General features: G+C 62.0%; 97 protein-coding genes and 1 pseudogene (1 of these 98 only partly in view). 51 read left to right on the top strand and 47 right to left on the bottom strand.

The window, feature by feature from the left end:
* Positions 1–101 precede the first annotated feature (101 nt).
* Both LK03_RS21350 and LK03_RS21345 read right to left on the bottom strand, forming a co-directional pair.
* Positions 102–584: a hypothetical protein gene (locus tag LK03_RS21350; RefSeq protein ID WP_038414886.1), complete on the bottom strand. Its 483-nt coding sequence runs from the start codon at positions 582–584 to the stop codon at positions 102–104.
* Between the two features lie 249 nt (positions 585–833).
* Positions 834–1,058, bottom strand: a complete 225-nt coding sequence (locus LK03_RS21345) for a hypothetical protein (protein WP_028694812.1) — start codon at positions 1,056–1,058, stop codon at positions 834–836.
* Positions 1,059–2,017: 959 nt separating this feature from the next.
* Between LK03_RS21345 and LK03_RS21340 the strand changes: the two are divergent.
* Both LK03_RS21340 and rmuC read left to right on the top strand, forming a co-directional pair.
* Positions 2,018–2,323: pseudogene (locus LK03_RS21340) on the top strand (sel1 repeat family protein); the annotation flags it as partial.
* A gap of 79 nt (positions 2,324–2,402) precedes the next feature.
* Positions 2,403–3,887, top strand: coding sequence for a DNA recombination protein RmuC (gene rmuC, locus LK03_RS21335; protein ID WP_038414505.1), 1,485 nt, complete (start codon positions 2,403–2,405; stop codon positions 3,885–3,887).
* On the opposite strand, the gene LK03_RS21330 is transcribed toward rmuC, so the two are convergent.
* Positions 3,859–7,335 carry a hybrid sensor histidine kinase/response regulator gene (locus tag LK03_RS21330; protein ID WP_038414504.1) on the bottom strand — a complete coding sequence of 1,159 codons (3,477 nt, stop codon included), beginning with the start codon at positions 7,333–7,335 and terminating at the stop codon, positions 3,859–3,861. The genes rmuC and LK03_RS21330 overlap by 29 nt on opposite strands.
* Positions 7,336–7,606: 271 nt before the next feature.
* On the opposite strand from LK03_RS21330, the gene LK03_RS21325 reads away from it, so the two are divergent.
* From LK03_RS21325 to LK03_RS21285, 9 genes are all read left to right on the top strand, one after another.
* Complete coding sequence (locus tag LK03_RS21325; protein ID WP_028694816.1) at positions 7,607–7,918, top strand: DUF485 domain-containing protein; 312 nt, start codon at positions 7,607–7,609, stop codon at positions 7,916–7,918.
* The gene (locus tag LK03_RS21320; RefSeq protein ID WP_038414503.1) at positions 7,915–9,579 is read left to right on the top strand and encodes a cation acetate symporter; all 1,665 of its coding nucleotides are present in this window, start codon (positions 7,915–7,917) and stop codon (positions 9,577–9,579) included. Before LK03_RS21325 ends, LK03_RS21320 begins: the two co-directional genes overlap by 4 nt.
* A 205-nt stretch (positions 9,580–9,784) precedes the next feature.
* The gene (locus tag LK03_RS21315) at positions 9,785–10,258 is read left to right on the top strand and encodes a CS1 type fimbrial major subunit (RefSeq protein ID WP_038414502.1); all 474 of its coding nucleotides are present in this window, start codon (positions 9,785–9,787) and stop codon (positions 10,256–10,258) included.
* Between the two features lie 85 nt (positions 10,259–10,343).
* Positions 10,344–12,836: a TcfC E-set like domain-containing protein gene (locus tag LK03_RS21310; RefSeq protein WP_038414501.1), complete on the top strand. Its 2,493-nt coding sequence runs from the start codon at positions 10,344–10,346 to the stop codon at positions 12,834–12,836.
* Positions 12,833–14,041 carry a hypothetical protein gene (locus LK03_RS22430; RefSeq protein ID WP_205621223.1) on the top strand — a complete coding sequence of 403 codons (1,209 nt, stop codon included), beginning with the start codon at positions 12,833–12,835 and terminating at the stop codon, positions 14,039–14,041. Before LK03_RS21310 ends, LK03_RS22430 begins: the two co-directional genes overlap by 4 nt.
* 125 nt (positions 14,042–14,166) lie before the next feature.
* Positions 14,167–14,904, top strand: coding sequence for a molecular chaperone (locus tag LK03_RS21300; protein WP_205621222.1), 738 nt, complete (start codon positions 14,167–14,169; stop codon positions 14,902–14,904).
* Complete coding sequence (locus LK03_RS21655) at positions 14,901–16,100, top strand: hypothetical protein (RefSeq protein WP_049870591.1); 1,200 nt, start codon at positions 14,901–14,903, stop codon at positions 16,098–16,100. The genes LK03_RS21300 and LK03_RS21655 overlap by 4 nt, the downstream gene beginning before the upstream one ends.
* 26 nt (positions 16,101–16,126) lie before the next feature.
* On the top strand, positions 16,127–16,753 hold the full coding sequence (locus LK03_RS21290) for a response regulator transcription factor (protein ID WP_038414500.1): 627 nt from the start codon (positions 16,127–16,129) through the stop codon (positions 16,751–16,753).
* 9 nt (positions 16,754–16,762) lie between these two features.
* Positions 16,763–19,975: a transporter substrate-binding domain-containing protein gene (locus LK03_RS21285; RefSeq protein ID WP_038414499.1), complete on the top strand. Its 3,213-nt coding sequence runs from the start codon at positions 16,763–16,765 to the stop codon at positions 19,973–19,975.
* Positions 19,976–20,014: 39 nt separating this feature from the next.
* On the opposite strand, the gene LK03_RS22110 is transcribed toward LK03_RS21285, so the two are convergent.
* Complete coding sequence (locus tag LK03_RS22110) at positions 20,015–20,167, bottom strand: DUF3309 family protein (protein WP_033727585.1); 153 nt, start codon at positions 20,165–20,167, stop codon at positions 20,015–20,017.
* A gap of 285 nt (positions 20,168–20,452) precedes the next feature.
* On the opposite strand from LK03_RS22110, the gene LK03_RS21275 reads away from it, so the two are divergent.
* Positions 20,453–21,262, top strand: coding sequence for an SDR family oxidoreductase (locus tag LK03_RS21275; protein ID WP_038414498.1), 810 nt, complete (start codon positions 20,453–20,455; stop codon positions 21,260–21,262).
* Positions 21,263–21,372: 110 nt separating this feature from the next.
* Here LK03_RS21275 and LK03_RS21270 read toward each other — a convergent pair whose 3' ends face one another.
* On the bottom strand, positions 21,373–22,266 hold the full coding sequence (locus LK03_RS21270; protein ID WP_038414497.1) for a LysR family transcriptional regulator: 894 nt from the start codon (positions 22,264–22,266) through the stop codon (positions 21,373–21,375).
* 144 nt (positions 22,267–22,410) lie between these two features.
* Between LK03_RS21270 and LK03_RS21265 the strand changes: the two genes are divergently transcribed.
* The 6 genes from LK03_RS21265 (at position 22,411) to csrA (ending at position 27,219) form a co-directional block, all read left to right on the top strand.
* Positions 22,411–22,836 carry a VOC family protein gene (locus LK03_RS21265; RefSeq protein WP_038414496.1) on the top strand — a complete coding sequence of 142 codons (426 nt, stop codon included), beginning with the start codon at positions 22,411–22,413 and terminating at the stop codon, positions 22,834–22,836.
* A 220-nt stretch (positions 22,837–23,056) separates the two neighbouring features.
* Positions 23,057–24,367, top strand: a complete 1,311-nt coding sequence (locus LK03_RS21260; protein ID WP_240478636.1) for an MFS transporter — start codon at positions 23,057–23,059, stop codon at positions 24,365–24,367.
* 24 nt (positions 24,368–24,391) lie between these two features.
* Entirely contained in the window at positions 24,392–25,162 is a 771-nt protein-coding gene (gene pxpB, locus LK03_RS21255; RefSeq protein ID WP_038414494.1) for a 5-oxoprolinase subunit PxpB, read from the top strand.
* Positions 25,159–26,103, top strand: a complete 945-nt coding sequence (locus tag LK03_RS21250) for a biotin-dependent carboxyltransferase family protein (RefSeq protein ID WP_038414493.1) — start codon at positions 25,159–25,161, stop codon at positions 26,101–26,103. Before pxpB ends, LK03_RS21250 begins: the two co-directional genes overlap by 4 nt.
* Positions 26,096–26,860 carry a LamB/YcsF family protein gene (locus tag LK03_RS21245; RefSeq protein WP_038414492.1) on the top strand — a complete coding sequence of 255 codons (765 nt, stop codon included), beginning with the start codon at positions 26,096–26,098 and terminating at the stop codon, positions 26,858–26,860. The genes LK03_RS21250 and LK03_RS21245 overlap by 8 nt, the downstream gene beginning before the upstream one ends.
* 146 nt (positions 26,861–27,006) lie before the next feature.
* Positions 27,007–27,219, top strand: a complete 213-nt coding sequence (gene csrA / locus LK03_RS21240; RefSeq protein WP_038414491.1) for a carbon storage regulator CsrA — start codon at positions 27,007–27,009, stop codon at positions 27,217–27,219.
* 4 nt (positions 27,220–27,223) lie between these two features.
* Here csrA and LK03_RS21235 read toward each other — a convergent pair whose 3' ends face one another.
* The 5 genes from LK03_RS21235 to mnmC all read right to left on the bottom strand — a co-directional run bounded on the left by LK03_RS21235 (position 27,224) and on the right by mnmC (position 34,366).
* Entirely contained in the window at positions 27,224–27,451 is a 228-nt protein-coding gene (locus LK03_RS21235; protein ID WP_038414490.1) for a YheU family protein, read from the bottom strand.
* A 65-nt stretch (positions 27,452–27,516) separates the two neighbouring features.
* Complete coding sequence (locus tag LK03_RS21230; protein WP_038414489.1) at positions 27,517–28,701, bottom strand: osmoprotectant NAGGN system M42 family peptidase; 1,185 nt, start codon at positions 28,699–28,701, stop codon at positions 27,517–27,519.
* 23 nt (positions 28,702–28,724) lie between these two features.
* Positions 28,725–30,470: an N-acetylglutaminylglutamine synthetase gene (gene ngg, locus LK03_RS21225; protein WP_038414488.1), complete on the bottom strand. Its 1,746-nt coding sequence runs from the start codon at positions 30,468–30,470 to the stop codon at positions 28,725–28,727.
* Between the two features lie 4 nt (positions 30,471–30,474).
* Positions 30,475–32,262, bottom strand: a complete 1,788-nt coding sequence (locus LK03_RS21220) for an N-acetylglutaminylglutamine amidotransferase (protein ID WP_038414487.1) — start codon at positions 32,260–32,262, stop codon at positions 30,475–30,477.
* Positions 32,263–32,401: 139 nt separating this feature from the next.
* Complete coding sequence (mnmC, locus tag LK03_RS21215; RefSeq protein WP_038414486.1) at positions 32,402–34,366, bottom strand: bifunctional tRNA (5-methylaminomethyl-2-thiouridine)(34)-methyltransferase MnmD/FAD-dependent 5-carboxymethylaminomethyl-2-thiouridine(34) oxidoreductase MnmC; 1,965 nt, start codon at positions 34,364–34,366, stop codon at positions 32,402–32,404.
* 129 nt (positions 34,367–34,495) lie between these two features.
* Between mnmC and pap the strand changes: the two genes are divergently transcribed.
* Together pap and LK03_RS21205 are read left to right on the top strand one after the other, a co-directional pair.
* Positions 34,496–35,989 carry a polyphosphate:AMP phosphotransferase gene (gene pap / locus LK03_RS21210; RefSeq protein WP_038414485.1) on the top strand — a complete coding sequence of 498 codons (1,494 nt, stop codon included), beginning with the start codon at positions 34,496–34,498 and terminating at the stop codon, positions 35,987–35,989.
* 1,419 nt (positions 35,990–37,408) lie between these two features.
* Positions 37,409–38,368, top strand: coding sequence for a DMT family transporter (locus LK03_RS21205; protein ID WP_038414484.1), 960 nt, complete (start codon positions 37,409–37,411; stop codon positions 38,366–38,368).
* Between the two features lie 37 nt (positions 38,369–38,405).
* Here the strand turns inward: LK03_RS21205 and LK03_RS21200 are convergent, their stop codons facing one another.
* Positions 38,406–39,800: a class II fumarate hydratase gene (locus tag LK03_RS21200; RefSeq protein ID WP_038414483.1), complete on the bottom strand. Its 1,395-nt coding sequence runs from the start codon at positions 39,798–39,800 to the stop codon at positions 38,406–38,408.
* 148 nt (positions 39,801–39,948) lie between these two features.
* Here LK03_RS21200 and LK03_RS21195 point away from each other — a divergent pair, with 148 nt between their 5' ends.
* The 7 genes from LK03_RS21195 to LK03_RS21165 all read left to right on the top strand — a co-directional run bounded on the left by LK03_RS21195 (position 39,949) and on the right by LK03_RS21165 (position 47,978).
* Complete coding sequence (locus LK03_RS21195) at positions 39,949–40,473, top strand: DUF2059 domain-containing protein (protein WP_028694837.1); 525 nt, start codon at positions 39,949–39,951, stop codon at positions 40,471–40,473.
* 10 nt (positions 40,474–40,483) lie between these two features.
* The gene (locus tag LK03_RS21190) at positions 40,484–40,780 is read left to right on the top strand and encodes a BolA family protein (RefSeq protein ID WP_038414482.1); all 297 of its coding nucleotides are present in this window, start codon (positions 40,484–40,486) and stop codon (positions 40,778–40,780) included.
* Positions 40,781–41,160: 380 nt separating this feature from the next.
* A complete protein-coding gene (locus tag LK03_RS21185) occupies positions 41,161–42,093 on the top strand; it encodes a rhodanese-related sulfurtransferase (protein WP_038414481.1) in 933 nt (310 codons plus the stop codon).
* Positions 42,094–42,096: 3 nt separating this feature from the next.
* Entirely contained in the window at positions 42,097–42,729 is a 633-nt protein-coding gene (locus LK03_RS21180; RefSeq protein ID WP_038414480.1) for a DsbA family protein, read from the top strand.
* Positions 42,722–44,551 (top strand): ABC transporter ATP-binding protein, encoded by a 1,830-nt coding sequence (locus LK03_RS21175; protein ID WP_038414479.1) that lies wholly within the window; start codon positions 42,722–42,724, stop codon positions 44,549–44,551. The genes LK03_RS21180 and LK03_RS21175 overlap by 8 nt, the downstream gene beginning before the upstream one ends.
* A gap of 141 nt (positions 44,552–44,692) precedes the next feature.
* Complete coding sequence (locus LK03_RS21170; protein ID WP_038414478.1) at positions 44,693–47,149, top strand: EAL domain-containing protein; 2,457 nt, start codon at positions 44,693–44,695, stop codon at positions 47,147–47,149.
* A gap of 40 nt (positions 47,150–47,189) precedes the next feature.
* A complete protein-coding gene (locus LK03_RS21165) occupies positions 47,190–47,978 on the top strand; it encodes a TenA family transcriptional regulator (protein ID WP_038414881.1) in 789 nt (262 codons plus the stop codon).
* Positions 47,979–47,991: 13 nt separating this feature from the next.
* On the opposite strand, the gene LK03_RS21160 is transcribed toward LK03_RS21165, so the two are convergent.
* Positions 47,992–48,849 (bottom strand): DUF6279 family lipoprotein, encoded by an 858-nt coding sequence (locus LK03_RS21160; RefSeq protein WP_038414477.1) that lies wholly within the window; start codon positions 48,847–48,849, stop codon positions 47,992–47,994.
* A gap of 134 nt (positions 48,850–48,983) precedes the next feature.
* Between LK03_RS21160 and LK03_RS21155 the strand changes: the two genes are divergently transcribed.
* Entirely contained in the window at positions 48,984–49,820 is an 837-nt protein-coding gene (locus LK03_RS21155) for a CvfB family protein (protein ID WP_038414476.1), read from the top strand.
* A gap of 1 nt (position 49,821) precedes the next feature.
* Here the strand turns inward: LK03_RS21155 and LK03_RS21150 are convergent, their stop codons facing one another.
* Positions 49,822–50,202, bottom strand: a complete 381-nt coding sequence (locus tag LK03_RS21150; RefSeq protein WP_038414475.1) for a hypothetical protein — start codon at positions 50,200–50,202, stop codon at positions 49,822–49,824.
* A gap of 193 nt (positions 50,203–50,395) precedes the next feature.
* Between LK03_RS21150 and LK03_RS22105 the strand changes: the two genes are divergently transcribed.
* Together LK03_RS22105 and LK03_RS21145 are read left to right on the top strand one after the other, a co-directional pair.
* A complete protein-coding gene (locus tag LK03_RS22105; protein WP_081951657.1) occupies positions 50,396–50,572 on the top strand; it encodes a CsbD family protein in 177 nt (58 codons plus the stop codon).
* A 177-nt stretch (positions 50,573–50,749) separates the two neighbouring features.
* Positions 50,750–51,730: a YihY/virulence factor BrkB family protein gene (locus LK03_RS21145; protein ID WP_038414474.1), complete on the top strand. Its 981-nt coding sequence runs from the start codon at positions 50,750–50,752 to the stop codon at positions 51,728–51,730.
* 27 nt (positions 51,731–51,757) lie between these two features.
* Here LK03_RS21145 and LK03_RS21140 read toward each other — a convergent pair whose 3' ends face one another.
* Both LK03_RS21140 and LK03_RS21135 read right to left on the bottom strand, forming a co-directional pair.
* The gene (locus LK03_RS21140) at positions 51,758–52,195 is read right to left on the bottom strand and encodes a GNAT family N-acetyltransferase (protein ID WP_049870590.1); all 438 of its coding nucleotides are present in this window, start codon (positions 52,193–52,195) and stop codon (positions 51,758–51,760) included.
* An 11-nt stretch (positions 52,196–52,206) separates the two neighbouring features.
* Positions 52,207–52,518 (bottom strand): DUF962 domain-containing protein, encoded by a 312-nt coding sequence (locus LK03_RS21135; RefSeq protein ID WP_038414472.1) that lies wholly within the window; start codon positions 52,516–52,518, stop codon positions 52,207–52,209.
* Positions 52,519–52,644: 126 nt separating this feature from the next.
* On the opposite strand from LK03_RS21135, the gene LK03_RS21130 reads away from it, so the two are divergent.
* Positions 52,645–53,685, top strand: coding sequence for an AraC family transcriptional regulator (locus tag LK03_RS21130; protein WP_038414471.1), 1,041 nt, complete (start codon positions 52,645–52,647; stop codon positions 53,683–53,685).
* Here the strand turns inward: LK03_RS21130 and LK03_RS21125 are convergent.
* Entirely contained in the window at positions 53,642–55,096 is a 1,455-nt protein-coding gene (locus tag LK03_RS21125) for a TrkH family potassium uptake protein (protein ID WP_038414470.1), read from the bottom strand. The two genes, LK03_RS21130 and LK03_RS21125, sit on opposite strands and share 44 nt — an antisense overlap.
* 131 nt (positions 55,097–55,227) lie before the next feature.
* On the opposite strand from LK03_RS21125, the gene LK03_RS21120 reads away from it, so the two are divergent.
* The 8 genes from LK03_RS21120 (at position 55,228) to LK03_RS21085 (ending at position 65,674) form a co-directional block, all read left to right on the top strand.
* A complete protein-coding gene (locus LK03_RS21120; RefSeq protein WP_038414469.1) occupies positions 55,228–55,785 on the top strand; it encodes an NAD(P)H nitroreductase in 558 nt (185 codons plus the stop codon).
* 240 nt (positions 55,786–56,025) lie between these two features.
* A complete protein-coding gene (locus tag LK03_RS21115; RefSeq protein ID WP_038414468.1) occupies positions 56,026–56,574 on the top strand; it encodes a fimbrial protein in 549 nt (182 codons plus the stop codon).
* Positions 56,575–56,633: 59 nt separating this feature from the next.
* Complete coding sequence (locus LK03_RS21110; protein ID WP_430962053.1) at positions 56,634–57,407, top strand: fimbrial biogenesis chaperone; 774 nt, start codon at positions 56,634–56,636, stop codon at positions 57,405–57,407.
* Positions 57,391–59,976 (top strand): fimbria/pilus outer membrane usher protein, encoded by a 2,586-nt coding sequence (locus LK03_RS21105; protein WP_081951656.1) that lies wholly within the window; start codon positions 57,391–57,393, stop codon positions 59,974–59,976. The genes LK03_RS21110 and LK03_RS21105 overlap by 17 nt, the downstream gene beginning before the upstream one ends.
* Positions 59,976–61,325 (top strand): fimbrial protein, encoded by a 1,350-nt coding sequence (locus tag LK03_RS21100; RefSeq protein ID WP_049870588.1) that lies wholly within the window; start codon positions 59,976–59,978, stop codon positions 61,323–61,325. The genes LK03_RS21105 and LK03_RS21100 overlap by 1 nt, the downstream gene beginning before the upstream one ends.
* 19 nt (positions 61,326–61,344) lie before the next feature.
* Entirely contained in the window at positions 61,345–62,028 is a 684-nt protein-coding gene (locus LK03_RS21095; protein WP_038414877.1) for a fimbrial biogenesis chaperone, read from the top strand.
* 74 nt (positions 62,029–62,102) lie between these two features.
* Entirely contained in the window at positions 62,103–65,000 is a 2,898-nt protein-coding gene (locus tag LK03_RS21090; RefSeq protein ID WP_038414467.1) for a hybrid sensor histidine kinase/response regulator, read from the top strand.
* A gap of 26 nt (positions 65,001–65,026) precedes the next feature.
* Positions 65,027–65,674, top strand: a complete 648-nt coding sequence (locus LK03_RS21085) for a response regulator (RefSeq protein ID WP_038414466.1) — start codon at positions 65,027–65,029, stop codon at positions 65,672–65,674.
* A 122-nt stretch (positions 65,675–65,796) separates the two neighbouring features.
* On the opposite strand, the gene LK03_RS21080 is transcribed toward LK03_RS21085, so the two are convergent.
* From LK03_RS21080 to LK03_RS21060, 5 genes are all read right to left on the bottom strand, one after another.
* Positions 65,797–67,122 carry a sensor histidine kinase gene (locus LK03_RS21080; RefSeq protein ID WP_038414465.1) on the bottom strand — a complete coding sequence of 442 codons (1,326 nt, stop codon included), beginning with the start codon at positions 67,120–67,122 and terminating at the stop codon, positions 65,797–65,799.
* Between the two features lie 65 nt (positions 67,123–67,187).
* Entirely contained in the window at positions 67,188–67,604 is a 417-nt protein-coding gene (locus LK03_RS21075) for a Spy/CpxP family protein refolding chaperone (protein ID WP_038414464.1), read from the bottom strand.
* Between the two features lie 123 nt (positions 67,605–67,727).
* Entirely contained in the window at positions 67,728–68,405 is a 678-nt protein-coding gene (locus LK03_RS21070) for a response regulator transcription factor (RefSeq protein WP_038414463.1), read from the bottom strand.
* A gap of 70 nt (positions 68,406–68,475) precedes the next feature.
* On the bottom strand, positions 68,476–68,775 hold the full coding sequence (locus LK03_RS21065; protein WP_038414462.1) for a YciI family protein: 300 nt from the start codon (positions 68,773–68,775) through the stop codon (positions 68,476–68,478).
* Between the two features lies 1 nt (position 68,776).
* Entirely contained in the window at positions 68,777–69,373 is a 597-nt protein-coding gene (locus tag LK03_RS21060) for a septation protein A (protein WP_038414461.1), read from the bottom strand.
* Between the two features lie 67 nt (positions 69,374–69,440).
* Between LK03_RS21060 and LK03_RS21055 the strand changes: the two genes are divergently transcribed.
* The 6 genes from LK03_RS21055 to LK03_RS21030 all read left to right on the top strand — a co-directional run bounded on the left by LK03_RS21055 (position 69,441) and on the right by LK03_RS21030 (position 76,932).
* Positions 69,441–70,298: a PHP domain-containing protein gene (locus tag LK03_RS21055; RefSeq protein WP_038414460.1), complete on the top strand. Its 858-nt coding sequence runs from the start codon at positions 69,441–69,443 to the stop codon at positions 70,296–70,298.
* Between the two features lie 16 nt (positions 70,299–70,314).
* The gene (locus LK03_RS21050; RefSeq protein ID WP_038414876.1) at positions 70,315–70,944 is read left to right on the top strand and encodes an L-threonylcarbamoyladenylate synthase; all 630 of its coding nucleotides are present in this window, start codon (positions 70,315–70,317) and stop codon (positions 70,942–70,944) included.
* 128 nt (positions 70,945–71,072) lie between these two features.
* Positions 71,073–71,807: a segregation and condensation protein A gene (locus tag LK03_RS21045; RefSeq protein WP_167334524.1), complete on the top strand. Its 735-nt coding sequence runs from the start codon at positions 71,073–71,075 to the stop codon at positions 71,805–71,807.
* Positions 71,794–72,570 (top strand): SMC-Scp complex subunit ScpB, encoded by a 777-nt coding sequence (gene scpB, locus LK03_RS21040; protein ID WP_038414459.1) that lies wholly within the window; start codon positions 71,794–71,796, stop codon positions 72,568–72,570. Before LK03_RS21045 ends, scpB begins: the two co-directional genes overlap by 14 nt.
* Positions 72,571–74,039: 1,469 nt before the next feature.
* Entirely contained in the window at positions 74,040–75,098 is a 1,059-nt protein-coding gene (gene rluB / locus LK03_RS21035; protein WP_028694861.1) for a 23S rRNA pseudouridine(2605) synthase RluB, read from the top strand.
* A gap of 415 nt (positions 75,099–75,513) precedes the next feature.
* Positions 75,514–76,932 (top strand): amino acid permease, encoded by a 1,419-nt coding sequence (locus LK03_RS21030; RefSeq protein WP_038414458.1) that lies wholly within the window; start codon positions 75,514–75,516, stop codon positions 76,930–76,932.
* Between the two features lie 57 nt (positions 76,933–76,989).
* Here the strand turns inward: LK03_RS21030 and LK03_RS21025 are convergent, their stop codons facing one another.
* A complete protein-coding gene (locus LK03_RS21025) occupies positions 76,990–77,874 on the bottom strand; it encodes a LysR substrate-binding domain-containing protein (protein WP_038414457.1) in 885 nt (294 codons plus the stop codon).
* Between the two features lie 185 nt (positions 77,875–78,059).
* Here LK03_RS21025 and ydiJ point away from each other — a divergent pair, with 185 nt between their 5' ends.
* Entirely contained in the window at positions 78,060–81,086 is a 3,027-nt protein-coding gene (gene ydiJ, locus LK03_RS21020) for a D-2-hydroxyglutarate dehydrogenase YdiJ (protein WP_038414456.1), read from the top strand.
* Between the two features lie 44 nt (positions 81,087–81,130).
* On the opposite strand, the gene LK03_RS21015 is transcribed toward ydiJ, so the two are convergent.
* The 9 genes from LK03_RS21015 to tkt all read right to left on the bottom strand — a co-directional run bounded on the left by LK03_RS21015 (position 81,131) and on the right by tkt (position 93,950).
* Complete coding sequence (locus LK03_RS21015; RefSeq protein ID WP_038414455.1) at positions 81,131–82,174, bottom strand: phytanoyl-CoA dioxygenase family protein; 1,044 nt, start codon at positions 82,172–82,174, stop codon at positions 81,131–81,133.
* Positions 82,175–82,177: 3 nt separating this feature from the next.
* Positions 82,178–84,286, bottom strand: a complete 2,109-nt coding sequence (locus LK03_RS21010) for a capsular polysaccharide biosynthesis protein (protein ID WP_038414454.1) — start codon at positions 84,284–84,286, stop codon at positions 82,178–82,180.
* Complete coding sequence (locus tag LK03_RS21005; RefSeq protein ID WP_049870587.1) at positions 84,283–84,879, bottom strand: GNAT family N-acetyltransferase; 597 nt, start codon at positions 84,877–84,879, stop codon at positions 84,283–84,285. Before LK03_RS21005 ends, LK03_RS21010 begins: the two co-directional genes overlap by 4 nt.
* Positions 84,880–84,883: 4 nt before the next feature.
* On the bottom strand, positions 84,884–86,398 hold the full coding sequence (locus LK03_RS21000; RefSeq protein ID WP_205621251.1) for a sulfatase-like hydrolase/transferase: 1,515 nt from the start codon (positions 86,396–86,398) through the stop codon (positions 84,884–84,886).
* A 7-nt stretch (positions 86,399–86,405) separates the two neighbouring features.
* Positions 86,406–87,182 carry an SDR family NAD(P)-dependent oxidoreductase gene (locus tag LK03_RS20995; RefSeq protein ID WP_038414452.1) on the bottom strand — a complete coding sequence of 259 codons (777 nt, stop codon included), beginning with the start codon at positions 87,180–87,182 and terminating at the stop codon, positions 86,406–86,408.
* The gene (locus LK03_RS20990) at positions 87,179–88,495 is read right to left on the bottom strand and encodes a capsule biosynthesis protein (RefSeq protein ID WP_038414451.1); all 1,317 of its coding nucleotides are present in this window, start codon (positions 88,493–88,495) and stop codon (positions 87,179–87,181) included. Before LK03_RS20990 ends, LK03_RS20995 begins: the two co-directional genes overlap by 4 nt.
* Positions 88,435–90,456 (bottom strand): capsular polysaccharide biosynthesis protein, encoded by a 2,022-nt coding sequence (locus LK03_RS20985; RefSeq protein ID WP_038414450.1) that lies wholly within the window; start codon positions 90,454–90,456, stop codon positions 88,435–88,437. The genes LK03_RS20990 and LK03_RS20985 overlap by 61 nt, the downstream gene beginning before the upstream one ends.
* Positions 90,457–90,637: 181 nt before the next feature.
* Positions 90,638–91,678: a phosphotransferase family protein gene (locus tag LK03_RS20980; RefSeq protein ID WP_205621221.1), complete on the bottom strand. Its 1,041-nt coding sequence runs from the start codon at positions 91,676–91,678 to the stop codon at positions 90,638–90,640.
* 274 nt (positions 91,679–91,952) lie between these two features.
* Positions 91,953–93,950 (bottom strand): transketolase, encoded by a 1,998-nt coding sequence (tkt, locus tag LK03_RS20975; RefSeq protein WP_038414449.1) that lies wholly within the window; start codon positions 93,948–93,950, stop codon positions 91,953–91,955.
* A 408-nt stretch (positions 93,951–94,358) separates the two neighbouring features.
* Here tkt and LK03_RS20970 point away from each other — a divergent pair, with 408 nt between their 5' ends.
* Complete coding sequence (locus tag LK03_RS20970; protein WP_038414448.1) at positions 94,359–95,291, top strand: KpsF/GutQ family sugar-phosphate isomerase; 933 nt, start codon at positions 94,359–94,361, stop codon at positions 95,289–95,291.
* A 414-nt stretch (positions 95,292–95,705) separates the two neighbouring features.
* Positions 95,706–96,506 (top strand): DUF1796 family putative cysteine peptidase, encoded by an 801-nt coding sequence (locus LK03_RS20965; protein ID WP_038414447.1) that lies wholly within the window; start codon positions 95,706–95,708, stop codon positions 96,504–96,506.
* A 494-nt stretch (positions 96,507–97,000) separates the two neighbouring features.
* Here LK03_RS20965 and LK03_RS20960 read toward each other — a convergent pair whose 3' ends face one another.
* Positions 97,001–97,186 (bottom strand): hypothetical protein, encoded by a 186-nt coding sequence (locus LK03_RS20960; protein WP_038414446.1) that lies wholly within the window; start codon positions 97,184–97,186, stop codon positions 97,001–97,003.
* 484 nt (positions 97,187–97,670) lie between these two features.
* Between LK03_RS20960 and LK03_RS20955 the strand changes: the two genes are divergently transcribed.
* A complete protein-coding gene (locus tag LK03_RS20955; RefSeq protein WP_038414445.1) occupies positions 97,671–98,690 on the top strand; it encodes a glycosyltransferase family 61 protein in 1,020 nt (339 codons plus the stop codon).
* Positions 98,691–98,787: 97 nt separating this feature from the next.
* Here LK03_RS20955 and LK03_RS20950 read toward each other — a convergent pair whose 3' ends face one another.
* The 11 genes from LK03_RS20950 to LK03_RS20900 all read right to left on the bottom strand — a co-directional run bounded on the left by LK03_RS20950 (position 98,788) and on the right by LK03_RS20900 (position 111,469).
* Complete coding sequence (locus LK03_RS20950; RefSeq protein ID WP_156109554.1) at positions 98,788–99,462, bottom strand: acyltransferase; 675 nt, start codon at positions 99,460–99,462, stop codon at positions 98,788–98,790.
* Positions 99,463–99,508: 46 nt separating this feature from the next.
* Complete coding sequence (locus LK03_RS20945; RefSeq protein WP_038414443.1) at positions 99,509–100,072, bottom strand: KdsC family phosphatase; 564 nt, start codon at positions 100,070–100,072, stop codon at positions 99,509–99,511.
* A gap of 312 nt (positions 100,073–100,384) precedes the next feature.
* On the bottom strand, positions 100,385–101,227 hold the full coding sequence (gene kdsA, locus LK03_RS20940) for a 3-deoxy-8-phosphooctulonate synthase (RefSeq protein WP_038414442.1): 843 nt from the start codon (positions 101,225–101,227) through the stop codon (positions 100,385–100,387).
* A 20-nt stretch (positions 101,228–101,247) separates the two neighbouring features.
* Positions 101,248–102,801 carry a glycosyltransferase family 4 protein gene (locus LK03_RS20935; RefSeq protein ID WP_038414441.1) on the bottom strand — a complete coding sequence of 518 codons (1,554 nt, stop codon included), beginning with the start codon at positions 102,799–102,801 and terminating at the stop codon, positions 101,248–101,250.
* Between the two features lie 6 nt (positions 102,802–102,807).
* Positions 102,808–104,247 carry a hypothetical protein gene (locus LK03_RS20930; protein ID WP_038414440.1) on the bottom strand — a complete coding sequence of 480 codons (1,440 nt, stop codon included), beginning with the start codon at positions 104,245–104,247 and terminating at the stop codon, positions 102,808–102,810.
* 81 nt (positions 104,248–104,328) lie between these two features.
* Positions 104,329–105,756, bottom strand: coding sequence for a mannose-1-phosphate guanylyltransferase/mannose-6-phosphate isomerase (locus LK03_RS20925; protein WP_038414439.1), 1,428 nt, complete (start codon positions 105,754–105,756; stop codon positions 104,329–104,331).
* Between the two features lie 30 nt (positions 105,757–105,786).
* A complete protein-coding gene (locus tag LK03_RS20920) occupies positions 105,787–106,878 on the bottom strand; it encodes a polysaccharide biosynthesis/export family protein (RefSeq protein ID WP_038414438.1) in 1,092 nt (363 codons plus the stop codon).
* Positions 106,871–107,977: an ABC transporter permease gene (locus LK03_RS20915; RefSeq protein WP_038414437.1), complete on the bottom strand. Its 1,107-nt coding sequence runs from the start codon at positions 107,975–107,977 to the stop codon at positions 106,871–106,873. Before LK03_RS20915 ends, LK03_RS20920 begins: the two co-directional genes overlap by 8 nt.
* A gap of 56 nt (positions 107,978–108,033) precedes the next feature.
* Entirely contained in the window at positions 108,034–108,687 is a 654-nt protein-coding gene (locus tag LK03_RS20910) for an ABC transporter ATP-binding protein (protein WP_038414436.1), read from the bottom strand.
* Positions 108,688–108,699: 12 nt separating this feature from the next.
* Positions 108,700–109,530, bottom strand: coding sequence for an ABC transporter permease (locus LK03_RS20905; RefSeq protein WP_240478634.1), 831 nt, complete (start codon positions 109,528–109,530; stop codon positions 108,700–108,702).
* A gap of 577 nt (positions 109,531–110,107) precedes the next feature.
* Positions 110,108–111,469: a phosphomannomutase/phosphoglucomutase gene (locus LK03_RS20900; protein ID WP_038414435.1), complete on the bottom strand. Its 1,362-nt coding sequence runs from the start codon at positions 111,467–111,469 to the stop codon at positions 110,108–110,110.
* A gap of 519 nt (positions 111,470–111,988) precedes the next feature.
* Between LK03_RS20900 and LK03_RS20895 the strand changes: the two genes are divergently transcribed.
* Positions 111,989–112,375 (top strand): ComEA family DNA-binding protein, encoded by a 387-nt coding sequence (locus LK03_RS20895; protein WP_038414434.1) that lies wholly within the window; start codon positions 111,989–111,991, stop codon positions 112,373–112,375.
* 68 nt (positions 112,376–112,443) lie between these two features.
* Here the strand turns inward: LK03_RS20895 and LK03_RS22100 are convergent, their stop codons facing one another.
* Positions 112,444–112,611, bottom strand: coding sequence for a DUF2897 family protein (locus LK03_RS22100; RefSeq protein WP_081673751.1), 168 nt, complete (start codon positions 112,609–112,611; stop codon positions 112,444–112,446).
* Between the two features lie 169 nt (positions 112,612–112,780).
* Here LK03_RS22100 and pyrF point away from each other — a divergent pair, with 169 nt between their 5' ends.
* Positions 112,781–113,482, top strand: a complete 702-nt coding sequence (pyrF, locus tag LK03_RS20890; RefSeq protein WP_038414433.1) for an orotidine-5'-phosphate decarboxylase — start codon at positions 112,781–112,783, stop codon at positions 113,480–113,482.
* A gap of 48 nt (positions 113,483–113,530) precedes the next feature.
* Here the strand turns inward: pyrF and LK03_RS20885 are convergent, their stop codons facing one another.
* The 3 genes from LK03_RS20885 to LK03_RS20875 form a co-directional block, all read right to left on the bottom strand.
* Complete coding sequence (locus LK03_RS20885; protein ID WP_038414432.1) at positions 113,531–114,532, bottom strand: NADP-dependent oxidoreductase; 1,002 nt, start codon at positions 114,530–114,532, stop codon at positions 113,531–113,533.
* A 154-nt stretch (positions 114,533–114,686) separates the two neighbouring features.
* Positions 114,687–115,052: a YbaN family protein gene (locus LK03_RS20880; RefSeq protein ID WP_038414431.1), complete on the bottom strand. Its 366-nt coding sequence runs from the start codon at positions 115,050–115,052 to the stop codon at positions 114,687–114,689.
* A gap of 8 nt (positions 115,053–115,060) precedes the next feature.
* A protein-coding gene (locus LK03_RS20875) for a UPF0149 family protein (protein ID WP_038414430.1) crosses the window boundary here: on the bottom strand, positions 115,061–115,343 show its end. It continues 305 nt past the right edge of the window; only the last 283 of its 588 coding nucleotides appear in the window; its start codon lies beyond the right edge, outside the window; its stop codon occupies positions 115,061–115,063.

Genomic DNA, 115,343 nt, shown 5'->3' with positions numbered 1-115,343 from the left:
AACACAGGCCGCGCTAGCGCTCATATCGAGGAAGTTAGGCTATTTTTGTAGGACAATCCGACCAGAAGTCACCCTGTTCCTGTTGGGTTGTAGGAAGCTTCCTATAGCACGGGTGACGCTTTCTTCTTTATGCAACTGTCCCACGCCTCGGCGAAGTCCCGTAGGCGGCCGTGGGGGTTGAATGTCTGTCGCCAGATCCGCGCCAGGCCCGCGATATCGTCGGCAGCCGGCAATGCCGTGCCCTGTTCTTCGACGAGCATCCAGGCGATGGCGGTGGCATAGCGCAGGTTGACGGTGAGTTCGAGGTGCGGGCCGCGCAGGAACGCATGCTGGCTGGCCAGGCCGCGAACCAGGCTGGCCTTTTCGGGATCTTCGGCCAGGTAGTGGTCCCACAGCGTGGTGTGGCGGCTCTCGTCTATTCGATAGAGGCCATGACCGCGACGACCATGCAGGGCTGCGCCGAGCGCCGACTGGCTGGCCGCGATGCCCAATAACAGGGCTTCAGCGCTGGCGCAATGGCAGTCGAGGTAGAGCAGGGTCGGTCGGATGACGTACTGGCTCAACTCTTTGGCGGCAATACCCATGGTGGCCTCGCACTGGATAATGACCGACGGGCGCTGGGGCTTGGCAGCAGGAGAGGAATCAGGCCCGTCGGAAGCGGCGAGCACCGCTCGAGTTGAAGTGTAGTGTGAGATTCATGAGGTAAAAGGCTGTTTTTAAATCGATTGCTGCCCGATGCTGCGCGGTATATGCCTGCTGGCGATTAACCGGCGGTGCATCAGGCAGTTAGCGAAGACTGGTATTCAAGGGTTGAATGGCCAGGTATAAGCCGATCATGCGGTCAGCGACTGGCGCGTACGCTCGATCACGGCCTGCAGTGGTGCGGCCTGGCTGTATTGCTCAGCGTACAGACGCTCGCTGTGGCAGGCGATGCCGTTCTCGTCGACCAAGGTAAAGCTGAAGCTGTCCTTGCGCGGCGCAACGATCAGGCACTTAAGGGGTGCGAATGCCTGGGAAAGGGTCCCGAAGGCGGATTGGATATGGTGATGGTTTGTCATTTTTTTGAGGTTCCTGCTCAAGACACGGGATTCGATCCGTGCACTATAGAAACGTTCCAGTGACGCCATTATTAAACGGCGAAAAACCTGGCTGGAACAAAGAGCAGTCAGCTAGGCGCTGAAGTAAGGTGTGCGCTGGACTGACTGGTAGGTACTTCGGAAGGCGGGCAACACCACAGGGCTCAGGTAAAGGCCGCTGGAGAAGATCCCGATCAATTGTTCATTCGAATCGCACTGGCAAGGCCGTTGGCTGCGTTGGCGAATCATCGTGGGCCGGTCCTGGTTTCAGCGAGGCTGTCGGGGTGACAGGTAGTCGCAAGGACATCGTCGTAATGACGATATGGCAAGAATTGACGTTCTGCTTAGGTACTAACGAGGGCAACCTTACAGCAGGAAGCGCTGCCCTGCAAGAACTAATTTCAAGGGCAGACAAGCCTGCCAGTATGCCCGCAAAGATTCGCGTAGGGAAGTCATCCCCAGCGTCATGCAACGTTCCACCGGCCGGTGCAATGCACCTTTTCGTGTCGCCCGTCAATACTTGTGCACATCGTCTGTGCCGTCTGTTAATCCTCTGCAACAGCGCCACGCGCCATCGCCAATGACTTGACTGCCGGCTTAAGTCAATGAATAAAAACACTATTTTTTGCTGGTGAAAAAATCGTCAGTTTGACTGCAAGCCCCATCCCGTAAGGGTTTGCGGGGTCTTCGTGGGGGTTGTCCACTGAGTTATCCACAGCTTCTGTGGATTGTCCCGTGCGCTTGCTCTAGGACGGGCACCTTGACCGTTTGATGACGAAGCCCGGATAACGCGCCGTCTCGCAGGCTTCACGGTGCAATCTTGGAAACGTCAAGAAAAGATCATCAGACCTTTCGCAAACTTTCATCGAATCGGCTCGGGCCTCGGCGCAAAAAAAAGAGTACAGTGGCGCGCTTTTCGAAATGACCCATGCTGTGCGCTGATGATTTCCCGCGATAAAAACCTCCTCCCCGCAACTGCTGCCCCTGCGAGCAGACGCCTTTCCCTCACGCTTGCCCTGTGGTTGCTCGACAGTCCGCATCTGGGCCACAAGCCCCGGGTCAAGCACCTGGCCGGGCGCCTGCTCAAGCAGCCGGCGCGTCAGGGCGTGGTGGTGGCGCAGAGCCGTCTTGGGCAACTGCTGTGCCGTGATTGCGGCAGTCCTCGCGATCGACGCATTGGCCATGAGCTGCTGCGCCAGGCCGCCCGCGCCGGCGATGCCCAGGCGCAACGGGCCTACGCCGAGCTGCGCGAAGGCGGCTGAGCCCGGCCAAGCTGCAACGCAACTGGTAAGCTGGCAGCTTTTGCCAACCTGATCCGGAGTCGCCATGGCAGTGGATATGGCCAGCATCCTGCTGGGCTTGATCGTCGCCGCATTACCTTGCCTGGGCTGGGCCTGGCAGAGCCAACGCCGCCTGAGCAGCGCCCAGGCCGCGCTGACGCTTGCCGAGGAGCGTCTGGCCTCGGTGCAACTGGCCCAGGCCGGACTGCAGGCGCAACTGGAGGCCAGCCGCGACGAGATCAGCGACCTGAGTGAAGCCAATGCCCTCAAGCAGGCCCACCTGGCGGCCCAGCAGCGCGAGGTCGAGCTGCTACAGATCGAGCGTGACAACGCCCGCGACGCGGCTCACGCCTGGAGCCTGGAGCGCAACAACCGCGAGGCTGAGCTGCGTCGTCTGGATGCCCAGGCCGCGCGCCTGGAAGCCGAACTGCGTGAGCAACAGGACAACCACCAGCAACGCCTGGAAGACGTGCAGCAGGCCCGCGATACCTTGCGCGCGCAGTTCGCCGAGCTGGCCACGAAGATTTTCGACGAACGCGAGCAGCGTTTCGCCCAGACCAGCCAGCAGCACCTCGGGCAGTTGCTAGATCCCTTGAAGGAGCGCATTCAGGCGTTCGAAAAGCGCGTCGAAGACAGCTACCAGCAAGAAGCCCGCGAGCGTTTCTCGCTGGCCAAGGAGTTGGAGCGTCTGCAGCAGCTCAACCAGCGGCTGTCGGATGAAGCGACCCACCTTACCCAGGCGCTGAAAGGGCAGAAGACCCAGGGCAACTGGGGTGAGCTGATTCTTGAGCGCGTGCTCGAACATGCCGGGCTGGAGAAGGGCCGCGAATATCAGACCCAGGTCAGCCTCAAGAGCGCCGATGGCGAGCGCTTCCAACCCGATGTGCTGATCATGCTGCCGGGCGACAAACACGTGATCGTCGACTCCAAGGTCAGCCTCACCGCCTACCAGCAATACGTCAGCGATCCTGACCAGAAGAGCGCCCAGGCTGCGCTCAAGCAGCACGTGCAGTCGCTGCGCAATCACGTCAAAGGGTTGTCCGGCAAGGACTACAACCGCCTCGAAGGCTTGCACAGCCTCGATTTCGTGCTGCTGTTCATTCCTATGGAAGCTGCGTTTTCCGCAGCCCTGCAGGCCGAACCGAACCTGTTTCAGGAGGCCTTCGACCGGCAGATCGTCATCGTCAGCCCGACCACCTTGCTGGCCACGCTGCGGGTCATCGACAGCCTGTGGAAGCAGGAGCGGCAGAGCCAGAATGCCCGCGAGATCGCCGAGCGCGCCGGTTGGCTGTACGACAAGTTCGTGCTGTTCATTCAGGATCTGGACGAACTGGGCAACCGCCTGCAGCAGGTCGACAAGGCCTATGCGGCGGCGCGCAACAAGCTCTGCGAGGGGCGTGGCAACCTGGTCAGTCGCAGCGAGCAGCTCAAGCTGCTCGGCGCACGCGCCAGCAAGAGCCTGCCGGCCGACCTGCTGGAGCGTGCGCTGTCCAGCGAAGGGGTCAGTGCACCAGGCTCAGATGGCGATTGAGCAAGGCCCGCAGCGCGGCAGGCTTGACCGGCTTGGGCAGGTAGTCCAGGCCTGCCGCATGCACCTGGGCGATGGTTTCGCTGCGCCCATCGGCGCTGATCACCACCCCCGGTACCGGCTCGCCCAGACGGGTGCGTAGCCAGGCCATCAGTTCGGTGCCGGTATCGCCCTCGTCGAGGTGATAGTCCACCAGCGCCAGGTGCGGGCGCAGGCCGTCGGCCAGCAGGGCCTGGCATTGCGCACGGTTGGCAGCGGTCGAGACCACGCAGCCCCAGCGGCTGAGCAGGCTGGTCATGCCCACCAGGATGCTCTCTTCGTTGTCCACGCACAGTACCTGCAAGCCTGCCAGCGGCTGACCGGCCTGTTCGCCCGGGTTGCTGGCCAGCACTGCCGGGGCATGGGAAATCGGCACGGCGACGCGGAACACACTGCCTTTGCCCGGCCACGAACGCACCTCGATCGGATGGCCCAGCACCCGGCACAGGCCATCGGCAATCGCCAGGCCCAGACCCAGACCCTTTTCCGCGCGGGTCTGGTGGCTGTCCAGGCGTTTGAACTCCTGGAAAATCACCTGCAGTTTGTCGTCGGCGATGCCCGGCCCGCGGTCCCATACCTCCAGCCACAGCCGCTCGCCGTCGCGCCGCGTGCCGAGCAGGATCGGGCTCTTGCCATAGCGCAGGGCGTTGGTCAGGAAGTTCTGCAGCACCCGGCGCAGCAGCTTGATGTCGCTGTGCACCCGCAGGCGACTGCCGCGCAGGCGGAACTCCAGCTGCTTCTGCGCGGCCAGCACCTTGAACTCGGCGCCGAGGGTGTCGAACAGCCCGCTGAGGGCGAAGGGTTTGGCATCGGGGGTGATCTTGCGGTTCTCCAGGCGCGAGATGTCCAGCAGGTCGCTGATCAGCTCTTCAGCCGAGCGCAGCGAGCTGTCTAGGTGCTGCACCAGTTGCCGGGCATCGTCGCTCAGGGCTTCTTCCTGTTGCGACAGCGCCGCGGAGAACAACCGTGCGGCGTTGAGCGGCTGCATCAGGTCGTGGCTGACGGCGGCGAGAAAGCGCGTCTTCGACTGGCTGACCGCCTCGGCCTGGCTCTTGGCCTCCGACAGCGCCTGGTTCAGCTGCGACAACTCGTGGGTGCGTTCGGCGACCCGTTGTTCGAGGCTTTCATTGGCGTCCTTGAGCGCCTGCTCGGCGTCGCGGAACGGGGTGATGTCGGTGAAGCTCATGACGAAGCCACCACCGGGCATGGGGTTGCCGATCAGCTCGATGACCCGGCCATTGGGGAACAGCCGTTCGGAGGTGTGGGCGCGGCCCTGGCGCATCCAGTGCAGCCGGCGCGCAACATGCACATGCGCCTCGCCAGGGCCGCACAGGCCGCGCTCGGCATTGAAACGAATGATGTCGGCAATCGGCCGACCGACACTGATCAGCCCGTCGGGGTAGTTGAACAGCTCGAGGTAGCGGCGGTTCCAGGCCACCAGGTGCAGGTTCTGGTCGACCACACTGATGCCCTGGTTGATGTTCTCGATGGCCCCTTGCAGCAGGGCGCGGTTGAACTGCAGTACCTCGGAGGCTTCATCGGCGATGCGCACGACGTCTTCGAGCTGCATGTCGCGGCCTTCGATGGCGGCCTTGACCACCGCGCGGGTCGAAGACGTACCGAGTACGCCGGCCAGCAGCCGTTCGGTGTGCTCGATCCAGTCGCCATCGGCGTTCTGGTTGGGATTGAAAGCCTTGCCTTGCAGGTCGGCGAAGCGCTCGAAGCTGTGCCGCGCGCGCTCTTCGCCGACGAAGCGCGCCGCCAGGTTCAGCAAGTCGTCGATCTGCACCGCCAGCAGCGAGCGGCTGCCCGGCCGCGGGCTGCTCTGCTGGCCGATGAAGCGCCCGGCCTGCCAGTGTTCGGAAACCCGCGTGCGCGACAGCACCGAGACCCAGGCGAACAGGGTGAAGTTGCCCGCCAGCGACAGCACCACGCCTTGGGTCAGCGGGCTGATCGGCAGGTTCAGCGGGTTGCCGTGCAGCCAGTCCAGCCCTGGGAACAGCGCCAGCGACCAGCCGACGCTGTGTGCGGTGATCGGCAGCACCAGGGTGTAGAACCACAGAAAGATGCCCGCCGCCAGCCCGGCGAACACGCCGCGGCGGTTGGCCTGCTTCCAGTACAGTGCACCGAGCATCGCCGGCGCGAGTTGCGTGACCGCGGCGAAGGCGATCTGGCCGATGGTCGCCAGGCTTGCGGTGGAGCCGAGCAGGCGGTAGCTGACATAGGCCAGCAGCAGAATGACCACGATGGTGACCCGGCGCACCGAGAGCATCCAGTGGCGGAACACCTCGAACGGGCGCTCAGCGTTGTTGCGCCGCAGCAGCCAGGGCAGCAGCATGTCGTTGGACACCATGGTCGACAGCGCCACGGCTTCGACGATGACCATGCCGGTGGCCGCCGAGGCCCCGCCGATAAACGCCAGCAACGCAAGGCTTGGGTGCGCTTCGGCCAGCGGCAGGCTGATGACGAACGAGTCGGACATCACCGCGCCGGGCAGCAGCATTTGCCCAGCCAGGGCGATGGGCACCACGAACAGCGCCGCCAGGGCCAGGTACAGCGGGAACACCCAGCGCGCCATGCGCACATCCTGCGGGTCGATGTTCTCCACCACGGTGACGTGGAACTGCCGTGGCAGGCAGATGATCGCCATCATCGCCACGCAGGTCTGCACCACCATGGACGGCCAGTTGATGGTCTCTTGCCAGTAATCGTCGAGCTGCACCGACTGGCGCGCCTGGGTGAACAGGTCGTCGAAGCCGTCATACAGGTTGAACACCACGAAGATGCCCACGGCGAGAAACGCCAGCAGCTTGACCAGCGATTCGAAGGCAATTGCCAGGACCATGCCGCGGTGGTGCTCGGTCACATCCAGGCTGCGCGTGCCGAAGACGATGGCGAACACCGCCAGCACCAGCGATACCACCAGCGCGGTGTCCTGCACGCGGGTGCCGGTGGCGTCGGCGTTGGCGCCGATCAGCAGGTTCACGCCGAGCACGATGCCCTTGAGCTGCAAGGCGATGTACGGCAGCACCCCGACCAGGCAGATCAGCGCCACCACCACCGCCAGCGACTGCGACTTGCCGTAGCGCGCGGCGATGAAGTCGGCGATCGAGGTGATGTTCTCCTGCTTGCTGATCAGCACCATCTTCTGCACCACCCAAGGCGCGAAGATCAGTAGCAGGATCGGCCCCAGGTAGATCGGCAGGAACGCCCACAGTTGTTCGGCGGCCTGGCCGACCGCACCGAAGAACGTCCAGCTGGTGCAGTAGACCGCCAGCGACAGGCTGTATACCCAGGCGCGCAGACGCGGCGGCAGCGGCGTGCTGCGCCGGTCACCGTAGAAGGCGATGGCGAACATGATGGCCATATAGGCCAGGGCGACGACGGCGATCAGCCCGCTGGACAACGACATGACAACTCCGGGGGGCAGAAGTGGGCGTTCAATCGGTTGGCGAAGTCTGGCAGGTCGCACGGCCGACGTCAGTTCCTACCATGGTCGCAGTGGCGTGGCGTCGCAGTCCAGAGCCTCTGCACAGCGCATGAATTGGGCGTCCTGCGCTGCGCTTTGTTACCTGCTGTGCAAGACACTGTTTCATCTAAGACTAAGGTCGTCTGGTTGGTTGGCGCGGTGGGCCTAAAGTTGAATCGGGTTTTCCCTACTTTGTGCTGCTAGGACAAAAACAATGAACGACAGCATTTACCTATCGATACAGAACAGCCCGAGGTTCAAGGAGCTGGTGCGCAAGCGCGAGCGTTTTGCCTGGATTCTCTCGGCCATCATGCTCGGTCTTTACTGCGGTTTCATTCTGCTCATCGCCTATGGTCCGCACCTGCTTGGCGCCAAGATCAGCCCTGATTCGTCCGTCACCTGGGGCATCCCGCTCGGGGTTGGCCTGATCGTCTCGGCGTTCGTGCTCACTGCCATCTACGTGCGTCGCGCCAACGGCGAATTCGACGACCTGAACAACGCCATCCTCAAGGAGGCCCAGCAATGATGCGCTACGGCAAATCACTCGCGCTGCTGGGCACCGGGCTGTTCGCGCCGGCACTGCTGGCCGCCGACGCCCTGACCGGCGAAGTGCACAAACAACCCCTGAACGTCTCGGCCATCGCCATGTTCCTGGCCTTCGTGCTGTTCACCTTGGGGATCACCTACTGGGCCTCGAAGCGCAACAAGTCGGCAGCCGACTACTACGCCGCAGGCGGGCGTATCACCGGGTTCCAGAACGGCCTGGCGATTGCGGGCGACTACATGTCGGCAGCGTCCTTCCTGGGTATCTCCGCGCTGGTGTTCACCTCTGGCTACGACGGCCTGATCTACTCCATCGGCTTTCTGGTCGGCTGGCCGATCATTCTGTTTCTGATCGCCGAACGCCTGCGTAACCTGGGCAAGTACACGTTCGCCGACGTGGCGTCCTATCGCCTCGGGCAGAAGCAGATTCGCACCCTGTCGGCCTCCGGCTCGCTGGTGGTGGTGGCCTTCTACCTGATCGCGCAGATGGTCGGTGCCGGCAAGCTGATCCAGCTGCTGTTCGGCCTCGACTACCACGTGGCTGTGATTCTGGTCGGCATCCTCATGTGCATGTACGTGCTGTTCGGCGGGATGCTGGCGACCACCTGGGTGCAGATCATCAAGGCGGTGCTGCTGCTCTCGGGCGCAAGCTTCATGGCGCTGATGGTGATGAAGCACGTGGGCTTCGACTTCAACACGCTGTTCTCCGAGGCGATCAAGGTGCACGCCAAGGGTGAAGCGATCATGAGCCCGGGCGGCTTGGTGAAGGACCCGATCTCGGCGTTCTCGCTGGGTCTGGCGCTGATGTTCGGCACTGCAGGCCTGCCGCACATCCTGATGCGCTTCTTCACCGTTTCCGACGCCAAGGAAGCGCGCAAGAGCGTGCTGTATGCCACAGGCTTCATCGGCTACTTCTATATCCTGACCTTCATCATCGGCTTCGGCGCGATTCTGCTGGTCAGCACCAACCCGGACTTCAAGGACGCCGCAGGCGCCTTGCTCGGCGGCAACAACATGGCCGCGGTGCACCTGGCCGATGCCGTGGGCGGCAGTATCTTCCTCGGCTTCATCTCGGCGGTCGCCTTCGCCACCATCCTTGCGGTGGTCGCAGGCCTGACCCTGGCCGGTGCCTCGGCGGTGTCCCACGACCTCTACGCCAGCGTGTGGCGCAAGGGCAAGGCCAACGACAAGGATGAAATCCGCGTTTCGAAGATCACCACCGTCGCCCTGGGCGTGCTGGCCATTGGCCTGGGCATTCTGTTCGAGAAACAGAACATCGCCTTCATGGTCGGTCTGGCGTTCTCCATCGCCGCCAGCTGTAACTTCCCGGTGCTGCTGCTCTCGATGTACTGGAAGAAGCTGACCACCCGCGGCGCCATGATCGGCGGCTGGCTGGGGCTGATCAGCGCAGTGGGCCTGATGGTGCTCGGCCCGACCATCTGGGTGCAGATCCTCGGTCACGAAACCCCGATCTACCCGTACGAGTACCCAGCGCTGTTCTCGATGCTGATCGCCTTCGTCGGGATCTGGTTCTTCTCCGTCACCGACAAGTCGGCGGCTGCAGAGAACGAGCGTGCGCTGTTCTATCCGCAGTTCGTGCGCTCGCAAACCGGGCTGGGGGCCAGCGGGGCGGTTTCGCACTGATCGCCTGACTCCATGGTTCGACAACGCCCCGCCAGTCGGGGCGTTTTTGTGGGTGCCATTATTTAGCCATCGTCGGAAATTTCCTAAACACCGTCGGAAGCGTCCTGTGTTTCCGAGGGGGTGTGGGCCGGAATAATGCCCGCCGTCGACTCGATCGACCGATGTGCGTTCCCGCCCATCGACCTTCGTTCCTTAGGAGATACCCGTGAAAGCACTGCGCTTTGCCCTTCCATTGGCTGTTCTGATCGCCGGCACCGCCGTGGCTGACCCCATCGAAAAACAGGTACTGATCACCGCCACCGTACCAACCGCCAACTTCTATGTGGAGCCGGTCGGTGGCAACTGGATGAACGATCCGCAGGACATGGCCTGGAACTCGTTCCAAGGCGCGCTGACGCCGATTCGCAAGCAACTGCAAGCCAAGAGCACCATCGGCCCGATCACCGCACATCTGCTTTCGCCAGCGGTGGTCAGCAGTGGTCTGAACGCCATCAACCTCGATGTGAAGATTGCCGACACCGTGCTGACCACGACACCTGCGCAGATTCTGACTGACGTGCAAGCCGCTCCGGGCGCGATCATCGACTTCGAAGTTTCCTCGCAGGTGCCGACCGGCGGCTACAAGCCGGGCAGCTACCAGGGGTTGGTCAGCATGATGTTCGAAACAGCTGCTCCCTGATCGTTTCGCTCGATTTTCAATGTCCTGACCCCTTCGCTCCCGGCCTCACCGGGGCGGAGTGGGCACTCGATCCTGGGCGAGCATCATGTTTTCCGCACGTTATCTACGCCACGCACTGTTTGCAGTCTGTCTGATCGCACTGCCTGCTGCCGCCGAGATGGCCGGCGGAGCAATGGGTGTGGTCAGTCAGGCTCAAGGGCTGCCAAGCGACTTTGAGCAGCACTTCTTCGACGTGCCGCTGGCCGTGCGCGTCGATCTCGACGGTCGCTACCTGGGCGATGCGATGATCGTGCTCAGCCGCGACGAACAGGTGCAACTGCTTGAATTCACCGACTATTCAGAAAGTCGCGAGCTACCCAGCCTGCGACGTCGCTGGCAGGAGCGCCTGGCTGAAGGCCGACCGCTTGGCAATTGCCAGCGCGACTGTGCCGATGGCTTGCAGGCCATTCACTACAGCCTGGTGAACTCGCAGCTGTCGTTGCTCACCGATGCGGCGGAGCGCACCGGCAGCGCGCCGCGCTATTACACGCTGCCGGACGAAGGCGGCGGCCTGCTGCTGCGCAACCAGCTCAACCTGGTCAGCGACAGCGGCGAAACCAGCGGCGTCTATTCCCTGCAGGGGCAGGGCAGCCTGGGTGCCTGGACCACCCTGGCCGATGCGCAGGTGGACCGCGGCGGCAGCGATGATGATCGCCTGCGCCATCGTCTCAGTCAGTTATACGCCGAACGTCTGAGCGACGATCACTTTTACCGGCTGGGCTATTTCACCCCCATCGCCCAAGGCCTGACTCGCCAGCCACGGTTGATGGGCCGGCAATCGGACACCACCTTGGGACTGATGTTCGGCAGCAGCGATGGTCTGCTGGTCGATAACGGCCAGACCAGCTCCACCCCCATCCACGTCACCCCCAACCGGCCCGGCATCGTCGAGATCTACCGCAATGGCGTGCTGATCAACAGCCAGCCGGTGCAGCCAGGTCTGCAGGCGCTCGACACCAAGGTTCTGCCAGCGGGTATCTATCAGGTAGAGGTGCGCCTGCTCGAAGACGGCCAGGAAACCTCGCGCAGCCAGGAATTCGTCTACAAGCCCAACAGCTGGCGCAACCTCGACAGCCGCTGGCGCTACAACGCCTATGTGGGCCAGCAGGCGCAATTGTTCAGCAACTGGGAAGAGAGCGGCGAAGACAGCCTCAATGCCGGAGTGTCGGCCAACTACCTGCTCCATCCGCGGGCGATCGTTGGCGGCTCGGTGCAGCAGGTCAGCGATACCACTCAGTACGGGGTGTCGCTGGACTGGGACGCTTTGGACCGAGTCAAACTGTACGGCAACGTCTATCGCTCCGACGGCCAGGGCAGCGGTTACGACCTGCAGGTCATCAACAACCACGAACTGGGTTCACTGGTGCTCAGTCGCAGCAAGAGCTGGTTGGAGGAAATGTCCCGCCCGACCCACAGCCAGATGGCCCGCTATGCCGAGCAGAGCCAGACCTCCGTGCTGTTCACGCGGCGTATCAGCAACCACAGTACCGCCACGTTGCGTGTCTCGCGCAGCACCGGCTCGGCCGAAGGCGTGGGTGTGGACATGGGCTGGTCCTACTACGGCAAGCTGTTCGGCTCCGATGCCAACTGGCGCCTGAACGTGTTCGACCGACCCGGCACGCGCAGCAGCGGCGACGAACGTAGCCGCGGGGTCAACCTGACCTTGAGCATGAGCCTCGGTCAGGGCGGTGAACGCATTGCCGCCAGCATTGGCAGCAGAACCTCGCACGATGGCGGACGCGACCACAACGCCACCGTCTCCTACATGAAAGATGTCGACCTGGGCGCATTGCGGTCACTGGGCGCCAGCGCCACGGTGGATCGCTACGGCGCAGGCTTGGGCGGTAACGCGCAGTTTCAGGGCCAGGCGCTGTATGGCGATGTGTACGCGCAAAGCTCGTCGTACAACGGCGAACTCAGTGCCGGGCTGAACCTGCAGAACATCGTTGCTGTAGGTGAGGGCAAAGTGGCGGTCACCGGCCAGTACCTGCCCCACGACGCCGGGCTGATCGTCGATGTCGAGAGCGACATCCCCAACCTCGACCTGCGCGCCGATGGTCAGTACGGCTCGAGCACCAGCCTCAAGCCGGGACGTAACGTGGTGCCGGTGCAAGCCTACAAGGCAGGCTACGTGCAGTTCGACCTGGACAACGATGGTCAGGCAGCCGCGGTGATCCAGCCCAGCAGCCTGGACTACCACCTCAATCGTGGCGGCGTCACCTACCGCAAGCTGCGCGTGTTGCGCACGGTCACCGTGCTCGGCCGCCTGATCGATGCGCACGGCCAGCCGATGGGCGGCGCCCAGGTGGTCAACCATGCCAGCCGCAGCGTGGCCGAGAGCGGCGGCATGTTCGCCGTGGAAATGAGCGAATCGACCCCCACCCTGGAAGTGCGTCAGGGCGGCACGACCCTCTGCCTGCTGTCCTTGGACCCCAATACCCTCACCCGTGAAGGGGATGTTCTGCTGGCCGGCGACCTGTCGTGCAACCCGGACAGCCTCGCCCAGGCACCCAGCCGATCCGGAGCGCAGCGCAGTTGAACACGCATTGCAAGACGTTCTGGCTGATCGGCCTATTGGTGATCGGCGTCCTGTTCAGCCTGGTTGCGGAGGTCACCCTGGCCGCAGAGGTGACGGTGACCGCGCAGTACCTGGCCAGTGCCTCGGGCCGCTTCGAGAACACCACGCCGCTGGCCTCGTTCTGCCGACGCTGGCCGGCCGAATGTCGCGACACCCAGGCCATGCAGATTCCGATCACCTACAGCAAAACCACGGTGACCGGGGACCCAGACCTGCTCAGCCGCTTCTACGTGAAGCTGCCCGGTGTCCGCCAGGTGGAGGTGGCCGACGCACGGACTGGCGAGCGACACACCCTGACCTTCGCCATCACCGCGCTGAGCCAGAAAGTCACCGGCGGTGAGTCTTACCGCAACAACCCGGCTTATACGCTCTACCCGCAAGGGGGCTGTCGGTACAAACGCACCTACTCGCACCCGGTCATGCCGGCGCGCACCTGGTACCTGTGGACGATCAAGGAGCCATCCGCGCCTGCTGGCTGCCACTCGGCACCTGAGGTTGGCGATAACGGGCAAGTGATACCGACCGAAATCGAAGAGATGGGCGTGGCCTATCACCTGGACATGCCGCCGCCTTATCGCATGAAGCCGGGCCTGTACACCGGCAGCCTCATCTACAGCGTCGGGCCTGGAGGCGACTTCGATTTTGGTAACCAAGTGAGCAATCTCAACGACACCAGCCTCACGCTCAACTTCCAGCTCGAGGTGCAGCACGCCTTCGTCTTCGAGTTCGCTCCCGGCTCCGAGCGCGCCGTGCTGGAACCCCCAGGCGGCTGGATGGCGTGGATGAACGGGCGGGGTGCGCCGCAACGACTTTACCGGGACCTGCCATTTCGACTGTGGTCCACCGGTCCTTTTCGCGTTTACAAGCGCTGCGCCCGTGACCTGGGCACAGGCTGCGCGATCAGCAATGAGCAAGGGCATCAGGTGCAGGTTGATGTGGCGTTGAGCCTGCCCGGCGGCATCGAGTACCAAGGCGCCGAGGTACAGCGACTGACGTTGCCCAGTGACCGCGCCGGAGCCTTGCAGATGGAGTCGGTAAGCCCTGCGCTGAACAAGCCCGGACAGTTGCACTTCAAGGTGGATGAGCAGGCGGTGCGCAGCATGCTCGACCACCCTGGCAGCCGCTACCGCGGGGAGGTCACGGTGATCTTCGACGCTGAACTGTAACGGCTTTGTCTTTAGGAATTTTCCTAATGCCGACTGGGAATTGTCTGGCTGGTCATGTCCGGCAGCATTGCAGACGATGGCGGTAATGGCCATGTGCTATGAATTTTTCTCCAAAGGGGCTCCACATGCTGAACCTATCCAGATGCCTGCTCGTCGCCATGCTGCTCGCGCCCGGCTGGGCCGAGGCGGCACCTGAACTGAACGTCGGTGGTCTGTACGACTACCTCGAGGCTGGCAAGAGCACTTCGCTCAAGCGCGTGCGCAACGGCGGCGACGCCACAGCGTTCGTCAAGGTCAGTGCCGCGGAGCTGGTCTACGACGACAAAGGCGTGTCTCACGAGGTCGAGCTCGATGGCCTGGCGCTCGAGCAACGTGGCCTGATCGTCAGTCCCGCGCGGCTGATCGTACCGGCGCGTGGCATGCAGGCCGTGCGCCTGCTGTACAAGGGGGAGCGGGAGCGCGAGCGCTATTACCGGCTGCGGTTCATCCCGGTCCTGCCCGAGCAGGGCGATGGCTTCGCGGTCACTGAGGCCGAGGCCGAGACGTACCGCGACAGCCTCAGGGCCGGGGTCAACCTGCTGGCCGGTTACGGCACCTTGCTGTTCGTGCGTCCGGCCGAGCCGCGTTACGCCACCCGCAGCAGTGCCACGGGCGGCAAACTCAGTGTGGTAAACGACGGCAACAGCACCGTGGTGCTCGATCACCTGCGTGTCTGCGAGCAGGGCACGGAGGTCTGCGGCCCCTCGACCAAGCAGCATGTCCTGCCGGGACGTAGCCGCGTGATCGACGGCACGCCTGGGCACGTCTTTCAGTTCGAGCTGCATGAAGGTGAGCAGCATCGATCCATGACGGTGCAAGGATGAGCCGGCGTGCATGGCGGGCTGTACCGCTGGGCTGCATCGCACTGCTGAGCCTGGGCTGGGCGTCGCTGGCCGATGCCGTCGAGGTGACGCTTAGCGCCGAATACCGCGGAGGCCTTCCCGCCGAATGGCGGCATACCACACCAGAAGCGCCGAACTGCGCGGACGTCACGCAGATGTGCCGTGGCAAACAGTCGGTAGGTATTGCGCTGACGTACACGAAAAAGGTGGTCACACACCTGGTGGACAAATTGTCGCGAGAGAACTTCTACGGCACCCTGCCGGCCGCTCGGAACGGCCAGATCGTTCATGAACAGAACGGCGATGTGCAGCCGGTCACCCTCAGCTTCAACTACTACTCTCAGGCAGTGTACAGCCCCAACCGCAACCGCAACCCTGTCGACAGTAGCACCCGCTGGGGAGGTAACTGCCAGCCACAGAATGGCAAGTGGCGCTCGAGCAACACCCTCGTCACCCACTGGCGTTATCGGCAATTTCCCGGCCTGTGTACCATGCGCAACCGCTGGGGCGGGGAGGGCGATATCGAGGTGATCGAGGCGTCCGATCTGGCCCTGACTTACACCCTGACCTTGCCCAGCGTTTCGCGCCTGCAACCTGGTCGCTATCGCGGCCGCATCGACTATAGCGTCGGTCCGGGCGGCGATTTCGATTTCGGTGACAACATCCTGTCGATCAGCGATACCGCCATCGGTTTCAACATCGTGATCGAGGTCGATCACGAGTTCCGTGTCGAATTCGCACCAGGCTTCGACCACGCCATTCTCCAACCGCCGGGCGGCTGGGGCGCTTGGCTCGACGGCGGTCGGGTCCCGCCGAAGATCAGCGCCGATTCCTCCTTGCGCATGTGGTCGTCCGGCCCGTTTCGCGTCTACAAATTCTGCGAATTCGAGGCTGGCGAGCACTGCGCGATTCGTAATCGACGCGGCGAAGAGGTGCCCCTGCACGTGCTGACCAGCATGCCTTGGGGCGTTCGCTATGGAGGTTGGCAAGGCGTCACGCGCATGCCGCTGCCCACTGGGCGCAACGCCGCCTTGGCCTTGGAGCCGGTGGTCTACACCCACAACGGTCCCGGCCAAGTGCATTTCGAGGTGGTCGAGGCCGACCTGCCGGCCATGCTCAAACGCCCTGGCGAGCGCTACAGCGGCAAGGTCACACTGATGTTCGACGCCGATCTCTGACGCCGGCTTCCGGTAAGGATGGACCCATGTACAAAGTCGTCGTGGTCGACGATCACCCTTTCATCCGCGCCACCGTGTGCATGTTGCTGCGCCAGGACCGTCTCGAGGTGGTCGGGCAGGCCGACAACGGGATCGATGCGCTGCGCCTGGTCCGTGAGCAAGAGCCGGATGTGATCATCCTTGACATCGCCATGCCGGGACTCGATGGGCTGGAGGTGATCGCGCGGCTCAAGGCCATGGAGCATCCAACCAAGGCCGTGGTGCTGACGTCGCTGCTTCCCGAAGCCTATTCATTGCGCTGCTTGCAGGCTGGGGCCGCCGGCTACGTGTCGAAAACCGATGATCTGGGCGAACTGATCAAGGCCGTTCGCGCGGTGCTGTCAGGCTACAGCTACTTCCCTGAAGTGACGCTCAGCTCGGTCAACAGCCAGGATCTGCGCAGCGGTGAAGCGCAGTGGATCGCCGCGCTCACCGACCGCGAATTGATGGTGCTGCAGCATCTGGCCCGGGGCCTGAGCAACAAGGAGATCGGCAGCACCATGTTGCTCAGCAACAAGACCATCAGCACCTACAAGAGCCGACTCATGGAAAAGCTGCGGGTCAGTTCGTTGATCGACCTGGCGGATTTTGCCCGCCGTCACCAACTGGTCTGACGCAGCCCTGTGAAACGCTTCTGCGCCTGCCTGCTGCTGGCCCTGTGGTGCCTGCCCGGCAGCGCGCAGACCAGCGATTCGCCTTCACTGCATGCCCGTGCCAGCTTCGCCGGCCCCCACGGCGAACCGCAACCGCAGATGCTGCGCTGGCTGTGGGCGCATGGGCCGTTGCGCCTGGGCGTCATCCGGCAGGACAACCCGCCGCTGGAGATGCTCGGCTCCGGACAGGTCTACGAGGGCATCAGCGCCGACTATGCGGGACTGGTGGCCGAGCACCTGCGCATGGAGATGCGCGTCGAGGCGTTCGACAGCTTCGAGGCGGCGGTCAAGGCGCTGCGCGCCGGTCAGCTCGACCTGCTGGCATCGGTGTCGACCTTCCAGGCCCGCGAGGCCGGCCTGCGCCTGTCCCGTGGCTACGCCCGTGACCAGCCACTGCTGATTACCCGCGGTGCCCCGGCCCAGGCAGCGATCCGCGGGGCTGTGCCGTTCAGCCTGGTGGTGGTCGACGGCTATCGGCCGTTATCGCAACTGAGCGCCTACTACCCCAGCGCTCAGGTGCGCAGTCACCCGTCAGCCTTCAGCGCCATGGCGGCCTTGGCCCTGGGGCGCGCCGACGCTTATCTGGGCAGCGCTTTGAATGCGCGCTTCCTGCTGGCGCGCAATCCGATCAGCGGCGTGCAGGAAGCAGGGCCTGCGCGTCTGCCGGAGGAAGACATCGGCTTTGCCATGCTCGACCAGGATTCGCCGCTGCCGGTGCTGGTCGAGCAGGCACTGAGCGCCATCGATGAACAGCAGCAGGCCCTGATTCGTCAGCGCTGGAGCCCGGCAGCGGATCACGCGGCGCTGGCGGCGCCGCTGCAACTGAGCGTTGCCGAGCAGCGCTGGCTCCAGGCCAACCCGCGGGTGAAGGTGCTGGTCGACGAGCAGATGCTGCCGCTGAGCTTCCGGGACGGCGATGGGCAACTGCGGGGGCTGAGCCTGGATGTGCTGGAACTGATCAGCCAGCGCAGCGGGTTGCAGTTCGAGGTCGAGGCCGGCAGCGGGCTGCAGCAGATGAGCGAGGCACTGAACCGTGGCCAGGCGCAGGTGATCGCCGGCGTGCCGCGCAGCCCGGCGCTGGCGTCGCACCTGGCCTTCAGCGGTGCCTACCTCAGTGCATCGCGAGTGCTGGTGACCCGCGACGAGGCCCAGGCGCCTGAGAGTCTGGAACAACTGCACGGACGCAACCTGGCGGTGGTCTGGGGCAGCGCCGTACAGTCTGTGCTCGAGCAGCAGGGCGGCTCGGTGACGTTGCACACCTTCGGCGGCCCGCTGGCCGCCCTGCATGCCGTGGCCCGGGAACAGGTCGATGCGGCGGTGCTGACCCTCGATGATGCGCGTTCGCTGATCGCCCGCTGGTATCCAGGACGCCTGCGCATCAGCGCCAGCCTGCCCATGGCCCCCGCGCACTTTGCCCTGGCCAGTCGGCGCGGCGATGTCGAGTTGCAGGGCATCCTCAACAAGGCGTTGTTGAGCCTGTCACCCCGCGAGAGCGAGCTGCTGGTGCGTCGCTGGCGTAATCCGCTGATCGTCAGTGATGGTCTGTGGCCGCGCTACCGCGGGCGTATCGTGCTCGGCTTCGCTCTGGTGATGGCGCTGTTGTCGCTGGCCATTGCCTGGATTCGCTACCTCGGACGCCTGCAAGTGAAGCTGCGCAGGGCCAAGCAGACCGCCGACCGCGCCAATCAGGCCAAGACCCGTTTCCTCACCACCATGAGCCACGAAATCCGCACGCCGTTGCACGCCATGCTCGGCATGCTCGAACTCGCTCAGCTCAAAGCCGAGCAGGGCGCGCTCGATCACCTGGCGCTGGAAGTTACGGCCGAGGCTGCGCGCAGCCTGCTGGAGCTGATCGGCGACATTCTCGATGTGTCGCGCATCGAAGCCGGTCAGTTGCAACTGGCACCGCAGCGCGTGCGCCTGCGTGAGCAGGTCGAGGGCGTGGTGCAGTTGTTCGAGCAGCAGGCCCGCAGCAAGGGTCTGGAACTGCGCTTGCATTGCCAGGGTGCGGTGGACAGCGATGTGCTGCTCGACCCGGTCCGCTTCAGGCAGGTGCTGGGCAACCTGCTCAGCAACGCGATCAAGTTCACCGCGCGCGGCTGGGTCGAGGTGCATCTGCGGGCGGTGCCCGAGCAGCAACGCCTGGCCGTGCAGTTGCAGGTGCGCGACAGCGGCGTAGGCATCGCTGCCGACGAACTGGCGCAGTTGGGGCAGCCTTTCCGTCAGGCCAGCAACCAGCGACAGTCGCCCCGCTGCAGCAGCGGATTGGGCTTAGGGATCAGTCGCAGTCTGTGCCAGATGATGGAGGGCGATCTGAAGCTGCACAGCGAGCTGGGGCAGGGCACCGAGGTGACCATCTGCCTGACGCTGCCCTGGCTGACCGAGCAGCCGTCGCGCAAGGTCAGCGCGCCGCAATCGCCAGGCGCGGCGACGCTGCCGCTGAAGGTGCTGGTGATCGACGACTACCCGGCCAACCGTCTGCTACTGGCGCAGCAACTGGATTACCTCGGCCATCAGGTGCGGGTCGCCGAGGACGGCGCACAGGGATTGCGGGTCTGGCTCCAGGAGCCGTTCGATGTGGTCATCAGCGACTGCAACATGCCGCGTCTGGACGGTTACGCGCTGGCCCGCGCAATGCGTGAGCACGAGCGCCGACGCGGACTGATGGCCTGCCGCCTGCTGGGCATCACGGCCAACGCGCTGCCTGAAGAGCGCTTGCGCTGCCGTGCCGCTGGCATGGATGACTGTTTGTTCAAACCCCTGGCACTGGGCAGTCTGGTGCAGGCTTTGGACAAGCAGTCGGGAAGGTGCGCCGAACCTGAGGCGGGGAGGGTAGTGGAATCGACATCGTTCGATGTGCAGCATCTGCATCGCCTGGTCGGTGCTGATCAGGCCGCGCTTCGCGCACTGACGCACAACTTGCGGCAAAGCAACCGGGATGATCTGCTGCGCTTGCAGCGAGTGGGTAAGGGTGAGCGTACGGCGCTGGCCGAACTGGCCCATCGGATCAAGGGCGGGGCACGCATTGCCGGCGTGGAACGATTGGCCAAGCTGTGCGAGGAGCTTGAACGAGTGTGCTCGCAAGAGGTGCCATGGTCACAGATTCAGGTGACAGTGCAAGCGCTCGCCGAGGCCATGACTGACCTCGAACGCAGCCTGGGGGAGCAGGCTGCGCGCGGGTGAGGCGATGATGGCGCCCGAGCGAGGCTCAGGAGCCGACGGTCATATCCGACCGAGCAGCAGCAGAATCAGCAGAACCACCAGGATCACGCCGATGATGCCGGACGGGCCATAACCCCACGAACGGGAGTGCGGGAAGACCGGCAGGCCGCCCACCAGCAGCAGAATCAGAACGATGATGAGGATCGTAGTCATGGGAAGAGTCCTTGCGTGAGCGAATAGGTAATGAGCGTGCAATGTCCGACGGTCGCAGGTGGGTACGAAAAATGTGCCGACAGTGTTCCAACTGCGCGGCGACCTTTCGTATCCACCCCACTGCTGGCCGCTTGTAAATTCCGACTGGTGCGGTGTGAATAAAGTTTTATTGGCTTTGCGCGCTGATTGTTTTCATACGTCTGCATTCACCTTGCTGATGGGCCTCAGCGCGTGGTCTGGGTTGGCTAGACTGCTGCGCACCTTCCAGGCAGCGAGAGGCAGATCATGTCCAAACGAATGATGATCACCGGCGCAGGCTCCGGGCTGGGCCGTGAAATGGCGCTGCGCTGGGCGCGCGAGGGTTGGCGGCTGGCCCTGGCCGACATTGACCAGAACCGTCTGGAGCAGACGCTGCAACACGTGCGCGCCGCGGGCGGCGACGGTTTCAGCCAGCGCTGCGATGTCCGCGACTACAGCCAGCTCACCGCCCTTGCGCAACGCTGCCAGGCGCAGTTCGGCGGCATCGATTGTGTGGTGAACAACGCAGGCGTGGCCTCTGGCGGCTTTTTCACAGACCTGAGCCTGGATGACTGGGAGTGGCAGTTGTCGATCAACCTGATGGGCGTGGTCAAAGGCTGTAAGGCGTTCGTGCCGCTGCTCGAACGCAGCCGCGGCACGCTCATCAACATCGCCTCCATGGCGGCGCTGATGCAGGGGCCGGGCATGAGCAACTACAACGTCGCCAAGGCCGGCGTAGTGGCGCTGTCGGAAAGCCTCAAGGTCGAACTGGAGCCGCTGTCGGTCAGGGTGCACGTGGTCTGCCCGTCGTTTTTCCAGACCAACCTGCTCGACTCGTTCCGCGGCCCTGACCCTGCCATGAAGGCGCAGGTGGGCAAGCTGCTGGACAGTTCACCGATCAGCGCCGCGCAGGTGGCCGACTACATCCATGCGGCGGTCGAGGCCGGGGAATTTCTCATCCTGCCCCACGAAGCCGGCCGCGCCGCCTGGCAACTCAAGCGCCAGGCGCCGGAGCGGTTGTATGCGCAGATGGCTGAGATGGCGGTTAAGATGCGGGGCAAGGTGAGTCGAGAGTGATCGTTGCCGCCGTGTGCAACCTGGCCCGTGAAACCATCACAGCGCGGTCTATTGTCTTGCCGACCCTGCCCTAGCTGCACTTCACCCCGCCTCAGCGCAGGCCCGGTTCCTCAAGCGCCTTGGCCACCCAACGCCATGTCCACTGCAATCTGCTCAATCAACTCCGCCAACAGCATCACCGGCTCGTTGGCATTGCGATTGGAAGGATGCACCAGCCCAATCTCACGGTAGAACGTATGCTCACCCAGGTCATGGGCACGAACCCCCGCAGGCCAGCGCTTGTGCCCGAAGGTCTCCGGCACCAGGGCCACGCCCACGCCACGGGCGACCAGCTCGACCAGCGCCTGCAACTCATCGAGCTCGGACACTTCGCGGGGCGTGAAATGCATCTTGCGCAGGAATCGGTCGACCTGACGGCCACCGAACGAGGCGCGGTCGTAGCGTAGGAAGGGCTGCGATGCCAGAAGCTCGCGCCAGTCCTTGTCGGGTGATTGGCGGGGTGCCAGCAGGCGATAGGGCTCGCGCACCAGCGGCACCCACCTCAAGTCACTTTGCAGGGCGAAGGCTGGATGAATGATGACGGCCATGTCGATCTCACCGGCATCCACCTGATCGAGCAACTCCATCGACAGCCCGGGCAGCACGCGGGTGCGAAAGCTTGGGTGCTGTTGGTGGAACGTGGCCAGGGCGCTGGGCAGCAGCATGCGCTGGATCGACGAAATGGCGCCCATGGTCACTCGCTGCGGCACCTGGGCCTCGGGCGTCGGCACGCCGAGGTTGTGGTACAGGCGAATCAGTTCGTGGGCTTGCTGCAGGGTGTGGTAGCCGGTGGCGTTGAGCCGGGCGCTGCGCCCGCTGCGGTCGAACAGTTCCAGGCCAAGCTCGGCTTCGAGCCTTGCGATCTGCGCGCTGACGGCGGCCTGGGTAAGACCGATCTTGCTCGCCGCAGCGGCGAAGGTGCCCTCGCGGGCGACCGCGACCAAGGTCTTCAGCTCACGGATCATTCACAAATTTCCTTTGTGCTTTGCAAAAAAATATATTGTTTTTTTTGTCTGTTCGCTAGACCTATGATCGGTTCCAGGCGTATCGCAGCGAGCTGACCCGCGCGGCTCCCGGCGCCCTATCACCAGAACAGACTGGAGCCCATGATGAGCCTTTCCCCTTTTCACCTGGCAATCCCTGTGTACGACCTCGCCGCCGCGCGTGCCTTCTACGGCGAGGTTTTCGGCCTGGCCGAAGGCCGTTCCAGCAGCCATTGGGTGGATTTCGATTTCTACGGACATCAGTTGGTGATCCACGAGCACCCCAAGACCGCGAGCCAGGATGCCGCGCACACCAATGCGGTGGACGGCCATGACGTGCCTGTGCCGCACTTTGGCATCATTCTGGGCTGGGAGGAGTGGGAAGCATTGGCCGATCGCCTGAAGGCACGGCAGACCCGCTTCGTCATCGAGCCCTACGTCCGCTTCAAGGGCCAGGTCGGCGAGCAGGCCACGATGTTCCTGTTCGACCCCTGTGGCAACGCGCTGGAGTTCAAAGCCTTCAAGGACATGAGCCAGCTGTTCGCAAAATGAGCCAATCCGGGCGCCGAATCGCAGCATTCGGCGCGTTGACCCCATAACAACAAAAAGGCCATGTCCTGGCCCATCGGCACTTCAGTTACTGCCCATCACAACCGGTTTGCCCTTGGCAGACATATAAAAACAGGCGGCCCAGACCGCCTTGCTAATAATCCGTTGGTTTGGTGAATGGTGATCTATGTCTCGCGTGCTAGCCCCAGAGGGCGCAGGCTCCATGCCTGCTGCCGCTCCCGATGCTGTGTCCCCTTCCTGCGACCGCAAGTCCGTCAGCCGTCGAGCGGCCATCGCCGCGTCCACTGGCACTGCCGTCGAATACTATGAATTTGGCGTCTACGGCTACATGGCCGCGATCATCGCGCCGCTGTTCTTCCCCAGTGACAACCCCGCTGCCGCGTTGCTGGCATCGTTGGCGGTATTTGGCAGCGCGTTCCTCACCCGCCCGCTGGGCGGCATCATCCTCGGGCGTCTGGGTGACCGCATTGGTCGACGTGGCGTGCTGCTCACCACGGTGATCGGCATGGGCCTGTCCACGGCGCTGATCGGCTTTTTGCCCACCACTGCCCAGGCCGGGATCCTCGCACCGATCCTGCTGGTGCTGATTCGCCTGGCCCAAGGCTTCTTCGCCGGTGCCGAGGTGGTTGGCGCGGCCGCATTCGTCGCTGAATCCGCGCCGGCGCACCGACGCGGCTTCTTCGGCGCCTTCACCCCAGTGGGCGTGGCCATCGGTGGCGGTACCGCCGCCTGCGTGTGTGGTGTGATCACCCTGCTGCTCAGCCCTGAAGCACTGCAGGCCTGGGGCTGGCGGATTCCGTTCTTTCTCTGTGTGCCGCTGGTGCTGCTGTCGTGCAAGCTGCGCCACAACGTCGAGGAAACCCCCGAGTACAAGGCCTTCCTGAAGAAGGACAAACCGCCGGCAGCGCCGGTGCGCGAAGTCATGGGGCGACACCTGGGCAGCGTGGTGCGGGTGGTGATTCTGGCCTTTGGGCAGAATGTCGGGTACTTCATCGGCATCGTCTTCATGAACATCTACCTGACCACCTATCTGAAGTTCGACAAGTCCCATGTCTACTGGACGATCGCCGGCATCAGCTTCATCGTCGCGGCCATGATGCCGTTCTGGGGCGCCGTCTCGGATCGCTTGGGCCGTCGTCGCACGCTGGCCATCGGCTTCCTCGGCTATATGGTGCTGGTGGTGCCGATGATGACCTTGATGAACGGCGCCTCGATCTGGGTCGCGGCCCTGGCACTGCTGGTTGCCACCTTGCCCATGCCTATCATTCAGTCGGTCGGTTATCCCACGTACGCTGAGCAGTTCCCGACGCGGGTTCGCTACACCGGCATGGCGATTGCGGTGAACCTGGGGGCTATCCTGGGTGGCGGGGTGGCGCCGTTCATGTCCTCGGCGCTGATCGGCTCGACCGGCAATCTGCTGATGCCGGGCTACTTTCTTGCAGGGGCGGCGTCGCTGAGTCTGCTGTCGCTGATCTTTCTCAAGGAAACGGCGGGTCAGCAGCTCGAGCGGTGAGGCCAGTAGATTTAGGTAACTGAAATGAACAGGTTGAAAGTGATGGACACCCCAGGCAGCGTCCCTGTCGAGCGCTGGACGATTCACCCGGCAGGCGATAGCTGCCTGGTGCTCACGTTCGGTCAGGTGCTCGACGTCGACACCAATCGCCGGGTGGCCCACTACGCTCGGCAACTCAATGAGGCGGTGCTCGAGGGTGAGCTGCATGGGGTGAGCGACATCGTGCCGGCGATGGTCTCGATCGGCGTGCACTATCGTCCGGAACAGGTGGCGTGTACCGAGGGCCAGTACCCTTACGAGGCCTTCTGCGAGCAACTGGACGCGGTATTGCGCAGGGCCGGTTCGTCATCGGCCGCTGCGCCGCGGGTCATCGACGTTCCAGTGTGCTATGGCGGTGAGTACGGCCCGGATCTGGACGCCGTGGCCGATGCGCTCAAGCTCACGCCCGAGTCGCTCATCGAGCTGCATGGCGGGCAGATGCTGGATGTACTGATGGTCGGCTTCGCGCCAGGGCATCCCTATATCGGTGTGCTCGACCCGCGCCTGAACCCGCCCCGCAGGGCCACGCCGCGCACCCATGTGGCCGCGGGCAGCATCGGCCTGGCCAACCGGCAGTCGGTGATCTATCCACTGGAGCTGCCGGGTGGCTGGAACCTGATCGGCCGTACCCCACTGACGGTGTTCGATGCCTATCGCACTCAGCCGTGTCTGATGCAGAGCGGCGACAAGATAAGGTTCGTGGCCATAACACCCGCTGTCTTCGAATCGATGCGCGAGGAGGGCCGCCCTGCATGAGCCTGGAGATTCTCAAGCCCGGTCTGTGCAGCACCCTGCAGGACACGGGACGAGTCGGCCATCAGCATGTCGGTGTGCCGGTCAACGGCCCCATGGATGCCCTGGCCCAGCAACTGGCCAACCTCCTGGTGGGCAACCGGCGCGACGCTGGCGTTGTGGAAATGACCCTGCAGGGGCCCACGGCGCGCTTCGACGCCGCCGCCTTGATCGCGATCGGTGGCGCTGACCTGGGCGCCACGCTCGACGGTGAGCCGTTGCCGCCGCATCGGCCTGTCCGCGCCATGGCAGGCTCGATTCTGGCCTTCGGCCAGCGTCGCTTCGGCGCCCGCGCCTACCTGGCCGTCGCCGGTGGCTTCACCCAGGACAGCGTGCTGGGCAGCGTCAGCACCTACCGCCGCGGCGCCTACGCCGGGGTGCTCGGCCGGGCGCTGCAGGCGGGCGATCGGCTGGGGCTGGCGTCGAGTTTTCGCAACCCCCCGCGCATCGTCCTGCCCAGCGGGTTGCGTCGTTGCATCGAGCGTGAAGCCCTGAGCGCCATCCGCCTCGTGCCAGGGGGCGAGTGGCACGCTTTCACGGACCAAGCGCAGCGTACCCTGCTGGAAGCCGAGTACCGCATCGGCAATGACTCGGAACGTATGGGCTACCGCCTGCTGGGCGAGCCATTGCCACTGCTCGCGCCCCTGGAGCTGCTTTCTGAAGCGGTGACCTTCGGCACCGTGCAAGTGCCGCCCAGCGGCCAGCCCATCGTGCTCATGGCCGACCGGCAAACCACGGGCGGCTACCCGCGCATCGCCAACGTCATCAGCGCTGACCTGCCACTGCTGGCGCAGCGGCTGCCCGGCGAGGCGGTGCGCTTCGAACTGACCACGCTCGAGCACGCGCAGCGCCTTGCCGTGCAGCGGGCCCGACTGCTTGTGCAACTGGAGCGAGAGCATGCCTGAGCTCGATTTCAACAGTGACCTGGGCGAAGGCTTCGGCGCCTATCGCATGGGTGACGACGACGCCGTACTGGCGCAGATCACCTCAGCCAACATCGCCTGTGGGTTTCACGCAGGCGATCCGCGAATCATGCGCCACACGGTCGCCGCCGCATTGAAAAACGCCGTGGCGGTCGGTGCTCATCCAAGCTTCCCCGATCTGCAAGGGTTCGGTCGCCGCAACATGACCCTGAGCGCGGATGAAGCCTACGCCTGCGTGCTGTACCAGGTGGGCGCGCTGCAGGCGTTCGTCACCGCCCAGGGGGGCAGGCTGCAGCATGTCAAGCCGCATGGGGCTCTGTACAACCAGGCGGCGGCCGATCCGGTTCTGGCCAGGGCGATCTGCGAAGCGGTGCGTGATCTGGACCCGCAGTTGTATCTGTACGGCCTGGCCAACAGCGAGCTGACCCACGCGGCTCAGGCGCTGGGCCTGGCGGTGCGCCATGAGGTGTTTGCAGATCGCACGTATCAGGCAGACGGCACGTTGACCCCGCGCAGCCAGGCCGGGGCGATGATCACCGACGCCGACCAGGCCGTGGCTCAAGTGCTGGGCATGCTGCGTGAAGGTCATGTGGTCGCGGTCGACGGCAGCACCGTGCCCGTGCAGGCTGACACGTTGTGCATCCACGGCGACCAGCCAGGCGCAGCCGCATTCGCCCAGGCGATTCGCCAGGCATTGACGCGCGAAGGGGTGAGCGTGCGTGCGCCGCAGCGAGCGTGAGCCGGGCAGTTAGCGCAATTTGTAGGTAGCGGACGTAAGAAAAGTTACCAGCCAAAGTAGGAAGGTTCCTGAATCGACCAATACCATTGGCAGGGCAACCGCTCCCCGGCAGTCTGCGGTCTTTTTCACCGCTGCGGGAGTGCGCCATGCTGGTATTCGTGAGAGAAGTGGGCGAGTCCATCGTCATTGGTGACGACATCACCATCAAGCTGGTCGATCTGCGCCGGGGTGTGGTGCGCATGGGCGTGGAGGCGCCGCGGCATGTCGAAGTGCACCGCAGCGAAGTGTTCAAGCGCATTCGCGCGCAACGCAAGTGCGAGCAGTCGGACGGTTCCGGGCCGGAGCGCTCGCGGCGCTGAGCGGTCAGCCCAGCAGCTCGGGCGGCACGTCGTGCCTGGCCAGCAGCTGGCATTGCTGGCTTTCCACATCGAAGAGGATGAACGCCTGGCCTTTGGCCAAGGCCTGGCGCACGCGCAGCACGCGGGTCTCCAGCGGCGTGTCGTCACCGTTGTCGGTGCCGTCGCGGGTGACGAAGTCCTCGATCAGGGCGGTGAGGGTATCGGCTTGCAGGTGCTCGTAGGGAATCAGCATAGGTCAGCGGCAATGGATGATGATTCGGGCCATCGTACGCGAAAGCCCGAATCACCGCGTAGGAATCAGGCCTTGTTCCCCACCAGGCTGTCCACGGCCGGTACCCGTGTGTCGCTCTCCATCTGCGCGTCGTGCTCGAGCTGGTGGCTGAAGCGCTCCAACGACGAGCTGGCCGGCTGCGAATCGCTGGCGAACACGGGCGGGCTGAGCAGGTAGCCGGTCAGCAGTCGGCTCAAGGCCGCCAGGCTGTCGATGTGGGTACGCTCGTAGCCATGGGTGGCATCGCAGCCGAACGCCACCAGCGCGGTGCGGATGTCATGCCCGGCGGTCACCGCCGAATGCGCGTCGCTGAAGTAGTAGCGGAACAGGTCGCGGCGCACCGGCAGTTCCTGTTCGGCTGCAAGGTTCAGCAGGTGGCGCGACAGGTGATAATCGTACGGCCCGGATGAATCCTGCATCGCCACGCTCACGGCATGCTCGCTGGAGGCTTGGCCTGGCGCCACCGGGGCGATGTCGATACCGACGAATTCACTCACGTCCCACGGCAAGGCGCCGGCTGCGCCAGAGCCGGTTTCTTCGGTGATGGTGAACAGCGGGTGGCAGTCGATCAGCGGTTGCTGGCCACTTTCCACCACCGCCTTGAGCGCTGCCAGCAGGGCGGCGACACCGGCCTTGTCATCCAGGTGGCGGGCGCTGATATGGCCGCTGTCGGTGAATTCGGGCAGCGGATCGAAGGCGACGAAATCACCGATACCGATGCCCAGCGCTTCGGCATCGGCGCGGGTGGTGCTATAGGCATCGAGGCGTACTTCGACGTGGTCCCAGCTCACCGGCATCTGGTCGATGGCGGTGTTGAAGGCGTGCCCGCTGGCCATCAGCGGCAGCACGCTGCCGCGCAGCACACCGCTGTCGGTGAACACGCTGACGCGGCTGCCTTCAGCGAAGCGGCTCGACCAACAGCCGACCGGCGCCAGCGCCAGGCGGCCGTTGTCCTGCACCTGGCGCACGCTGGCGCCAATGGTATCCAGGTGCGCGGAAACAGCCCGGTCCGGGGAGTTCTGCCGCCCGCGCAGGGTCGCGCGAATGGTGCCGCGACGGGTCAGCTCGAAGGGGATGCCCAGTTCTTCCAGGCGTTCGGCCACGTAGCGCACGATGGTGTCGGTGAAGCCGGTGGGGCTGGGGATGGCGAGCATCTCCAGCAGCACACGCTTCATGTAGTCGAGATCGGGCTCGGGATGTCGTTCGGACATGTCCAGGTCTCCTTGTGCAACGTTCAGGTCAGGGCGCGGCTGTGGGGAAACAGCAGGTCGACGAAGCGTTCGGCAGTGGGTTGCGGCTCGTGGTTGGCCAGGCCCACGCGCTCGTTGGCTTCGATGATCACGTAGTTGGGCTGGCTGGCGTCGGCGACCATAAAATCCAGCCCCACCACGGGAATATCCAGGGCGCGGGCAGCGCGGATCGCGGCATCGGCCAGGGTCGGATGCAAGCGTTCGGTGACGTCTTCCAGGGTGCCACCGGTGTGCAAGTTGGCGGCGCGGCGCACGGCCAGGGGCTGTCCGGCCGGTAGCACGCTGTCGTAATCGAAGCCTGCTGCATGCAAGGTGCGTTCGGTTTCTTCATCCAGCGGAATACGACTCTCACCCCCGGTAGCCGCCTGGCGACGACGGCTCTGCGCCTCGATCAGCGCGCGGATACAGTGGCTGCCGTCACCGACGACCTGCGCCGGATGGCGAATGGCCGCGGCCACCACTTCATGGGCGATGACCACGATGCGCAGGTCGAACCCTGGGTGGTAGCTTTCCAGCAACACGCGGCTGTCGAAGCGCCGCGCCTGCTCGACGGCCTGGGTGAGCTCGTCGTAGGTGCTGAGATTGACGGCTACGCCCTGGCCCTGCTCGCCGTCCACCGGCTTGACCACCACCGCGCCGTGGTCTTCGAGAAATGCCAGGTTGTCGTCGGCGCTGCCGGCCAGTTGCTGCACCGGCACGTGCAGGCCAGCCTGCTCCAGCGCGTGCTGGGTCAGGCGCTTGTCCTGGCACAGGGTCATGCTCACGGCGCTGGTGAGGTCGCTCAGCGACTCACGGCAGCGCACACGGCGCCCGCCCATGCTCAGGCTGAACAGCCCGGCAGCGGCGTCATCGACCTGCACTTCGATACCGCGCCGGTACGCTTCATCGACGATGATTCGCGCATAGGGATTGAGCTCGGCCTGGGGCCCCGGGCCGAGAAACAGCGGCTGGTTGATGCCGTTCTTGCGCTTGACGGCGAAGGTCGGCAGGTTGCGAAAACCGAGTTTTTCGTACAAGCGCTTGGCCTGACGGTTGTCGTGCAGCACCGACAGGTCGAGGTAGGCCAGACCGCGGCTCATGAAGTGCTCGATCAGGTGGCGCACCAGCACCTCGCCGACGCCGGGACGGCTGCATTGTGGATCGACCGCCAGGCACCACAGACTGCTGCCGTGCTCTGGATCGGCATAGGCCTTGTGGTGGTTCAGGCCCATCACACTGCCGATGACTGCACCGCTGTCATCGTCTTCAGCCAGCCAGTACACCGGCCCGCCCAAGTGCCTTGGTGTCAGGCGTTCGGGGTCGATCGGCAGCATGCCGCGGGTCTGGTACAAGGCGTTGATCGCCTGCCAGTCCGCCGCGTTCTGCGCCCGGCGAATACGAAAGCCGCGAAATACGCGCTGCGCCTGACGGTAGTCGCTGAACCACAGGCGCAGGGTGTCGGAAGGGTCGAGAAACAGGTGCTGCGGTGCCTGTGCCAGCACCTGCTGCGGCGCGGCCACGTACAGGGCGATGTCGCGCTCGCCGGGGCGTTCCTGCTGCAACGCACCGGCCAGGCTCTGCGGATCGGGGTAGGTGTGGCCGATCAGCAGTCGCCCCCAGCCACAATGCAGGGCCCGCGGCTGGTCGTGGGGCTCGCTGCCGTCACCGGCCAGACGCGCCTGCAGGCGTTCATAGGAGGGCGCCTGGCCGCGCAGCAGGCGCTGGCCATAGGCGATTTCATGGGCTTTCATCGAATCAGATTCCTTGTTCGCTGAGCCACAGGTTCAGCGCGGCCAGCTGCCACAGCTTGGAGCCGTGCAGCGGGGTGAGCTGGCCGTGTGGATTGCTCAGCAGGCGGTCGATTTCAGCCGGGTTGAACAGGCCACGGTCTTGGCTGGAGTCGGTCAGTAGCTGCCGTACCCAATCCAGCGTGGCGCCTTCCAGGTGCTTGAGGCCAGGCACCGGGAAATAGCCTTTCTTGCGGTCGATCACCTCGTTTGGGATCACCCGTCGCGCCGCTTCCTTGAGCACCTGCTTGCCGCCGTCTGGCAGCTTGAAGCGGGCCGGAATACGTGCCGAGAGTTCGGCCAGGCGGTAGTCGAGGAACGGCGTACGCGCTTCCAGGCCCCAGGCCATGGTCATGTTGTCGACCCGTTTGACCGGGTCATCGACCAGCATCACCGTGCTGTCCAGACGCAACGCTTTATCGACTGCGGCGCTGGCACCGGGGCGGGCGAAGTGCTCACGCACGAAGTCACCGGCGGCATCGCCGTCGAGCAACCAGGGTGCCTGTACGGTGTCGCGGTACTCCTCGACGCTGCGGTCGAAGAACGCTGCGCGGTAGGCCGCGTAGGGGTCGGCAGCGCCGTCCACTTGCGGGTACCAGTGGTAGCCGGCGAACAGTTCGTCGGCGCCCTGGCCGCTTTGCACGCCCTTGCAGTGCTTGGCCACTTCCCGCGAGAGCAGATAGAACGCGATGCAGTCGTGGCTGACCATCGGTTCACTCATGGCGCGGAAGGCCGCCGGCAACTGGTCGATGATCTCGTGTTCGGCGATGCGCAACTGATGATGGCGGGTGCCGTAGTGGCGAGCGATCAAGTCTGAATACTGGAACTCGTCACCACGTTCGCCGCCAGCGTCTTCGAAGCCGATCGAGAAGGTCGACAGGTCTTGCACACCGGTCTCGCGCAGCAGGCCGACCAGCAGGCTCGAGTCGACGCCGCCGGATAGCAGTACACCGACATCCACCGCAGCCCGTTGGCGAATCGCCACGGCGTCGCGGGTGGCGTCGAGTACGCGGGTGGTCCAGTCGTCCAAGGTGAGGTTCTGCTCATCGGCATTGGGGCCGTATTGCAGGGTCCACCAGGTGTGGCGTTCGATCTCGCCGTGGCGGTCGACGCGCATCCAGGTGCCCGGCTCGAGCTTTTGCACGTTGGCCAGCAAGGTACGCGGCGCGGGCACCACGGCATGGAAGTTGAGGTAGTGGTTGAGGCCCACCGGGTCGATCACCGGGTCGATGTCGCCGCCCTTGAGCAGCGCCGGCAGGGTCGAGGCGAAGCGCAGTCGCTCGCCGGTGCGCGACAGGTACAGCGGCTTGACGCCGAGGCGGTCACGGGCGAGGAACAGCCGTTGGCTGTCGCGCTCCCAGATGGCCAGGGCGAACATGCCATTGAGCTTGGGCAGCAGCGCCTCGCCCCAGGCGTGGTAGCCCTTGAGCAGCACTTCGGTGTCGCCATCGGACCAGAAGCTGTAGCCCAGCGCCTGGAGTTCTTCGCGCAACTCAGGGAAGTTGTAGATGGCGCCGTTGAAAGCCAGCGCCAGGCCCAAGGTGTTGTCCTGCATCGGCTGCGCCGAGCCGTCGGACAAGTCCATGATCTTCAGCCGCCGGTGGCCGAGGGCAATTGGCCCCTGGCTATGGAAGCCCCAGGCGTCGGGGCCGCGTGGGGCCAAGTGATGGGTGATGCGCTCGACGGCCGCGAGGTCCGCGGGACGTGGCGCCTGGCCAAAGGGGGTGAAACGTAACTCGCCTGCTAATCCGCACATAGGTCCTTACCGGTGTTGCCGTTGGGGAGGTGTGCCAATGCTGGGCACCTAGGTAGTGACCGGAGGGATTTGTGTGAGTTTTAGAACGATCTGTTATAAGCCGATGGGCGGTGGGTGGGCACCCAGCGCCACTGATCGCTCACTTACCGCGAATCAACCGCCGCAACAAAAAGCGATTGGGATGGCACGCCTCTGCCACCGCACGGGGCAGCGGCAGTGCTTCGCCGCTGGCCCAGGCGGCGATCAGTTCGCCGCTCAAGGGCGCGGTGATCAGCCCGCGTGAGCCGTGGCCGCTGTTGATGTACAGGCCGTCGAGCCAGGGGCACGGCGTGTCTGGCACGTGCCGGGCATCCTTGCGCAGGCTGGCATAGGCCTGGTCGAAGGCTGCGGAGTCGGCCAGGGGGCCGACCAGCGGCAGGTAGTCGGGGGTGGTGCAGCGAAACGCCGCGCGGCCTTGCAGGTGCACGGGGTCGAGGGCGGCAACGTTCAGCCGTTCGGCCATGTCCGGTGAGATCGCCTGCAACAGCTCGAGATTGCTCTGATGCTCGGCCACGGTCGGGGCCAGATCCTGGCTGTGGAAGTCGAAACTGGCGCCGAGGGTGTGCTCGCCATCACGTGGTGGGGCCAGATAGCCGTCGGCGCACACCACCGTGCCCAGCGTCTGGCTGGTCGCCGTCGCCGGCAGGCGGGTGATCTGCCCGCGAATGCGCTTGAGCGGCAGCACCGCCTCGGGCAGCAGGCGCTGCACCTCGGCGGCGTTGCACAGCACCACCACAGGCGCACTGGCCAGCAGCCGCTCGCCGGCCCAGGCCTGCCACTGGCCGTCGACGCGGCGCAGTTGCAGCACGTCGCTGTGGGTCAGCAGATCGATGCCCGGATGCTGCAACATCGCCCGACACAGCGCTGGCGGATGTACCCAGCCGCCCTCGGGATAGAACAGCCCGCCGCAGGGCAGGGCGATGCCGGCCTGCTGCTGCGCCTGCTGCTGATCCAGCGTCCGCAACAGGCTCGCGTCGAAGGCTGCTGCGAGTTTGTTCTGGCGCTCGGCCTCCTTGGCATCGAAGGCCAATTGCAGCACGCCGCAGGCATCCCAGTCGTGGCCGCGCTGTAGCTGCTGCAACCAGCGCCGGGTATAGCCGAACCCGGCAAGGATCATCTGCGACAGCGCCGTGCCGTGGGCCGAAAGCTTGAGGTACAGCACCCCTTGCGGATTGCCCGAGGCTTCTTGTGCAACTGCGGCGTGACGCTCCAGCACCGTGACTTGCCACCCCCGCCGGGCCAGGCTGTTGGCGCTGGCGCTGCCGGCAAGCCCTGCGCCGATCACCAGTGCCTGGCGCGCCTGGCCAACGCTTGCCGGGCGCGCGTACCAAGGTGCGCCAGGGGCAGCGGGCTCGCCCTGGTAATGACCTCTGGCAACTTCCCATTTCTTGCCCAGCCCCGGCACCTTGTGCAGCTTGAAGCCGACCTCGGCCAGGCCACGGCGCACCCAGCCGGTGGTGGTGAAGGTGCCCAGCGTGGTGCCGGGGCCTGACAAGCGCGCCAGTTGCGCGAACAGCGCGGGGTTCCACATGTCAGGGTTCTTCGCCGGGGCGAAACCGTCGAGGAACCAGGCATCGACCGGCGCGTCGAGCTGCGCCAACTGCTCGATGGCGTCACCGATCATCAAGGTCAGGGTGACGCGCCCCTCGGCGAAGCTGAACTGCTGGAAGCCTTGATGCACCGCCACGTACTGCGCCAGCAGCGGCTGCCAGAATTCAGCCAGCTCCGGCCACAGCTGCACTGCGCGGCTGAGGTCGGCGTGGCTCAGCGGGTGTTTTTCCACGCTGATGAAGTGCAGGCGCGCCGTACTCGGCGCGTGGGCGGCGAAGGCCTGCCAGGCGCAGTAAAAGTTCATCCCGGTGCCGAAGCCGGTTTCGCCGATCAGCAGGCTTTCATGGCCCTGGAGCGCAGCGAAACGTTGCTCGAGGCGATTACCTTCGATGAACACATAGTGGGTTTCCAAGGTCCCTTCGGTACGGGAGAAATACACATCGTCGTAGTGCCGTGAGTACGGGCGGCCTTGTTCATCCCAGTCGAGCTGGGCGTAGGGGAGGGTGTCGGACATGATCGGCTCAGCGGTGGCAGAGCGCCTATGTTAAGTCATCTGCCCCAGTCATTTCCCTGACCTTGACCTGGCAAGGTAAACAGCGCCAGCCGATCCGCTAGTCTTCACCGTCTACTCAAGGAGTTCTCAATGTTCGAATCCGCTGAAATCGGCCACTGCATCGACAAGGAAACCTATGACGCCGAAGAACCTGCCCTGCGCGAGGCGCTGCTCGACGCCCAGTACGAACTCAAGCAGCAGGCGCGTTTCCCGGTCATCATCCTGATCAACGGCATCGAAGGTGCGGGCAAGGGCGAGACGGTCAAGCTGCTCAACGAGTGGATGGACCCGCGCCTGATCGAAGTGCGCACCTTCGACCAGCAGACCGACGAAGAGCTGGCCCGGCCACCGGCCTGGCGCTACTGGCGGGCATTGCCGCCCAAGGGGCGCATGGGCGTGTTCTTCGGCAACTGGTACAGCCAGATGCTGCAAGGCCGGGTGCATGGCCAGTTCAAGGACGCCGTGCTCGATCAGGCCATCACTGGCGCCGAGCGCCTCGAGCAAATGCTCTGCGATGAAGGCGCGCTGATCATCAAGTTCTGGTTCCACCTCTCGAAAAAGCAGATGAAAACCCGCCTCAAGGCGCTGCGTGACGACCCGCTGCACAGCTGGCGCATCAGCCCGCTGGACTGGCAGCAGTCCAAGACCTACGACCGCTTCGTGCGCTTTGGCGAGCGCGTGCTGCGGCGTACCAGCCGTGACTACGCGCCGTGGCATGTGATCGAAGGCGTCGACCCGCACTACCGCAGCCTGGCGGTCGGGCGAATCCTGCTGGAAAGCCTGCAAGCCGCCCTGGCCAACGAACCGAAAGGCAAGCGCCAGGCCAACGTCGCGCCGCTGGGGCGCAGCATCGACCAGATGAGCCTGCTTGGCGCCCTCGACCTCAGCCAGCGCCTGGACAAGGCCGATTACCAGGAACAGCTGGTGACCGAGCAGGCGCGCCTGGCCGGCCTGCTGCGGCACAAGGCCATGCGCCGGCATGCGCTGCTGGCGGTGTTCGAGGGCAATGACGCAGCCGGCAAGGGCGGGGCGATCCGCCGCGTGGCAGCGGCGCTCGATCCGCGCCAGTACCGCATCGTGCCGATCGCCGCACCAACCGAGGAAGAACGCGCCCAACCCTACCTGTGGCGCTTCTGGCGGCACGTGCCGGCGCGCGGCAAGTTCACCATCTTCGACCGCTCGTGGTATGGCCGGGTGCTGGTCGAGCGGGTCGAGGGCTTCTGCACCCCGGCTGACTGGATGCGCGCCTACGGCGAGATCAACGACTTCGAAGAGCAACTGAGCAACGCCGGCGTGGTGGTGGTCAAGTTCTGGCTGGCCATCGACCAGCAGACCCAGCTCGAACGCTTCGAAGAACGCGAACAGATCCCCTTCAAACGCTACAAGATCACCGAAGACGACTGGCGCAACCGCGCCAAATGGGACGTCTACCGCGACGCCGTCGGCGACATGGTCGACCGCACCAGCACCGAAATCGCCCCCTGGACCCTGGTCGAGGCCAACGACAAACGCTGGGCCCGGGTCAAGGTGCTGCGCACCATCAACGAGGCACTGGAAGCAGCGTTCGCCAAGCAAAAGAATTGACCAGCTGCAGGCTCCTAGCTCCTAGCTTTTGGCTCGCTTGTCGTACATCAATGTCCCAGGCGCCGCCGATCGCGACTGTAGCCGGGCAGAGTGAAGCGTAGTGCAGGGCCGGCTAGTGGAGCATGGCGGTTTTGCATCCTCTTGCCCGTGGGACGGACCTGCGCAAAAGGATGTCGCCGCAGGCGAAACAGCGGTCTTGAAGCCAACAAAACTCCAGGGCTATAGCGCCGTCTCCATGCCCAGCACCACCAAGACATCCATGGTCGTAGCGGTTCAGTTTTGTGCTGATCTGTAGATGGCATCGAAGCTGATGCGCCTGTCACATCGCAGGTTTCGCCTTGCGGCGACCCCCTTTTTGGGGAAAAGGGGGGAAAACCCTGTGCTCCACTAGCCGGCCCTTCACTACGCTGCGCTCCGTTCCGGGTTCCCTGCGTTCCGGCACTCTCCGGGCCAGCGCGGACAAGGGTTGCTGCGCAACCCTAACACCTCGCGTCCTCGGCTACGCCTCGGGTGCGCTGCGCGCACGGCCCTACGAGTGCCTCCTCTCCGGCCGGCTACAGTCGCGATCGGTGTTGTCTGAGCGATCTGTGTACAAAAAGCGCTTTGCCGATGCTGCTGCGGTTGGTCAGGAAGATTTCGATAAGTTCACGACTCAAATATGCCTGGCCGCAGCCGCTCAGTTTCGTGATCGGCATCGACGCCAGAACTAGTTTATCGCCAGCGACAGCTGCGATGGCCCAGGCGCGCAAAGGCTCTTGTACATCAATCATCCAGGCGACACAGATCGCGACTGTAGCCGGCCGGAGCGTAGGTGTTCGAAGGGGCGTGCGCTTTAGCGCACCCGAGGCGTAGCCGAGGACGCGAGGTGTTAGGGTTGCGCAGCAACCCTTGCCCGCGGCGCCCCGTAGAGCACCGGAGCGCAGGGGACCCGGAACGGAGCGCAGCGCAGTGCAGGGCCGGCTAGTGGAGCACGGCGGTTTTGCATCCTTTTGCCGCGTCAAAAGGATGTCGCCGCAAGGCGAAACAGCGGTCCTAAAGCCAACGAATCTCTACAGGTCATAGCGTTGGCCCTCCACCCGGAAACACCTGAATATCCCTAGGCTCACCCGCTCAAAATTGATCGGTAGATCGGTAGATCGGTAGATCGGTAGATCGACATCGATGCTGATGCACCTGTCACATCGCAGGTTTCGCCTGGCGGCGACCGACTTTTGGGGGGCAGTTCACGCTAGGCGAAACCAGGCCCGTGAAAGCACCCAAATCGTTCACTGGGTTTCACCTGAGCATCGCGCCCACCCCATCTCCATGCCCCAAAGGACTAACAAGGCGAATTAATTTCCAGCCAACCCTCCACCCAGCCCCCACCACCCAAGCGTAAACTGCTGACTCATCCCGCTCACATTTCCCATCGAGGCCACCATGCACATCACCTCGGGCCGTTGGCTGCACGGCCTGTTCCTGGCGCTGTTGACCGTGCTGCTGTGGGGCATCCTGCCGATCAAGCTCAAGCAGGTGCTGACCGTCATGGACCCCATCACCGTCACCTGGTACCGCTTGCTGGTCTCCGGCGGCCTGTTGTTGCTATGGCTGACAGCCAAGCGTCGGTTGCCCAGTTTCCAGGGCCTGGGGCGTCGGCGGCTGGGCCTGGTGGGCCTGGCGATCTTCGGCCTGTTGGGCAACTACGTGCTGTACCTGGTGGGCCTCAACCTGCTCAGCCCCGGCACCGCGCAGTTGGTGGTGCAGATCGGTCCGGTGCTGTTGCTGGTGGCCAGCGTGTTCGTGTTCAAGGAGCGCTTCAGTGTCGGCCAGGTGCTGGGCCTGGTGATTCTGCTGGGCGGATTCGGGCTGTTCTTCAATCAGCGCCTGGACGAGCTGCTGACCTCGCTCGGGGTCTACACCCGTGGGGTGCTGACTAACCTTCTGGCCACCAGCATCTGGGTGTTCTACGCCCTGAGCCAAAAGCAGCTGCTGACCGTGTGGAATTCCCAGCAGGTGATGCTGGTGATCTACCTGGGCTGCGCGGCCTTGCTTACGCCTTGGGCGCACCCGCTCGAGGTGCTGCAGCTCGACACTTTGCAAAAGTGGCTGCTACTGGCCTGTTGCCTGAATACCCTGGTCGCGTATGGCGCCTTCGCCGAGGCCCTGGCCCATTGGCAGGCGTCGCGGGTCAGCGCGACCCTGGCGCTGACGCCACTGGTGACGTTGCTGGCGGTGGCCGCTGCGGCGCAGCTGTGGCCGGCCTATGTGCACAGCGAACAGCTCAACGCGCTGGGCTATCTGGGTGCGATCACGGTGGTGGCAGGTTCGGCGCTGGTGGCCCTGGGACCTTCGCTGGTTGCAGGCTGGCGAGCGCGCCGGGTGCGGATGGCGCGGCCTTGACGGTGGAGGCGGGCGGCCAGACGGCCGCCCGGCCCACTCAGCCCTTGCCGCCAGGGGCAAGCATGTTCTGCGGCTTGACCCATTCATCGAACTGCGCGTCGCTCAGATAGCCCAGGGCCAGCGCCGCTTCGCGCAAGGTCAGGCCCTCGGCGTAGGCCTTCTTGGCGATTTCCGCCGACTTGTCGTAGCCGATGTGTGGGTTCAGCGCCGTCACCAGCATCAGCCCACGCTCCAGGTGCGCGGCCATCTGCTCGGCATCAGGCTCCATCCCTGCGATGCAGTGCTGCTGGAAGTTGCGTGCGCCGTCGGCCAGCAGTTCGATCGACTGCAACAGGTTGTGAATGATCACCGGCTTGAACACGTTCAACTGCAAGTGCCCCTGGCTTGCAGCGAAGCCGATGGTGGCGTCGTTGCCCAACACCTGGCAGGCGAGCATCGACAACGCCTCGCACTGGGTCGGATTGACCTTGCCCGGCATGATCGAGCTGCCTGGCTCGTTGGCCGGCAGGCGCACTTCGGCCAGACCGCCACGGGGACCGGAACCGAGCAGGCGCAGGTCGTTGGCGATCTTCATCAACGCCACGGCCAAGGTCTTCAGGCCGCCGGCCAGGCTGGTCAGCGGTTCATGCCCGGCCAGCGCAGCGAACTTGTTCGGCGCACTGACGAATGGCAATCCGGACAGCGCCGCCAGTTCGGCGGCGATGGCCTCGGCGAAGCCTTGCGGGGCATTGAGCCCGGTGCCCACGGCCGTGCCACCCTGGGCCAGTTCGCACACTGGCGGCAGGCTGGCGCGGATCGCCGCCTGGGCGTAGTCGAGCTGGGCGACGAAAGCCGACAGCTCCTGGCCGAAGGTGATCGGCGTGGCGTCCATCATGTGCGTGCGGCCGGTCTTGACCAGGTCATGATGGCGCGCCGATTGCTCGGCCAGGCCTGCCGACAGCTCGGCGATCGCCGGCAGCAGGCGGCCATACACCGCCTGGGCCGTGGCGATGTGCATGGCGGTGGGGAAGCAGTCGTTGGAACTCTGCGAACGGTTGACGTGATCGTTGGGGTGCACCGGGCTCTTGCCGCCGCGGGGATTGCCGGCCAGCTCGTTGGCGCGTCCGGCAATCACCTCGTTGACGTTCATGTTGCTCTGCGTGCCGCTGCCGGTCTGCCACACCACCAGGGGGAACTGATCGTCGTGCTTGCCGGCCAGCACTTCGTCGGCGGCTTGTTCGATCAGGCGAGCGATGTCGGCTGGCAGGTCGCCGTTGCGGTCATTGACCCGCGCGGCGGCCTTCTTGATCAGCGCCAGGGCGTGGATCACCTCACGCGGCATGCGCTGCTGACCAATGGCGAAATTGATCAGTGAGCGCTGGGTCTGCGCGCCCCAGTAGGCCTGCTCAGGAACTTCGACCTGGCCAAGGCTGTCTGTCTCGATACGGCTCATGCTGCGTTCACTCCTTTGTCGTGCGAAGCCGCAGTTTAGGCCCTCTGTCGAATGAGCGGTTCAATCGCTGTTCGTCCCACTTGAGCAGCGTGCCGTTCGCGGCGCAGAATGCTCTGCTTTTTACCCCCGTCCAATTGAAGGAAATGCGATGACCCGTCTCCGCGCCCTCTGTGCCGCCGTCGCCCTGGTTTGTGTCAGTGGCCAGGTACTCGCTGCCACGCCCAGCCACAACGCGGCTGCCGAGAAATTCCTGACCCTGGCCAATGCCGACAAGCTCGGCACCCCGGTGTACATGCAGGTCCAGCAGATGTTCGCGCAGCGCTTCGAGCAGACCAAGGCGCCTGCCTCCAAGAAGTCGGTGCTCGACAGCTACCAGGCCAAGGCCAACGCAGCGCTGGACAACGCCATCGGCTGGAACAAGCTCAAGCCGAAGATGGTCAACCTCTACACCGCCACCTTCACCGAGGCCGAACTCAAGGACCTGGTCAAGTTCTACGAATCGCCCCTGGGCCGCAAAGTGCTGCGTGAAATGCCCAAGGTCACCCAGCAGTCGGCGCAGCTGACCCAGCAGAGCCTGGAGCCTGCGGTGCCTACCGTGAACAAGCTGCTCGAAGACATGACCAAGGAACTCGACCCCAACGCCGGCAAGGCCGCAGCCCCTGCGAAGAAGTGAGTGACGCGCGATGAGCATGCAGCAACGCATCGAGCAGCAACTGACCGCGCTGGCCCCGCAGCACCTTGATGTGCTCGACGAAAGCCACATGCACAGCCGTGGCCAGGAAACCCACTACAAGGCGGTGATCGTCAGCGAGCAGTTCGCTGGCCTCAACAGCGTCAAGCGCCATCAGAAGGTGTACGCCACCATGGGCGAGCTGATGGGTCAGATCCACGCCCTGGCGATCCATACCTACACCCCTGAGGAGTGGGCCAGGGTCGGTGCAGCGCCGGCTTCGCCGGTGTGCGCCGGCGGCGGGCACTGATTCACGCGGGCTGTTCTGCTAGGGGCTGTTCCCGTTTCAGCGCAAACCGCGTTACCGCGCCAAATCGTGCCAGCCAAGGCGAAGGACGCAGGAAAGGGTCGTTCCCTTTTCAAGTCCTTCAACGCGGGGTGGCGCAGTTTGGCGCGTAACCCGAAGGGCCGTGCCTGTTTTTTTCGCAAGATGCGTTCAAGTCTTGCGCTGGAGACGACGAAACAAACAGGCCTCGGCGCGGTTGCGATGAAACGGGAACAGCCCCTAAAATTCGCGCCTTCGTTATCGACGCCACCAGCGGGTAGCTCCCGCTGGTGGCGTTTTCACGTGTCCCGTTCCATCAATCCGGTCCGCCCCTTACGAGGGTGACCACCTGGAGAAGCAAGAGCATGTCCCAAGCTATCGTCGTGGCGGCGCTGTACAAGTTCGTCACCCTGGAAGATTACCTCGAGCTGCGCGAGCCGCTGCTGGCCTGCATGAACCAGCATGGCGTCAAAGGCACGCTGCTGCTGGCCCTGGAGGGCATCAACGGTACGGTGTCAGGCAGCCGTGAAGGCATCGATGGCCTGCTCGCCTGGTTGCGCAACGACCCGCGCCTGGTGGACATCGACCACAAGGAAAGCTACTGCGACGAGCAGCCGTTCTACCGCACCAAGGTCAAGCTCAAGAAAGAGATCGTCACGCTCGGGGTGCCGGGCGTCGACCCCAACCATACGGTCGGCACCTACGTCGAACCGAAGGACTGGAACGCGCTGATCAGCGACCCGGAAGTGCTGCTGATCGACACCCGCAACGATTATGAAGTGGCCATCGGCACCTTCCAGGGTGCGGTCGACCCCAAGACCGAGTCGTTCCGCGAGTTCCCCGAGTACATCAAGGCCCACTTCGACCCCAGCAAGCACAAGAAAGTAGCGATGTTCTGCACCGGCGGCATTCGCTGTGAAAAGGCCTCCAGCTACATGCTCGGCGAAGGCTTCGAAGCGGTCTATCATCTCAAGGGTGGCATCCTCAAGTATTTCGAGGAGGTGCCCCAGGAGGACAGCCTGTGGCAGGGCGACTGCTTCGTCTTCGACAACCGCGTGACGGTGCGTCACGACCTCAGCGAAGGCGAATACGATCAGTGTCACGCCTGCCGTCATCCCATCGACGCTGCCGACCGTGAGTCCCCGCATTACTCACCGGGCGTCAGCTGCCCGCATTGCTGGGACACCCTGAGCGAGAAAACCCGGCGCAGCGCCATCGATCGGCAAAAGCAGATCGAACTGGCCAAGGCCCGCAACCTGCCGCACCCGATCGGATTCAACTACAAAGCCGAGGCCTGAACCATGACTGCACGCCTGCTCTACGTAATGGACCCGATGTGTTCCTGGTGCTGGGGCTTCGCCCCGGTGGCCCAGACGCTGATCGCCCAGGCCGAGGCGGCAGGCGTGCCGACGCACATCGTGCCGGGTGGCCTGCGCCGCGGTGCAGGTGCACTCGATGGCGCCACCCGCGCCTATATCCTTGAGCACTGGCAGGCGGTAAGTGACGCCACCGGGCAGATGTTCCGCTTCGACGGCGCCATGCCCGACGGCTTCGTCTACGACACCGAGCCGGCCTGCCGCGCGCTGGTCGCTGCCCGCCAGATCGATCCCGGTCGTGTCTGGCCGCTGCTGGCGGCGATGCAGCAGGCGTTCTATCAGCAGGGCCAGGACATCACCCGCGCCCCGCAACTGGTCGAGCTGGCCGAACAGGTCGGGCTCGAGCGCAGCGGCTTCGCCGAGACGTTCAACAGCGATGCCAGCCGTACTGCTACCGAGGCCGACTTCGCCTGGGTGCAGGGCCTGGGCATCGCCGGTTTTCCCACGTTGCTGGCCGAGCGCAATGGCCAACTGGCCCTGCTGACCAACGGCTATCAGCCCCTTGAACAACTGGCCCCGCTGTTGACCCGTTGGCTGCAGCAGGCCGCCTGTGCTTGACCTGCCTGGCTCGCCCGAGTCCTTGCCCCCGGCAGCGCCGGCCAGCGACCGTCTGAGCTGGAAGGAAATTCGCCGTCTTGCCTTGCTGCGGCGCAGGCGCCTGTGGACCGCCAACCTGGTCGCCGTGCTGGCGGCCTGTTGCAGCGTGCCGATCCCGCTGCTGCTGCCATTGCTGGTCGATGAAGTCTTGCTGCACAACGGCGATGCCGCGCTGCAGTGGATGAATCGACTGCTGCCCAGCAGTTGGCAAGTGGCGGCTGGCTACATCGGTCTGATGCTGTTGCTGACCTGCGTTCTGCGTCTGGGCGCGCTGGCCTGCAACGTCCTGCAGGCCAAGCTGTTCGCCGGGCTGGCCAAAGACATCGTCTATCGTCTGCGCATCCGCCTGATCGAACGGCTCAAGCGTATTTCGCTCAAGGAATACGAGAGCCTGGGCAGCGGCACGGTCACCACGCACCTGGTGACCGATCTGGACACGCTCGACAAGTTCGTCGGCGAAACCCTCAGCCGTTTCCTCGTCGCCACCGTCACGTTGGTCGGTATCGCCGCCATCCTGGTGTGGATGCAGTGGCAACTGGCGCTGCTGATTCTGCTGTTCAACCCCTTGGTGATCTACCTCACCGTGCAATTGGGCAAACGCGTCAAGCACCTCAAGCGCCTGGAGAACGACAGCACCGGACGCTTCACCCAAGCGCTGGCCGAAACCCTCGAAGGCATTCAGGAAATCCGCGCGGGCAACCGCCAGGGCTATTTCCTCGGTCGCCTGGGTGTGCGCGCTCGGGAAGTGCGGGATTTCGCCAGCGCCTCGCAATGGAAAAGCGATGCCAGTGGACGCGCCAGCGGCCTGCTGTTCCAGTTCGGGATCGACATCTTCCGCGCCGCAGCCATGCTTACCGTCGTGTTTTCCGACCTGTCCATCGGCCAGATGCTGGCGGTATTCAGCTACCTGTGGTTCATGATCGGGCCGGTCGAGCAATTGCTCAATCTGCAATACGCCTATTACGCGGCCGACGGCGCGCTGGGCCGGGTCAACGAGCTGTTGGCGCGGGCTGACGAGCCGCAGTACGCCGCCGCCAGCGACCCGTTCGCCAACCGCGACACAGTAGGTATCGAGGTGCGTGACCTGCGCTTTGCCTACGCCGACGAGCCAGTGCTCGATCACCTCGACCTGTCCATCGCAGCGGGCGAGAAAGTCGCCATCGTCGGCGCCAGTGGCGGCGGCAAGAGCACCTTGGTGCAACTGCTGCTGGGGCTGTACAGCGCCCAGGCCGGGACCATCCGCTTCGGCGGCGCCAGCCTGCAGGAAATCGGCCTGGAGAACCTGCGCGAGAACGTCGCCGTCGTCTTGCAGCATCCGTCACTGTTCAACGACACCGTGCGCGCCAACCTGACCATGGGCCGCGAATGCACCGACCAGGACTGCTGGCAGGCCCTGCATATCGCACAGCTCGACACCACCATCGCCGATTTGCCTGCTGGCCTGGACAGCGTGGTCGGGCGTTCGGGGGTGCGTTTGTCTGGCGGGCAGCGCCAACGCCTGGCCATTGCCCGGATGATCCTTGCACAACCGAAAGTGGTGATTCTCGACGAAGCCACGTCGGCACTGGATGCGGCCACCGAGTACAACCTGCACCTGGCCATGGCCCAGTTCCTCAGAGGTCGCACCACGCTGATCATTGCCCACCGGTTGTCGGCGGTGAAACAGGCCGACCGGGTGCTGGTGTTCGACGGCGGGCGGGTAGCCGAGGACGGCGCCCACCAGCAACTGATCGCTGACGGCGGGCTCTACGCCAAGCTGTACGGGCACCTGCAGCAGAGCTGACGGTTGCTCCTAGGGCGCCTTGAGCGGTATCGCCGGGTTCTGCGCGGCCTGTGCAAAATCCCCCTCGCTTCGATGGCAAATGACCTACGCTGTGCCATGTCAGGCCAATTTCGTGCCTTATCTGCCGCAGTGGGAAGCGATATGCAAGGAAATCGCACGCAGGGGGCAAGCAAATTGCTGAGCATCATCTGGCCGTTCGTCGCCGTGGTGGTGTTCCAGGTGCTGCTGGGTAGCGCCAGCCTCTACGCGATGTCGGCAATGCGTGCCTACGTGGCCGGTGAGAGCCTGTGGTCCAAGGCGCAGAAAGACGCCATCTATTACCTCAGCCTGTACGTCGAAACCCGTGATCCGCACCACCTGCAACGCTACCGCCAGGCCACCGTGGTGCCGCGTGGCGACCGCGCCATGCGCGCGGCGCTGGACCTCTCGCCGCCTGATCTGAAGGCGGCCCGCGAAGGCATCCTGCAAGGCGGCAACCACCCTGACGATGTCACCCGAATCATCTGGTTCTACCAGTACTTCAGCGGCATCAGCTACATGCAGCGTGCCGTGGACTACTGGGACACCGGCGATCGCTACCTCAGCCAGCTCGACACCCTGGCCCAAGACATGCGCAGCGCCTTTGCCGACGGCCCGCCCAGCGCCGAGCAGGAGGCCTACTGGCGCAACCGCATCGTTGCCCTCAACGAAGGCGTCACCCCGGCGGCGAAAGCCTTCAGCGACGCCCTGGGCGAGGGCTCGCGCATGCTCTTGCGCGGCCTGCTGATCACCAACCTGGTAACCGCACTGTTTCTCATCACCATGGCCTGGCGCCGCTCCAGCAAGCTGCTGACCCAGCGGCAGATGATCGCCGCTGCCCTGGAGCTGGAGCGCGAGCGTGCGCAGATCACCCTGGCCTCGATCGGTGATGCGGTGATCACCACCGATGTCGAGGGCGGTATCACCTACATGAATCCGGCAGCCGAACAGCTGACCCATTGGCAGGCCGAGCAGGCCCAGGGCCTGCCCTTGGCGGCGTTGTTCAGCCTGCTCGATGAAAGTGCCGCGCACGACAGTCGCGGTCTGGTCGAGCAGGTGCTCAGTGGCAGCTTGCGCGCCGGTGGTGAGCACGCCCGGCTGGTGCAACGGCTCGATGGCAGCAGTGTCTCGGTGAACTTGGTCGGGTCGCCGATCATCGCCGACGCACAGGTCAGCGGCATCGTGCTGGTGCTGCACGACATGACCCAGGAGCGTCAGTACATCGCCAATCTGTCCTGGCAGGCCACCCACGATGCCCTGACCGGGCTGGCCAACCGCCGCGAGTTCGAATATCGCCTGGAGCAGATTCTCAATGCCCAGGTTCGGCACAATGGGCGCCATTCGTTGATGTTCCTCGACCTCGACCAGTTCAAGCTGGTCAACGACACCAGCGGCCACGCTGCGGGCGACGAACTGTTGCGGCATATCTGTGCGGTCTTGCAGGCCGGTCTGCGCGACGGCGACACCTTGGCTCGGCTCGGCGGCGACGAGTTCGGCATTCTTCTGGAGAACTGCCCGGCCGAGCATGCCGAGCGTATTGCCGAACAACTGCGCCAGGCCGTGCAGAGCCTGCAGTTCGTCTGGAAGGGCAGGGCCTTCCAGACCACCATCAGCATTGGCCTGGTGCACCTCACAGCCTTGCCTGGCACCCTCGAAGCGTCGCTGCGCGCCGCCGACATGGCCTGCTACATGGCCAAGGAAAAGGGCCGCAACCGCGTGCACGTCTATCACGCCGATGACACCGAACTGTCGCTGCGTTTCGGCGAAATGGCCTGGATCCAGCGCCTGCACGTGGCCCTGGAAGAAAACCGGTTCATCCTCCACGCCCAGGAAATCGCGCCGCTCAAGGCCGACGACGGCCCAGGCCACATCGAAATCCTTTTGCGCCTGCGCGATGAAAGCGGGCGGCTGATTCTGCCGGACAGCTTCATCCCGGCCGCTGAACGCTACGGCCTGATCACCGCCCTGGATCGCTGGGTTGTGCTCAACGTGTTCAAGGTCATCCAGCAATGCATGGCTGCAACGCCCAGGGAGCCGTTGGCGATGTGCGCGATCAATCTGTCGGGTTCGAGCATCGGCGATGAGCAGTTTCTCGACTACCTGCAACAGCTGTTCGCCGATTACCACGTCCCCCCACGGATGATCTGCTTCGAAATAACCGAAACCACCGCCATCACCAACCTGGGTAGCGCGATCCGCTTCATCAACGAGCTCAAGGGGTTGGGCTGCCGGTTTTCCCTGGATGACTTCTGCGCCGGCATGTCGTCGTTCGCCTACCTCAAGCACCTGCCGGTGGATTTCCTCAAGATCGACGGCAGCTTCGTCAAGGACATGCTTGATGATCCCATCAACCGGGCTATGGTGGAGGTGATCAACCACATCGGCCATGTGATGGGCAAACGTACGATCGCCGAGTTCGTCGAAACGCCGCTGATCGAGCAGGCGTTGCAGGACATCGGCGTGGATTACGCGCAGGGTTATGTGATCGAACGGCCGCAGGTGTTCACCTGCGACACGCTGCAGCGTCAGCGCAAGATCGCCAGCCCGGCGATCCAGCGTGCCCCCGGCACGTTGCGCTGAACTGCGTATCTCTATGCCTCTGGCAACCAAGGAGCTGAAAGTGATCGACGGATTCGTTCGGGTCGGGCCATTGATGGACCCTACCAGTTATCCAGTCTGGGCCCAGCAACTGCTCGAAGACTGCCGGGAAAGCAAGCGTCGTGTGGTCGAGCACGAGTTCTACCGGCGTTTGCGCGACGGCGGTCTGCGCGCGAGCACGGTGCGCCAGTTCCTTATCGGCGGCTGGCCGGTGGTCGAGCAGTTTTCCCTGTACATGGCGCACAACCTGGGCAAGACCCGCTACGGTCGTCACCCAGGGGAAGACCTGGCGCGGCGCTGGTTGATGCGCAATATTCGCGTCGAGCTCAACCATGCCGATTACTGGGTCAACTGGTGCCAGGCCCATGGCGTGAACCTGCACGACTTGCAGGAGCAGGAGGTACCCCCGCAGTTGCATGCGCTCAACGACTGGTGCTGGCGGGTCTGCACCACCGAGTCGCTGGCCGTGGCCATGGCTGCCACCAACTATGCCATCGAGGGCGCCACGGGCGAGTGGTCGGCGGTGGTTTGCGCCGATGGCGTGTATGCCGAGGGCTTCCCTGAAGAGCAGCGCAAGCGCGCCATGAAATGGCTGAAGATGCATGCCCAGTACGACGATGCCCATCCTTGGGAAGCGCTGGAAATCATCTGCACTCTGGTCGGCGAGCAGCCGACACAGGCGCTGCGCACGGAACTGCGCAAGGCCATCTGCAAGAGCTACGACTGCATGTTCCAGTTCCTGGAGTGCTGCATGCAGCTGGAGCAGCAGCAACCCGGGCGGGCCCGACCGGCGGCGCTGGCTGCCGGTTGAGGCGCCCCGGCGCTCAGGACTTCAGGCATTTGAGCTGGCTGAAGTCCTGGCGCACCTGGCCCAGCTTGTTCTGCAATTGTTGGCGCTGGGCCGGGGTGCTTTGCTGCACCAGATCGACGATCAGGCTGCGCGCCTCGCGCTCGGTGTTCTCGAAAGCGGCCTGATACTGCGGCGTCCACAGGCTTTCCTTGTGTTGCAGCAACTGTGCCACGAGGGCGGGGAAGTCAGCCCCCTGGCGGTCCTGCACCGCCCGTAGCAGTTGCTGCTGCCAGTGTTCACGGTTGGCGATCCATTGACTGTTCTGGTCACCCAGGGCCTGCGACCATTGTTTGACCCGCGCCCGCTGCGCCGGGTTTAGCGGCCCCAGCCACGGCTTCAGACGCTTTTGCATGCGTTGCGCGCGGCTTTGCACCTGTTCGGCCAGGGGCGTATCGACATATTCGGCCGTGCGTTCGCGAATGTCGTCGGCGAAGGCTTTGCGCATGTCTTCGACCTGGCTGTCGCTCATGCCCTGCAGCAGTTCCACGGCTGAAGGCGTCACGGCCTCACTGAGCCGGGCGATGGCTTCGCGCGCTTCGTCACTGCGTTGGCGCAGCTTCTGGTCGGTCACCTGATCGTCAGCGACCATCTGCCGCAGGCGATCGAGCCACTGCAGGTACCCCGGCAGTTGCGTCTGGCAGTGCCAGGACAGGTGCTGCTTGAGCCGCTCATCGAACCAGCGCTTTTGCTCGCGGTTCATGTTCAGGTAGCTGTCGAGCGACCACGGCACCAGCACGTCGAGGTTGCGGTAGGCCAGGTCGATGCGGGTGCACGCACTGCACAGCAGCAGCAACAACAGCGATACCAGTAGAGTGCGCAGGCGTTCAGGCATGGGGGCAATCCTTGCGATGGCTGACTTGGGCGGTAGAGGTGCTGGCCGCTCGCAGGTTCCGTGCAATGGCTGATTGGCGGCGGCCGGGGGTTGCGGTGCTAGAATGAGCGCCTTGTCTTGAGGATCAGCGAAAAATGGCTCTGCTTGGCCGCTTCAACAGCTTGCAAATCGTTAAACACACCGACTTTGGCCTGTACCTGGATGGCGGCGCGGACGGCGAGATCCTCCTGCCTCGGCGCTACATTCCCAAGGACACGCCCACGGAAGTGGAAGACTGGCTCAATGTCTTTCTCTACCTGGACAGCGAAGACAAGCTGATCGCCACCACCGAAAAGCCGAAAGTGCAGGTGGGTGAATTCGCCAGCCTCAAGGTCAAGGACATCAACGGCGCGGGGATCTTCCTCGACTGGGGCCTGCCCAAGGACCTGCTGATGCCCTACTCGGAAGAGTCGCGACCACTGAAGATCGGCGAGTACTGCGTAGTGCACGCCTACCTCGACAAACGCACCCGCCGCATCACCGCCACCGCGCGCCTGGATCGCTACCTGGACACCGCCCCGGCCAGTTACCAGGTCGGTCAGGCCGTGGAACTGCTGGTGGCCGGCGAAACCCCGATGGGTTTCAAGGCCATCATCAACAATCGTCACTGGGGCCTGATCCACAAGAACGAGGTGTTCAAGTTCCTCCGTTCGGGTATGCGCGAGCAGGGCTACATCAAGGAACTGCGCGGCGATGGCAAGATCGCCCTGAGCCTGCAGCCGGTCGGTCAGGCCCTGGCCGATGGTCTGCAGGAGCAGATCATGGCGCGCCTGGAGGCTGCAGGTGGCAGGTTGGAGGTCTGCGACAAGAGCGACCCTCAGCTGATCAGTCAATTGTTCAACGTCAGCAAGGGCAACTTCAAGAAAGCCATCGGCGCACTGTTCAAGCAGGGCCTGATCGTCATCCATGACGATCGCATCGAGAAGGTCTGACTCAGGACTGCACGAAACCGCTGAAGTCCAGTTGCTCGCCACCGGGGCGAGTGTCACGTAGCCGGGAGTCGCGATCGGCGCTCAGCGCCAGGCTGATGGTCGAACGACGCTTGCCCGGTTTGCGCACTTCCAGTTGCTCGAGGTGCGCACGCAGGTAGTTGATCGGCACCTTCAGGTGCTGCAGCGTGTCGTCTTCGGGGGTGTGCAACAGCAGATTGACCCAGTCAGGCTGGCCTTTGCGCAACAGCGCCACAGGCACTTCGAACCACCAGAGGTTGCGTTTGCCGTCGAGCATGGCGAACAGGGTGTTGTCGCGGGTCAGCACCGGGCGGGTCAGCTCGGCATTGCGGCGTTCGATGGCAGCGGGTTTATCGAGTTTCATGCATGTTCCTGCGGGTTGACGCTTCAAAAAGCCGGCATTGTGCGGGGCTGGCGCGGACGCGGCAAGCGGCGTTGCAACGGTCTGAAACAACCGCTCGCAAAGCGGGGCAAAAAAACATGAAACCTTTGCAAACGCGGCCAAGTCCACTGATTGTCGACACGGTGAGCGTGTCTTTATGTTCAGGAGATCTGCCATGAGCGGTACTGGTGACAAAATCAAAGGCACGGCGAACGAAGTTGCAGGCAAAGTCAAACAGGGCGTTGGCGAAGTGACCGGCAACGACAAGACCAAGGCTGAAGGCGTTGCCCAGGAAACCAAGGGCAAGGCGCAGAAAGTCGTCGGCGACGTCAAGGACGCCGTGAAGAAGTAAGCGTCGTAGTCTTCACTGAACAAGGGCCGCATCGCGGCCCTTGTTCGTATCTGTCCTAAAGCGGCGTAGCATTGGGCTGAGCACTTATAGCCTGCGCGCTGTCTATTGCCCTGTTACCTATTACCAGGCCATCCGGTGGGTCTGCCCCATGATGATCAAGCGACGAAAGGAGACGCTATGATTTTCCCCGTCCTGCAAGGCCTGCCTCTGCACCGCGTGCTGATTCGTACGGTCAATGAATTTCTCGACGACGAAATGCCGACCTACGCCTCGGCGTTGGCCTATCAGATGCTGTTCTCGCTGTTCCCCTTCCTGCTGTTCCTGATCGCCCTGATCGGTTTCCTGCACTTGCCGGACTTCTTCTCGTGGCTGCGCCTGCAAACCGAACTGGTGCTGCCGCCGCAGGCACTGGAGTCGATCAACCCGGTCATCGACCAGCTTCAGCAATCCAAAGGTGGCTTGCTCTCGGTGGGTATCGTCATCGCCCTGTGGACGGCCTCGGCCGGTGTGCGCTTGATGATGAGCGCGATGAACGCCGCCTATGACGTGCCCGAAGGACGGCCGATCTGGAAGCGTATTCCGCTGTCGATCTTCTACACTGTGGGGCTGGCGGGCATGTTGCTTGCCACTGCAGCGTTGATGGTGCTCGGGCCGCAGGTGATGGAATGGATTGCAGCACGTCTGGGCATTCAGGAGTTCATCGTCACGTTGTGGACCATTCTGCGCTGGCCGGTGATCATCCTGCTCATGATGATGGCCGTGGCGGTGATGTATTACGTCATGCCGGATGTGAAGCAGAAGTTTCGCTTCATTACCCCAGGTTCGGTACTGGCCGTGGTGGTGTGGATCATCGCATCGCTGGGCTTTGCCTATTACGTCAAGACCTTCGCAGACTACAACGCCATGTACGGCAGCATCGGGGCGATCATCGTGCTGTTGCTGTACTTCTACATTTCTTCCGCCGTGTTGCTGCTGGGTGCGGAAATGAATGCGGTGATCGAGCACATGTCGGCCGAAGGCAAGGACCCAGGCGAAAAGGACTTCGACGAAGGCAAGGACGCCGAGCACGTCACTGTGCTGGGCCATACCCGCAAGGTCGACGAAGAGGGCGATGCACACGCCGAGTCCGAAACCCAAGCGCCACGTCCGGCGCATTGAGCTAAGCCAGGGCTGTGACCGCGCCGGTCACAGCCCTGGGCGATGCAACGCTACCAGCGTCTTGCTGCGTTGGTAGCGTTGCAGCCGGTTGTTGAGCGCTTCGGGTAGCGCACATGCCGCAGCAAAGCCCATGCCTTCATAGAACCTCTGCAGATCGGGTGCACAGAATAGCCAGGTCGGACCTTGTCCGTGCGCCTGTGCAGCGTCGACCAGCGCCCTTGCGATACCTCGTCCACGGTGTGCAGGATCGACGAACAGCCCGGTTAGCCAATGACCATCGGCCACCGGCGCAAGGCTGAGTCCGGCAATGATCTGCGGCTTTCGCGCGACCCAGAGCTGCGCCTCACCTGATGGGCGCATGGCCGAACCGTGGATGCGATAGAACTGTTGCAGCAAGCGGCGGTGCGCCTGCGCGAGGGGTTCACAGCGGTACTGAGCCACTGCGCAGGAAGCGTGAAGCGTCATGGCATCGATGATTACAGGCTGACTTTGCCGCGCAGGATATCGCGGAACATCGCGAAGTCGGCGATCAGGCTATAAAAGGGATAGGTGAATGTGGCAGGGCGGTTCTTTTCGAAGAACAAGTGCCCGGCCCAGGCGAAGCCATAGCCTGCCAGGGGCACGGCCAGCAGAACTGCCCAGTTGCCACTGCCGATGGCGTAGGCGAGCAGGGCGATCACCAGCGTGGTGCCGACGAAGTGCAGGCGCCGACAGGTTCGGTCGCGGTGTTCGTCGAGGTAATACGGATAGAACTCTTTGAAGCTTTGAAAGCGTTTGGCCTTGTTCATCGGTGCACTCCTGGTCCATGCGGCAGGCGCCGAAAATTCAGTCTAGAGTCATTGTTCAAAGGGGCCAGTGACAATAAGCGCCAATTGAGTATCCTTTGCAATCATCGCAACCGCGGCCAGTAGCTTATGAGTGAAAGAACCACGTCGGCCAGTTGGGCTTCGGGCATCGTCAAGGCACTGGAGTTGGAAGGGCTGGACTGTCCGGCCATGTTTCGCACGCTGGGCCTGGATTTTACCGCCCTCGATGACCCCGATGCGCGCTTCGCGCAGGATGACATGACCCGCCTGTGGCAATTGGCGGTGGAGTTGTCGGGCAATACCGCCATTGGCCTGAACATGGCTCGGGTGGTACGTCCGGCCTCCTTCCACGTGGTCGGCTATGCGTTGATGTCCAGCCGGACTCTGGCCGAGGGGTTCGAGCGTCTGGTGCGTTATCAGCGCATCATCGCCGAAAGCTCCGACCTTACCTTCAGCCTTGGCGCACAGGGGTACGCGCTCAGGCTGACCGTGCACGGCGATCATCTGATCCCCACCCGGCACAGTGCCGAAGCGTCGCTGGCCTGCGCCCTGGCCTTGTGCCGCTGGCTCAGCGGCCGACCGATCGAGCCGCGCCAGGTGCTGATACAAGGGGCGCAGCCCAAGGACATCGAGCCCTACAAGGCGGCGTTCCACGCCCCACTGGTGTTCGGGGCCGCCCACGATGCGCTGATCTTCGACCCTATCGACATGCAATTGCCGCTGCCCACCGCCAACGAGGCCATGGCCCTATTGCACGATCGCTTCGCCGGCGAGTACCTGGCGCGCTTTTCCGGCAGTCGCGTCACCCATAGGGTGCGCCAGGTGCTGTGTCGCATCCTGCCCCAAGGCGAACCGAAACGCGAAACCTTGGCCCAGGCCCTGCATCTGTCGCAGCGCACGCTGCAGAGGCGCTTGCAGGAGGAGGGCACCAGCTTCCAGGCGCTGCTCGACGACACCCGCCGCGAGCTGGCCGAGCAGTACCTGGCGCAACCCGGCACCACCTTGCTGGAAACGGCCTACCTGCTTGGCTTTGCCGATCCGAGCAACTTCTACCGGGCGTTCCGCCGCTGGTTCGACGTCACCCCCAGTGAATACCGCGCGCGGGTCAGTGACGCCAGAACGCCGGCATGCACAACACCAGCACGGTGATGATCTCCAGACGGCCCAGCAGCATGCCGCCGGCCAGAATCCACTTGGCGGCATCCGGCAGGCTGGCGTAGTTGCCCGCCGGGCCGATCACCTCACCCAGCCCCGGCCCGACCCCTGACACCGTACCAGCGGCGCCGGTCAGCGCAGTCATCCAGTCCACCCCCAGCAGCGACAGCAGCAGGGCGATGACGCAGATGGTGATGGCGAAGAAGAACGAAAAGGTCAGAATCGAGCGGACGATTTCTTCATCCAGACGGTGGCCGTTGTACTTCTGTTTGATCACCGCCCGCGGGTGGATCAGCTGATTGAGGTTGGCCTTGAGCAGAATGTAGGCCACCTGAAAGCGGAAAATCTTGATCCCGCCGGCAGTCGAGCCTGAGCAACCGCCGATGAAACCCAGGTAGAAGAACAGCATCAGCGAAAAGTTGCCCCACAGGCTGTAGTCGCCCAGGGCAAAGCCGGTGGTGGTGACCACCGAGGTGACGTTCAGCGCCACGTGGCGCAGGGCATCGAGCCAGTGCAGGTCGGTGGTGGCCCAGTACCAGGTACCGAGCACGATCCAGGTCGCCACCAGCAAGCCCAGCAAGCCCTGCACCTGCTGGTCACGCAGCAGCGCCCCACGATTGCCGCGCAAGGTCGCCACGTACAAGGTGAACGGCAGGCTGCCGCAGATCATCACCACCACCGCCACCCAGTGCACGGCCGGTATGTCCCATTTGGCCAGGGACAGGTCGGATGTGGAGAAGCCGCCGGTGGAGATCGCCGACATCGCATGGTTGATCCCATCGAACAGGCTCATGCCGGCCCACCAGAACGCCAGGCTGCCGAGCACGGTAATGCCGACGTACACCAGCACGATGGACTTGGCGACCATGTGCGAGCGCGGCATGACTTTCTCTGAGCGGTCGGAGGATTCGGTCTGGAACAGGCGCATGCCGCCGATACGCAGCAGCGGCAGAATGGCCACGGCCATGGCGATGAAGCCGATACCGCCCAGCCAGTGCAGCATCGAGCGCCACATGAGAATGCCCGGCGACAGATGGTCGAGACCGCTGAGCACCGTGGCGCCGGTGGCCGTGATGCCCGACATGCTTTCGAAGAAGGCGTTGGTGTAGCTGATGTGCTGGGTCAGCAGAAAGGGCAGTGCGGCGAAGATGCACACCACCACCCAGCTGCTGACCGTCAGCAGGTACATGTCGCGCGGGCGCAGGTGCACGTGTTCGGGTCTGCCCGGCAGCACCAGGGCCAGGCCCGCGCCGAAGGTGATCAGGCTCGACCAGAGAAACGAGGGCAGGTCTTCGGTACGCTCGAACAGCACCAGGGTGGCCATCGGCACAGTCATGCTGACCGCCAGGGTGATGAGGAAGATGCCGATGATGAAACCGAGGATGCGCAGGGTCGGCAACGCCATGTGATGTGCTCTGACTGGACGCGGAAAGGGCGCCATTCTACCTGCGGAGGAATCGAAGTAAACGGCGCCGCTGCACGTGGGCGGCGCATGGTGCAGAATGCCCCTACCTTTATCAGCCTGGAGGGTAGCCCGTGGAGGCTCTCGATGCTTTGCTCAACCGTGTGTCCGTGGCACGCCTGACCGACCCCGCCCCCAACGACGCCCAGCGCGAAGCGCTGTACCAGGCCGCGCTGCGCGCGCCTGACCACGGCCAACTGCGCCCCTGGCGCTTTCTGAGCATCGAAGGCAAGGGCCGCGACACCCTCGGTGCGTTGTTCGCCGAGGCCTTGCAGGCCAAAGGTGAAGAGCACCCGGCCAAACTCGAAAAGGCCCGCGCCATGCCGCTGCGCGCGCCGTTGCTGGTGGTGGTGATCGCCACCTTGCACGAGCACCCCAAAGTGCCGGCCTCCGAGCAACGCCTGGCCGCCGGCTGCGCCGCCCACGGCATGCTCATCGCCGCCCACGCCCAGGGCATTGGCGCGGTCTGGCGTACTGGCGAGCTGGCCTTCGACGAACACGTCAACCAAGGGCTGGGCCTGGCGGCCAACGAAGAAGTGATCGGCTACCTGTACCTCGGCACCCCGGTCAACGAACCGCGCCAGGCACCGGTGCTCGATACGGCCGATTTCGTTCAGGTGTGGGGTGAGTGAGGAGTAGTCGGCCGCGCTCACTCCTGCACCCGCCAAACACGACGGCCGCCAGCACTGCGGCGAAGTCGATCGGGGTCCGCTGGGTTAGCAGTGGGTCTCTGGTCAAGCCGCAGCGCCTCTGCACGGTTGGCGAGTTCAGTGATACGCAGCAGGTAGGGTTTTAAGACGTGTCTTAAAGCCAGCAAGGTAGGCGACATTCATTCTGTGTACTTGTTTCCAAACAACCACAGGAAGATTTGAATGAATGTTCGTAGCGCCATGTGGGCGATTGCTGCACTCGCGATTACACCCAATATTGCGTCTGCGGCCAGCACTATAAACTTTAATGGCGAGATTACGTCGCAAACCTGTTCGGCGGTGGTCAATGGCGTTGCCGAACCCACGGTGTTGCTCAACAGCGTTCCGGTGGGTGCTCTCAACGGGAATGCTGGCAGCGTTGCAGGCGAGACAACGTTCAGCCTGCGGCTCACCGGGTGCGTAGCCCCGGCGCAGAACGATCAGACATTTGAAGTGATCTTTCAGGCCATCAACCCGACCACCGCAGCGGGTAACCTGGCCAATGCCGCCACCGGCGGTGCCACGGGTGTAGCTTTGCAGATACTGGACAGGCCGGGTGGTACGCGATTGAACCTGGCAGGGAACGCAGTCGTCACAGCCGGCACTATCAGCCTGCCCGCTGGTCAGACTGCCGCCAGTGCCGACTACGCCGTTCGCTACGTGGCCGAAGAGTCGACCGTTACGGTCGGGCCTGTCCTCAGCTCCGTGACCTACACCGTGCGCTACGAATGATTCATGGCTGCCTTGAGGGTATGTGGCAGGCAGTCAGGCGCTGGAGTGCTCGATGCCCCATGGCCTTTGCCCGTTGTGTACAGATTCGCCGTATGCGCCGGTACACAGCGGTGCCCGTGGCACTGGTGTTGCTGATGGCGGGTGCGTGGTCGGTGCCGGCCAATGGCAGCGTGGTAGTCAACGGTACACGTGTCATCTATCCCGGCCAGGCTCGAGAGAAGACAGTGCGGCTAACCAACCAGGATCACTTCAGTAACGTGGTTCAGGCCTGGGTAGACATTGACGATCCGGTTTCGACACCTGAAACCGCCGATGCACCGTTCCTGGTAAATCCGGCGGTCTCGCGGCTGGCGTCTGGCAGTGGCCAGACGCTACGCATCATCTACACCGGCGAGGGGCTGCCACAAGATCGCGAATCCTTGTTTCACCTCAACATCCTGCAGATTCCGCCCCGCAATACCGCACATGCCGATCGTGATCAGGTGCTGTTGATGCTGCGTAACCGCCTGAAGGTGTTCTATCGCCCGGAAGGTGTTGCGGGAAACGCGGGCCAGTTGCCTGAAAAGCTGCAGTTCAGCCTGGCTCAGGTCGGAAGCGGCTGGCATGTAGAGGTGCATAACCCCACGGGCTTTTACGCCTCGTTCGGTTCTGCGACTTTGCAGGTCGGCAACCACCACCTAGCTCTGCAGCCGGCCATGGTCGAGCCGTTCGGAAAAGCTGAGTGGGCGCTTCCTGATCCTGGGCGGTTGCCGGATGGGGTAGTGCAACTGCGCGCACAACTGATCAACGACTACGGCGCCCAGGTAGGGATACTCCATGAACTGTCGCGTTAGGTGCCAGCATGCGCCCGCCGTGCTTGGCGCTGTCATGTTGCTTGCCAATGAGTTCGTCATTGGTGGCGAGGCTACCTATAGGTTTGACGATAGCCTGTTGCTGGGGTCAGGCCTGGCAGGCGGCAGCCTTGAGCGGTTCAATGACCGCAGCCAGGTCGACCCTGGCACCTATCTGGTCGATCTGTATCTCAATGGCCGCTACGTCAATCGACTCGAAGTGGTGTTTCGCAGCCGCAGCGCAGGTATAGAGCCGTGTTTCAACGAACGGTACCTGCGCGATGGCCTGGGGGTTCGTGGCGAACCTGACAATCAAACCGATGAGCAGGATGACTGTCCGCTCCTCAGTCAACGCCTGCCCAGTGCGTCCTTCAAGTTTGACAGTGCGCTACTGCGGCTGGACTTGACCATTCCCCAGGCATTGCTCGATCTCAAACCGCGTGGCTACATCAGCCCCAAGGAATGGGAGTCGGGCAGTAGCATGGCCTTCGCCAATTACGATGCCAACCTGTACCGCTCCCGCTACGCACTGGGTGATAACGCTGACTCAAGTTACGGGTACCTGGGCTTGAACAGCGGAATCAACGTGGGTCTTTGGCGCTTGCGCCATCAATCCAACTACAGCTATTCGAATTTCGGTGGTAACCGCCTGAGCAACTGGAACAGCGTCCGCACTTATGTTCAGCGCGCTCTGCCCCAGTGGCGTAGCGAGTTGACCTTGGGCGACAGCTACACCGAGGGGAACCTGTTTGGCAGCATCGGTTTTCGTGGTGCGCGGCTGGCGTCCGACGACCGCATGCTGCCCGACTCGCAGCGCCAATATGCGCCACAAGTGCGGGGTGTCGCGAGCAGCAGTGCACGGGTGGTGATCAGCCAGGACGGTCGGAAAATTCACGAAACTACCGTTGCCCCTGGGCCGTTCGTGATCGATGACCTGTATGGCACCGCCTACAACGGAGACCTCGATGTCCAGGTAATCGAGGCGGACGGCAGCATCGCGCAATTCACCGTGCCCTATGCTGCCGTACCCGACTCAATCCGCCCTGGGCACTCGCGCTACAGCGCAACGGTTGGCGACGTGCGTCAGAGTTATCGAGGCCACGGCACATTTGCAGAGCTTACTTACCAGCACGGCCTGAGCAACGCATTGTCCGCCAACCTTGGGGGGCGTGTGGCCGAAGGTTACCTGGCAGCGCTGGGCGGTGGTGTGGTGGCAACCCCATATGGTGCCTTCGGGCTCAACACCACGTTCTCCAGCGCAACAGTGGAAAACAACCAGCGTAGACAGGGCTGGCGGCTGGGTTTGAACTACAGCCGTACGTTCCAGGCAACTGATACCACGGTGACCTTGGCCGGTTACCGTTATTCGACGCAAGGCTATCGGGACCTGGCCGATGCCCTTGGCGCGCGTCGTAATGGCACGGATGAAGAACCCTGGGACTCAAGCACCTTCAAGCAACGCAATCAGCTTACCCTTATGCTCAATCAGAGCCTTGGTGACCATGGCAGCCTGTTTCTGAGTGGCTCCAGGAGTGACTACTACGATGGCAAAAGCAGGGACGTGCAACTGCAATTTGGCTATTCCAACACCTGGAGGCAGCTCAGCTACAGCCTGACCTACTCGCGGCAACGCACGATGTGGTTTCGGGAGACGGATAGCGATCGGCTACTGGTGCAGGAGCCTTGGCTCGCACGCTCCAGAAATCGCGATGACACCCTGACCCTCAGTCTGTCGATGCCGTTAGGTTCTTCAGGACGCGCACCCAGCATGAGCTCCATGCTCAGCCGTCGCTCAGGCGACACCCGCGGCAGCGCTATCCAGACGGGACTCAACGGCACCTTGGGTGACGAGGGCACCACCAGCTACGCCATCACGGCCGGTCGCGACAGCAGTGGGCGAGGCACGGACTGGAACGCCAACCTGCAAAGGCAGACCTCCCTTGCCACGCTCAGTGGGGGCTATTCGCAGGGCACAGACTACCGGCAGCTCAATGCAGGCGTGCGCGGTGCGGCAGTGCTGCACCGTGACGGGCTTACTCTTGGTCCTTATGTTGGCGATACCTTTGCCCTGGTTCAGGCCAAGGGGGCAGCAGGCGCAGCCATACGGGGTGGCCAAGGCGCTCGCGTCGACCGCACGGGTCACGCCCTGGTGCCCTCGCTTTCACCTTATCGCTACAACGCGGTGGGCCTGGACCCGGAGGGCATCAGCGACCTGGCCGAATTGGTGGAAACGGAACGCAAGGTGGCGCCGTACGCAGGCGCAGCTGTGCGTGTGGTGTTCAAAACCCTGGCCGGGCAGGCATTGCTGGTGCGTGCCAGCATGGCCGATGGAACCTCGTTGCCATTGGGCGCCGATGTCGTCGATGAAAAGGGCACCGCGATCGGTTTGGTCGGGCAGGGCGGGCAGGTGTATGCACGTGCTGAAGCGGACAAGGGGAAGCTGCATGTGCGCTGGGGTGATCGCGCCGAGGATGGCTGCTGGCTCCCCTATGACCTGGCTGTGCAGGCCACCCGCACTGGCCACGGCCTGGTCTTGCTTGACGGGGTTTGTATGCCTACCAAGGAGCAGTGATGAAACGAGCGACCAGGTTTTTGACAGTGTTTGCCATCATGGTTTCGCCGGCTGCCATGGCCACATGCTACAAAGTAACCTCGGTAGGCCGGCCCAACACTACGGCTAACTGGCAGATTCGCCCGGGCGAAGGTGTTGCCAGTTCATGGCTGGGGGCATGCGGTACCTGCAACGGGTCGCTTGGCCTGCCAAGCGTGATCAACGTCAGCGACCCCAGCTTTCAGCCTTACCCAACGCTGCTGGCGAGCGCTGTGGTGCCATTCACTCAGTATGGCTCAGTGGCCGGTTACGACCCGGAGCACGTCCTGTTTCGCTGTGAGGCGCAAGATGAGGTGTATGAAATGTTCTCGACCAATGGCAACAACCTCTACAGCGGTTGGTACCGGGGCGGGGACAGTGTCGGAAACGCCATTGGCCTGCAACATGCCTACAGTACCGCATGGCCAAACGTGCTGCTTCGCCTTACCCATCTTGATACCGGGCAGTACATTACCTCTGTCTGGAATGAGCGACGGTTGAGCGGCCTGGATCGCGATTCCAGAGGCTACCAATTGCTCAAGGCCAAGAACCTGAGCGCGGTGCGCGCGGAGTTGTTCAGTGCGCCCTTTGATCGCAGGTTCAGCTACTACAGACCCACTGATGCTTCTCGACCGTACACGTATGCACAGCCAGCTGCCTATATCGCCATCAAGGGACCGGGCATTGGTTCCCCGAGAGCAGGCGGGCCGCACTTTGGTAACTATCGCGGCTGGTTCAGAAACTGGCCCGGTGCACTGGGCCTGTACAACAGGGTAACGCTCAAGCGCTACCCAACCTGCGCAGTGACCAGTGTCACCTCCCATGTGACCTTCGCGCCCATTTCAGAGGATGAACTCAATGCCGGTGCCAGCCGCGAGGTGCCGTTCGAAGTGGCTTTCAAGTGCCAGCAGAATGCGGAATCCTCAACGGCCCTCAATGCGACCGCGCTGGGCTTAAAGGTCTCGCCGGGTTCACTGGCTGCTTCCTCTGCGCTTGGTTTGATGAACGCAGAGGGTGGCTCGTCGTACTTGCTTTCTGACCGTTATGGTCAGCCTGGGATTGCAGAGGGGGTTGGCATCCGCATATTGCGCTCCGGCGCACCCATCAACCTGCTGGCCAATGAGGATTCTGCCGGCGGGGTGGCCTCGAACTCGCGTGGCTGGTACCCGGTCGTGGGGGCCGGCTCCAACCTGGCAGGCAGCCTGGACGGTGTTGCCCAGTACAGTGAGATCTTTCACGCTCGGCTTGAGAAGCTTCAGGGCCCCAGGCAGCCCGCTGTAACGGGCGGGCGTGTGGAGGCGACGGCGCAAGTGGTGATACGTGTTCAGTAGTGGCCTGCGCGTTGTACTGATGATCGCCACGATGATGGCTGGAATGAATGCCGTGGCCGGCGTCACCGCCGAGCGAACACGGGTGATTTTCCAAGGCGCTCAGCGTGAGGCGTCATTGGCGTTGGTCAACCAGAACACTTACCCGGTCATGGTGCAGGCCTGGGTGGATGACGGGGAATTGGGGTCCAGCCCCGATACCGTCGCACCCGTCTTGCCCCTACCGCCACTGTTCCGCTTGGCACCAGGTCAGCAACGCAGCTTGCGCCTGCTGTATAGCGGTGAAGCCCTGCCGGCGGACCGGGAGTCGATGTACTGGCTCAACCTCTATGAAATACCTCCCCAGCCCAGCGAGTTGCCTGCCGAAGGTGAAACCCGACTCACCATTACATTGCGCACGCAGATGAAAGTTATCCTGCGCCCGGAGGGGCTTGCTGGCAGTGCTGGCGATGCCGTGTGGCGCCTGAAGGCCAGCAGCGAGCGTCGCGGGTTGACGATGACCAATCCCACCCCCTATTTCATCAGTCTGTCCAGCGTAGAGGCGCGCCAAGGCCAGGTGTCTGTCGGCCTGAGGGCCGATACCTTGGCCCCTTTTTCAACCACGGTGCTCGTGGGTGACAGGCCTGTGGAAACAGGTGCTGACGTGCGCTTCTCGTGGTTGGACGATGATGGCAATGCCCAGCAAGCGACCGTGGTGGTTCACTGACCGTGCCCCATGCCCTTCTGCTCATTGGCTGAGCTGGCCTTCTGCTCCCCAGACTACCTGCGACGATCCTGAACATGAAACATGCCAGCCTTCGGATGGACAAGCTTGCCCGAAGCTCCCAGCGCCTGAACAAGACCTTGCTGCTGCTCAGCGGGCTGCTGATGCTGTTGTCCAGCACCTGCTACTGGGCGGTTTCGCGGCTGCTGGAATCAGAGCAGCAGCGCCTGGAACTGCATTTCGCCCGCGTAGTGGAAATCATCAATGAACATGAGGTATTCCTGCGCGACGTGGTCACCAGCAACCGCCAGTCTGCATTCTCTCTTGCACAGCTGGCGCATCCGGTTTCGGTGGTGGAATCGCTCCCGATTCCGGGGCGTACGCTGCTCAAGGCCCGAGGGCTTGAGATGTCGTTGGCATTCTCGCTTGCCTACAGTAGCGGTTATACCGCTGCAGATGTGCGGCGCGCGCTGGCACTGGGGGTGGAGCTCACCGATTATTACGGCGGTTTCTGGGCCCGCTCCTTCTATGCCTCCCCGCAGGTATTCGTCCTGGCGCCCGGCAGGGCGAGCCTGGCTATTCCGTACGCAGGCGACCAGCGCCAGCACCTGCCTTTGCTGCCTCAGCATTACATGGCTGCGGTGGACCGCTTGGGGCAACTGATGGCCACCCCAGGCTTGCTCGCCGATCAACGCGTGCACTGGCTGCGGTCCCCGGCGCCGCTCTACGATGACAACCTGCGAATCGTCGCCATGATTCGTTTCGACGCGGACTATACCTTGCATCCCGCCGGCACTCCCCAGCAGCCGCTGGCCTTGGCGGCAGTGATGGACACCGAACAAATCGATGAATTCGAGCGGGTGTTGCGCCTGTCGGTGTACAACCAATTCACCTTGATTTCACCCGAAGGCGATGTGCTGATGGGGGAACTGGGCGTTGACGACGCGGCCCCCTTGGGCCTGAGTTTCAATGGCGATGGCCTGCGCTTCAAGATGAAGGCAGCAGAGGGCAGGCCTTGGACGGGCCTGTATGCGATCACCTACCAGAACTTCCTGCGTTACGCCAAGTGGCCGTTGCTGGGCCTGGGGCTCACCTTCATTGCCGCGATCATCCTCGGCTTGTGGATCGACCACTGGTTCAAGTCGCGCATCGTCGTACCCGCCCAGCGCGCTCAGGACCGGCTTGCCGAAAACGAGGCGTTCAACCGTATCATTCTGCACAACGCCCCGGTCGGTCTCTGCGTCGTGCGCCGGTATGACCGGCAGTTGTTGCTGGAAAACGAACGCGCTGTGCAGTGGGGGATTGCTTCGGCCGTGACCCACGTGCTGGCGCAACATCACGGCGATCAGGCCCCCGGCGAAATGTGCCTGCTGGTGGAAGGGCATTACCTGCAAGCGGTAGTCGTCGCTTCGCGCTACGACGGCCAGGATGTCTTTCTGTGTGGCTGCAACGATGTCACCCGGCACGTCGATGAAAACCAGTTACTGAATCAGGCGCGCCGGCAAGCCACGGCCGCCAATGAAGCAAAAACCGTGTTCCTGGCGACCATGAGCCATGAAATACGCACACCTTTGTACGGCGTGCTGGGCAACCTGGAACTGCTCTCGCTGACTGATCTGGGCGAGCGTCAGCGCCACTACCTGGAAATCATCGAAAGTTCGTGTGCGGTGCTGTTCCAGCTGATCAGCAATGTGCTGGATGTCAGCAAGATCGAATCCGGGCAGATGGCGCTGGAGCAAGTACCTTTTGATCCTCACCAGCTGGTGGAGGATGCAGTGGCCAGTTTCACGGCCACGGCCCATAACAAAGGTTTGCAGATCGACTCGGAAATCGACCCGGCCATGCCCGCCCTCGTGGAGGGGGACGCCGGGCGGATACGCCAGGTGCTGAACAACTTGCTGGGCAACGCCATCAAGTTCACCGACTGCGGGCGTGTACGCCTGCGCCTGACGGTCCAGGAGCGTGCCGGTGACAGTGTGCTGGTGCAATGGCAGGTCACCGATACCGGGAAAGGTATTCCCGAGAAAGCGATTGAACACTTGTTCAAGCCGTTCTATCAGGTAAGTGGAGGTGAAGAGGGCGGTGGTGCAGGGCTGGGGCTTTCCATCTGCTCAAGGCTGAGCGAGCTGATGGGTGGAAGCATGCGTGTGGTGAGCGAGCTGGGGCTGGGCAGCAGCCTCTCGCTGATCGTTCGCCTGCCTGTCGTGGAAAGCTCCCGTGCAGTGACACCGGCCCAATTTGTGCCGTCATATACCCAGGTGCCTTCTCTGGACGTGCGCGTACTGGTAGCTGAGGACAACCCCGTCAGCCAGGCCGTCATGGCCGAGCAACTGACGGCGCTGGGCGCTCACCCCACGGTGGTAAGTGATGGCCAGCAGGCGCTCGATGCGTGGTCCGCGCAGGCTTTCGACCTGGTAATCACTGACATCAACATGCCCCGGCTCAATGGCTATGCGTTCACACGCGCCCTGCGCGAAAAAGGCGTGTCGGTCCCGATCATCGGCATCACCGCCAATGCGCTGCGTGAAGAAGGTGAGCGCTGCCTGGCCGCTGGGATGAATGCCTGGCTGGTGAAGCCTTTGAGCCTCGGGGGACTGCGCCAGGCGCTGATTTCCCAGTGTCGGCGTGCGGCCGGTCAGGGTGCTGCCGTCCCAGAAGAGGACGAAGACCGTAGCGGCTGGATCGAGCTTTCGGACCCCATGCGTCAGCTACTCGCAGAAACGTTGCTGGCAGACGTGGCGCAAATCGAGCAGGGCCTGGCCCACGGCGATGCCGCGTTGGTGCAGCAACGGTTGCACAGCCTCTGTGGTGCGTTGGCGAGCGTGCATGCCAAGGGCCTGTATGAGGTCTGCCAGCGCGTGGAAGAGGCCCTTCACGAGGCACCCATGAAAGGTCTGCTGGCCGAACAAGTTCGCGCATTGTGCACTCGTCTCGGCGTAGTTGCGCAGTGTCTGCTGGACGATTTTTCCGGGTGAATGCTGCCCGACGAGGAGTGTTGTACATGCCGCAACTAACCGTGGTCATTGCCGACGACCACCCCATCGTCTTGCTGGGCGTGCGCGAGGTCGTGCAGCGTAGTGGTCACTACAACGTCATCGCCGAGGCGGTCAGTTCTTCAGAGCTGATCGACCAACTGCAACTGCACCGCCCGAACATTCTCATCACAGATTTCAATATGCCGGGCGATGCCGTCTATGGCGATGGCTTCAAGCTCGTCGAATATATTCTGAGGCACTTTCCGCTTACCCAGGTGTTGGTGCTGACGATGGTTTCCAGCACCCTGATCCTGGCTCGGCTGCATGAACTTGGGGTGGCTGGGGTGATACAAAAAAACCAGCTTCATGATGAAATCGACAAGGCCCTGGAAGCCTTGAGGAAGCGGCAGCGCTATGTAAGCCTGATGCCGGCGCCGGTCTCGGTGGTGCGCGCAAGCGTCGAGCTGCAAGCGCGCTTTCATCGGCTATCCGTGAAAGAGCTGGAGGTGCTGCGCCTGTTCGTTGCGGGCATGACGGTGGGCGATATCGCGCGTCAACTGTCGCGTAGCAACAAGACGGTCAGCGCCCAGAAAGTGTCGGCCATGCGCAAGTTGCAGGTTGAAAGTGATCAGGATCTGCTGACGTATTGCCTCGAGGCCAACTTGTTCAAGTAAGTCACGTCGCAACAGGCTGACCTCTCGATGTCCCTTGAGCCAGTCGACATCGCGTCGCTCGATCGACGGTTTTAGTGCCTATAGCCCCGCGCCTGCGTGGCAAACCGCGTAATTGCCCACGGCTAAACCGGCACCAGCGGCAACTCCAGCCTTGCTTCGAAGCCGCCACAGGGGTGGTTGCGCAGATGCAGGTGGCCGCCATGGCGTTCCACCGCGCGGCGGGCAATGGCCAGGCCCAGGCCATGGCCTGAGGCTTGCTGGCCAGGAGCGCGGAAGAACGGCTCGCCCAGGCGCGGCAAATGTTCGTCGGCCACGCCTGGGCCATGGTCGCGCACGCTGACGATGATACGCCCAGGCTCGCGCACTGCTTGCACCTCCACCGGCTGTCCCGGCGGGTTGAAGCGCACGGCGTTGCGCACCAGGTTGTCCAGCGCGCGCTCGACCAGCACTGGCCAGCCTTGCAGGGTCAAGCCTGGCTCGGCCTGCAGGCGAATGTCGGGCTCATCGCTGCTGAGCTGGGCATCTTTGCGCACGCTGCCCAACAAGGCGTTGAGGTCGACCGGTTCGGCGTGGGGTTGCTCGGCGTCGACCCGCGCCAGTTCGAGAATTTCGCTGATCAGGTCCTCCAGGCGGTCGCACTCGCGGGCCAGGCGCGGCCACAGCGCCTGACGCTGTTCGGCGTCGGCGCGCTCGGCCAGGGCCAGGGCGATGCGCAGGCGTGCCAGCGGCGAGCGCAGTTCATGGGACACATCACGCAGCAACTGGCGCTGACTGGCGATCATGCTCTGCAGGCGCGCGCCCATCTTGTTGAAGTCGTTGGCCAGCACGCCGAACTCATCGCGCCGCCCGGCCAGGCGCGCCAGGCTGGTCTGCTGATAGCTGGTCTGGCCGAGATCGTGCACGGCGCCACGCAGTCGGCTCAGCGGGCGGGTGATCGACAGCGTCACCAGCAGGCTGAACAGGGTCAGCACCACCAGGGCGATACCCAGCGCGCTCAGCGGCCAGAGCAGGCTGTCGCGGTGCCAGGCATCGAGTTCCGGATGCGGGATACGGTAGATCAGCAGGTAAGTCTCGTTGCTGGTGGGACTGGTGTATTCCTGGGTCAGACGCCGCCATGGCAGGCGCCGGTCATCGTTGTGCTGACGTGCCTCGAAGTCGGCCGCGCGGCGCGGAAACGTGCCTGGCACCACCGCTTCGCCGCTGTCATTGAGCACCTGCACATCGACCTTGTAGCGCTGTTTGCGCCGCTCCAGAAAGCGTTGCGCGGCGTTGATGCCGTCGCGCTCGTAGCGTTCGGTCCACTCACTGGCGAGCCCGCTCAAGCCTGGGTGGCGACTGAGAATCCAGGCGTCCTGGTTGAGCATGTGGCCAAGCAGCAGCGACAGCCCGGCGACCAGGGCGATGGCCAGCCAGAAGCTGGCAAGGATGCGCCAGAACAGGGATCGCAAGACGGGCTACCTCCAGTCAACGAAAAAAGCCCGACCCCTGGGGGATCGGGCGTGGGGCTGACAGCTTACTGGGCCTTCTTGGCTTTTTCAGCTTTCCAGGCCTGGAACTCTTGCCATTCGGCGGCGCGCGCCGCGCGTTCTTTCTGCATTTCATCGAAGCGCTTCTGCTGCTCGGGCTTGAGCAAGCCACGGATTTCCTTGTCGGTCTTCTCGTGGTTGGCCTTGATCTCGTCCTGCATGGCCTTCTGCTCGGCAGCCGGCAGCTTGTCCAGGTAGCGTTTCTGAATCTCGCGGCCTTCATGCATCTGGTCGCGCATCAGTTGGTCGACCTGGTGACGCTGTTCGCGGGTCAGATCAAGCTGGGCGAAGGGTGCGCCACCGCGGTGCGGCGGGCCGTCATGGCGCGGACCGCCTTCTGGCATGGCCATGGCGACGGTGGGCAGGGCAGCGGCGAACATCAGAGCGATGAGGGTCTTGCGCATGGTGTCTCTCCTGTCATGGGCCGGCGTTTACCGGATGTGGCCAGTCTAGGGAGGTGGAAGTCAGGCGCGGTCAGGGTAGGGTAAAGGCAGGGTAAAGATCACTCGTCACCTGGCCAGCGCACCTCACAGGCTGTAGTAGTAGCCCCGGCTGCGCAGCGCTACCACACGCGGGCGGCCGTCGGCATGCGGGCCGATCTTGCGCCGCAGGTTGCTGACATGCATATCCAGACTGCGGTCGTAAAGGGTCAGCTTGCGGCCCAGGGCCAGTTGCGCCAGTTCCTGCTTGTCCAGGGGCTCGCCCGGCTGGCGCAGCAAGGCTTCGAGGATGCGGCTTTCCGAGAGGGTCAGGGTCATTTCCCGCTGGTCGATGCTGGCCACACCGCGTACCGGGCTGAACACCAGATCACCCACCTCGACCTGGGTGGTGGCCGCCGTGGGATGGCTGCGGCGCAGCACGGCGCGCAGGCGCGCGGTCAGCTCGCGTGGGTCGCAGGGTTTGGCCAGGTAATCATCGGCGCCCAGCTCGAGGCCAAGGATGCGGTCGAGCGGCTCGCCACGGGCCGAGAGCATCAGCACCGGCAGGTCGGTGTGTTCGGTGCGCAGTTGCTTGAGCAGTTCAAGGCCGCTGCCATCGGGCAGCATCACATCCAGCACCACCGCCGCCGGCGCCTGCTCGGCCAGGGCCTGGCGAGCGCTCTGACCGTCGTGACAGGCGCGGACCACGAACCCCTCCTGGCTCAGCCAACTGCCGAGCAACTCGCAGAGTTCCTGGTCATCATCAATCAGTAACAGCTCACTCATGGTCTACTCGGCGCGAATCAGGGTTGGGGCAACAGGCTCTGAGCTACAGACAACCCCATCGCGCCAAAGGTCACGGCAAGACTTGTTTGAACGGTTTGACCTGTACCTGCCCATACACTCCGGCGGCCACGTACGGGTCAGCTTCAGCCCAGGCCTGGGCGGCGGTCAGGGACTCGAACTCGGCGACGATCAGGCTGCCGCTGAAGCCCGCAGCACCGGGATCGTTGCTGTCGATGGCAGGGTGCGGGCCGGCCAGCACCACGCGGCCTTCGGCCTGCAACTCCCGCAACCGGGCGATGTGCGCGGGACGTGCGGCGAGGCGTTTTTCCAGGGAGTTTTCGACGTCGCTGGCAATGATGGCGTAGAGCATGTCAATCCTTGGGTTTGGGAGTGGAACTGTCGGAATCGCGCAGATGACGCGACAGATAAATACCTTGGGCAACCATGAAGATCACGGTCATGGCCAGGCTGCCGAACACCTTGAAGTCGACCCAGAAGCTTTCGAAGGTGAACGCCACGTACAGGTTTGCTGCGCCGCAGAACAGGAAGAACACCACCCAGGCCAGGTTCAGCCGCAGCCACACCGGCTCAGGCAGGGTCAGGGCATGGCCCATGAAGCGCTTGACCAATACCCGGTCGCCGATGAAATGGCTGCCGGCGAAGGCCAGGGCGAACAGCCAGTTGACCACCGGCGCTTTCCACTTGAGGAAGGTGACGCTGTGGAAGGCCAGGGTCAGACCGCCGAACAGCAGGCACGCCAGCAGGGTCAACCACTGGCTTTTTTCCAGCTTGCGCTGGCGGACGAACAGGGCGCCATAGACCACCACCGAGCTGGCGATGAGGATTTTCGTCGCGCTGTAGATACCGCCCAGTTCGAAGTCATGGCCGGCGATGTCGATCATGCGTGGGTCGAGCTTGTAGACGATGAAGAACAGCAACAGCGGGATGAAATCGATGAATTGTTTCACGGTGGCAGCCAGAAGCGGGATGTCGCGGCATAATAACAAACATCGTTTCCCGGGAAAGCGCTGCACCATGAATGTTGATCTGCACTGTCACAGCACGGCCTCCGACGGCGCCATGACGCCCTCGGCGCTGGTCGCCCGTGCCCACGAGCATGGGGTGCAGACCTTCGCCCTGACCGACCACGACACCCTCGATGGTCTGGCCGAGGCGCGTGCCACCTGCGCGGCCCTGGGCATGCGCTGGATCAGCGGGGTCGAGCTGTCGTGCACCTGGAATGGCGCAACCATCCATGTGCTGGGCTATGATTTCCCCATTGACGCCCCGCCGTTGCTGGCTGCCATCGAGCAGTTGCACCGCGGCCGCTGGCTGCGCGCCGAAGAAATCGACCGGCGCCTGGCGCAAAAGGGCATGCCCGGTACCCTGCAAGGCGCGCGCGCCGTTCAGCAGGCCCAGGGCGCGAGCGACAACGCTCCGGCTCGACCTCACTTTGCCGAGTACCTGGTGCAGGCTGGTTATGCCAAGGATCGCGGCGAAGCATTCCGCAAATGGCTGGGCGCCGGCAAGCTGGGTGACGTCAAGCAGCACTGGCCGACCCTTGAGGAAACTGTCGCGACACTGCGCGAGTCCAACGCATGGGTGAGCCTGGCGCATCCCATGCACTACGACCTGACCCGCAGCAAGCGCAGACGGCTGATCGCCGATTATCTGCAAGCAGGCGGGCAAGCGCTGGAAGTGGTCAACGGCATGATGCCCGCCGAGCAGGTGGGCACCATGTCGATTCTCACCCGTGAGTTCGGTCTGCTGGCAAGCGCTGGCAGCGACTTCCATGGCCCCGGCGCCTGGGGCGAGATAGGCGCCTATCGGCCTTTGCCCGAGGACTTGCCACCGCTGTGGCGTCGATTCCGTCATGAACAGCCTATTGCGTGATGCACAGGATGACTACGTGAGCCAATTTTTCCAGATACACGCCGAAAACCCCCAGGCGCGGCTGATCAAACAGGCCGTCGAGATCATTCGCAAGGGCGGGGTAGTGGTCTACCCTACCGATTCGGCCTACGCGCTGGGTTGTCAGATCGGCGACAAGTCCGCCATCGAGCGGGTGCGTCGTCTGCGCCAGCTCGACAAACAGCACAACTTCACGCTGCTGTGCTGTGACCTGTCGCAGATGGGCCTGTACGCCAAAATCGACACGGCCAACTTCCGTCTGTTGAAGGCGCACATTCCAGGGCCCTACACCTTCATCCTCAACGCCACCCGCGAAGTGCCGCGCCTGCTGATGCACGAAAAACGCCGCACCATCGGCCTGCGTGTGCCGGCCAACCCCATCGTGCGCGCCTTGCTCGAAGAGCTGGGTGAACCGCTGATGAGCGTCAGCCTGATTCTGCCGGGCGATGAAGAGCCGATGACCGACCCTTACGCAATTCGTCAGCGCCTGGAGCACCAAGTCGACCTGGTCATCGACGGCGGTTATGGCGGCCTCAAGGCGTCCACCGTCATCGATCTTTCCGCAGGCGAGCCGGCGCTGATCCGTGAAGGCTGCGGCGACCCCGAGCCCTTCCTGGCCCAGGCGTGAATCAGCAGGACGCCGCCCTGCCCGTGGCGCAGATCGAGCCGCCATCGCCCTTGCAGCTGCAATTGGCGCTGGTCTACGGCGAGGCGCTGACCGAGCTGCCGGTCGACCTGTATATCCCGCCCGATGCGCTGGAAGTGTTTCTCGACGCCTTCGAAGGCCCGCTCGACCTGCTGCTGTACCTGATCCGCAAGCAGAACATCGACATCCTCGACATTCCGGTGGCGGAAATCACCCGTCAGTACATGACCTACGTCGAGCTGATGAAGAACGTGCGCCTGGAGCTGGCTGCCGAGTACCTGGTGATGGCCGCCATGCTTGCCGAGATAAAATCGCGCATGCTGCTGCCGCGCTCTGCCGAGGTCGAAGCCGAAGAGGGCGACCCGCGTGCCGAGCTGATTCGCCGCCTGCAACAGTACGAACGCTTCAAGGCCGCCGCCGAGGACCTCGACCAACTGCCGCGCCAGGGCCGCGACTTCTACGTACCGCGCCTGGAAGCGCCGCTGGCCAAGGTGCGCAAGCTGCTGCCGCAGGTCAGTCTGCCTGAGCTGCTGATGTCCATGGCCGAGGTCATGCGCCGCAACGATTTGTTCGAAAGCCACCAGATCACCCGCGAGGTGCTGTCGACCCGTGAGCGTATGAGTCATGTGCTCGAGCGCCTGCGCGGCGGCGGCTTCGTGCCCTTCGTCGAGCTGTTCACCGCCGAGGAAGGCAAGCTGGGCGTGGTGGTGACCTTCATGGCGATTCTCGAACTGGTCAAGGAGTCGCTGATCGAGCTGGTGCAGAACGAGCCGTTCACCCCTATCCACGTGCGTGTGCGCAGTGCGCCCGATTCGGAATTCGTTGAACCCCATGAACCTCAATGACCCCCGTGAGCTGGCCTCACTGATCGAAGCTTTCCTGCTCGCCTCCGGCAAGCCACAGTCGCTCGAGCGTTTGTACGAGCTGTTCGAGCAGCCTGAACGGCCAGCGCCCTCGGTGTTCAGGAAGGCCCTGGAGGTGCTGGGCAAGTCCTGCGCCGGACGTTCGTTCGAGCTCAAGGAAGTCGCCAGCGGCTACCGACTGCAAATCCGCGAGCAGTACGCGCCCTGGGTCGGTCGGCTGTGGGAAGAGCGCCCCCAGCGTTACTCGCGCGCCTTGCTCGAAACCCTGGCGCTGATCGCCTACCGCCAGCCGATCACCCGCGGTGAAATCGAAGACGTGCGCGGCGTGGCCGTCAACAGCAACATCGTGCGCACCCTGGTCGAGCGTGAGTGGATCAAGGTGGTCGGCTACCGCGAGGTGCCGGGACGTCCGGCGATGTTCGCCACCACCAAGGCGTTCCTCGACCACTTCAACCTCAGCGGTCTTGAGCAATTGCCGGCGCTGGCCGAACTGCGCGACCTGGAGCCGGCGCCGCCGCTCGATGACCTCGACCCCGACGACGCCCCGGTGCCGGCGCACCTGCAAGCCCTGGCCGACGCCAGTCTGGCCGAGGGTGATGAAGGCGAAGACGGTGCCGAGCCCAAGGAAGAAACCAGCTTCCGGTCGTTGCTGGTCGAGTTGGATGCGATGGAGGAAGGGTTGAAGATTGATTTCGATGATTTGCGTGAGGTGGAGTCGGGGCCAGAGGAGGAGTCGCGGTCCTGATTCGTTTGGGTTTTCGTGGTAGTTCCAGGATTCGCTGGTCAGGTTCCGTGCGCTTTGATGACATTGTCAGGATTCATTGGCTTGGTTGGCGTTGAGTCACCTTTTCGCCTTTACGGCGAGTTACTTTTGTTTGCGGACAAAAGTAACCAAAAACCGCCTGCTCCACGATCCGGCCCTGCACTACGCTGCGCTTCGTTACGGGTTCCCTGCGTTCCGGTGCTCTACGGGGCGCCGCGGGCAAGGGTTGCTGCGCAACCCTCACACCTCGCGTCCTCGGCTATGCCTCGGCTGCGCTGACGCGCACGCGCCTTCGAACACCTCCACTCCGGCCGGACCCAGTCGCGATCTGTGTCGCCTGAGCAATCGCGTATGAAGATCAAAAGCTCGCTATGCATAAGCGACTTCCAGCCAAATAGCCTCAACTGCTTAACCGAGCGAACGTGGGTCATGGCTGGTAATTTTTTGCACCGTGCGCGTTGATGGCGCTGTCAGGATTCACTGGCTTGGTTGGCTTTGAGTCACCTTTTCGCCTTTACGGCGAGTTACTTTTGTTTGCGGACAAAAGTAACCAAAAACCGCCTGCTCCACGATCCGGCCCTTCACTACGCTGCGCTGCGTTACGGGTTCCCTGCGTTCCGGTGCTCTACGGGGCGCCGCGGGCAAGGGTTGCTGCGCAACCCTCACACCTCGCGTCCTCGGCTATGCCTCGGGTGCGCTGCGCGCACGCCCCTACGAACACCTCCACTCCGGCCGGATCCAGTCGCGATCTGTGTCGCCTGAACTATCGCGTACGAAGATCAAAAGCTCGCTCTATGTATAAGCGATCTCAAGCGAAATAGGCTTGACTGCCGGCCTGAACCGGGCGAGTGAGATGTGCCGAAAACATACCAAAGTGTCGCCCGCTCTGAGCTTCTAGCGGGTGAACCCTCATGAATGTTGCCGTTGCCGTTGCCGTTGCCGTTGCTTTTGGTCTTGCTCTTGATCTTGATCTTGATCTTCATACGCGACAGTTCAGGCAACACAGATCGCGACTGGGTCCGGCCGAAGTGGAGGTGTTCGAAGGGGCGTGCGCGTCAGCGCACCCGAGGCGCAGCCGAGGACGCGAGGTGTGAGGGTTGCGTAGCAACCCTTGCACGCGGCGCCCCGTAGAGCACCGGAACGCAGGGAACCCGTAACGTAGCGCAGCGTAGTGAAGGGCCGGATCGTGGAGCAGGCGGTTTTTGGTTACTTTTGTCCGCAAACAAAAGTAACTCGCCGTAAAGGCGAAAAGGTGACTCAAAGCCAACCAAGCCAATGAATCCTGACAACGCCATCAACGTGCACGCTACAGAACAAGGCACCAGCCCCCCGCCGCCAAACCGCCCAGAAAAGCCCCCGTGCGTTCCCCCACCAATCCGCGTATAGTGCGCGACCCCTTTGGCGCATCCGCCGCCAATTCGATTGTCATGACTACACCGGGAGGTGCCTGAATGAGCGACAACGACCTGCAACAACCCCAACCCGTCCCGCCCTCCGGCGAAAAACTGCAAAAGGTGCTCGCACGCATCGGCGTCGGTTCGCGCCGTGACGTCGAAGCCTGGATCAGCGAAGGTCGGATCAAGGTCAATGGCGTGGCCGCCACCCTGGGCCAGCGCGTCGACCTGCACGATGCCATCGCCGTGGACGGCAAGCTGATCAAGCGCGAGGAAGCCGCCGAGGCGACCCGCCGGGTGATCATGTACAACAAGCCCGACGGCGAAATCTGCACCCGTGACGACCCCGAAGGCCGTCCGACTGTGTTCGATCGCCTGCCCAAGCCCCGTGAAGGGCGCTGGATCAATATCGGTCGCCTGGACATCAACACCACCGGCCTGCTGCTGTTCACCACCGACGGCGAACTGGCCAACCGCCTGATGCACCCGTCCTACGAGATGGACCGTGAGTACGCGGTACGTGTGCGTGGCGAGGTCGACGACGACATGCTCGACCGCCTCAAGGCCGGCGTGACCCTCGAAGATGGCCCGGCGAAGTTCACCGACATCCAGAAAGCCCCTGGCGGTGAAGGCTTCAACCACTGGTTCCACTGCGTGGTGATGGAAGGTCGCAACCGCGAAGTGCGTCGTCTGTGGGAATCCCAGGGCGTGGTGGTCAGCCGTCTGAAGCGCGTGCGTTTCGGCCCGGTGTTCCTCAACTCCGACCTGCCGATGGGTCGCTGGCGGGAAATGAGCCAGGGCGAAATCGACATCCTCGCCGCTGAAGTGGGCCTCAAGCCCGTCGCCCTGCCGACGCTCAACCTCAAGGCCAAGGAAAAGCTCGAGCGCTTGCAGCGCAAGTCGAGCCGCCCGATGGGCCGCAACGAGCGCGTGCGCAGCCTGCGTCCGGCCCAGGAAGGTGCAGCCGAACGTCCGCAGCGTCCGGCCAAGGACGACGCCCCGCGCAAGGGCCGTAGCAGCACCGTCGCCGAGCGCCCGAGCGACATGCGCAAACGCGGCACCAAGCCTGAGGGCGACAAGCCGGCAGGCCGCGGCCGCGGCAAGCCGCGCGGCTGATCGCAGGGTCGGTCATTCGCGGTTTACCTGCGAATGGCCTTCTTGCAACGCGCAATACGCTTCTACCCTGTAAAGATTTTCTGACGAAATCAATCGTCGTTTCCCGCCGAATTCAGGCTTTCTTCCCGATTCTGTAAAGAATTCCTGCCAAACCAGACGTCCCTGTCGGGGCGCCGTGCGTTTTTCCATCCGGAACTGACCCACTGCGTTGACGCCTGCGCGCTCGCAAGGGTATACAGGGCGCCGCGTTTTACCTGTGACCCTTCGCGCTCCGCGCACCCGTGCTGACATTCGGTCGATCGCCTCGCGTCGCCGCCTCCCGGCATCAAGGTAACCACCTTGCCCATTCCATCGCGCCACGAGCGTGATGGGTCCGATTCCGTCACAGATAAAAACAGTGCAGGTGACTTCGTTCATGAGTGAACACAACTCGCAGTCAGGCGAACTCAAGCGTGGCCTGAAAAACCGTCATATCCAGTTGATCGCCCTGGGTGGCGCCATCGGCACCGGCCTGTTCCTCGGCTCGGCCGGGGTCATGAAGATGGCCGGCCCGTCGATGATCCTCGGTTATGCCATCTGTGGCCTCATCGCCTTCCTGATCATGCGCCAGCTCGGCGAAATGATCGTCGAAGAGCCGGTGGCCGGTTCGTTCAGCCACTTCGCCCACACTTACTGGGGCGGCTTTGCGGGCTTCTTGTCGGGCTGGAACTGCTGGGTGCTGTACGTGCTGGTGGGCATGTCGGAACTGTCGGCAGTGGGCAAGTACGTGCATTACTGGTGGCCGGAAATCCCCACTTGGGTGTCCGCAGCGGGCTTTTTCGTACTGATCAACGCCATCAACCTGATGAACGTCAAAGTGTTCGGCGAGGCCGAATTCTGGTTCGGCATCATCAAGGTCGCCGCCGTGGTATGCATGATTGCCCTTGGCGCCTGGCTGCTGACCAGCGGCAACGGAGGCCCGGATGCTTCGGTCACCAACCTGTGGGAGCATGGCGGGTTCTTCCCCAATGGCGTCAGTGGCCTGGTCATGGCCCTGGCGATCATCATGTTCTCGTTCGGCGGCCTGGAAATGCTCGGTTTCACCGCAGCCGAGGCCGACCAGCCACGCAAGGTGATTCCCAAGGCGATCAACCAGGTCATCTATCGCATCCTGATCTTCTACATCGGCGCCCTGGTCGTGCTGCTTTCGCTGACCCCGTGGAACACCCTGGTGGCGAGCATCGACGCCTCGGGTGGCAGCTACGGCAGCAGCCCGTTCGTGCAAGTGTTCTCGCTGCTGGGCAGTGACGTGGCTGCGCACCTGCTCAACTTCGTGGTGCTGACCGCCGCACTGTCGGTGTACAACAGCGGCACCTACTGCAACGCGCGCATGCTCTATGGCATGGCCGAGCAGGGCGACGCGCCGGCTGCGCTGGCGAAGATCGACCGCCGTGGCGTGCCAGTACGGGCGCTGCTGGCCTCGGCCGCCTTCACCCTGATCGCCGTGCTGCTCAATTACCTGATGCCTGCGCAAGCACTGGAATTGCTGATGTCGCTGGTGGTCGCCACCCTGGTGATCAACTGGGCGATGATCAGCTACTCGCACCTCAGGTTCCGCCAGCACCTCAACGCCACCGGGCAGACCCCACGTTTCAAGGCGTTGTTCTACCCCTATGGCAATTACCTGTGCCTGGCCTTCGTGGTGCTGATTCTGGGCATCATGCTGATGATCCCGGGTATCCAGAAGTCGGTATTCGCCATCCCGGTATGGCTGCTGGTGATGTTCGTCTTCTATCGCGGCAAGCTGAGAAAGCAGGCGACGTCTGCCGCGACGATGTCGCAGCCGCGCAGCTAGACACTTCGACGCTGCACACGATCCACCCACAAGGGGCCGCACTGCGGCCCCTTGTCGTTACAGCTGGGCCAGCAACCAGCTGCGAAATGCACGCAGCGACGGCAGGTTCTCGTTGCGCGGCGGGTAGATCAGGTAATAGCTGCGCTGGCTGGCGAACGGCTCCCCGGCGCTGTACAGCTCGCCGCTGTCGAGCTCATCTTCAACCAGTACCCGCGGCACCAGGCCAATGCCGATGCCGGCGCGCACCGCCTGAATCAAGTGCGAGGTCAGCTCGAAGCTCGGCCCCAGGCGCATGGTGCGATGGGGCAGGGCGTGATGGGAAAACCATTCGCCCCACGCATGCGGGTTGTTGGCGACGTTGAGCAGCAACTCCTGGCTGATCCGCGTCGGGGTCCACGGTTGCGCATCCTCGCCCGCATTGGCGGGAAGAATCACCAGCAGTTGCTCGGCATGCAGGCGATGGCAGATCAATCCGGGCAGGTCGTGGGTGGCCACGCCGATGGCGGCATCGATTTCGCTGGTGTCGAAGTTGATCGCTTCGATACGTGAATGAATGTGCACCAGCATGCCGGGGTGCGCCGCATAGAACGTATTGAGCCTTGGCAGCAGCCACTTAGAGCCGAAGGTCGGTAACGTCGCCAGGCGCAGTGTGCCCACCCCGGACTGATGGGCCAACGCCTGCAAGGTGGCGCTTCGGATGCGCCCCAGGGCTTCGCTCAACTCGCGCTGGTACAAGCGCCCGACGTCGGTCAGTTGCACCTGGCGGCCCTCGCGGCGAAACAGCGTCAGGCCCAGCTGCTGCTCAAGGGCCTGCACCTGGCGGCTGATGGCGCTCTGAGTCAGCGACAGCTCGACCGCAGCACGGGTGTAGCTTTCGTGGCGCGCGGCGGCCTCGAAGGCCAGCAGCAGCGACATCGAGGGGGTAAGATGGCGGTAATTCATTCATAAAACTCATGCATAGCCAGCGGAATATCCGTTTGCCCTGGCCCCGAAACTACAGGAACATTGGCGCACGCGTCATTCTCGCTCGCAAGACCTGTGCGCAAATGACAATGAATCGTAATTTCGGGCCGTCTTCCGACCGCCTGTACACCGTGACCACGCCATTCCTACGAGGCCATCCCCCGATGATCGCCCAGCTGCCCGCCCAGGTTCCCGCCGCCCACTACAGCGTCTTTCTCGAGGCCCTGCGCGGCAGCGGATTCCGTGGCCAGATCAGCGCCGACTACGGTACCCGCACGGTGCTTGCCACCGACAACTCGATCTACCAGCGCTTGCCCCAGGCTGCGGTGTTCCCGCTCGACGCCGAAGACGTGGCGCGCATTGCCACGCTGATGGGCCATGAGCGCTTCCGCGAGATTCGCCTGACCCCACGCGGCGGCGGTACCGGCACCAACGGCCAGTCGTTGACCGACGGCATCGTCGTCGACCTGTCGCGGCACATGAACCAGATTCTCGAAATCAACGTCGAGCAGCGCTGGGTACGGGTGCAGGCTGGGGTGGTCAAGGATCAGCTCAACGCCGCGCTCAAGCCCCACGGGCTGTTCTTCGCCCCGGAACTGTCGACCTCCAACCGCGCCACCATCGGCGGCATGATCAACACCGACGCCAGCGGCCAGGGCAGTTGCACCTACGGCAAGACCCGCGATCACGTGCTGGAACTCGATACCGTGCTGCTCGGTGGTGAACGCCTGCACAGCCAGCCGATCGACGATGCCGCCCTGCAACAGGCCTGCGCCCAGCCCGGGCGGGTCGGTGAGGTGCACCGGATGGCCGCGGACATCGCCGAGCATCAGCGCGAACTGATCGAGCGCACCTTCCCCAAGCTCAACCGCTGCCTGACCGGCTACGACCTGGCGCACCTGCGCGACGAGCAGGGCCGCTTCAACCTCAATAGCGTGCTGTGCGGCGCTGAAGGCTCGCTGGGCTATGTGGTCGAGGCCAAGCTCAATGTGCTGCCGATTCCCAAGTACGCAGTGCTGGTCAACGTGCGCTACTCAAGCTTCATGGACGCCCTGCGCGATGCCAACGCGCTGATGGCGCACAAGCCGCTGTCGATCGAGACGGTGGATTCCAAGGTATTGCTGCTGGCGATGAAGGACATCGTCTGGCACAGCGTCGCCGAGTATTTCCCCGAAGATGCGGCGCGCCCGACCCTGGGCATCAACCTGGTGGAGTTCTGCGGCGATGATCCGGCTGAGGTCAATGCGCGGGTCGCAGCGTTCGTCGCCCACCTGCAATCGGACAGCAGTGTCGAGCGCCTGGGCCACACCCTGGCCGAAGGCGCCGAGGCGGTGACCCGGGTATACGTGATGCGCAAGCGCTCGGTGGGGCTGCTGGGCAACGTCGCCGGCGAAGTGCGCCCGCAGCCATTCGTCGAAGACACCGCCGTGCCGCCCGAGCGCCTGGCCGACTACATCGCCGAATTCCGCGCTCTGCTCGACAGCCACGGCCTGGCCTACGGCATGTTCGGCCATGTCGATGCCGGGGTGCTGCACGTACGCCCGGCGCTGGACATGAAAGACCCGGCCCAGGCGGCGCTGGTCAAGCCGATTTCCGACGCCGTGGCGGCGCTGACCAAGCGCTACGGTGGGCTGCTCTGGGGTGAGCACGGCAAGGGCCTGCGTTCGGAGTACGTACCGGAGTACTTCGGTGAGCTGTACCCGGCGCTGCAACGCCTCAAGGGCGCCTTCGACCCGTATAACCAGCTCAATCCGGGCAAGATCTGCACCCCGCCGGACAGCGCCGAAGGGCTGACCAAGGTCGACGGCGTGACCCTGCGCGGTGACCTTGATCGCAGTATCGATGAGCGGGTGTGGCAAAGCTTTACCAGCGCCGTGCACTGCAACGGCAATGGCGCCTGCTACAACTACGACCCCAACGACGCCATGTGCCCGTCGTGGAAAGCCACCCGGCAGCGTCAGCACTCGCCCAAGGGCCGTGCTTCGCTGATTCGCGAATGGCTGCGCCTGCAAGGGGCGGCGAACATCGACGTGCTGGCGGTCAGCCGCGGTCGGCTCGACTGGCTCAAGGGGCTGCCCCAGCGCCTGCGCAATCGCTGGATGCAGCGCCGGGGCCAGGCGGATTTCTCCCATGAAGTGTACGAGGCCATGGCCGGCTGCCTGGCGTGCAAGTCGTGCGCCGGACAGTGTCCGATCAAGGTCAACGTGCCGGATTTCCGCTCGCGCTTCCTTGAGCTGTACCACACCCGCTATCAGCGGCCGCTGCGCGACTACCTGATCGGCTCGCTGGAATTCAGCATTCCCTACCTGGCCCACGCGCCGGCGGCGTACAACGCGGTGATGGGCTCAAAATGGATGAGCCGCCTGCTGGCGGACGGCGTGGGCATGGTCGACAGTCCGCTGCTTAGCCGCTTCAACTTCCAGGCCACCCTGAGCCGCTGCCAGGTGGGCGTGGCCAGTGTGCCGACCCTGCGCGAGCTGAGCCCGCAGCAACGGGCGCGCAGCATCGTGCTGGTGCAGGATGCCTTCACCCGCTACTTCGAGACGTCACTGCTGGCCGGCTTCATCGACCTCGCCGATCGTCTCGGTTACCGGGTGTTCCTGGCGCCCTACAGCGCCAACGGCAAGCCGCTGCACGTGCAAGGCTTCCTCGGCGCCTTCGCCAAGGCGGCGGTGCGCAATGCCCGCCAGCTCAAGGCGTTGGCTGACTGCGGTGTGCCGCTGGTAGGGCTGGACCCGGCCATGACCCTGGTCTACCGCCAGGAATACACCCACGTGCCCGGCGCCGAGCAATGCCCCCAGGTGCTATTGCCGCAGGAATGGCTGGTCGACGCACTGCCCCAGCAGGCAGTGACCCATGCCGGCGATTTCCGCCTGCTGGCCCACTGCACGGAAAAGACCAACGTGCCCGCCAGCACCGGCCAGTGGCAGAAGGTCTTCGCCCGGCTGGGCCTACGCCTGACCACCGAAGCTACCGGCTGCTGCGGGATGTCCGGCACCTACGGGCACGAGGCGCGTAACCACGACACCTCGAAAACCATCTTCGCCCAGTCCTGGGCCGGCAAGCTGGAGCAAGCCGGCGAACCGCTGGCGACGGGCTATTCCTGCCGCAGCCAGGTCAAGCGCCTGGCCGACCGGCAGTTGCGTCATCCGTTGGAGGTGGTGTTGCAGTATGCCGAGCGGCGGGTATAAGCAGGCAGAACCGGACCGGCTATGCCGGCCCAGTCCAGTCACCCTCAGATATGCACCGGCTCATACGCATTGAGCTGCTCGATGAAACGCCAGTGGCTCTTCTTGTCGAACCCCATCATGCGCTTGAGGCGTACGTCCCAGCGCATGTGGTGGTTGGCGATCCAGGGCAGGGCGAACAGGTGCGCGCCGCGCCAGGGCAGGAACGGGTTACGCCGCAGGCTTGCGTAGATTTCCACACGGTGGCTGGCGTGGCGGCTGGCGCAACGGGCGTGGAAGCCTGAGGTGTCGGCCACCACCAGCGTATTGGCCGGCACGGCGAAGCGGCGCGGTTGCGGCAGGCCCAGTTCGGCCAATTGCGCTTCATCGATGCGGAACGAGCCCTCACGGTGCATCTGTTCGCTGGAGCGTGCGGCGCCCAGGCTTTGCCGGTATTCCCAAGCCAGGCGCTCAGGGGTCAGGCGGTGGGAGCCGGGCACATAGCTGAAGGGCCCCTGGTCGTCGGCCACGTCATCGAGGAACAGCCAGGCTTTTGCGGTGGGGTGGAAGGTGTCGGCGTGCAGGCGGGTCTGCGGGTCGTGGTCGGCGTTGGCCGCGTCGATGATGATCGACTGCAACTGATAGGTGATGCCACCGCTGTTGGACGAGGCGTAGGCGATCAGGTCGCGCACGCCACGGTCAGCGACGAACGCCGCGCTGGCCGGGTTGTGCGCCAGCACATCCTGGTCGAGGCTGACCCGACGCGTCACTGCGCGGCCTTGGCGCATCTCCCAGCCGGTGCTGCGCAGTGCGCCCAGCTCGGCGCGCAAAGCGGCGAACTGCTCGGCCGGCAGGGCGTTTTCGCGGATGAAAAAGCCGTTCTGCTCGAAGTGCTCACGCTCGCTTGGGTCCAGGCGCTTGCCCAGCGCCTGGCGGCGACAGCCGGCCATGGCCATGGCCAACTGGCGGCGCTGCACGTGCAGGCCCAGGGCATTGAGCCGGGCGCTGCCCAGCACCGGGTTGTTCTCGAACGATTTGGCGTGGGTGGCAAGCTGCAGGAAATGCCAGGGGAGCGCGGCGCAGCGGCCGATGTCCTTGATCGATACAGGCATGGTCTAGTCCTTTGCGGGGGCCAGCGGCCGGCGATGGCCGAGCATGGTCCAGGTGTAGTTGAGCAACGGCGCCACTCGCCCATGCTCGCGCAGCCGCGCAGGGCGCGGGCTGGCCAGACAAGCGAGGGCGTGCCAGGCATCGCAGGGCAGCGCATGCTGGACGTCGGCATAGCGCGCATAGCGCAACAGGGCGCCGGCCACCAACTGATCCAGGGTCAAACGGCGGCTGCGCCGGGGCAGCGGCTGATGATCCTCGGTAAGGCCCCAGCCGGCATAGAACGGTGTGCCGTAGGTGACCACCGGCACGCCGCGCAGCAGCGCTTCGAAGCCGGCGGTTGAACTCAAGGTGTGCACGGCATCGACCTGGCCGTACAGGGCGACGATGTCCACCCCGCGCAGCACCTGATCGGCCAGGCCGGCCAGTTCAGCGTCGGCCACGCGTCCGCGGCGTTTACCAGCTTCGACGTCCGGGTGCGGTTTATAGACGATCCAGGCATCAGGCAGCGCGGCGCGCACTGCGCGCAGCAGGTGCAGGTTGCTGCGAATCTCGCCTGCGCTGCGCAGCACCGAGGCATCATCTTCGACTTGCCCCGGCACCAGCACGCGCTGCTGACCGGGCGCCGACTTGACCTGACCCAGCGGCCCCTGGCGCAGGTTGAACTTACTGGCCCCCAGTGCCACCGCGGTTTCGCGCAAGCGCGCCGCCTCGGCCAGTTCGGCGGGGCTGAACGGGCTGTGCTGAAGGATCTGCTCGAGGTCGCTGGGCCGGCTGGCATCGTAGTGAATGCCACTGCGGTCGAGCACCAGTGAACGTGCCGGGCGGTTGTTCGCGCCCAGGCCGCTCGAGCGCAAAAAGCCATCTTCGATGCGCCACACCTCCACGCCAGCGCGTTCGGCACGGCGTTGCAGATCCTCCGGCTCGCGTGCTGCCCAGACCAGGAGTCGGCCGTGTTCGGCGGCCACTTGGCTGAGCAACTGCGGCGAATCTTCGGCAAAACGCAGTTGCCCCCAGCGGCTGGTGAAGAAGCGGCGAATGTTGTGCTGCTTGTGTCGTTTCACCCCAAGCACCGTGGTGACGCCGGCGAACTGGCTGTCGCAGGCTTTCTTGCGCGCGAGCAGATCGGCCACGGTCAGGGCGTCACTGAGCTGACCGGTCAGTGGGTCGACATAGCGGCAGTAGCGCACATAGGCAGCCGCCACCAGTTGGCGCAGGTCGGGCCGTGCCTGACGCCGGGCAATCGCCATGCGGTCATCGGTCAGGCCCCAGCCGGCGTAGAACGGCAAACCGAAGCAGGTTACCGGCACGCCTTGAATCAAGGCTTCAAGCCCGGCCTGGCTGGTGCCGATGTAGACCCGCTTCGCGCGCCGTGCCAGCGATGCCCACGACACCTCGCGCGCCTCCAGCGCCACGCCGCGTTCGAGCGCAGCGGCCAGCAGACAGCTGGGCTTGTGCCCGCCGACACAGTCGGGATGAATACGCACGCGCACATCGGCATCGGGGTTCTCGGCCAGGGCGACATCGAGCATGCGCACGAAATCGGCCTCGCACAGGCCGCCACCGGGGATGGAAAAGTCCCCGGCAGTCTGGTCCACCACCAGCACCAGCGGCCGCTCGCGACCCAGCGGGTCATCCTCGGGCAGGTCGCGGGCGTTGTTGTACTTGCCGATGCCGCTGCGGCGCATCAGCGCGATCAGCGCGTCGGCGCTGTCGAGTTCGGCGGCGCTCAACTGTTCGGGCGCTTGCAGAATATTTTCCAGCAGGGAAGGGCGGTCGGCCAGGTAGTGGATGCCCACCGGGTCGATCACCAGCGACATGGGTGTATCGCCTTCCACGCCCAGTGACGAGGAACGCAGAAAGCCATCTTCCAGCGCGATGTACGGCAGGTTCCAGCGCTGGCACAGCACCCGCGCCTGGGCCGAGGACGTCTTGTAGCCGATGCCAGCGATGGCCTTGAGCCCTTTTGGCGGCCGGCTGCCGCGACGCCACAGCCAGTACGGTGGGCCTTCCGGGCCGAGGAACTGCGGCAGGTGGAAAATCTTGAAGGCCACCCACTGCGACATGATGCCGATCCAGCCCGGCCCTTCGACCAGTGGGGTCAATGGTCCACTCATGGTGCGGCCCTCTGCGAGGTGCGGCGGCTGGCCACAAGTGCACAACGCATGCCCAGCAGCGGCGTCAGCCAGCGGCGCCGGCGCGCGACGAAGCCGTGCTTGCGGTACAGCTGCTGAGCGCGGACGTTGTGCAGCGGCACCTCGAGGTCGACCGCTGTAGCACCCAGGCTCAGCGCCTGGGCCAGACACGCCTGCACCAGTGCCGAGCCCACACCGCGGTTGCGCGCCGCCTTGACCACGCGCAGGCCGTAGAGCAGGAACGGGTAATGCCACTCACGCCACTCGCTCAGGCAGAAACCGGCGAATCGCCAGCACCCGCCCAGCACACCGAACTCGCGGCGAAACGGCTGCCAGTTGAGCGCGAAAGGGCCGCGGCGAGCATAGCGAAACGAGGCGAAGCCCAGCGCACGCTCGCCGTCGAAGGCGATCAGCACACGGTCCCAGTGCAGGTCGCTGCCCAGCAGGCGGTAGCGACAGGCGCTGTCGCCCAGCAGCCTGGCCAACGAGCCACGGCCTTGGGTAATCAGGCGCTGCAAGCTCGGGTCGGCGGTCTGCGTCGCAGTCAGGGTCGAGCCTGGGACGATGCGCAGCATGGCTTCAGACCACACCGGCCGCGTTCGACTGGCTGGCTGCACGCGGTGTGCCGCTGGCCTGATCGAGCAGGGCGCTGGACAGCGCCTCGACCCGTAATGGCTGTGCCTGACTGCCCGGTTGACGACGGTTCGACCAGATCAGGTAGTCGGTGTCGCCGGCTGGCGCACCGACCGCCTGATACACCTGCGGCAGAATCGGTACGTGATCGCCGAAGAAGCACAGCAGGGCTTCACGCCCATGCACCTGCAGGGTTTCGCGCAGCATGCCGAGCATGCGATCGGCATTGGCGATGTGCCGCAGGTACGCGGCCAGGTCTTGCATGCCGGGCTGCAGCGGGCGGTCGAACCAGGCGGGTAGTTCACTGTCGGTGACGCTTTCCAGGTGCAGCGGGCCGTGGTTCTCCATGGTGATGGCATGGATGAACAGCGGCTGTTGCCGGCCCTGGGCGTTGAGCAGGCCACGGATTTTTTCCGCCACGGCGCAATCACCGATGAACGGGCCGGCCTTCTGCGCTTCGAAGAAGCTGCTGACGTCGATGAACTCATCGAAGCCCAGGGCCGGCAACACCTTGTCGCGGCCGTAGAAGCTGCCGGCATAGGGGTGGATGCACACGGTGCGATAACCCTGCGCCTTGAGCCGGGCGGCGATGCTCGGCAAACCCTGGCGGGCCAGCACGCGATAGGGGTTGAAGCGGTGCACGCCCAGGTGCTCGGCCTCGATGCCGGTCAGGTAAGCAAATTCGGTGCGGACAGTGTTGGCGCCCCAGGCCGCGACTTGCAGCTTGCCGTGGGCCAACGATTGCCCTACCAACCGGTCGTACTCGCCGAGCACTTCGCCGCGCACGCCTGGCCACAGGCTACGCACATCGAAGAACGATTCACTCTGGATCGAGACGATATCGGGCAACGCAGCGGCTGGGGCTGCAGCGGGCGCGGGTGGTGCGAACGGCGACCCGAGTGCCGCGCGATCGACCGGTTGGCGTGCGGCCCAGAAATAACGCCACAGGCTGGCCGCCAGGCCCCAGCGGCGTACGTCGGCCTCGGCATCGAAGCTTGGCACTTGATGGCGATGGCCCAGGCGCAGCAGACCCAGCCCAAGCAGTCCCGGCAGCAGCGCTGCCCAACGTGAACCCGGCGCTTCGAAACTCAGGCCCGCCCACAGATAGATTACAAAGCCCAAGGCCAGGCCAGCGGCCTTGGCGTAACCGAAGAAGGGCAGATACAGGCGGGGAAACTTCACTGCATCGCTGAAATACTCGAAATCGGCGCAGACGAACGGTTCGCGCAGCGAGTGGTACTTAGAGTTGCTCACCAGCACGATCAGCAGCCACACCAGCAGCAGGTTGACGCCGCTGAACAGCGCCCGCCCGGTGAGGGCATACAGCAGCCCCAGGCCCACGCACCACACGCCGGCATGCAGCGCCCAGCAGCTCAGCGGGCGATGCAGCGCCGGACGCGGCTGCAGAAAACGTTCGACCAGCACGGTCAGCGCCAGGCCTGCCAGCGCAACGGTCAGCAAAGACACTTCAATCACTGTACTTGAGCCCACGCAGAATCATCGAAGAGAGCCGCTGCGGAATGACCCCCAGCAGCCAGGTGCCCAGGTTCAGCGGAAACGGAAAACTGATACGCGCCTTATCGGCCGCCAGGCCCCGGCGGATGCGCCGGGCCGCCTTGTCGGCGGTCCACAGGAAGGGCTTGGGGCCAGGCATCTCGAAGCACATTTTCGATTCCACATAGCCCGGCAGGATGACGTTGATCTTCACCCCCTCGGCCGCCAGCCAGTCGCGGATGGCCTCGCCGTACACGCGAATCGCCGCCTTGCTGGCGCTGTAGGTCGGCGTCACCGGCAGGCCGCGCCAGCCAGCCAGGGAGCTGAACAGGGCGATCTGCCCGTCGCCCCGGGCACGCATGGCCGGCAGTGCGGCTTCCACGGTGGCGATGGCAGCCAGCACGTTGACCTCCAGCAGCGCGCGGCTGTCGTCCCAGCGTTCGGCCGAACCGTCGCTGCCCACTGCGGTGTTGAGCCCGGCGCCGACCAGAATCAGGTCGGGCCGTTCGGCCTCGCTGACCCGTCGCACCATGCTGCGCAGGGCGTCCAGGTCACGCACATCGAGGGCTTCTAGCAGCACCCGGGCACCCAGTGCGCGGCACTGTTCGGCCAACTGTTGCAGGCGATCTTCGCGGCGGCCCTGGAGAATCAAGGTGACACCCGGCGCGGCATACTCGGGCGCCAGGGCGCCGCCGATACCGCCTGTGGCGCCAGTGATGAGGATGCAGCGAGGGGAGGCAAGTGAGCTCATAGGTACTGTTCGATTCGACTGGTCGGGGCCAGCAGCACGTCCAGGCAGTTGGCCGCTGCCAGGTCCATGCCGCTGCGGGTATAGAAGCCGCCGTTGACTTGAGTGGTGTGGATCACGGTGTTGCGAAAGCGCTTGAACAACGTCATGTCCGGCGCCTGCGGGTCGACCCAGAACTCATCCAGGCTGCTTTGCTGGGTTAGCCCCGGCATGGCATAGATCGGCTCGGCCAGGGCGATGGTCGGGCGGCCATGGAACAGTGCCGAGGCTCCGGCGGTGCTGTTGACGGTGATCAGCCCCTGAATGTGCGAAAGCAGCGTCGGCATGTAGCCGCTTTCCATGAATTCGACGCGCTCGGCGACATCGTGCTCGCGGGCCAGTTGCGCGGTGATCTGGCGGTAGTTCAGCAGGCCCGGGGTGAGCGGGTGATTCTTCACCAGCAGACGGGCATCGCTCGGCGCATGGGCGGCGAACGAGGCAATGACATGGGCGATCACTTCGCGCATGTTGGCGAAGCGCGAGTGGTCGCGAATCTGTGCGTCGCTGTCGAGCTGCAAGGGCAGGAGGAAGGTCGGCTGGCGTTCTTCGGCGACCTGCGCCACCAAGGCGTTATCGCGCTGGCGCGAGCGCAGCAGGCGCGCACCCTGGCGAATGAAGCCCGCATATTCGGTGGCCGCGCTGAACGGCGCATGGGTGCGATATTTGGGGTAGCACACAGGGTTCAGTGCGCCGCCGACGTGGTACATCACGTCGTGGCTGGCGCGGGCCATGAACGACAGCTTGAACGCCTTGCCGTTGTCATAGCGCGGCACATGCTTGCCGACTTCGCGATACCACTGCGGGTCACGCGGCAGCCCCGAGTTGCTGTTGACCCCATCGCGCTCCAGGGTGATCCAGTACGGGCGGAAGTACCCCTCTTCGAACACATGCACGCCCAGGCCCAGGCGTCGTGCCAGTGCGATGGCCGGGCGATGCACCGGGCGGCAGTCGCCGAACAGCACGATGTCGGTCACCTGCAGCTGCGCGAAGCGCTCGGCGTAGTAGCCCTCCAGTTCGTCCAGCGGGCAGCGGCAGGTATGTTGCGAGCCTGCGCTGTAAAGCCTGTCGCCGACGTTGTAGCTGATGCTGTGGACCACCTGCCCGGCGCTGCGCAGCGCCTTGGCGAGGGTCATGAAGAACGGTGAACTGACACCCTGCAGCAGCAGGAATGTCTTGCGTGGTCGACCTGCCGGAGGTCGACCCGCCCGGCTTGCCTTCAACTGGCTGGGCGTTTCAAGCCCAACCAGTTGCACAAGCGTCGAATCAAGTCCTGCCATCGAGAGGGCGCTCCTGGCTGCGAGAGCGCATGCCAATGTTGTAGTTCATGAAGAGTCTGTTCAGCGCTGGTGAAGCGATCGGTGATGCGGCTGACGTAGGTGGGATAAAGCAACAAGGTGCCGGCCACCAGTTGCGCCAGGCTCAGGCGACGCTGGCGGCGGGCTTGCACTTCGGCAGACAGGTGCAGGTCGCAAGTCAGGCCCCAGCCGGCATAGAACGGCTGCCCGTAGGTGGTGACCGGCACGCCGCGCAGTAGCGCCTCGAAGCCCGACTGTGAAGTCAGCACGTGGACCTCATCGACGCTCTCGAGCAGCTGCTGCAGCGGGGTGTCGCCGATCACCTGGTCGCACCAGTCCACGGTATGCGCTTCATCGTCGCCACGGGCACGGGTGCCGGCCGTCACTTCCGGGTGCGGCTTGTACAGCACCCAGGCGTCAGGGTTGGCGGCGCGCACGGCCTGCAGCAGTTGCAGGTTGCTGCGAATGTCGGTGCTGCCAAAGCGGATCGAAGCGTCATCCTCGACCTGGCCGGTGACCAGAATCACCCGTTTGGCCTCGGCCGGACGCTGCCAGCTCGGGCCGGGCAGGTTGTACTTGGTCAGCCCTGCACGGCAGATGGCCTGGCGCAGCGTTTCGGCACGATCGAGCAATTCGTCGTCGAAAGTGCTATCTGCCAGCAGGCGCTCCAGCCGCGAAGGGCGGGTGGCGTCGTAGTAGATGCCCAGGTCATCCACCACCCACGACAGTGGACGCGCCTTGCCGGCGCCCAGGCCGACGGAGCGCAGGAAGCCGTCTTCGACGTGAAAGACCGGCAAGGGGTGGTCGCGCAGGCGTTGGTCGTAGCCGCATCCCCAGGTCAGGGTCGGCAAGTCGTTGCGTGGCAGTTTGCCGGGTTTGATGATCCGTACCTGCGCGCCATTGAAGAACAACTCGACCAACGGTCTTTTCCAACGGCTGAAACCGACCGCCTGCAGCCGTTCTGGCAGCACGCTGCGATGCTTGCGTTGCAGACCCAGCCAGCGAATCAGGGTTTCCGGTGCGCAGGGTTGTTGGCGTTCGGGGCAGACGTAGCGTGGGTAGTCCACCAGGCTCGCGTGAATCAACTGCGCCAGGCTGGCCGAGCCACGCCGTTTTGGCGCGGGGAGCCGATCATCGGTCAGACCCCACCCGGCATAGAATGGCATTCCCCAGGTATGTACAGGCACATTCCACAACAGCGCGTCGAAGCCAAGCTGCGACGTCATGACGAAAACCGCCTGCACGTGCGGCAGCAGGTCGGCGGGATGAATGTCTTGCGCCAGAATCTCGACGCGAGGATGCTTCTGCAGGCTCGGCACATCGAAATGACCGGCTTTGCGTTTTGCCACGACGTCGGGATGAACCTTGAGCAGCACCGTGCTAGTGGGGTAGCGCAGCAAAGCCGCATCCATCATCTGGATGAAATCGTCGACCTTGGCACCTTGCAGCGAGGCATCGCCGCGGGTTTGGTCGACCACCAGCACACAGTCTTTCGGCAGCAGTGGCCGTTGAATGCGCGCGGCGTTGTATTTGGAAACCTTGTGATGTTGCCAAAGTGCCTGCAGCGCCAAAGCGCGGCGAGACTGCTCTGTACTCAATGGTCGAGCAATCAGACGTTCGAGGCGTGAGGGTTGGGTCGCGTCGTAGTACACGCCCAGGTCATCGACAATCAGCGACAGAGGCGGGTCGTCAGCACCCAGGCCTACAGAGCGCAGGAAACCATCCTCCACCGTGAGCACGCGCTTGCCTGCAGCGTTTGCGGCGCTCATGGCTCGCAATGCGCTGGGTTTGCGTCCCCAGGCCAATAGGCACTCGGCAGCATTGGCATCGCTGGCTACGCCGTGTTGCAGGGCGTACTCGGGCAGCAAAGCGGGCAGAGTAGGAATCCGCTGAGCGCCTTTCGACATCACCAGCAAACGTGGGCGAGGCAAAGCTTCATCCATAAACGTACTGCAATTATCCCTTCAAGGAAGTGACCTGAGGGAGATGCCCCTGGGTCATATGAAACTGGTCAGACCGCGAATACTAATACAAATTCATGCGGTCTGATGCGGGCTTCTGAAAATTCCTACAGGATGTTGTGATGGTCCCTGGATCTGCGCGTATTTGGTTACAAATCAAGCATCAATCGCGCAGAGTCAGCAGGTACTCATACTTTTGCAGCAGCAACGTCATGCGGTCGCTCTCGCGATGCTCGATGACCGTTTCCGGACGCAGACAGTGATACAGCGCGGTCAGCAGGAAGATGTAGCGCAGGTTGTGCAGCGCTTGTTCGGAGTCGAATTCAGGGGGCAGGGCGGCGCGGTAGGCGTCGATGAATTCGCTTTGTGAAGTGAGGAACATCTTCATGTCCTTGCGGCGGAACAAGCTGCCCAGGTAGGCGCCGCCGTCGAAGCCGATACGCCCGACCTTGACCTCGCTCCAGTCGATCAGGTGCAGTTGCTGCTTGATCAGGAACAGGTTCTTGCGCAGGTAGTCCATGTGGCAGATGCAGCGTGGGCTACGTCTGGCCTGGCGGGCCATGCGGCGCAGCTTGGGCACGAAGGCCTTGAAACGGGTGGCCAGTCCGGCAAAGCGCGGGTCGTCCTGGCCCAGTCGCTCCAGTTCGCCCAGGTAGCGGGCGAAGTTGAAACGGGGGCGCAAGAGGAACCAGGGGCGGTAGAAATCCATGCTCCACAATAGCGGCGCGCGGGATCGGGCCTGGGCTTGCAGGTAGCGGTGACTGAGCAGTTCCTGCTCGGCGATGCCCAGCGCCAGCGGCTTGGCAATGGCCTGCATGCGCGGCGGTTTGCCGCGCAGGTAGGTGGTGAAGATCAGGCTTTCCCAGGGCGTGTCGATGACCCCCAGGCAGGCCGGATGACGAAACTGCGTACTGCCGTCCAGCAGCCCCGCGGCGCGGTGAAAGCGCGCCTCCTGGCTGCCGATGAACAGCACTTTGCGAATCGACTTTTCCACCAGTTCCAGTGGCTCACCGGTCAGGGGGTCGATGACCTTGTGGTGGCGCACGTAGTCGACGAACGAGGCGTTGGAGTCGAGGTCTTCGCTACTGATGCTCAGGGGCAAATCCCCCCAGTGGGGCATCAATGCGCGCAGGCGGTCGTCGAGCGAGGGCCGGTGCCAGCGGAACAAGGTTTTGCGGCCCAGCGACAGGGTAAGGGCGGTCATGGCGTCCAGTCCGGCAGAGCCGATTCGGTCCTTTTTCGTGGCGGTGAATGAGAACGGCCAACAGGGCCCCACGCAGACTTGGCAAGAGGTGGCAGCGTTTCAATTGGGAGGGCGTTGCCGCCCATCGCGGCTAAACCGGAGCGCCGGCCGACCGTTCCTACAGAGGGCGCGTTTCTTGTAGGAGCGGGTTTACCCGCGATGGTCGGCAAAGCCGCCCCAACAGCGCCCCGCACCGATTCAGCAGGAAACGACAGCGCCGCCGTCCACACGGCCCTCAATCCTCCAGCAGCTCCTCAGCCACCGCCAGCACGTTGTCCAGGGTGAAGCCGAACGCCTCGAACAGTGCGCTGGCCGGGGCCGACTCACCGTAGGTGGTCATGCCGATGATGCGCCCGTCAAGGCCGACGTACTTGTACCAGTAGTCGGCATGCGCCGCTTCGATGGCGATGCGCGCACTGACTTGCACCGGCAGCACCGACTGCTTGTAGGCGGCGTCCTGGGCGTCGAACACGCTGGTGCACGGCATCGACACCACGCGAACCTTGCGGCCCTGGGCGCTGAGGGCGTCGAAAGCCTGCACCGCCAGGCCGACTTCCGAGCCGGTGGCGATGAGGATCAGCTCCGGCTCGCCGGCGCAGTCGCGCAGCACGTAGCCGCCCTGGCTGATCTGCGCGATCTGCTCGGCGCTGCGCGCCTGATGCTGCAGGTTCTGCCGCGAGAAGATCAGCGCCGACGGGCCGTCCTTGCGCAGCAGCGCCTGCTGCCAGCACACCGCCGACTCCACGGCATCGGCCGGGCGCCAAGTGTCGAGGTTGGGGGTGGTGCGCAGGCTGGTCAGCTGCTCGATCGGCTGGTGGGTCGGGCCGTCTTCGCCCAGGCCGATGGAGTCGTGGGTGTAGACGTGAATCACCCGCTGCTTCATCAGTGCCGACATGCGCACCGCGTTGCGTGCGTATTCCATGAACATCAGGAAGGTCGCGCCGTACGGCACCAGACCGCCGTGCAGGGCCAGGCCGTTCATGATCGCGGTCATGCCGAATTCGCGCACGCCGTAGAACAGGTAGTTGCCGCTGGCATCGGTAGCCTCGACGCCCTTGCAACCTTTCCACAGGGTCAGGTTGGAGGCGGCCAGGTCAGCCGAGCCGCCGAGCAGTTCCGGCAGCAGCGGGCCGAAGGCGTTCAAGGTGTTCTGGCTGGCCTTGCGACTGGCGATGGTCTCGCCCTTCTCGGCGACTTGCTGCACGTAGGCGGCGGCTTTTTCGGCGAAGTCGGCCGGCAACTCGCCCGAGCTGCGGCGCTTGAACTCGGCAGCCAGCTCAGGGTGGGCCTGGGCATAGGCGTCGAAGCGCTGGTTCCACTCGGCTTCGGCCTTGGCGCCGGCGTCTTTGGCATCCCACTCGGCGTAGATCTCGGCAGGAATCTGGAAGGCTTCGTGGCTCCAGTTCAGGCCGTTGCGGGTCAACACGATCTCGTCGGCACCCAGGGCGGCGCCGTGGGATTCTTCCTTGCCCTGCTTGTTCGGCGAGCCGAAACCGATGATGGTCTTGCAGCAGATCAGGGTCGGACGGTCGCTCTTGCGCGCGGTCTCGATGGCGGTCTTGATCTCGTCGGCATCGTGGCCGTTGACGTTGCGGATCACCTGCCAGTTGTAGGCTTCGAAGCGCTTCGGGGTGTCGTCGGTGAACCAGCCGTGCACTTCGCCATCGATGGAGATGCCATTGTCGTCGTAGAAGGCGATGAGCTTGTTCAGGCCCAGGGTGCCGGCCAGCGAGGCAACTTCATGGGAAACGCCTTCCATCATGCAGCCATCGCCGAGGAACACGTAGGTGTGGTGGTCGACGATGTCGTGGCCTTCACGGTTGAACTGACCGGCCATGACTTTCTCGGCAATGGCGAAGCCGACGGCGTTGGCCAGGCCCTGACCGAGCGGGCCGGTGGTAGTCTCGACGCCTGCGGTGTAGCCGAACTCCGGGTGACCCGGGGTGCGGCTGTGCAGTTGGCGGAAGCCTTTGAGGTCGTCGATGGACAGGTCGTAACCAGTCAGGTGCAGCAGCGAGTAGATCAGCATCGAGCCATGGCCGTTGGACAGCACGAAGCGGTCACGGTCGGCGAAGTGCGGGTTGCTCGGGTTGTGCTTGAGGTAGTCACGCCACAGCACTTCGGCGATATCCGCCATGCCCATCGGGGCCCCGGGGTGGCCGCTGTTGGCCTTTTGCACGGCATCCATGCTGAGGGCGCGGATGGCATTGGCACGTTCACGACGGCTGGGCATCGAGGGTCTCCTGACGGTCTGTGATGCTGGGAATGGCCGGCATTTTGGCGTAGCTGCTGCGGGACGGCAATCCTGAAGTGCCGGGTACTGCAGTGACCGCAACCCCGGATGATAAAAAATGGAACCTAATTAAAACTGAGTCGTCATACCACCACTCCGGCGTAATATGTCGGACGTAAGGTAATCCGTTCAGACGTTTTCCAATTCTCGCGCTCCGCTCCACTGCGCACTATGCACCGTAGGCTCTGGCTGTCCGGTGCATGGTCGTGTGCGTGGGCGTGCGTCGACTAACTGAGGGCCTGCAGCGTGATCCACCAGTCCGAATTGAACGCTTGTGCTTTGCTCGGTGAAACAAAAACTTTATTATCTGCGCCCTCGCAAAATCCTCGAAGGTCCTCAGGGAAGAACATGAATCACCTCAATATTGCCAAAGAAGCCTTGATCGCACAGGCGCAAGCGGTCACGCTTCTGGCAGATCGGCTCAATGGCGAATTCCAGAGTGCAGTCGAGCTGCTGTTGGGCTGCCGGGGCCGTGCTGTAGTTTGCGGCATGGGTAAATCCGGTTTGATCGGCAAGAAAATGGTCGCCACCTTCGCGTCCACGGGGACGCCGAGTTTCTTCTTGCACCCCGCTGAAGCCTTCCACGGCGATCTGGGCATGCTCAAGCCCATCGACGTGCTTATTCTGATTAGCTATAGCGGCGAAACCGACGAATTAATCAAGCTCATTCCAAGTTTGAAATCCTTCGGTAATAAGATCATTGCCATGACCGGTAATGGTCAATCGACCTTGGCCAAACACGCTGATATTTGGCTGGACATCTCTGTCGAACGTGAAGTGTGTCCCAATAACTTGGCGCCTACGACGTCTACCCTCGCCACGATGGCAATGGGCGATGCACTAGCCGTCGCCCTGATTGAAGCGATTCAATTTAAGCCGATGGATTTTGCTCGTTACCATCCGGGCGGTAGTTTGGGGCGCAAGCTGTTGACGCGCGTTTGTGATGTGATGCATTCGCCAGCGCCTGTCGTCACTCCCGCTACTACTTTTCACGATTGCCTGCTGGTCATGACCAGGAGCCGTTTGGGTATGGCGATCGTGATGGATAACAATAAGCTGCTGGGCGTGGTCACCGATGGAGATCTGCGACGTGCATTGCTAGACGATGAAACGATCGTCAACTCCGACGTGAGTCAGTTCATGACTGCAAGTCCGCACACGATCCGTGAAGACTCGCAGTTGTCTGAAGCAGAAGCCTATATGCTCGATAACAAAATTCGCGCACTGGCGGTAACCGACGCGCAAGGCATGGTGGTCGGTGTAGTCGAGATCTTCGATTGACTTACCGAGTGTAGGAGCGCGACTTGGGCTGATCGAGCGGTGCGCGGGTAGGAGTTTGGCAATAGAGGTTAATTACGTTCCACGCGCGCTTAGCAGTGAGCAGACAGAAACCAGCAACTCACCGAAGGAAGGCTGGTCTTGTCGGGTGGGGCCGCGTGCCGTTTATCGGCGTTTGATCTTTTTCAAAAAGTCAGACGGCGTGCGTCGTGGATGGATAAGGCCCCTTACCGCTGGGTGAGCATGCGGGTGAGAGACCCTCGCTTTCTGATGGGACGTCGCTTTCACTCGGTGATCCAGCAAGGCGCATGAAGCTAGACCTAGGATTAGCAACTGAGGCAAAATTCAGGCAGTTGCATATACACTCTTTGTAAACTGGCATTGCCAGCCAAATCTGGCGGTCACAAGGACACTCGAATGCTATATGTCAGTCTAGGCGCTTGGTGCCAAGTCGCTCAGCAACTTAAGAATCACACTGGGGAGCGATTCGTTTCGAGTGCGTTCGATTGGACAGTTTCTTCACTAAAGTCAGTTTCTAAAATTATCGAAACGGATGGAAATCATTTTTGCGAAGGGCTTTCCCTCAGCAAGCCGTCGAATTCGTTGATATGTGATGCCTATGGAATTTTGTATCATCACGAGTTCAAGCGGGATGAGAATAATGAATCGGTCTGGACTGAAGAAGGAAGGAACGAGGCGAAGAGTAAGTTGACGCACAAGCACAAGTCGATGGCGTCAAAAGTCCGATCTTCAGGGCAGTGCGTGACCTTCGTCAGGTTTGGTGGGCATGCCGAGCCCCTGGTCGCATGGCCTTATGCCAAAGATCATGCGGCTGTTCAGGAAACTGAATTGAATCATGTCGTCCAGGCTATCGAGAAAGAGTTTCCTGATGTTCCATTCAGGCTCTTGTTTGTGACGTGTCCAACCGCACATCTTTACAAAGTGGACGAGGCGAAGCTTGATCCTCGTATCTGGCCGTTGGAAATGCGCCATCGCCATGGATCAGACTGGGCGGGTGCAAGCGACGACTGGGCGCAGGTCGTCGCGCGGATACCGAATTCCTTCGAAAAGCTGAGCGCTGACAGTGCGCGTGAAACATCACCGTTCGAAGGAATCAACGATGACTTCGACTTACTGGATATGTTTACCAAAGACCAGATTGCCGCGCTGAATCGACTGATCAGTCGAAGGCTGTCCAGTTACATCAAAATCGGTTGAATCGTCGGTTTTGATGAGGCTGACGACGGTCATTGTTCTTATTGGGTCAGGCAATGACCGTGAGGCTCTGCAGGAAGGGTTTTGAATGAGGGCTGCCCAAGGCCGATAGCAGCACAGCGAAAGCGCTTGAGGGCGCCCATTGTAAAACGCTAGCCGCTTTTGACTATTGTAAGTAAGTCAGCAGTGTGGGGCGACGCTGTAACGGTGTGCATGCGAGGCTATCTCCAGCACACTCTAATCCAATCGGAGTCTGTTCAGGCAGCGCCCAGCCACTTCCTGCATGGGTATTCACTTCAAAAGATTCTGGTTGCCTGCCAGTAGAGGCGTGGCCGGCCGTATGTCATGTTTGCCCAAGTGATAGGGTTGATCAGAATCCTTCGTCTTCTCAACGATTCATGAGCGCCGCGATCCTGGAGCATTTTCGCGCATTTGGGCTGCAATCAGGCGCCACTGTTGCTGGCTTCGGCGTTACCATTCAGGGCTAAGACCGTGCCTCACAGAGCCGCCACGAGGGTCAGTTTCGGGTTCTTAGCATCGACAACGGCAGCGCAGGTTTGCCAGAGGCGGTCACGGTATTCGTCGAGACCGTTGACTCTGTAGATGCTTTCAACGTACCAGCTGTCGCCGCAAAGGCCCTTGGCGTCGAACTCCATCATCCGCTGAGCAACGAACTGGATCATTCGCTAGAGTAGATCGGCATTTGCTCCTTTCTTACCCGCTTGGTCAATGCTATAGGTGGGTTAGCCTCGAAGTTAGGTCTTCGCAAGCTCAGGGCTACCCAGAAGCACGATGCCACGTTTCTCGCCCCCAGGCACCTTGGGCGAATTTACTTACATCATTTCCCCAAAATACGATTTACCCTACTAAACCGCGTGATGCATGTCGGTCGGTAGTTAGTAGGAATGTTATAGGTAAGTGTGTTTCGAAATGTCCCTCGAGCTCCGGTGGCGTTCATCTGTGGCACGCCTTGAAAAACGCCGAAAGGTAGCCGCAAGCCGTAGCGCACCCAGGCCTAGCAGGCCTAGAGGGCGCCAGAAGCCGCAGGGAGGTGGCAGGAACTCAGAAAATTGTATTTGTGCGATTCTCTATGTATATTGATTTCATTTCATGTCAAGCCAAATGCGAGGACGCTGCGTGCGGGTTTTAACAGTCAGAGAGTATGCAATGCACAAGGGTGCGGATTTCGAGGACGTCGAAGTTTCCAGCGCTCAGCCGCTGGTTGAAAAACACGGCACCAGGTTCGCTGCATCATTTTCACATGGCTCACTCACCGTGGCGCATTTGAAAAACATCAGATTCTATAAATCCCATGGATTAATTGTAACCGAAGAGGGCTGGATTCTTCGCGATACTATGCTTCATGATCATATCGATAGAATGATTGCGAGAATTGAATCGGGCGAGTTAGACCTTAACGCACCTTGCACGCACATCATCAGTGAGCCTACGGCAATCATTGGTGGTCAGCAGAACTTTTATCACTGGATGTTCAACTGGCTGTCGAAATTCACGGCGCTCAACGGATCGCGCTTTTCTTCAATTGCCAAAGGTCTGGTGTTCAATGGCCCGATCGAACGCTTCCAATGGGAGACGCTATTCAAGCTGGGAGTCGGCAAGGGAAAAAATTGCCACTTTATTCAGCGCAGCAGCCCTGTCTTGATTGAAGATGCGATAGTTCCCACGTTGTTCTCCAATCCCGTTCATTCTCTGGGTCATATTGAGTGGCTTAGAAGTTTGATGTCTTCGGAAGAGAGAGTGGAGGGTGTTACAGAACGTGTCTATATATCCAGGAAAGACGCGGTCAAGGGTAACAGGCAGATTATCAATGAGACCGAATTGATTGCGCTACTTGAAAAATACGAGTTCTCCATTGTCAGGCTTGGTGATCTCACGCTCAAACAGCAAGCCAGTGTCTTCCGACATGCTCGATTCGTCATTGCGCCACATGGAGCTGGGCTGGCGAACGTGATTTACGCGCAACCCGGTGCATGCTTTCTGGAGATGCAGGCGAAGGACGCATATACGCAAGTCTTCTGGTCATTGGGCTTGATATCTGGAGCTGCCCGGTATGATGTACTGACGTGTGAAAGCTTCGGCGACTCGATTCCTTACCAAAAAGATATTGAGATTGATCTCGCGCGATTAGAGCAAGTCATCATCGAGAAATGGGGATTGGGTTCCTAGTCGAACGATCTCTAACGCAAGCGGTCATCGATGTTATTGGGCGTGGTCATTCGACCGAATCGATGACCACATCCTAAACTGACTACCTGGTTAAGGGTCAGAGCTCGGCGTCGAGACGGGCGATGTTCCACCATCTTTCAAACTGGGGGTCCATGCTGTCATCACTGAACTCGACTTTGTCAGCCTCTCGTCGATCCCAGATCACCCCTTTCTTAATCAGTGATGCAGGAGTGCCTGCAATAACGCATGAGGGGGGGAACGATTTATTTTGTACAAAAGAGGATGCGCCAACGACGCTATTTCTGGAGATGACGCTTCCTTTGGAAATCAAAGCGCCTTGTCCGAGCCACACATGTTCACCGATCTTGATGTCGCCCGCAGGATTAAGACGCTCACCGGAAGTCAGGCTGTAGATCCCGTGTGCATCGGTAGTGCGCATTTGAACGTTGTAGGAAATCATGCAGTCCTCGCCAATCTGCACTTGAGTAGAGTGATCGGCCAGTATTTGAGCGCTTTCGATACTGGTAGCTCTGCCGATCGTAACCGAACTGCCATTCTTGATGAGAACAGAAAGTCTCCCGATTCTAAATGGGTCCATTTCGAAGACTCCGTTGTCACCTTGGATCGTGAGTTTTAGATTATCCACGCGTCGAAGGTTTTGGATTTTTACATGATTGTTATTGCCGCTTATACTAATTTCTATATTGCCTTTAGCTTCTGACGGGATATCTAGGATATTATTCAATCCTTGGTCTGATACGATAATTGCCATGGGAAATACCTTAGGTCTGTGGGTTCAATGATAAAAGACTAACGAGTCATTGTGACATTTTGCTCATGACAGTTGAGTAGCCTTCCGCTGATGTGATAACCGCACCCTTGCCCTGCGCAAAAAGAATGGCGTCTGCAACTTCACGAAACGCACCCGCTCCACCGGATAGAGAGAGGGTGCCGGTTGCTGCTGCTTTTACGTAATCTGGAGCATCAGCTACTGCAAAAGAAAGAGAGCAAGCTTTAAAGGCAGGGAGATCAATACAGTCATCACCGATGCAGGCCGTATGCTCTGCGGGGATCCCTGTCTGAATCATAAGCTCTCTGCAGGCTGCAAACTTGTCTTTCACCCCGAGCTTGAATGTGGTGATATTCAAATCAGCAATTCTTCTGCGCAACCCCGCTGAATCACGACCCGACACCACGGCGACTTTGACACCGTTTTCTTCCAGTAAGCGCATGCCCATCCCGTCACGGACGTGAAAGCACTTAATGCATTCTCCATTGGCGTCGTAATAGAGTCTGCCGTCAGTGAGTACGCCGTCCACGTCGGTAATCACGAGTTTGATAGTTGAAAGGAGTGGCTGAAGGTCTGAAGCTAAACTGTTCATGTAGGCAGGATCCGGGTGGCAGATGTAGAGGGACGGGCCAGGCACAGTAGGCGGTCTATCGAGTACGAATCAAGGGCTCGATGTGCTCCGGGCATAAGCAACGCCTCGAGACTAGAGTATGGCGATTCGCGACAGCCTGATGAGCCGCTGGTCATGACTACTTAATGGTGCTTTAGCCATTGCTGTATTTCGACTGTCGACCCATGAATCGTCCTATTGAAGCCTTAAAAGGCCAAGAGAGGGGCGCAATGGACCCTCTCTCTAACTACCTCTTTTGAGCTATCCGAGCCGGTAGTGTCAACGCATCGAGGCTTATTGAATATCGAGGGTAGAGAACGACTTGATCAAATCATCCAAGGCTTTGATTTGGCCAAGGAAAGGCTCGAGTTTGTCCAAAGGCAATGCACTGGGACCATCGCATTTCGCAGCATCTGGATTTGGGTGGGCTTCTAAGAACAAACCGGCCAGACCCACTGCCATTCCCGCGCGAGCCAGCTCTACAACTTGCTCGCGACGCCCGCCCGAAGCCTTGCCAGAGGGATCACGGTTTTGAAGGGCGTGGGTGACATCGAAGATGATCGGCAGGTTGTCGCAGGTGTTCTTCATCACGCCGAAACCGAGCATGTCGACCACCAAGTTGTCGTAGCCCATGCACGAGCCACGATCACACAGGATCAGCTGGTCGTTACCGGCTTCCTTGAACTTGTGCACGATATTCTGCATTTGAGAAGGGCTGAGGAACTGCGGCTTCTTGATGTTGACCGGTTTGCCGGTCTTGGCCAGCGCCACGACCAAGTCAGTCTGGCGCGCCAGGAAGGCTGGCAGTTGCAGGACGTCGACCACTTCGGCAACCGGTTGGCATTGGTGGATTTCGTGGACGTCGGTGATGATCGGTACGCCGAATTCAGCTTTAACCTTCTCGAAAATACGCAGGCCTTCTTCCATGCCTGGACCGCGGTACGAGTGAATGGAGGAGCGGTTGGCCTTGTCGAAGCTGGCCTTGAATACGTAGGGAATGCCGAGTTTCTCGGTCACACGTACGTATTCGGCGCACGCCGTAAGTGCTAGGTCAGCCGATTCGAGTACGTTGATACCACCGAAGAGAACGAACGGTGAGTCGTTCGAGCACTGAATGGTTTCAGAGAGTTTGATCATAAAAATATCCTAGTAAAATTTCAGTGCTGGTTGGCAAAGTAGTTGAACAGCTCTCGGTACACTGCCTTGTTGGAAAAAAGGTTCTTTGCCTTGTTCTGGTTATGCGTGCGAGCACCCACGTCTTTCTTGATATCAAACTCAAACGTCTTCAAGAATTTATGAATGTCTTCAGTACCCTTGATGATGACTGACGGGAAGTCTTTTCCCAAGCACTCTTGCCCCAGAGTGTTTGTAAACAGGTGCTTGCCGGCGAAAACCGCTTCGACACTCTTAAAGTTCAGCCCACCTTGGACGATGACGGGGTTGAGCGACACATCGATTTTGTCGTAAAAGTCACTAATGCTGTCAACAAACCCCAAGGGTTCGATGTTGGCGTCGTAAAAGGTCTTGGGCAGAATGGCCGGCGCATTGCATACCGATCCCGCGATATAAAACTTACTGTCAGGCGAGTGCTCCTTGATCACCGGCCACCACGCTTCAAGAATATACAAAAGCGACTTGACGTTCGCCGACATCTGCCCACCAATGAAACCGAAGCATAGCGGTTGCCCGGCAGGTCGTCGCTTGATTGGACTCAGCGCGTAGTCGAAGCCAGACGAAGCCTTGATTACGTTTACTGACTTGGGAAGCGTCTCCTCGAGGATCTTTTCATCAGAGGCGGAAATCGCCAGCACCGAATCACAGATGCTTAGCTTCTTGAGCTCTCGGCGTCGTTCACGGGTGGCGTTGAAGAATAAACGCTCACGCCGGTTGAGAATTTGCTGGTTGCGGGTGAACTGTACATCATGTGTATCACAGATCAGTCTGAAATTATCGCGATCATGTTTGATGTATTTAACCGAATCCATCATCCAGGCATACGAGACGATGACAGATTTGTAGCGGTTGGCCATATGCAGTGAGTTCGCCCAGCGCTTGCAGGATTCGGTCGGTCTGAAGGTTGCGCGCTCGGAGAACAGGTCCGGAAGGTCGCCGGATTTTCCAAGAGCTTTGCGCGCTTTCAGCTCAACGAGCTTCTTGGCCTGCTGTAGTGTATTCGGCTTCTTTTTTGTGTTTTTGTAGAAATACGCGGTGTTGCAGAACGTCTCAAGCGCGGTTTTGTATCGTCCCTGCGGTACATTGGTCGGCGCGGTGATCAGAAGATCTACTGCGACACCCTGCTTGCTGAGATTGAAGATGAGATTGAACGCTCGTTGGTGAGAGCCAAGCGTGAGCGGCAGAATAGGGCCCGGGAAGATCAGTAGTACGGAAGCTTTGCGACGTGGGTTCTGACGATAACGTTTAACCTCACCGTCGGGCAGCATGTGCCAGATATTGCCTAGACGATGAGCGTAGAAGCTGTTGATCATCTTCTCATCAATCTTGTAGTCGATCTCACCGAGCACGATGAGGTCATCTGCATCGCCGCAGATATTGAGAAATTTTTCAAGCTCATTGACAGGCATTAGCCGGGTAGAGCTGGTCTTTCTGCCGTAGTAGAAGAACGAATTATCAGGCTCACTGTCAGCCAGTTTTTCAAGCGTTTCGATCTGTACGGTGGCGGCATGTGGGGCGTATATAGCTATTTTTTTCATTGCTGATTACCGTACGAGATTCCCATAAATATCAATGGTTTTGAGAAATTGCGGATCTGCTTTGCTGAGCTTGTCTTCCTCGACGACCTTGATTGCGCCCACGGCACGAGATGAGCTCTGATACGGCATGATGGTATAGCGCTTGGCAGCGCAATGCTTCATGGCGATAGTTTTGATCCAGGCTTGGTCAATCTTGACTTTGTTTTTTCGGTACGTGAGATCAAGTGTTGCTGTCAACGGCACTGCAACTTGGATGATCACTTCATCCGTCAACGCCGATTGCGGCACAGGTACCGCCTCCGGACGATACGTTGCTACGTCCAAACCGAGCTGGCTGGCTACCACGTAGTGATTGAACGCCCCCTCGTGCAACAGAAGATTGGACCTTAACAGGTGTGCCAAGTATTTGATCAATCGCTCATGCAGTTGGGACGGGGTCAGTTTCAGATCGGACTTCAAGCCTGAAGTGATCCCGGCTGAGGAATATATTGACGCACCTAGCGAAATCACTTTTTTGCCTTTGATCAGCGCTTCCAGGCCTACCGTACTGTTGATCGTCACTACCGTGTCGGACCAGTCAAGCCAGTGCTCCAGCGATCCCTCGCTTGACGTTTTGACATTTTTGTAGCGAGGGATATTCGGCAACGTTTCAGGTAGCTCTTCCGGGTGAGGGCGCACCAGGAACTGGGCATCTGGTGCGTTCAGCGTTTCATAGATATCAAAAAAAGCCGCACGCATTGAGCGGTACGAGCTATACATAATGATATTGGTGTCGAGCTGAACCTGAAGCGGGAAGAAGATGTTCCGTCCTCGCGAAGACGCCTCGGGTCTACTCGAGGGTACGCCGAATGTTTGCTCAACCCGCGCGCGTTCAGCATCGCCCAGTACGATTTCATCGACCCGTGCCCCGCTCAGCTCATTCAGCGAAGACGCTCCGTTCACGCCTAATCGATCAATGAACAAGGAGTTCTTCAGAAGTCCCCGTTCTAGAAAGGCGGCTGGGATTTTACGCGCTTCGGTGATAAGCCGCAGAATGTTGGCGACGTAGCCAGTGAAGCCATTCCACACTACAATTTTTTCAGGCTTGACGGCTTCAATGACTGAATGCAGCGCACGGTAATGCCGATCAATGTCGCTGATAGTGCGTTTGCGTTGGCCAGGCCAACCAACCCTAGGGCGTCGGCGCTGTTCAGGCTGCATGACATCGTTGTAGGTGATACCCGGCTCCAGAACGCTTTCGATTGTCGTATCCGGCGGCACGGACGTGTTGCGCATGTGCGCTTCCAGCGCGATCGTTGCAATTCCCTCGTTCTCGAAATACCGTCCTTTCTTCTTCGAATACAATAAAACAACCGGGCTGCAGCCGTAGTGCTTTAGGCAAGCCGCCAGGGTCATGATCCTGTTCTGGTTTTCGAAGTGATCGCCGCACTGGATAAGGATTTTCATAGATACTCTAAGGCGTAATTGACTTGTTTCGCGCAGGCCTGTAGCCGATGCTGCAGTCCAAGGACAGCAGTATCGGCATCCTCAGGATTCTTTCGGGTGCGAATCAACACGACCGTATCTGTCTGAGTACCGCACGATGTCATCCTCGCCCAGATAGGAACCCGACTGGACTTCGATCATTTCCAGCGGAATCTTGCCCGGGTTTTCCAGTGCATGAACCACGCCCACAGGAATATAGGTCGACTGGTTCTCCGTCAGTAAGATGTCCGTGCCATCAAGCGTGACCTTGGCGGTACCGGTGACGACGATCCAGTGTTCGGCTCTGTGATGGTGCATTTGAACAGAGAGTTTTTGTCCTGGCGCTACCGTGATCCGCTTGACCTGATACCGATCACCTGCATCGACTGAATCGTAAGCTCCCCAAGGACGGTAGACTTTTCGATGAGCCGTGGCCTCATTTCGAGCATCCTTTTTGAGGCGCTCCACTAGCGTCTTAACGTCTTGGGCATTTTCCCTTGACGCCACCATCACTGCATCTGCCGTTTCAACAACGACCGCGTCTTGCAGTCCAAGCACTGTGACTAGCCTGTTCTCGGCGTGTACATAAGTGTTAGTACACGCTTCAAACAAGACATCACCTCTGCCGGCGTTGCCAGATTCATCTTTTTGTGCAATCTCCCATACGGCCGACCATGAGCCTACGTCATTCCAGCCGGCATCCAGAGGAACCACGGTGACCTTATCGGACCTCTCCATGACCGCATAGTCGATGGAGATGTTTGGGGTGCGCTCAAACAATTCAGGACTCAGGCGTTGAAAATCCAGATCTTCTGAAACACCTTGGAGAGAGGCTTCAACGTACTTCACAACCTCTGGAGCATACGACCTGAGCTCTTCCAGCATTACGCTTGCTTTGAACAGAAACATGCCGCTATTCCAATAATAGCGACCGTCTGCTACGTACTGCTCAGCCGTTTCGAGGTCAGGTTTCTCGACAAAAGAAACGGCAGGCTGTGGATGGGCCCCCCTCTCGCTGACCTTGATGTATCCGTAACCAGTCTCTGCCTTTGAAGGTGTGATGCCGAACGTCACGATTTGACCTCGCTCGGCCTGAACGGCACCCTGATCGATAGCCGCTTTCAACGCGGCCAGGTCATCGATTACGTGATCGGCGGGCAGCACCAACAACAGCTCATCACGACCTAGGTTCAGCGCCATCAGTGTGGCGGCCGCGATTGCCGGGGCCGTGTTGCGACCAACCGATTCGAGCAGGATCGCGCTGGGCTTGACGCCTAGCGCTCTGCACTGCTCAGCAACAAGAAAGCGATGCTCTTCGTTGCTCACGACGATTGGGCAAACCTCACCATCTATTACTCGAGTGAGTCGAGTCAGCGTAGTCTGGAACAGTGACTGGTCTGAGCTGATGTTCAAAAACTGCTTGGGATGCAGCGCACGTGACAGGGGCCACAGACGAGAGCCTGAACCGCCTGAAAGGATTACCGGGATCATGCAATTTCCCTATTCCGAGATCAGAGGAATTTAGTTATAGATGCCAGTCGTGCGACCGAGCAGCATCGTCTGGACGATAGGCGATATGACTTTTTGCCATTCGTATACAGCAGCATTTGTTACGTAAATAGTATCGTCAGGCTTGATCACGATTTGTCTTGCATAGAATAGGGCCGCCGGATCACGCATGTTCAAGCGCAGCACGGTGGGTTTGCCTTTTGGACCGCTTCCCATCCTGAATACGAATACGCCTTCCGGGTTGGCGTTTGCTTCACGGAGCCCGCCGACGCTACCCAAAGCATCCAGCAAGCTGGTGTTCTGACCAGGAAGGTCCTTGAGGCCGGGTTCGGAAACTGCACCCATGGCCACGAAGCGTTGACGTGCTCGATCCAGGACAACCTCGGAGTTAGGTCGCAGGATCATGTTATTGCCTGCCAGAACGTCTTCGTAGTTGAACTGTTGGGACTCGGTGCCGGTGCGCACCGTGACATTGACCAGATGGGGTTCCATCACAGGTCCGCCTGCCTGATTAACAGCATCGAGAAGCGTCAGCGGGCCCTGAAGAGTGCTGAAGCGGCCTGGCTTTTTTACGGCGCCGGCAACCAGCACCGAGCCAGACAGATCGCCCACCAGTTCGACGTGAGTTTGAACATCGGTGGTGATGCCCTTGAGTTCACGACGAATCATGTTTTCAACTTGGTTCAGCGTCATGCCCGCGACGAATTGACGACCCACGTAGGGCAACGAAAGCATGCCCTCGGTATCGATTCGCGTGTTCAGCTGGGTGCCACCGGAGGCGAGAGGGGCGAAAACTGCCGAACCCTCTGGCGCAGTATCTGCGATCAGCACACTCAAAGTGTCACCTGGGGCCAGACGAACCTCCGCCGAACGCGGTTTGGTAATGTTGGTTAATACAGGTCTGGGTACGCCAGCCATATAGGGGGTAATGGTGCTGGCATTGATATCTACAAGGTTGTAGGTCTCATTTTTGCTCTCGATCGAGCCTTTGTACGGGCCGGCACCTGAAACCGCCCCTCCGCAACCTGCGAGTCCGAGAACTGCCAGCGCCAGTGCGGCCAGCTTCGCATTCAGAACCGTTTTCTTAGCCAGAGAATTAATCACGATGATCCTCGATGGAAGCCAGAATGAAGCGTGTGATGCCGTAGAGCATCAGAAGGCCCAGCATAATAGTCGCTAGATTGTACAGTCTTTCCGGATACAAGGCGATTTGTGGAGAGTTGGGACTGACTACAGTCACTAAGGTGCGGATCTTCTTGCTAGCCTCAATACGCGCATTATCCACAGCTGCCACGGCCGTTTTATAAATTTCTTCGGCAATCCCTGCATCCAGCGTCAATTGTTGATAGCGCGATGCGACGACGTTCAGTTGTGTTCCTTCAGGTGAAGACACCAGCAGGCGCTTTTCTTTATCCAGTTGTCGCGTGATCGCCTCAACCCGCTGTTTTTGCTGGCGAACTTGCGGTGCATCGCCCCGGAGTTTGAACGACATTTCTGTCAGCGCTGCTTGCTCTTTAGTGTACTGACCTTCCAGTTCTGCGATGATGGTAGCGCGACTCTGGGCGGTGGTTTTGCCATCTAGGACCTTGTTGGTATTCTGGAAGCTAAGTAACTCGGTCTTTTGTTTGGCGTATTTCTTCCGCGCGGTATCCAGTTCGCCCTGGGCAAACTTCATTTGTTCCCGGGCTATGTTGTGGCTTACCTCGTTGACAAAATTTTCGCTGGCTTGAAGGATAACGCGTAGCATTTGCTCGGAAAGCTCTGGGGTGAACGCTTGAACTTCAACCCGCAGCAAGCCTGTGGTCTCGTCATAATGTGCCGACACCATGCGTTGATAGTACTTCAGTAAGTCTTCGCGCGCTGCGTCCTGGTCGAGCCAAAAGAACAGATCGCTGGTTTGCTCCGAATACTGCTCAATCCACTGTAGGCGATTTTCCAAGAGCAGCATCATGTCCATCGACGTGATGTACTCCCTCAAGTACAGCGTTTCTTCACGAGAAGCAGGGTTGGCACCTGTCAGAAGTGTTGCCAGTCCGGGTATCTGCGCACTCTGATTGCCACCGTCCTGTCGCACTACTACTTGTGCCGTGCTGACAAAGCGATCTTTGGCAAACCCGCCGTAGTAGATGGCTGCCAGGATCATTGGCAGCGCCAGCATTAAAAATGCCAATCCCCATTGCTTCTTTTTACTGGTACTGCTCATAGTTTGATGTGCCCTTGAAGTCAAACTGTCAACGTCGTTAAATGGCTTATAGTTTCTCAGTCGTTATATGCCTTGATCCCTTCTTCGACATCGTCAAATTTTAGAATCTGGCCGTCTTTTACCAGGAGTACGATGTCGCAAAGCTTTTTAATCTCGGGCATGTTATGCGATACTAAAACAATGTTGGACTTTTTCATTTTTTCTTGAAAGACTTCATTGCACTTTCTGCGGAACTGGGCGTCGCCCACTGACATAACTTCGTCGATCAGGTAGTAGTCGAAATCGAACGCCATGCTTAGACCAAATCCAACCCGCGACCGCATACCAGAAGAATAGGTTTTGATGGGTTCGTCAATCCAGTCTCCGATCTCGGCAAATTCTTGTACATAGCGAACCTTTTCTCTCATGTCCTCGCCGGTAGCGCCGTATACCCTACAGACAAATTTAACGTTGTCACGACCGGTCATGCTGCCTTGAAAGCCGCCTGACAGACCCACAGGCCATGAGATGCTCCTGTCCGTGGCGATAACTCCAGAGTCGGGCACATCAGCACCGCCCAGTAGATTCATCAGCGTCGACTTGCCGGCACCGTTACGGCCAATCAGCCCAATGTTTTTACCCGGTGGAATGCTGAGCGAAAGGTTGCGAAAGATAAATCGACGTCCTTTCGGTGTCAGATAAGACTTGGTGACATTTCTTAGTTCGAACACGTGACGATCCACTCAACCGTTTTTAGTAGAAACCAGATGCATACGACGGGCTCGATATGCTCCTAGCGAAAGAAACAGCAGCACTATTGTGAAGCTGCCTACGTAAGTGGCGGACACTCCATCTACCGGTACATAATGCGGTAGTACTTCAGCTCGGATCAGTTCGAGAATATGGAGAAATGGGTTAAGTAACAGAATTGGCATCATCGCCTGTGGCAGGTAGCTGGCTGGGATCAGCACCCCTGAAATGAAGTACAGTGGGAAAAAGGCCATGCGAATGATCATCTTGAGGCTAGGCATCGCGTGCGTGATCAATGCAAGCAGCATCCCCAAGCCAAAAGCGAACCCTAAGCCCAGTAACAGCGTACCGATCCATTCGATCGGGCGGTGGACAGACATGTCGAATCCAAACCAGGCGAAACCAAAAACCAGAATTGCGTAGACCGTTGCGGAGGTGCAGCTCTCGACGATCACTCGTGCTACGTAGGTATCCAAAGGCTTGATCTGTTTGTAGCCGAACAAAGAGCGGTTCTCTCTCAGGCTGTCCATCAGGCGTGTAGCTGTATTTCGATACAGTAGGAAGGGTGCCATCCCTACCAGAATGAAGACTGGGTATTCAACCCCAGCCACCGTGCGCCCGCGAAGTAATGAAAAGAGTAGAGAAAACAACAACAAGTGAACAATGGGTTCAAACAACATCCATACAGCGCCCATTCGGCTGTCGCCAATCCGTGCACGTGCCTCTCGCAATACGAGCGCGAAAATGACGGATTTCTGAATCTGTAAAGAGGATCTAGGTTTCAAGATCGCGACCGTAAACCAGTGCGGCGCGCGGGTGCGCACCGGAATTCATCTTTCAAGGATCGCCCGGAAACGAGCGAATCATCGGAAAATCCCGAATTGTCCCTGTTCTAAAGGCTGCGAGGTTAAGCGCGCAGCGGTGTGAGCGTCAAGGCGCTTGCCTGTCCAGCCAAGGTCTGCGCCTTTGAAAACCGCGACTCAAAATGGTTCCCTCATCTTCATGCTCAACATTTTTCCCACTGCCGCTCTCAAGAGTGTCAACGATTTACCGTGGCAGGCAGTATTCCTGTGCCCCGGCTGCGGCTTTGATGCTGTCAATCGGAGAAGGTTCATCCATGGTGTTTCACGCATTTCGACAGAGGCGCTTTTACCAACGATTGCGGCAGTGCGTGTGTAAATGCACTCCATGCATCATGCGCAAACCTGTAGCGCTCATTGCAGAACGCTACAGTACACAGGTAACAGAACCGGCAAGCTAGAGCTATGCATGAGCCGTTTTTGCAAGCTGCGGTAAGGCATGCAACCGTTTCTGGCAGGCGCCTGGGGGGCTCAGAGTGTCGTTGGCTCGGCCTGAAAAAGGCTGGTTGAAGGGCGGGGTGAGTTCTGTGCCAGCCGCTGATCAGCTTTGTATCAATCGAGCGATTTCAGCGACGCGTGCCTCTACCAAGGCCTTGTCCGCACGCGTTTCAACGTTCAATCGCAGCAGCGGTTCGGTGTTCGAACCTCGCAAGCTGAAGCGCCACTGAGCGAACTCCACGCTGATGCCGTCAGTTCGATCCACTGTCGGGCCAAGCGGCAGATAATGTGACAGAACCTTTTCTAGCGCCCCGGCGACGTCTGCAACCTCGTAGTTGATTTCCCCGCTGCAAGGAAATGCGTCAATGCGCTCATCCACCAATTCGGCAAGACTTTTACCCGACCGGCTCATCAGTGCCGCCACTAGCAGCCACGGAATATTGCCGCTGTCGCAGTATGCGAAGTCACGGAAGTAGTGGTGAGCGCTCATTTCACCGCCGTACACTGCATCCTCCATACGCATACGTTCCTTGATGAAGGCATGACCCGTCTTGCTCTGGATGGCAATACCGCCCGCAGTGCTAACTTGCTCGATGGTATTCCAGGTCAAACGCGGATCGTGGATGATCTTACTGCGTGGATTATCTGCAAGTAGCATTTCTGCCAATAAGCCGACAACGTAGTAGCCTTCAATGAAGCGTCCTGTGCTATCAAAGAAGAAGCAGCGGTCGAAGTCGCCGTCGAATGCAATGCCCATATCCGCCCCATGATCCAGAACGGCCTGACGTGTGATGGATCGATTCTCCGGCAGCAGTGGATTCGGGATGCCGTTGGGGAAATTGCCATCCGGTTCACCATTGATGATGGTGATATCGATGGGCAGCCGCTTACTTAAAAGCTCGATGACTGGACCCGCCGCTCCATTCCCCGGGTCTGCCAGCACTTTCAGTGGTTTGAGGGCCGTGAGGTCGATGTAGCTCAGTAGGTGGTCAATGTAAGCAGTCTTATCCAGCGCTTGGCGGATGGAGCCGGCTGTACTGGCAAGCGTCCCCAAATCGCCCGTTTCCACTCGGCGCTTGATGTCGTTGAGCCCGGTGTCGCCACTGATGGGGCGAGACTGCTCACGAACCAGCTTCATCCCATTGTAGCCTTTAGGGTTGTGGCTAGCGGTGACCATGACCCCACCATCCGCCTCATGGTAGCTGGTGGCGAAATAAATTTCCTCCGTGCCGCAAAGGCCGATATCGATGACGTTGGCGCCCGCCTCGGTGATGCCCTTAGCCAAGGCTGCGCACAGTGCTGGGCTTTCCAGGCGCATGTCCCGCCCGACAACGAAGCTGTTGCCACCCAATTCAGCTACCAGTGCGCGACCGATACGGTAGGCGATCTCTTCATCAAGGTCGCGTGGGACCTGGCCGCGGATGTCGTAGGCTTTGAAGCAGCGTGTGTCGATTGGTGAATGCATAGATGTCTCGATAGGCGCCTGAATGAAGGGTTGTTTAGACGAACCAGATGCGATCCCGCGCGTGGCTGAGCGCTGGCGGTGTCGCTTCATCTTCGTGTCCTAGTTCGTGCGGTGGGTGCGAACCGCTGTAAAAATCCGAGTACTTGTAGGCGAGGCGATGAGCCCGAGGTTCGATCGGGCCCGCGTAAAATCGCTGTAGATTATAGCGGTGTTGAATCATGCGGAGTCGAGGGTTAAGTCATTCACCTGGAGGGTCAGTGAGTTTACGTGGGGCGCGTCTGACCTATTGACCACAGTTTGTTCGAGTTGTTTGACAGCGTCGATTTCCAGTCTCGTAATAGAGTTTGCAATCGGCAATTTCTTTTCCGCCATGGGTGCTGTTCGACGCCCTGCCTAGGACGTCCGATCTGGTAATCATTCCCTTCCAAAAGCCGTTGAATGCCTGTGTGGGACGCCGCTAGGTTGTCTAGGCAGCTGCTTTGGCGCGGCTGACCATTCAATTCCACAAGGAGTGCTCCCATGCGTAAAACCGTCTTTGCAACCCTCATCCCTGTGTTCGCCGGTCTGCTGTTTTCGGTGGGTGCAAGTGCTGCGGCCACTACGAGCCAGTCGACTTCGATGGCCGGGGAGATGGCCATGCAGGGTGAGATGATTCCGGCGCAGGACATGCAAACCACAAAGATGGCCGACCACGGCGCAATGGCCATGGCACGGGTGGACCTCAACAAGGCTGATGCGCTGACGTTGCAGAAGGAACTGGCTGGCATCGGTAAGGCCAAGGCCGACGCCATCGTCGCGTATCGCGATGCTCATGGCCCCTTCACGTCAGTGGATGAGCTGCTGGAAATTAAGGGCATCGGCAGCGCTTTGCTGGAGCGCAACCGCGGCAGGCTGATGGTTCAGTAGTCGCGCCACCGACTGCTGGCGTCAACGAAACGGGCCGCATTCAGCGGCCCGTTTTCATGCAAGCGTCATTAGCGGTCTCGGGCGTCCTGGGCGTCAGCCTGGGCGTTGCGTTCATGAACCTTCTTCAGCTGTTCTTCGGTCAACGGCACTTTCTTGGCCGTGTCGCGCAGCATCATCAGACCGCCGACGATCGAGCCGATGGCCACGATCAGGATCAACCAGGCATACCAAGGCATTGTCGTTCTCCATCTGACGGGGTGGGCGGTGCCATGCCATGTTGAGCGATGGCCGAGGGCAATGGTTCCATTATAGGTCGCCGTCCTCGATTGCTGATCCGCGGCGCCCCATGCCCAAGACGATTCGTTTACAATGCGCGCCGTTTTCGACTTGCCAAGAGACCTGACCATGTCCGCCTGCCAGACGCCCCTGATCGTCGCCCTGGATTTTCCTACCCGTGATGCTGCCCTGAAGCTGGCTGACCAACTCGATCCTGCGCTGTGCCGGGTCAAGGTCGGCAAGGAGCTGTTCACCAGTAGCGCTGCGGGTATCGTCGAGACCCTCTGCGACAAGGGCTTCGAAGTATTCCTCGACCTCAAGTTTCACGACATCCCCAACACTACGGCGATGGCGGTTCAGGCTGCTGCAGAGATGGGCGTGTGGATGGTCAACGTGCATTGCTCGGGCGGCCTGCGAATGATGTCGGCATGCCGCGAAGTGCTGGCCAAGCGCAGCGGCCCGCAGCCACTGCTGATCGGCGTGACCGTGCTGACCAGCATGGAACGTGACGACCTGGCCGGCATCGGCCTGGATGTCGAGCCACAGGAGCAGGTGCTGCGCCTGGCGGCGCTGGCCGAACGGGCAGGTATGGACGGTCTGGTGTGCTCGGCCCTGGAGGCGGGGGCGCTGAAGGCTGCGCACCCTTCGCTGCAGCTGGTGACGCCGGGTATTCGGCCTGCCGGCAGTGCCCAGGATGATCAACGGCGTATCCTCACCCCGCGCCAGGCGCTGGAAGCAGGGTCCGACTACCTGGTGATCGGTCGTCCGATCAGCCAGGCAGCCGATCCGGCCCAGGCCCTGGCCGCAGTGGTGGCCGAGATTCGCGGCTAAGGCCTAGATGCGGAGCGGGGCACGTATGCTGGCGCCCCGGCTGCTTCGTCAGACTTTCAGCACCAGCTTGCCGAAGTTCTCGCCGCTGAACAGCTTGAGCAGGGTCTCGGGGAAGGTTTCCAGGCTCTCAACCACATCTTCCTTGCTCTTGACCTCGCCGCTGGCCAGCCAGCCGGCCATTTCCTTGGCGGCTTTGGGGTAGTTGTGGATGTGGTCGAAGACGATGAAGCCTTCCATGCGTGCGCGGTTGACCAGCAATGCCAGGTAGTTGGCCGGGCCTTTGACCGCATCCTTGTTGTTGTACTGGCTGATGGCGCCGCAGATGACGATGCGCGCCCTGAGGTTGATGCGTGACAGTACGGCATCGAGGATGTCGCCGCCGACGTTGTCGAAATACACATCGACGCCTTTCGGGCATTCGCGCGTGAGGCCCTCCAGCACGTCTTCGGCCTTGTAGTCGATGACGCCATCGAAGCCGAGCTCATCTTTCAGGTACTGGCACTTCTGCGCGCCGCCGGCGATGCCGACCACGCGGCAGCCTTTGAGCTTGGCGATCTGTCCGGCAATGCTGCCGACCGCGCCGGCAGCGCCGGAAATCACCACCGTGTCGCCGGCCTTGGGCTGGCCCACTTCCAGCAGGGCGAAGTAGGCGGTCATGCCGGTCATGCCCAAGGCGGACAAATAGCGCGGCAGCGGTGCCAGCGATGGGTCGATCTTCTGTAGGCCGCTGGGCTCGCCGGTGAAGAAATCCTGCACGCCGAGCGTGCCGCCGACGTGGTCGCCGACAGCGAAGTCCGGGTGGCGCGAGGCGACCACTTCGCCCACGCCCAGTGCGCGCATGACCTCGCCCAGGCCTACGGGCGGAATGTACGACTTGCCTTCGTTCATCCAGCCGCGCATGGCCGGATCGAGGGACAGGTACAGATTCTTCACCTGCACCTGACCCTCGGCAGGCGCCTGGATATCGGCCTTTTCGAAGCTGAAGTCATCGCGGCGCACGGCGCCGGATGGGCGCTTGGCGAGCAGGAAACGGCGGTTGCTATGGGACATGGTGGGGTCCTTGTGCAGTGGAGGAGGTGGCAGCATCGAAGTGCCGTGGGCAACTCTGATGGACAGACTGGCTTTGATAGCGTGCGATTGGTATCGGTTCAAGTCTGAGGGGGGTGGGAAATACCCAGGGATTTGCCGAACTGATCGTCGCCGCTCAGCCAGCGCGCTGCAGGGTTTTCTGCTTGAGGATGTACAGCGACACCAGCACCGCGCTGGTGAGCATGAAGGCCCGCGCCCAGAACAGCGGGACCAGGTAGCAGGACAGGGCGATGCTCGTCCACATCAGCGTGATGGCGTACACCTTGGCCTTGCGCGGCATGCCTTGTCCGCCAAGGTAGTCGGCAATCCAGGGACCCAGGCGTGGGTGGCTGACCAGCCAGCGATGAAAGCGCGGCGAGCTGCGCGCAAAGCAGGCTGCGGCCAGCAGCAGAAACGGGGTGGTAGGCAACACCGGGAGGAAGATGCCCACCACCCCCAGCGCGACGCTCAGCCAGCCGATGGCCAGCAGCAGGTAGCGCATGGCGATGATCAGTGATGGCGTGGCTTGAGCAGCGCCGGCTTCTCGTCAGGTGCGTGCAGCAACAGGAACAACGCGGTCAGCGCTTCAGGAATCTGCACGATCATGTCGTCCTGCAGGTTGGCGTTGCTGGCGATGTCGGCGAACTCGGGTTGCTCGTCGAACAAGCCCGATCCGACCATGATCGGCAGGAGCATCTCGCTGACTTCTTCTTCGGCGTTTTCGAACCAGATCTCTTCGCGCAGGAACACCCCCTCCATAAAGCCGATGCACCAGCCGCGCAGCTCGGAGTCG

This window comes from Pseudomonas cremoricolorata, from assembly GCF_000759535.1.
In the GTDB taxonomy this organism is placed as follows: Bacteria; Pseudomonadota; Gammaproteobacteria; order Pseudomonadales; family Pseudomonadaceae; genus Aquipseudomonas; species Aquipseudomonas cremoricolorata_A.
The sequence above is the reverse complement of the archived record's forward strand: the minus strand, read 5'-3'. Positions and strand labels throughout refer to the sequence as shown.

Coding starts and splice junctions, on each gene's coding strand:
- LK03_RS21350 (WP_038414886.1), bottom strand. CDS start 584: ATGGGTATTGCCGCCAAAGAGTTGAGCCAGTACGTCATCCGACCGACC.
- LK03_RS21345 (WP_028694812.1), bottom strand. CDS start 1,058: ATGACAAACCATCACCATATCCAATCCGCCTTCGGGACCCTTTCCCAG.
- rmuC (WP_038414505.1), top strand. CDS start 2,403: ATGGCAGTGGATATGGCCAGCATCCTGCTGGGCTTGATCGTCGCCGCA.
- LK03_RS21330 (WP_038414504.1), bottom strand. CDS start 7,335: ATGTCGTTGTCCAGCGGGCTGATCGCCGTCGTCGCCCTGGCCTATATG.
- LK03_RS21325 (WP_028694816.1), top strand. CDS start 7,607: ATGAACGACAGCATTTACCTATCGATACAGAACAGCCCGAGGTTCAAG.
- LK03_RS21320 (WP_038414503.1), top strand. CDS start 7,915: ATGATGCGCTACGGCAAATCACTCGCGCTGCTGGGCACCGGGCTGTTC.
- LK03_RS21310 (WP_038414501.1), top strand. CDS start 10,344: ATGTTTTCCGCACGTTATCTACGCCACGCACTGTTTGCAGTCTGTCTG.
- LK03_RS21300 (WP_205621222.1), top strand. CDS start 14,167: ATGCTGAACCTATCCAGATGCCTGCTCGTCGCCATGCTGCTCGCGCCC.
- LK03_RS21655 (WP_049870591.1), top strand. CDS start 14,901: ATGAGCCGGCGTGCATGGCGGGCTGTACCGCTGGGCTGCATCGCACTG.
- LK03_RS21290 (WP_038414500.1), top strand. CDS start 16,127: ATGTACAAAGTCGTCGTGGTCGACGATCACCCTTTCATCCGCGCCACC.
- LK03_RS22110 (WP_033727585.1), bottom strand. CDS start 20,167: ATGACTACGATCCTCATCATCGTTCTGATTCTGCTGCTGGTGGGCGGC.
- LK03_RS21275 (WP_038414498.1), top strand. CDS start 20,453: ATGTCCAAACGAATGATGATCACCGGCGCAGGCTCCGGGCTGGGCCGT.
- LK03_RS21270 (WP_038414497.1), bottom strand. CDS start 22,266: ATGATCCGTGAGCTGAAGACCTTGGTCGCGGTCGCCCGCGAGGGCACC.
- LK03_RS21265 (WP_038414496.1), top strand. CDS start 22,411: ATGAGCCTTTCCCCTTTTCACCTGGCAATCCCTGTGTACGACCTCGCC.
- LK03_RS21260 (WP_240478636.1), top strand. CDS start 23,057: ATGCCTGCTGCCGCTCCCGATGCTGTGTCCCCTTCCTGCGACCGCAAG.
- pxpB (WP_038414494.1), top strand. CDS start 24,392: ATGAACAGGTTGAAAGTGATGGACACCCCAGGCAGCGTCCCTGTCGAG.
- LK03_RS21250 (WP_038414493.1), top strand. CDS start 25,159: ATGAGCCTGGAGATTCTCAAGCCCGGTCTGTGCAGCACCCTGCAGGAC.
- LK03_RS21245 (WP_038414492.1), top strand. CDS start 26,096: ATGCCTGAGCTCGATTTCAACAGTGACCTGGGCGAAGGCTTCGGCGCC.
- csrA (WP_038414491.1), top strand. CDS start 27,007: ATGCTGGTATTCGTGAGAGAAGTGGGCGAGTCCATCGTCATTGGTGAC.
- LK03_RS21235 (WP_038414490.1), bottom strand. CDS start 27,451: ATGCTGATTCCCTACGAGCACCTGCAAGCCGATACCCTCACCGCCCTG.
- LK03_RS21230 (WP_038414489.1), bottom strand. CDS start 28,701: ATGTCCGAACGACATCCCGAGCCCGATCTCGACTACATGAAGCGTGTG.
- ngg (WP_038414488.1), bottom strand. CDS start 30,470: ATGAAAGCCCATGAAATCGCCTATGGCCAGCGCCTGCTGCGCGGCCAG.
- LK03_RS21220 (WP_038414487.1), bottom strand. CDS start 32,262: ATGTGCGGATTAGCAGGCGAGTTACGTTTCACCCCCTTTGGCCAGGCG.
- mnmC (WP_038414486.1), bottom strand. CDS start 34,366: ATGTCCGACACCCTCCCCTACGCCCAGCTCGACTGGGATGAACAAGGC.
- pap (WP_038414485.1), top strand. CDS start 34,496: ATGTTCGAATCCGCTGAAATCGGCCACTGCATCGACAAGGAAACCTAT.
- LK03_RS21205 (WP_038414484.1), top strand. CDS start 37,409: ATGCACATCACCTCGGGCCGTTGGCTGCACGGCCTGTTCCTGGCGCTG.
- LK03_RS21200 (WP_038414483.1), bottom strand. CDS start 39,800: ATGAGCCGTATCGAGACAGACAGCCTTGGCCAGGTCGAAGTTCCTGAG.
- LK03_RS21195 (WP_028694837.1), top strand. CDS start 39,949: ATGACCCGTCTCCGCGCCCTCTGTGCCGCCGTCGCCCTGGTTTGTGTC.
- LK03_RS21190 (WP_038414482.1), top strand. CDS start 40,484: ATGAGCATGCAGCAACGCATCGAGCAGCAACTGACCGCGCTGGCCCCG.
- LK03_RS21185 (WP_038414481.1), top strand. CDS start 41,161: ATGTCCCAAGCTATCGTCGTGGCGGCGCTGTACAAGTTCGTCACCCTG.
- LK03_RS21180 (WP_038414480.1), top strand. CDS start 42,097: ATGACTGCACGCCTGCTCTACGTAATGGACCCGATGTGTTCCTGGTGC.
- LK03_RS21170 (WP_038414478.1), top strand. CDS start 44,693: ATGCAAGGAAATCGCACGCAGGGGGCAAGCAAATTGCTGAGCATCATC.
- LK03_RS21160 (WP_038414477.1), bottom strand. CDS start 48,849: ATGCCTGAACGCCTGCGCACTCTACTGGTATCGCTGTTGTTGCTGCTG.
- LK03_RS21155 (WP_038414476.1), top strand. CDS start 48,984: ATGGCTCTGCTTGGCCGCTTCAACAGCTTGCAAATCGTTAAACACACC.
- LK03_RS21150 (WP_038414475.1), bottom strand. CDS start 50,202: ATGAAACTCGATAAACCCGCTGCCATCGAACGCCGCAATGCCGAGCTG.
- LK03_RS22105 (WP_081951657.1), top strand. CDS start 50,396: ATGAGCGGTACTGGTGACAAAATCAAAGGCACGGCGAACGAAGTTGCA.
- LK03_RS21145 (WP_038414474.1), top strand. CDS start 50,750: ATGATTTTCCCCGTCCTGCAAGGCCTGCCTCTGCACCGCGTGCTGATT.
- LK03_RS21140 (WP_049870590.1), bottom strand. CDS start 52,195: ATGACGCTTCACGCTTCCTGCGCAGTGGCTCAGTACCGCTGTGAACCC.
- LK03_RS21135 (WP_038414472.1), bottom strand. CDS start 52,518: ATGAACAAGGCCAAACGCTTTCAAAGCTTCAAAGAGTTCTATCCGTAT.
- LK03_RS21130 (WP_038414471.1), top strand. CDS start 52,645: ATGAGTGAAAGAACCACGTCGGCCAGTTGGGCTTCGGGCATCGTCAAG.
- LK03_RS21125 (WP_038414470.1), bottom strand. CDS start 55,096: ATGGCGTTGCCGACCCTGCGCATCCTCGGTTTCATCATCGGCATCTTC.
- LK03_RS21115 (WP_038414468.1), top strand. CDS start 56,026: ATGAATGTTCGTAGCGCCATGTGGGCGATTGCTGCACTCGCGATTACA.
- LK03_RS21110 (WP_430962053.1), top strand. CDS start 56,634: ATGGCCTTTGCCCGTTGTGTACAGATTCGCCGTATGCGCCGGTACACA.
- LK03_RS21105 (WP_081951656.1), top strand. CDS start 57,391: ATGAACTGTCGCGTTAGGTGCCAGCATGCGCCCGCCGTGCTTGGCGCT.
- LK03_RS21100 (WP_049870588.1), top strand. CDS start 59,976: ATGAAACGAGCGACCAGGTTTTTGACAGTGTTTGCCATCATGGTTTCG.
- LK03_RS21095 (WP_038414877.1), top strand. CDS start 61,345: ATGATCGCCACGATGATGGCTGGAATGAATGCCGTGGCCGGCGTCACC.
- LK03_RS21090 (WP_038414467.1), top strand. CDS start 62,103: ATGAAACATGCCAGCCTTCGGATGGACAAGCTTGCCCGAAGCTCCCAG.
- LK03_RS21085 (WP_038414466.1), top strand. CDS start 65,027: ATGCCGCAACTAACCGTGGTCATTGCCGACGACCACCCCATCGTCTTG.
- LK03_RS21075 (WP_038414464.1), bottom strand. CDS start 67,604: ATGCGCAAGACCCTCATCGCTCTGATGTTCGCCGCTGCCCTGCCCACC.
- LK03_RS21070 (WP_038414463.1), bottom strand. CDS start 68,405: ATGAGTGAGCTGTTACTGATTGATGATGACCAGGAACTCTGCGAGTTG.
- LK03_RS21065 (WP_038414462.1), bottom strand. CDS start 68,775: ATGCTCTACGCCATCATTGCCAGCGACGTCGAAAACTCCCTGGAAAAA.
- LK03_RS21055 (WP_038414460.1), top strand. CDS start 69,441: ATGAATGTTGATCTGCACTGTCACAGCACGGCCTCCGACGGCGCCATG.
- scpB (WP_038414459.1), top strand. CDS start 71,794: ATGAACCTCAATGACCCCCGTGAGCTGGCCTCACTGATCGAAGCTTTC.
- rluB (WP_028694861.1), top strand. CDS start 74,040: ATGAGCGACAACGACCTGCAACAACCCCAACCCGTCCCGCCCTCCGGC.
- LK03_RS21030 (WP_038414458.1), top strand. CDS start 75,514: ATGAGTGAACACAACTCGCAGTCAGGCGAACTCAAGCGTGGCCTGAAA.
- LK03_RS21025 (WP_038414457.1), bottom strand. CDS start 77,874: ATGAATTACCGCCATCTTACCCCCTCGATGTCGCTGCTGCTGGCCTTC.
- ydiJ (WP_038414456.1), top strand. CDS start 78,060: ATGATCGCCCAGCTGCCCGCCCAGGTTCCCGCCGCCCACTACAGCGTC.
- LK03_RS21015 (WP_038414455.1), bottom strand. CDS start 82,174: ATGCCTGTATCGATCAAGGACATCGGCCGCTGCGCCGCGCTCCCCTGG.
- LK03_RS21010 (WP_038414454.1), bottom strand. CDS start 84,286: ATGAGTGGACCATTGACCCCACTGGTCGAAGGGCCGGGCTGGATCGGC.
- LK03_RS21005 (WP_049870587.1), bottom strand. CDS start 84,879: ATGCTGCGCATCGTCCCAGGCTCGACCCTGACTGCGACGCAGACCGCC.
- LK03_RS20995 (WP_038414452.1), bottom strand. CDS start 87,182: ATGAGCTCACTTGCCTCCCCTCGCTGCATCCTCATCACTGGCGCCACA.
- LK03_RS20990 (WP_038414451.1), bottom strand. CDS start 88,495: ATGGCAGGACTTGATTCGACGCTTGTGCAACTGGTTGGGCTTGAAACG.
- LK03_RS20985 (WP_038414450.1), bottom strand. CDS start 90,456: ATGGATGAAGCTTTGCCTCGCCCACGTTTGCTGGTGATGTCGAAAGGC.
- LK03_RS20980 (WP_205621221.1), bottom strand. CDS start 91,678: ATGACCGCCCTTACCCTGTCGCTGGGCCGCAAAACCTTGTTCCGCTGG.
- tkt (WP_038414449.1), bottom strand. CDS start 93,950: ATGCCCAGCCGTCGTGAACGTGCCAATGCCATCCGCGCCCTCAGCATG.
- LK03_RS20970 (WP_038414448.1), top strand. CDS start 94,359: ATGAATCACCTCAATATTGCCAAAGAAGCCTTGATCGCACAGGCGCAA.
- LK03_RS20965 (WP_038414447.1), top strand. CDS start 95,706: ATGCTATATGTCAGTCTAGGCGCTTGGTGCCAAGTCGCTCAGCAACTT.
- LK03_RS20960 (WP_038414446.1), bottom strand. CDS start 97,186: ATGATCCAGTTCGTTGCTCAGCGGATGATGGAGTTCGACGCCAAGGGC.
- LK03_RS20955 (WP_038414445.1), top strand. CDS start 97,671: ATGCACAAGGGTGCGGATTTCGAGGACGTCGAAGTTTCCAGCGCTCAG.
- LK03_RS20950 (WP_156109554.1), bottom strand. CDS start 99,462: ATGGCAATTATCGTATCAGACCAAGGATTGAATAATATCCTAGATATC.
- LK03_RS20945 (WP_038414443.1), bottom strand. CDS start 100,072: ATGAACAGTTTAGCTTCAGACCTTCAGCCACTCCTTTCAACTATCAAA.
- kdsA (WP_038414442.1), bottom strand. CDS start 101,227: ATGATCAAACTCTCTGAAACCATTCAGTGCTCGAACGACTCACCGTTC.
- LK03_RS20935 (WP_038414441.1), bottom strand. CDS start 102,801: ATGAAAAAAATAGCTATATACGCCCCACATGCCGCCACCGTACAGATC.
- LK03_RS20930 (WP_038414440.1), bottom strand. CDS start 104,247: ATGAAAATCCTTATCCAGTGCGGCGATCACTTCGAAAACCAGAACAGG.
- LK03_RS20925 (WP_038414439.1), bottom strand. CDS start 105,756: ATGATCCCGGTAATCCTTTCAGGCGGTTCAGGCTCTCGTCTGTGGCCC.
- LK03_RS20915 (WP_038414437.1), bottom strand. CDS start 107,977: ATGAGCAGTACCAGTAAAAAGAAGCAATGGGGATTGGCATTTTTAATG.
- LK03_RS20900 (WP_038414435.1), bottom strand. CDS start 111,469: ATGCATTCACCAATCGACACACGCTGCTTCAAAGCCTACGACATCCGC.
- LK03_RS20895 (WP_038414434.1), top strand. CDS start 111,989: ATGCGTAAAACCGTCTTTGCAACCCTCATCCCTGTGTTCGCCGGTCTG.
- LK03_RS22100 (WP_081673751.1), bottom strand. CDS start 112,611: ATGCCTTGGTATGCCTGGTTGATCCTGATCGTGGCCATCGGCTCGATC.
- pyrF (WP_038414433.1), top strand. CDS start 112,781: ATGTCCGCCTGCCAGACGCCCCTGATCGTCGCCCTGGATTTTCCTACC.
- LK03_RS20885 (WP_038414432.1), bottom strand. CDS start 114,532: ATGTCCCATAGCAACCGCCGTTTCCTGCTCGCCAAGCGCCCATCCGGC.
- LK03_RS20880 (WP_038414431.1), bottom strand. CDS start 115,052: ATGCGCTACCTGCTGCTGGCCATCGGCTGGCTGAGCGTCGCGCTGGGG.